Annotated in this window: 100 protein-coding genes and 6 tRNA genes; 29 read left to right on the top strand and 77 right to left on the bottom strand. The window is 59.7% G+C overall.

What is annotated here, in order from left to right; translation table 11 throughout:
• Positions 1 to 169: 169 nt before the first annotated feature.
• From thrS to L6963_RS02890, 4 genes are all read right to left on the bottom strand, one after another.
• A complete protein-coding gene (gene thrS, locus L6963_RS02905; protein WP_237206572.1) occupies positions 170 to 2,170 on the bottom strand; it encodes a threonine--tRNA ligase in 2,001 nt (666 codons plus the stop codon).
• 102 nt (positions 2,171 to 2,272) lie between these two features.
• On the bottom strand, positions 2,273 to 2,878 hold the full coding sequence (locus L6963_RS02900; protein WP_237206571.1) for a DUF1648 domain-containing protein: 606 nt from the start codon (positions 2,876 to 2,878) through the stop codon (positions 2,273 to 2,275).
• Positions 2,879 to 2,881: 3 nt separating this feature from the next.
• Positions 2,882 to 3,784, bottom strand: a complete 903-nt coding sequence (locus L6963_RS02895; RefSeq protein WP_237205292.1) for a DNA-methyltransferase — start codon at positions 3,782 to 3,784, stop codon at positions 2,882 to 2,884.
• Positions 3,785 to 4,061: 277 nt separating this feature from the next.
• Positions 4,062 to 4,886, bottom strand: coding sequence for a fumarylacetoacetate hydrolase family protein (locus tag L6963_RS02890; RefSeq protein WP_237205293.1), 825 nt, complete (start codon positions 4,884 to 4,886; stop codon positions 4,062 to 4,064).
• A gap of 183 nt (positions 4,887 to 5,069) precedes the next feature.
• Here L6963_RS02890 and L6963_RS02885 point away from each other — a divergent pair, with 183 nt between their 5' ends.
• A complete protein-coding gene (locus tag L6963_RS02885; RefSeq protein WP_237206570.1) occupies positions 5,070 to 5,576 on the top strand; it encodes a GNAT family N-acetyltransferase in 507 nt (168 codons plus the stop codon).
• Positions 5,577 to 5,855: 279 nt separating this feature from the next.
• On the opposite strand, the gene L6963_RS02880 is transcribed toward L6963_RS02885, so the two are convergent.
• The 3 genes from L6963_RS02880 to L6963_RS02870 are packed head-to-tail and all read right to left on the bottom strand — an operon-like array spanning position 5,856 to position 8,358.
• Positions 5,856 to 6,839, bottom strand: a complete 984-nt coding sequence (locus tag L6963_RS02880; protein WP_237206569.1) for an SOS response-associated peptidase — start codon at positions 6,837 to 6,839, stop codon at positions 5,856 to 5,858.
• Entirely contained in the window at positions 6,839 to 7,528 is a 690-nt protein-coding gene (locus tag L6963_RS02875; protein WP_237209132.1) for a lipoate--protein ligase family protein, read from the bottom strand. Before L6963_RS02875 ends, L6963_RS02880 begins: the two co-directional genes overlap by 1 nt.
• Positions 7,528 to 8,358, bottom strand: a complete 831-nt coding sequence (locus tag L6963_RS02870; RefSeq protein WP_237206567.1) for a GNAT family N-acetyltransferase — start codon at positions 8,356 to 8,358, stop codon at positions 7,528 to 7,530. The genes L6963_RS02875 and L6963_RS02870 overlap by 1 nt, the downstream gene beginning before the upstream one ends.
• 195 nt (positions 8,359 to 8,553) lie before the next feature.
• On the opposite strand from L6963_RS02870, the gene L6963_RS02865 reads away from it, so the two are divergent.
• From L6963_RS02865 to L6963_RS02855, 3 genes are all read left to right on the top strand, one after another.
• Complete coding sequence (locus L6963_RS02865) at positions 8,554 to 9,033, top strand: hypothetical protein (RefSeq protein ID WP_237193914.1); 480 nt, start codon at positions 8,554 to 8,556, stop codon at positions 9,031 to 9,033.
• A 95-nt stretch (positions 9,034 to 9,128) separates the two neighbouring features.
• On the top strand, positions 9,129 to 9,458 hold the full coding sequence (locus L6963_RS02860; RefSeq protein WP_237193916.1) for a hypothetical protein: 330 nt from the start codon (positions 9,129 to 9,131) through the stop codon (positions 9,456 to 9,458).
• 365 nt (positions 9,459 to 9,823) lie between these two features.
• Positions 9,824 to 10,138, top strand: coding sequence for a hypothetical protein (locus L6963_RS02855; RefSeq protein ID WP_237193917.1), 315 nt, complete (start codon positions 9,824 to 9,826; stop codon positions 10,136 to 10,138).
• A 674-nt stretch (positions 10,139 to 10,812) separates the two neighbouring features.
• On the opposite strand, the gene nrdF is transcribed toward L6963_RS02855, so the two are convergent.
• The 14 genes from nrdF to L6963_RS02785 form a co-directional block, all read right to left on the bottom strand.
• Positions 10,813 to 11,787 (bottom strand): class 1b ribonucleoside-diphosphate reductase subunit beta, encoded by a 975-nt coding sequence (gene nrdF, locus L6963_RS02850; protein ID WP_237186196.1) that lies wholly within the window; start codon positions 11,785 to 11,787, stop codon positions 10,813 to 10,815.
• Between the two features lie 109 nt (positions 11,788 to 11,896).
• Positions 11,897 to 12,271, bottom strand: coding sequence for a MarR family winged helix-turn-helix transcriptional regulator (locus tag L6963_RS02845; protein WP_237209133.1), 375 nt, complete (start codon positions 12,269 to 12,271; stop codon positions 11,897 to 11,899).
• Between the two features lie 271 nt (positions 12,272 to 12,542).
• Complete coding sequence (gene nrdE, locus L6963_RS02840) at positions 12,543 to 14,723, bottom strand: class 1b ribonucleoside-diphosphate reductase subunit alpha (protein WP_423816793.1); 2,181 nt, start codon at positions 14,721 to 14,723, stop codon at positions 12,543 to 12,545.
• Entirely contained in the window at positions 14,687 to 15,133 is a 447-nt protein-coding gene (nrdI, locus tag L6963_RS02835; protein ID WP_185174643.1) for a class Ib ribonucleoside-diphosphate reductase assembly flavoprotein NrdI, read from the bottom strand. Before nrdI ends, nrdE begins: the two co-directional genes overlap by 37 nt.
• Positions 15,134 to 15,245: 112 nt before the next feature.
• Positions 15,246 to 15,479 carry a glutaredoxin-like protein NrdH gene (nrdH, locus tag L6963_RS02830; protein ID WP_135013938.1) on the bottom strand — a complete coding sequence of 78 codons (234 nt, stop codon included), beginning with the start codon at positions 15,477 to 15,479 and terminating at the stop codon, positions 15,246 to 15,248.
• Between the two features lie 495 nt (positions 15,480 to 15,974).
• Positions 15,975 to 17,057, bottom strand: a complete 1,083-nt coding sequence (locus L6963_RS02825; protein WP_237225450.1) for an App1 family protein — start codon at positions 17,055 to 17,057, stop codon at positions 15,975 to 15,977.
• Between the two features lie 118 nt (positions 17,058 to 17,175).
• On the bottom strand, positions 17,176 to 17,616 hold the full coding sequence (locus tag L6963_RS02820; RefSeq protein WP_237186191.1) for a hypothetical protein: 441 nt from the start codon (positions 17,614 to 17,616) through the stop codon (positions 17,176 to 17,178).
• 165 nt (positions 17,617 to 17,781) lie between these two features.
• Complete coding sequence (locus L6963_RS02815) at positions 17,782 to 18,873, bottom strand: 2,3-butanediol dehydrogenase (RefSeq protein ID WP_237206656.1); 1,092 nt, start codon at positions 18,871 to 18,873, stop codon at positions 17,782 to 17,784.
• Between the two features lie 269 nt (positions 18,874 to 19,142).
• Positions 19,143 to 19,367: a hypothetical protein gene (locus L6963_RS02810; protein WP_237193927.1), complete on the bottom strand. Its 225-nt coding sequence runs from the start codon at positions 19,365 to 19,367 to the stop codon at positions 19,143 to 19,145.
• Positions 19,368 to 19,369: 2 nt separating this feature from the next.
• The gene (locus L6963_RS02805) at positions 19,370 to 19,579 is read right to left on the bottom strand and encodes a hypothetical protein (RefSeq protein WP_237193929.1); all 210 of its coding nucleotides are present in this window, start codon (positions 19,577 to 19,579) and stop codon (positions 19,370 to 19,372) included.
• 148 nt (positions 19,580 to 19,727) lie between these two features.
• Positions 19,728 to 21,164 carry a glycoside hydrolase family 1 protein gene (locus tag L6963_RS02800; RefSeq protein WP_237206563.1) on the bottom strand — a complete coding sequence of 479 codons (1,437 nt, stop codon included), beginning with the start codon at positions 21,162 to 21,164 and terminating at the stop codon, positions 19,728 to 19,730.
• 228 nt (positions 21,165 to 21,392) lie between these two features.
• The gene (locus L6963_RS02795) at positions 21,393 to 22,178 is read right to left on the bottom strand and encodes a hypothetical protein (RefSeq protein ID WP_237193933.1); all 786 of its coding nucleotides are present in this window, start codon (positions 22,176 to 22,178) and stop codon (positions 21,393 to 21,395) included.
• A gap of 502 nt (positions 22,179 to 22,680) precedes the next feature.
• Positions 22,681 to 23,136, bottom strand: coding sequence for a 23S rRNA (pseudouridine(1915)-N(3))-methyltransferase RlmH (locus tag L6963_RS02790; RefSeq protein ID WP_237193935.1), 456 nt, complete (start codon positions 23,134 to 23,136; stop codon positions 22,681 to 22,683).
• Positions 23,133 to 24,344, bottom strand: coding sequence for a class I SAM-dependent methyltransferase (locus tag L6963_RS02785; protein ID WP_237206562.1), 1,212 nt, complete (start codon positions 24,342 to 24,344; stop codon positions 23,133 to 23,135). The genes L6963_RS02790 and L6963_RS02785 overlap by 4 nt, the downstream gene beginning before the upstream one ends.
• A 186-nt stretch (positions 24,345 to 24,530) precedes the next feature.
• Between L6963_RS02785 and L6963_RS02780 the strand changes: the two genes are divergently transcribed.
• Positions 24,531 to 25,235 (top strand): DUF4190 domain-containing protein, encoded by a 705-nt coding sequence (locus tag L6963_RS02780; RefSeq protein ID WP_237206561.1) that lies wholly within the window; start codon positions 24,531 to 24,533, stop codon positions 25,233 to 25,235.
• A 65-nt stretch (positions 25,236 to 25,300) separates the two neighbouring features.
• Here L6963_RS02780 and L6963_RS02775 read toward each other — a convergent pair whose 3' ends face one another.
• Positions 25,301 to 26,296, bottom strand: a complete 996-nt coding sequence (locus L6963_RS02775; RefSeq protein WP_237199364.1) for an acyl-CoA thioesterase — start codon at positions 26,294 to 26,296, stop codon at positions 25,301 to 25,303.
• A 243-nt stretch (positions 26,297 to 26,539) separates the two neighbouring features.
• On the opposite strand from L6963_RS02775, the gene L6963_RS02770 reads away from it, so the two are divergent.
• Positions 26,540 to 27,286, top strand: coding sequence for a hypothetical protein (locus L6963_RS02770; protein ID WP_237206560.1), 747 nt, complete (start codon positions 26,540 to 26,542; stop codon positions 27,284 to 27,286).
• 96 nt (positions 27,287 to 27,382) lie between these two features.
• Positions 27,383 to 28,471, top strand: a complete 1,089-nt coding sequence (locus L6963_RS02765) for an NAD(P)-binding domain-containing protein (protein ID WP_237206559.1) — start codon at positions 27,383 to 27,385, stop codon at positions 28,469 to 28,471.
• Between the two features lie 25 nt (positions 28,472 to 28,496).
• Here the strand turns inward: L6963_RS02765 and L6963_RS02760 are convergent, their stop codons facing one another.
• Positions 28,497 to 29,741, bottom strand: coding sequence for an MFS transporter (locus L6963_RS02760; protein WP_237206558.1), 1,245 nt, complete (start codon positions 29,739 to 29,741; stop codon positions 28,497 to 28,499).
• Positions 29,742 to 29,850: 109 nt separating this feature from the next.
• Between L6963_RS02760 and L6963_RS02755 the strand changes: the two genes are divergently transcribed.
• Together L6963_RS02755 and L6963_RS02750 are read left to right on the top strand one after the other, a co-directional pair.
• Positions 29,851 to 30,543 (top strand): LysE family transporter, encoded by a 693-nt coding sequence (locus L6963_RS02755; RefSeq protein WP_237206557.1) that lies wholly within the window; start codon positions 29,851 to 29,853, stop codon positions 30,541 to 30,543.
• A 107-nt stretch (positions 30,544 to 30,650) separates the two neighbouring features.
• Positions 30,651 to 31,205 (top strand): NADPH-dependent FMN reductase, encoded by a 555-nt coding sequence (locus L6963_RS02750; RefSeq protein ID WP_237206556.1) that lies wholly within the window; start codon positions 30,651 to 30,653, stop codon positions 31,203 to 31,205.
• A gap of 15 nt (positions 31,206 to 31,220) precedes the next feature.
• On the opposite strand, the gene L6963_RS02745 is transcribed toward L6963_RS02750, so the two are convergent.
• Entirely contained in the window at positions 31,221 to 31,571 is a 351-nt protein-coding gene (locus tag L6963_RS02745) for a DUF2200 domain-containing protein (protein WP_237206555.1), read from the bottom strand.
• Positions 31,572 to 31,619: 48 nt separating this feature from the next.
• Entirely contained in the window at positions 31,620 to 32,258 is a 639-nt protein-coding gene (locus tag L6963_RS02740) for a DUF1643 domain-containing protein (protein ID WP_272878955.1), read from the bottom strand.
• Between the two features lie 234 nt (positions 32,259 to 32,492).
• Between L6963_RS02740 and L6963_RS02735 the strand changes: the two genes are divergently transcribed.
• Positions 32,493 to 32,963, top strand: coding sequence for a DUF3817 domain-containing protein (locus L6963_RS02735; RefSeq protein WP_237206553.1), 471 nt, complete (start codon positions 32,493 to 32,495; stop codon positions 32,961 to 32,963).
• A 332-nt stretch (positions 32,964 to 33,295) separates the two neighbouring features.
• Here the strand turns inward: L6963_RS02735 and L6963_RS11860 are convergent, their stop codons facing one another.
• The 3 genes from L6963_RS11860 to L6963_RS02725 form a co-directional block, all read right to left on the bottom strand.
• On the bottom strand, positions 33,296 to 33,628 hold the full coding sequence (locus L6963_RS11860; protein ID WP_423816810.1) for a DUF952 domain-containing protein: 333 nt from the start codon (positions 33,626 to 33,628) through the stop codon (positions 33,296 to 33,298).
• Positions 33,629 to 33,696: 68 nt separating this feature from the next.
• Positions 33,697 to 34,044 carry a type II toxin-antitoxin system PemK/MazF family toxin gene (locus L6963_RS02730; protein WP_237206552.1) on the bottom strand — a complete coding sequence of 116 codons (348 nt, stop codon included), beginning with the start codon at positions 34,042 to 34,044 and terminating at the stop codon, positions 33,697 to 33,699.
• Complete coding sequence (locus tag L6963_RS02725; RefSeq protein ID WP_237206551.1) at positions 34,041 to 34,265, bottom strand: ribbon-helix-helix domain-containing protein; 225 nt, start codon at positions 34,263 to 34,265, stop codon at positions 34,041 to 34,043. The genes L6963_RS02730 and L6963_RS02725 overlap by 4 nt, the downstream gene beginning before the upstream one ends.
• A 122-nt stretch (positions 34,266 to 34,387) precedes the next feature.
• Between L6963_RS02725 and L6963_RS02720 the strand changes: the two genes are divergently transcribed.
• Positions 34,388 to 35,191, top strand: coding sequence for a tRNA threonylcarbamoyladenosine dehydratase (locus L6963_RS02720; protein WP_237206550.1), 804 nt, complete (start codon positions 34,388 to 34,390; stop codon positions 35,189 to 35,191).
• 1 nt (position 35,192) lies between these two features.
• Positions 35,193 to 35,981 (top strand): TatD family hydrolase, encoded by a 789-nt coding sequence (locus L6963_RS02715; RefSeq protein ID WP_237206549.1) that lies wholly within the window; start codon positions 35,193 to 35,195, stop codon positions 35,979 to 35,981.
• A 121-nt stretch (positions 35,982 to 36,102) separates the two neighbouring features.
• On the opposite strand, the gene L6963_RS02710 is transcribed toward L6963_RS02715, so the two are convergent.
• The 14 genes from L6963_RS02710 to L6963_RS02645 form a co-directional block, all read right to left on the bottom strand.
• Positions 36,103 to 36,330 carry a helix-turn-helix domain-containing protein gene (locus L6963_RS02710; protein ID WP_272878551.1) on the bottom strand — a complete coding sequence of 76 codons (228 nt, stop codon included), beginning with the start codon at positions 36,328 to 36,330 and terminating at the stop codon, positions 36,103 to 36,105.
• On the bottom strand, positions 36,327 to 36,803 hold the full coding sequence (locus L6963_RS02705; protein WP_237193970.1) for a DUF2975 domain-containing protein: 477 nt from the start codon (positions 36,801 to 36,803) through the stop codon (positions 36,327 to 36,329). Before L6963_RS02705 ends, L6963_RS02710 begins: the two co-directional genes overlap by 4 nt.
• A 157-nt stretch (positions 36,804 to 36,960) precedes the next feature.
• Positions 36,961 to 37,036, bottom strand: a tRNA-Ala gene (locus L6963_RS02700).
• 1 nt (position 37,037) lies between these two features.
• A tRNA-Ala gene (locus L6963_RS02695) sits at positions 37,038 to 37,110 on the bottom strand.
• A gap of 200 nt (positions 37,111 to 37,310) precedes the next feature.
• Positions 37,311 to 37,763, bottom strand: coding sequence for a ribosome silencing factor (rsfS, locus tag L6963_RS02690; protein WP_185174617.1), 453 nt, complete (start codon positions 37,761 to 37,763; stop codon positions 37,311 to 37,313).
• A 59-nt stretch (positions 37,764 to 37,822) separates the two neighbouring features.
• Positions 37,823 to 38,974, bottom strand: coding sequence for a hypothetical protein (locus L6963_RS02685; RefSeq protein WP_237206548.1), 1,152 nt, complete (start codon positions 38,972 to 38,974; stop codon positions 37,823 to 37,825).
• A 92-nt stretch (positions 38,975 to 39,066) separates the two neighbouring features.
• The gene (nadD, locus tag L6963_RS02680; RefSeq protein ID WP_423816811.1) at positions 39,067 to 39,762 is read right to left on the bottom strand and encodes a nicotinate-nucleotide adenylyltransferase; all 696 of its coding nucleotides are present in this window, start codon (positions 39,760 to 39,762) and stop codon (positions 39,067 to 39,069) included.
• Positions 39,763 to 39,863: 101 nt separating this feature from the next.
• The gene (locus tag L6963_RS02675) at positions 39,864 to 40,112 is read right to left on the bottom strand and encodes a hypothetical protein (RefSeq protein ID WP_237205317.1); all 249 of its coding nucleotides are present in this window, start codon (positions 40,110 to 40,112) and stop codon (positions 39,864 to 39,866) included.
• 134 nt (positions 40,113 to 40,246) lie between these two features.
• Positions 40,247 to 41,530, bottom strand: coding sequence for a glutamate-5-semialdehyde dehydrogenase (locus L6963_RS02670; RefSeq protein ID WP_237206547.1), 1,284 nt, complete (start codon positions 41,528 to 41,530; stop codon positions 40,247 to 40,249).
• 95 nt (positions 41,531 to 41,625) lie between these two features.
• Positions 41,626 to 42,735 carry a glutamate 5-kinase gene (gene proB, locus L6963_RS02665; RefSeq protein ID WP_237206654.1) on the bottom strand — a complete coding sequence of 370 codons (1,110 nt, stop codon included), beginning with the start codon at positions 42,733 to 42,735 and terminating at the stop codon, positions 41,626 to 41,628.
• 215 nt (positions 42,736 to 42,950) lie between these two features.
• Entirely contained in the window at positions 42,951 to 44,558 is a 1,608-nt protein-coding gene (obgE, locus tag L6963_RS02660) for a GTPase ObgE (RefSeq protein ID WP_237206546.1), read from the bottom strand.
• 172 nt (positions 44,559 to 44,730) lie between these two features.
• A complete protein-coding gene (gene rpmA / locus L6963_RS02655) occupies positions 44,731 to 44,988 on the bottom strand; it encodes a 50S ribosomal protein L27 (protein WP_135013898.1) in 258 nt (85 codons plus the stop codon).
• A 53-nt stretch (positions 44,989 to 45,041) separates the two neighbouring features.
• Positions 45,042 to 45,353: a 50S ribosomal protein L21 gene (gene rplU / locus L6963_RS02650; protein ID WP_135013897.1), complete on the bottom strand. Its 312-nt coding sequence runs from the start codon at positions 45,351 to 45,353 to the stop codon at positions 45,042 to 45,044.
• Between the two features lie 413 nt (positions 45,354 to 45,766).
• Positions 45,767 to 48,904 (bottom strand): Rne/Rng family ribonuclease, encoded by a 3,138-nt coding sequence (locus tag L6963_RS02645; RefSeq protein WP_237206545.1) that lies wholly within the window; start codon positions 48,902 to 48,904, stop codon positions 45,767 to 45,769.
• Positions 48,905 to 49,433: 529 nt separating this feature from the next.
• On the opposite strand from L6963_RS02645, the gene L6963_RS02640 reads away from it, so the two are divergent.
• On the top strand, positions 49,434 to 50,060 hold the full coding sequence (locus tag L6963_RS02640; RefSeq protein WP_237206544.1) for a vitamin K epoxide reductase family protein: 627 nt from the start codon (positions 49,434 to 49,436) through the stop codon (positions 50,058 to 50,060).
• A 75-nt stretch (positions 50,061 to 50,135) separates the two neighbouring features.
• On the opposite strand, the gene ndk is transcribed toward L6963_RS02640, so the two are convergent.
• The 5 genes from ndk to L6963_RS02615 form a co-directional block, all read right to left on the bottom strand.
• Entirely contained in the window at positions 50,136 to 50,552 is a 417-nt protein-coding gene (ndk, locus tag L6963_RS02635) for a nucleoside-diphosphate kinase (RefSeq protein WP_237206543.1), read from the bottom strand.
• A 58-nt stretch (positions 50,553 to 50,610) separates the two neighbouring features.
• Positions 50,611 to 51,048, bottom strand: coding sequence for a DUF4233 domain-containing protein (locus L6963_RS02630; RefSeq protein WP_237205361.1), 438 nt, complete (start codon positions 51,046 to 51,048; stop codon positions 50,611 to 50,613).
• A gap of 10 nt (positions 51,049 to 51,058) precedes the next feature.
• Positions 51,059 to 52,483: a bifunctional folylpolyglutamate synthase/dihydrofolate synthase gene (locus L6963_RS02625; protein WP_237209160.1), complete on the bottom strand. Its 1,425-nt coding sequence runs from the start codon at positions 52,481 to 52,483 to the stop codon at positions 51,059 to 51,061.
• Entirely contained in the window at positions 52,484 to 55,786 is a 3,303-nt protein-coding gene (ileS, locus tag L6963_RS02620; protein WP_237206542.1) for an isoleucine--tRNA ligase, read from the bottom strand. It abuts the gene before it with no gap.
• Positions 55,787 to 56,474: 688 nt separating this feature from the next.
• Complete coding sequence (locus L6963_RS02615; protein ID WP_237206541.1) at positions 56,475 to 56,798, bottom strand: DUF559 domain-containing protein; 324 nt, start codon at positions 56,796 to 56,798, stop codon at positions 56,475 to 56,477.
• An 875-nt stretch (positions 56,799 to 57,673) separates the two neighbouring features.
• Between L6963_RS02615 and L6963_RS02610 the strand changes: the two genes are divergently transcribed.
• The gene (locus L6963_RS02610) at positions 57,674 to 58,375 is read left to right on the top strand and encodes a GNAT family N-acetyltransferase (protein ID WP_237206540.1); all 702 of its coding nucleotides are present in this window, start codon (positions 57,674 to 57,676) and stop codon (positions 58,373 to 58,375) included.
• 34 nt (positions 58,376 to 58,409) lie between these two features.
• On the opposite strand, the gene L6963_RS02605 is transcribed toward L6963_RS02610, so the two are convergent.
• Both L6963_RS02605 and nirD read right to left on the bottom strand, forming a co-directional pair.
• Complete coding sequence (locus L6963_RS02605) at positions 58,410 to 58,862, bottom strand: precorrin-2 dehydrogenase/sirohydrochlorin ferrochelatase family protein (RefSeq protein ID WP_237206539.1); 453 nt, start codon at positions 58,860 to 58,862, stop codon at positions 58,410 to 58,412.
• On the bottom strand, positions 58,859 to 59,191 hold the full coding sequence (gene nirD / locus L6963_RS02600) for a nitrite reductase small subunit NirD (protein WP_237206538.1): 333 nt from the start codon (positions 59,189 to 59,191) through the stop codon (positions 58,859 to 58,861). Before nirD ends, L6963_RS02605 begins: the two co-directional genes overlap by 4 nt.
• Positions 59,192 to 59,311: 120 nt before the next feature.
• On the opposite strand from nirD, the gene nirB reads away from it, so the two are divergent.
• From nirB to L6963_RS02585, 3 genes are all read left to right on the top strand, one after another.
• Positions 59,312 to 61,975: a nitrite reductase large subunit NirB gene (gene nirB, locus L6963_RS02595; protein WP_237206537.1), complete on the top strand. Its 2,664-nt coding sequence runs from the start codon at positions 59,312 to 59,314 to the stop codon at positions 61,973 to 61,975.
• A 128-nt stretch (positions 61,976 to 62,103) separates the two neighbouring features.
• Positions 62,104 to 63,144 (top strand): uroporphyrinogen-III C-methyltransferase, encoded by a 1,041-nt coding sequence (cobA, locus tag L6963_RS02590; RefSeq protein ID WP_237206536.1) that lies wholly within the window; start codon positions 62,104 to 62,106, stop codon positions 63,142 to 63,144.
• A gap of 569 nt (positions 63,145 to 63,713) precedes the next feature.
• Positions 63,714 to 64,409: a hypothetical protein gene (locus L6963_RS02585; protein ID WP_237209096.1), complete on the top strand. Its 696-nt coding sequence runs from the start codon at positions 63,714 to 63,716 to the stop codon at positions 64,407 to 64,409.
• Between the two features lie 69 nt (positions 64,410 to 64,478).
• On the opposite strand, the gene L6963_RS02580 is transcribed toward L6963_RS02585, so the two are convergent.
• The 5 genes from L6963_RS02580 to L6963_RS02560 are packed head-to-tail and all read right to left on the bottom strand — an operon-like array spanning position 64,479 to position 70,198.
• Positions 64,479 to 66,212, bottom strand: a complete 1,734-nt coding sequence (locus tag L6963_RS02580) for a nitrite/sulfite reductase (protein ID WP_237206534.1) — start codon at positions 66,210 to 66,212, stop codon at positions 64,479 to 64,481.
• Between the two features lie 4 nt (positions 66,213 to 66,216).
• Positions 66,217 to 67,164 (bottom strand): sulfite exporter TauE/SafE family protein, encoded by a 948-nt coding sequence (locus L6963_RS02575; RefSeq protein WP_237206533.1) that lies wholly within the window; start codon positions 67,162 to 67,164, stop codon positions 66,217 to 66,219.
• A 25-nt stretch (positions 67,165 to 67,189) separates the two neighbouring features.
• On the bottom strand, positions 67,190 to 68,485 hold the full coding sequence (locus L6963_RS02570) for a sulfate adenylyltransferase subunit 1 (protein ID WP_237206532.1): 1,296 nt from the start codon (positions 68,483 to 68,485) through the stop codon (positions 67,190 to 67,192).
• A gap of 1 nt (position 68,486) precedes the next feature.
• A complete protein-coding gene (gene cysD, locus L6963_RS02565; protein ID WP_237186148.1) occupies positions 68,487 to 69,416 on the bottom strand; it encodes a sulfate adenylyltransferase subunit CysD in 930 nt (309 codons plus the stop codon).
• Complete coding sequence (locus tag L6963_RS02560; RefSeq protein ID WP_237206531.1) at positions 69,398 to 70,198, bottom strand: phosphoadenylyl-sulfate reductase; 801 nt, start codon at positions 70,196 to 70,198, stop codon at positions 69,398 to 69,400. The genes cysD and L6963_RS02560 overlap by 19 nt, the downstream gene beginning before the upstream one ends.
• A 260-nt stretch (positions 70,199 to 70,458) precedes the next feature.
• On the opposite strand from L6963_RS02560, the gene pdxY reads away from it, so the two are divergent.
• Entirely contained in the window at positions 70,459 to 71,313 is an 855-nt protein-coding gene (pdxY, locus tag L6963_RS02555; RefSeq protein ID WP_237206530.1) for a pyridoxal kinase PdxY, read from the top strand.
• On the opposite strand, the gene L6963_RS02550 is transcribed toward pdxY, so the two are convergent.
• The 4 genes from L6963_RS02550 to L6963_RS02535 form a co-directional block, all read right to left on the bottom strand.
• Entirely contained in the window at positions 71,303 to 72,025 is a 723-nt protein-coding gene (locus L6963_RS02550) for a sirohydrochlorin chelatase (protein ID WP_237209097.1), read from the bottom strand. The genes pdxY and L6963_RS02550 overlap by 11 nt on opposite strands.
• Before the next feature lie 98 nt (positions 72,026 to 72,123).
• Positions 72,124 to 72,780 carry an NADPH-dependent F420 reductase gene (locus tag L6963_RS02545; RefSeq protein WP_237206528.1) on the bottom strand — a complete coding sequence of 219 codons (657 nt, stop codon included), beginning with the start codon at positions 72,778 to 72,780 and terminating at the stop codon, positions 72,124 to 72,126.
• Between the two features lie 174 nt (positions 72,781 to 72,954).
• Positions 72,955 to 73,776, bottom strand: a complete 822-nt coding sequence (locus L6963_RS02540; protein WP_237206527.1) for a hypothetical protein — start codon at positions 73,774 to 73,776, stop codon at positions 72,955 to 72,957.
• Between the two features lie 125 nt (positions 73,777 to 73,901).
• The gene (locus L6963_RS02535) at positions 73,902 to 74,708 is read right to left on the bottom strand and encodes an SDR family oxidoreductase (protein ID WP_237206526.1); all 807 of its coding nucleotides are present in this window, start codon (positions 74,706 to 74,708) and stop codon (positions 73,902 to 73,904) included.
• Between the two features lie 50 nt (positions 74,709 to 74,758).
• Between L6963_RS02535 and valS the strand changes: the two genes are divergently transcribed.
• Positions 74,759 to 77,395: a valine--tRNA ligase gene (gene valS, locus L6963_RS02530; protein WP_237206525.1), complete on the top strand. Its 2,637-nt coding sequence runs from the start codon at positions 74,759 to 74,761 to the stop codon at positions 77,393 to 77,395.
• A 209-nt stretch (positions 77,396 to 77,604) separates the two neighbouring features.
• On the opposite strand, the gene L6963_RS02525 is transcribed toward valS, so the two are convergent.
• The 10 genes from L6963_RS02525 to L6963_RS02480 form a co-directional block, all read right to left on the bottom strand.
• Positions 77,605 to 78,231 (bottom strand): DsbA family protein, encoded by a 627-nt coding sequence (locus tag L6963_RS02525; RefSeq protein WP_272878925.1) that lies wholly within the window; start codon positions 78,229 to 78,231, stop codon positions 77,605 to 77,607.
• 77 nt (positions 78,232 to 78,308) lie between these two features.
• On the bottom strand, positions 78,309 to 79,592 hold the full coding sequence (gene clpX, locus L6963_RS02520; RefSeq protein WP_135011138.1) for an ATP-dependent Clp protease ATP-binding subunit ClpX: 1,284 nt from the start codon (positions 79,590 to 79,592) through the stop codon (positions 78,309 to 78,311).
• Positions 79,593 to 79,822: 230 nt separating this feature from the next.
• Complete coding sequence (locus L6963_RS02515; RefSeq protein WP_185174588.1) at positions 79,823 to 80,500, bottom strand: ATP-dependent Clp protease proteolytic subunit; 678 nt, start codon at positions 80,498 to 80,500, stop codon at positions 79,823 to 79,825.
• Between the two features lie 31 nt (positions 80,501 to 80,531).
• Complete coding sequence (locus L6963_RS02510) at positions 80,532 to 81,152, bottom strand: ATP-dependent Clp protease proteolytic subunit (RefSeq protein ID WP_272878352.1); 621 nt, start codon at positions 81,150 to 81,152, stop codon at positions 80,532 to 80,534.
• A gap of 168 nt (positions 81,153 to 81,320) precedes the next feature.
• Entirely contained in the window at positions 81,321 to 82,076 is a 756-nt protein-coding gene (locus L6963_RS02505; RefSeq protein ID WP_237206524.1) for an ABC transporter ATP-binding protein, read from the bottom strand.
• The gene (locus L6963_RS02500) at positions 82,073 to 83,176 is read right to left on the bottom strand and encodes an iron chelate uptake ABC transporter family permease subunit (protein WP_237206523.1); all 1,104 of its coding nucleotides are present in this window, start codon (positions 83,174 to 83,176) and stop codon (positions 82,073 to 82,075) included. Before L6963_RS02500 ends, L6963_RS02505 begins: the two co-directional genes overlap by 4 nt.
• Complete coding sequence (locus L6963_RS02495) at positions 83,157 to 84,155, bottom strand: ABC transporter permease (RefSeq protein ID WP_237206522.1); 999 nt, start codon at positions 84,153 to 84,155, stop codon at positions 83,157 to 83,159. Before L6963_RS02495 ends, L6963_RS02500 begins: the two co-directional genes overlap by 20 nt.
• A 78-nt stretch (positions 84,156 to 84,233) precedes the next feature.
• Positions 84,234 to 85,244, bottom strand: coding sequence for a siderophore ABC transporter substrate-binding protein (locus tag L6963_RS02490; RefSeq protein WP_237205340.1), 1,011 nt, complete (start codon positions 85,242 to 85,244; stop codon positions 84,234 to 84,236).
• Positions 85,245 to 85,561: 317 nt separating this feature from the next.
• Positions 85,562 to 86,860: a trigger factor gene (gene tig / locus L6963_RS02485; RefSeq protein ID WP_237206521.1), complete on the bottom strand. Its 1,299-nt coding sequence runs from the start codon at positions 86,858 to 86,860 to the stop codon at positions 85,562 to 85,564.
• Between the two features lie 112 nt (positions 86,861 to 86,972).
• Positions 86,973 to 87,047: transfer RNA gene (locus tag L6963_RS02480), tRNA-Pro, on the bottom strand.
• Positions 87,048 to 87,216: 169 nt separating this feature from the next.
• Here L6963_RS02480 and L6963_RS02475 point away from each other — a divergent pair.
• Positions 87,217 to 87,287, top strand: a tRNA-Gly gene (locus L6963_RS02475).
• 5 nt (positions 87,288 to 87,292) lie between these two features.
• Positions 87,293 to 87,363, top strand: a tRNA-Gly gene (locus tag L6963_RS02470).
• Between the two features lie 128 nt (positions 87,364 to 87,491).
• On the opposite strand, the gene L6963_RS02465 is transcribed toward L6963_RS02470, so the two are convergent.
• Positions 87,492 to 88,241, bottom strand: a complete 750-nt coding sequence (locus tag L6963_RS02465; protein ID WP_237206520.1) for an HAD family hydrolase — start codon at positions 88,239 to 88,241, stop codon at positions 87,492 to 87,494.
• 96 nt (positions 88,242 to 88,337) lie between these two features.
• On the opposite strand from L6963_RS02465, the gene L6963_RS02460 reads away from it, so the two are divergent.
• Both L6963_RS02460 and L6963_RS02455 read left to right on the top strand, forming a co-directional pair.
• Positions 88,338 to 89,084, top strand: a complete 747-nt coding sequence (locus L6963_RS02460) for a hypothetical protein (RefSeq protein WP_237206519.1) — start codon at positions 88,338 to 88,340, stop codon at positions 89,082 to 89,084.
• A gap of 101 nt (positions 89,085 to 89,185) precedes the next feature.
• Complete coding sequence (locus L6963_RS02455; protein ID WP_237206518.1) at positions 89,186 to 89,878, top strand: hypothetical protein; 693 nt, start codon at positions 89,186 to 89,188, stop codon at positions 89,876 to 89,878.
• Between the two features lie 80 nt (positions 89,879 to 89,958).
• On the opposite strand, the gene L6963_RS02450 is transcribed toward L6963_RS02455, so the two are convergent.
• Both L6963_RS02450 and L6963_RS02445 read right to left on the bottom strand, forming a co-directional pair.
• A complete protein-coding gene (locus tag L6963_RS02450; protein ID WP_237206517.1) occupies positions 89,959 to 90,837 on the bottom strand; it encodes an Fpg/Nei family DNA glycosylase in 879 nt (292 codons plus the stop codon).
• Positions 90,837 to 91,334, bottom strand: a complete 498-nt coding sequence (locus L6963_RS02445; RefSeq protein ID WP_237206516.1) for a ribose-5-phosphate isomerase — start codon at positions 91,332 to 91,334, stop codon at positions 90,837 to 90,839. Before L6963_RS02445 ends, L6963_RS02450 begins: the two co-directional genes overlap by 1 nt.
• Positions 91,335 to 91,547: 213 nt before the next feature.
• On the opposite strand from L6963_RS02445, the gene pepN reads away from it, so the two are divergent.
• The 3 genes from pepN to L6963_RS02430 all read left to right on the top strand — a co-directional run bounded on the left by pepN (position 91,548) and on the right by L6963_RS02430 (position 95,133).
• Positions 91,548 to 94,085: an aminopeptidase N gene (pepN, locus tag L6963_RS02440; RefSeq protein ID WP_237206515.1), complete on the top strand. Its 2,538-nt coding sequence runs from the start codon at positions 91,548 to 91,550 to the stop codon at positions 94,083 to 94,085.
• A 55-nt stretch (positions 94,086 to 94,140) separates the two neighbouring features.
• Positions 94,141 to 94,599 carry a globin gene (locus L6963_RS02435; RefSeq protein ID WP_237186129.1) on the top strand — a complete coding sequence of 153 codons (459 nt, stop codon included), beginning with the start codon at positions 94,141 to 94,143 and terminating at the stop codon, positions 94,597 to 94,599.
• A 78-nt stretch (positions 94,600 to 94,677) separates the two neighbouring features.
• Positions 94,678 to 95,133 carry a MepB family protein gene (locus L6963_RS02430; RefSeq protein WP_237205347.1) on the top strand — a complete coding sequence of 152 codons (456 nt, stop codon included), beginning with the start codon at positions 94,678 to 94,680 and terminating at the stop codon, positions 95,131 to 95,133.
• Between the two features lie 389 nt (positions 95,134 to 95,522).
• Here L6963_RS02430 and L6963_RS02425 read toward each other — a convergent pair whose 3' ends face one another.
• Positions 95,523 to 96,215, bottom strand: a complete 693-nt coding sequence (locus L6963_RS02425; RefSeq protein WP_237206513.1) for a transcriptional regulator — start codon at positions 96,213 to 96,215, stop codon at positions 95,523 to 95,525.
• 116 nt (positions 96,216 to 96,331) lie between these two features.
• On the opposite strand from L6963_RS02425, the gene L6963_RS02420 reads away from it, so the two are divergent.
• On the top strand, positions 96,332 to 97,228 hold the full coding sequence (locus tag L6963_RS02420) for an acyl-CoA thioesterase (protein WP_237206512.1): 897 nt from the start codon (positions 96,332 to 96,334) through the stop codon (positions 97,226 to 97,228).
• Positions 97,229 to 97,383: 155 nt separating this feature from the next.
• On the opposite strand, the gene ettA is transcribed toward L6963_RS02420, so the two are convergent.
• Positions 97,384 to 99,063 carry an energy-dependent translational throttle protein EttA gene (gene ettA, locus L6963_RS02415; RefSeq protein ID WP_185174575.1) on the bottom strand — a complete coding sequence of 560 codons (1,680 nt, stop codon included), beginning with the start codon at positions 99,061 to 99,063 and terminating at the stop codon, positions 97,384 to 97,386.
• Between the two features lie 93 nt (positions 99,064 to 99,156).
• Positions 99,157 to 99,726: a single-stranded DNA-binding protein gene (locus tag L6963_RS02410; RefSeq protein WP_237186125.1), complete on the bottom strand. Its 570-nt coding sequence runs from the start codon at positions 99,724 to 99,726 to the stop codon at positions 99,157 to 99,159.
• A gap of 278 nt (positions 99,727 to 100,004) precedes the next feature.
• Between L6963_RS02410 and L6963_RS02405 the strand changes: the two genes are divergently transcribed.
• Positions 100,005 to 100,577 (top strand): DNA-3-methyladenine glycosylase I, encoded by a 573-nt coding sequence (locus L6963_RS02405; RefSeq protein ID WP_237206511.1) that lies wholly within the window; start codon positions 100,005 to 100,007, stop codon positions 100,575 to 100,577.
• Here L6963_RS02405 and L6963_RS02400 read toward each other — a convergent pair.
• The 3 genes from L6963_RS02400 to L6963_RS02390 all read right to left on the bottom strand — a co-directional run bounded on the left by L6963_RS02400 (position 100,537) and on the right by L6963_RS02390 (position 102,960).
• Positions 100,537 to 101,466 carry a serine hydrolase gene (locus L6963_RS02400; RefSeq protein WP_237206510.1) on the bottom strand — a complete coding sequence of 310 codons (930 nt, stop codon included), beginning with the start codon at positions 101,464 to 101,466 and terminating at the stop codon, positions 100,537 to 100,539. The two genes, L6963_RS02405 and L6963_RS02400, sit on opposite strands and share 41 nt — an antisense overlap.
• Positions 101,467 to 101,570: 104 nt before the next feature.
• Positions 101,571 to 101,643 (bottom strand) — tRNA-Arg (locus L6963_RS02395).
• 225 nt (positions 101,644 to 101,868) lie between these two features.
• Positions 101,869 to 102,960, bottom strand: coding sequence for a tyrosine-type recombinase/integrase (locus L6963_RS02390; protein WP_237206509.1), 1,092 nt, complete (start codon positions 102,958 to 102,960; stop codon positions 101,869 to 101,871).
• Positions 102,961 to 103,526: 566 nt separating this feature from the next.
• Here L6963_RS02390 and L6963_RS02385 point away from each other — a divergent pair.
• On the top strand, positions 103,527 to 103,814 hold the full coding sequence (locus tag L6963_RS02385) for a helix-turn-helix domain-containing protein (protein ID WP_237206508.1): 288 nt from the start codon (positions 103,527 to 103,529) through the stop codon (positions 103,812 to 103,814).
• Positions 103,815 to 103,853 lie beyond the last annotated feature (39 nt).

Below are 103,853 nucleotides of genomic sequence, written 5' to 3'. Positions count from 1 at the left end.
TAGCAACGGTCTTGTCCGGTATGGCTTGAGGTTATTTGTAGAGATTTAACGCTCATATTTTTGCCGCGGGTGGGGCCGTTGTCTAGTTGGTGGGTGTGGGGTGCGTGTCTACTTTTGAATAAGCCTCCTTATCGTTGCAGGATTTTGCCCATCTAAGCTATTAATGTCATTACGCTGTGGGATCCTCGTTAACTCGCTCTTCAATGTGCTTCACGATCCGCTCCACAGCTTCGTCCACGGGTACGCCGTTTTCCTGGGAGCCGTCACGGAAGCGGAAGCTGACTGCGCCGTTCTCGGCGTCCTCGCCACCGGCAATCAGGATGAAGGGCACCTTCTCCTTAGACGCGGTACGGATCTTCTTGGGGAAGCGGTCGGTTCCGTAATCTACCTCGACGCGCACGCCGCGGGCCTTGAGCTTGGCAGCAACCTCACCCATGTAATCGTTGAAAGCCTCAGCAACAGGCACACCAATCACCTGAACGGGAGCCAACCAGGCAGGGAAAGCACCGGCGTAGTGCTCAATCAGCACGCCCATGAAACGCTCAAATGAACCGAACTTGGCCGAGTGAATCATGACCGGCTCCTGGCGGGTACCGTCAGATGCCTGGTATTCCAGACCAAAGCGGGCAGGCTGGTTGAAGTCATACTGCACGGTGGACATCTGCCAGGTGCGGCCAATCGCGTCCTTAGCCTGAACAGAAATCTTGGGGCCGTAGAAGGCAGCGCCACCCGGGTCAGCCACCAGTTCCAGGCCGGTTTCAGCAGCAACCTTTTCCAGCACAGCGGTTGCTTCTTCCCACTGCTCGTCCGTACCGATGAACTTATCCTTCTTATCACCCTCGGTATCGCGGGTTGAAAGCTCCAGGTAGAAGTCGGTCATGCCGAAGTCCTCCAGCAGGGACAGCATGAACTTGAGCAGGTGGGCAACCTCAGCAGGTGCCTGCTCCTTGGTCACGTAAGAGTGGGAGTCGTCCTGGGTAATCATGCGCACGCGGGTCAGACCAGAAAGCACGCCGGACTTCTCATCACGGTAGACCGAACCGAACTCGAACAGACGCAGGGGCAGCTCACGGTAGGAGCGGCCACGAGAGCGGAAAATCTCGTTGTGCATGGGGCAATTCATGGCCTTGAGGCGGTAGGCCTGGCCCTCGTCCTCCATAGCCGGGAACATGCCGTCCGCATAATAGGGCAGGTGGCCGGAGGTGTAGAAGAGATCTTCCTTAGAGATGTGGGGGGTCTTAACGTACTCGAAGCCCTCTTCAATGTGGCGGGCGCGCACGTAGTCTTCCATGGCGCGCAGAATAACGCCGCCCTTGGGGTGGATCACGGGCAGGCCGGGGCCAACGGTCTTGGGGAAGCTGAAGAGGTCGAGCTCTTCACCCAGACGGCGGTGGTCGCGACGCTCAGCCTCAGCAATGCGCTCCTTGTAGGCAACCAGCTCTTCCTTAGAAGGCCAAGCGGTGCCGTAAATACGCTGCAGCATTGGGTTCTTCTCAGAACCACGCCAGTAGGCGCCACCGGAACGCATCAGCGCGTAGCCGTTAGCAATCAGCTTGGTATTGGGCACGTGGGGGCCGCGGCAGAGATCCTTCCAGACGGTCTCCCCCTTCTTGTCTACGTTGTCGTAGATGGTGATTTCGCCGGCACCGACCTCAACTGAAGCGCCCTCGGCAGCGTCCGCACCGGAGCCAGGGCCCTGGGAGAGGGTCAGCAGTTCCAGCTTGTAGGGCTCGTTTGCCATCTCGGCCTCAGCCTCAGCCTGGGTGACCACGCGGCGGCGGAAGGTCTGCCCGCTCTTGATAATCTTCACCATGTTCTTCTCAATCTTCTTGAGATCCTCGGGGGTGAAGGGCTCTTCAACATCGAAGTCGAAGTAGAAACCGTCGGTGATGTAGGGGCCGATACCGAGCTTGGCGTCCTTGCGGTAGTTCTGCACAGCCTGGGCCATGACGTGGGCGGCCGAGTGACGCAAGACGTTCAGGCCGTCTTCTTCATGGACAGATACGGGCTCGACAGCGTCGCCGTCAGTCAGTTCGGTGGAGAGGTCAACCAGGGTGCCGTTGATACGGGCAACGACGATCTCGGGGTTCTCTGCGAACAGGTCGGCTGCGGTGGTGCCAGCCTCAACCTGCTGAGCGGCACCTGCGACGGAAATAGAAAGAGCGGACAAATGTGTCTCCTAGGTTTGTGCCCACCCCTACAACGGGTGAGCTGTCGTTACATCTGCACGGTACGAGGGTGCAGAACAAACCTTATTTTACCGCTGGTTAGGCTACTTTGCGCCCTTTGCGAGGGCGCGGGTATCGAAGTTTTTACCAGCGAGGTAGGAGCGGGCTGTCAAGTAAAGGCAGTAGCCCACCACCAGCACGGGAGCAATAAGGACGGACGCCTCCCCCAGCACCCCGGTCATGGTCAGGTTAATAACTTTGACGGCTAGCACCAGGGCAAGGGCCAGCCCGGCGAAGAAGGGAACCACAGCCTGAGTCTGGGCATAAAGACGGCGGGCTGAGTAAACCCGGGCATCCAGACCCAGGGCCTGCGCAGCGGCCAGCTGGCGCTCCCCCTGCTTACCTGCATGAGGTGAAAAAGCGTCGTGGGCCTGGGCTGAAGCGTCCTTGCTTGCCATGCGCCCCATAGCTACCCCACTCCACCAGATAAGGGCAAGAAGAGGAAGCAATACACCTGTCAGCCCGAAAACCGACCAGACGCTTTTGTCTACCCAGCCGTCCGCCCGACCCCACAGGCTGTAATGCACCGGTAACTGCTGCGGCAGCGACGGGTAAAGCAGGGCCAGGTATATCACCTCAGCAACTACCAGCCCCAGGGCCACAAGGAACCAGGTGCGGTTGGGCTTAATTGGTGGGTAGGCGCTCGTCATGGTCTACTTTTTCGATTTCTTGATAGCAGCCGTCTTAGGTGTAACCTTGGCTCCCGCCAGAGAAGCCTTCGCGCGGGACTTCTTGAAGGTCACATCGAGCCCGTCCACGGCCTTTAGACGCTTGCGCATGACCTTGATAGCCTCGGGGTTTTGGTCAATCATCAGGAAGTTGCGGTCAAGCTGGGCGCAGGCGTGGCCGGTGGTGCCAGAACCGCCGAAGAAGTCCAGCACCCAGTCACCGGGTGCACTCGACGCCTGCACAATGCGGCGCAGAATACCCAGGGGCTTCTGCGTGGCATAGCCGGTCTTCTCCTTGCCGCTGGGTGAAACAATGGTGTGCCACCAGACGTCCGTCGGCAGCTTACCAATCTCAGCTTTCTCGGGGGTGACAAGGCCGGGCGCCATGTAGGGCTCGCGGTCAACCGCCTCAGAATTGAAGTAGTAGTTCTCGGGGTCTTTCACATAGACCAGGATGTTATCGTGCTTAGCCGGCCACTTCTTCTTGGACTTAGCCCCATAGTCATAAGCCCAAATAATCTCATTCAAAAAGGACTCGCGGCCAAAGAGGGCATCGAGCACGACCTTGGCGTAGTGGACCTCACGGTAGTCCAGGTGCAGGTAGAGGGTACCGGTGGGCTTGAGCAGACGCCATGCCTGCATGAGACGGGGCTCTAGGAACTCCCAGTAATTCTCAAAAGAGTCAGAATACCCGTAGATATCGCCCTTAATAGTCTCGTAGGTGTGCCCCTTGTAACCAACCCGGCTACCGCCCTCGGTACGCACGGTCTTAATGCTCTGACGCTTCTGCACCTTACCCGTATTGAAAGGCGGGTCAATATAAATGAGCTGGAAGCTCTCTGCGGGCAGGTTTTTGAGCACGGCAAGATTATCGCCGTGAATCACCATGCTGGTGCTATCTGCTGACCACAAAGAACGTTTTGACACAAGGTACAGAATACCCCAAGGTCACCCCCACCTGCCCGCGCGGCGGGTGAGGGTTAAGCCACGCAAAACCGTTGGGGCGGAGCGCAGGCATGCGTGGAGCCGACTGGCTGGGGCTGGCATGAATCGCCCGTGAGCGCTAGCGAACCGGCGAGAAGGTTAGTCGGCAAACGCATGCCTGCGCAGAGCCAAAAATACGGTCGGCACGCGGAGGGTAATCACCACTCCCGTTTCGCAACCCTCACACCTGCTCGCACCGGTTGGTCAGTGTGCCGATACCCTCGATTGAGGTCACCACGGTCTGCCCGGCGCTCAGCCACTTGCGCGGGTGCAGTGAGAGCCCGACCCCGGCGGGGGTTCCCAGGGCGATGAGGTCACCGGGTTCAAGCGTCATAAAGGTAGAGATGTAGCTGACCACCTGGGCCGGGATGAAGACCATGTTGGCGGTGGTGCCCTGCTGGCGTACTTCACCGTCGACGGTGCAGGTCATGGCTAGGCCGCCCGCGATGTCGAGTTCATCGGGGCTGACGATGACCGGGCCGAAGGGCGTCATGCGGTCCCAGTTTTTGCCCTGGAACCATTCGGACGTGCGCCCCTGCCAGTCGCGCACCGACACGTCGTTGAGTACGGTGTAGCCCAGCAGGTAGTCGCCCACTTGATCTTCGGCGATGTGGCGGCCGCGGCGTCCTACTACCGCGCAGAGCTCGACTTCCCAGTCAATTTTGGTGCTCTCAGCAGGCAGTTCAATCGCCTCACCTGGCCCGATGAGGGCATTGCCGAACTTGGTGAAGATGGTGGGATAGGTGGGCAGCTCAGCCCCCACTTCTTCGGCGTGATCCGTGAAGTTCAGCCCGACGCACAATACCCGCTGCACCTTGTTCAGCGGGGCAATGAACTCTTCAGGGCTTACATCAACCGGCCTAGCCCCCAGTTCAGCAGGGCTCACCGACCCTAAATCACTCGACCCCACAAACTTATGCAGGGGCCGGCCCAGCTCGTACCAGCGTCCGCCGCTTTCAACCACCGCGCGGGCCTTACCAGCCCGCCTGACCTGCGCAAACTTCACCCCGGCCGTCCTTTCTGTTACTGCACCTAGTTTCACCCCGCGGGGGCGGTCAACTAGACTTTCTATGACGCAATATTCCGTTGACAAGGTGAATAAACGGTAAAACCGTAGGCAATCATCAGCCAACAGAGTATTCTATACATCACAGTGTAAATCAATACCCGACCCACAAGGAGGCCAACCATGAGCGGCTTGATTACTCTGATTTCACACACTTCAAAGGCGCGTAAGCCCGTAACTGTCAGCACCCGCCCCGCGCAGCTCGACGACGCCGAAGCGCTGGCACGGCTCTACTTCGCCTCCTACAGCGGCGAACGATTTGCATCCCAGGCCGACGCTGCCGCCGAGATGGAGCGCATTCTCAAGGGTGAGCACGGCGAGTTCTACGCCGAGGCCTCCCCCGTGGTAGTTGATGAGCACGACCGCATTATTGCCGCGTCCCTCTGTCTCAAGCACCGCGTGGTCACCGACCCCAAGGACATCCCCACCATCTACGAACTCTTCACCGCAGCCTCCCGCCGCCGCGAGGGCCTCGCTGAACAGCTGATTCGCCGCAGCATCGACCAGATGTTTGAGGACGGCTACGAGCAGGTTTCAGTGCGCATCAGCGAGAACAACGCTGCCGCCCTCGCCCTCTATCTAACCCTGGACTTCAAACGCTGGTTCCCCGAAGACGACGACATTCTCTAGACAAGCGGTACACTAGAAAACAGTTGAGCCCTACCCCTCACCAGCAGCGGGGGTGGGGCTCAGCTGTTTGATTGTAAAAGCTTAAGGTGATGCAGGCTCACGCTCGCTGCCGACCCTCTCGCCGGTTCGCTAGCTGGCTCGCAAGCTCGCCAGATTCGCACCGAGATTTATTTTCCTCGCGCGCTCGGAATCTCGGTGCTCATCACCAGCGATTCACGCCAGCCCCGAGCCAACAGCTTCGCCATGAGCCTGCATCACCTATCTCCCGCATCAAGCTTTCTATAGACCACTCAGCAAATCTTCGACCGGCTCCAGCAGGTAGGGGGCGTTGTTGCGGACATTGCCGACGTCCTTACTGACCTCACGTAGGGCCCAGCCTGTGGTCTCGGCGAAAGCCTGCTCTCGAATGAGCTGTAAGGACGCCTGCGCTTGGGCACGGTAAGACCTTTTCTGCTCGGCCGTGGGCTTGGGGGCACCAGCTGGACGGCCTGACCGTAACCAGGCCGTCAGGCTATCATGCGCGTTAATGTCGGTATCAGCTGCCACGTGAAGGGGTATCGGCAGACGGTTGTGCAGCTGTCCTAGTTGCCGCTCAATCTCGTTTGTGTAGCCAGGGTCGCCACCCAAGTCGGCCATAATTCCGGGGTCGAATTTACCATTCCCGGGTGAATCCATGGTCACGATAGAACAGGAGAGCAGCCACTCCCCCTCTTTACCTGCAAATACCCCGCCTGGTTCTGCGAATTCTGCGGGGATTTTCCACCATTCGTACAGACCTGCGAAGTAGATAGGTCGCCCGTCGGTGCGGTGCACAAAGTAGGGGGTCTTCACCTGCTTGCCCGCTGCGGTGGTTTCAGTTTTCCACTCGTAGTAACCGCTCACGGGTACGGCGCAGTGCCCCGAAACAGCTGCCTCCCGGAAGGTCGGCTTTTCAAAAATAGTCTCGCTCCGGGCGTTGAAGGCACGCGATGAGAAGGCGGGGTCCTTAGCCCAGCCCGGTAGCAGCCCCCAGCGGGCCGAATGCAGTTCGCGGGTGAAGGCCAGGGTGCTTCCCTGCCCACCGGTCGGGTAGGCGGACGCACCTGCCCGCGCGGGCGCGTCCGCACCTGTGACCTGTTCGGCGGGGCTCACGATCCGGTCCACCAGAATGGGAACTGTGCTGGTGGGGGCAACGTTGTAGTTGGTGATGGGGTCGGTGATCTCAACCCCTGCCATGTATTGGGGGTGGTCCTGGGCCAGTTCAAGGGCGTAGCGTCCGCACACTAGAACCCCTCGCTTTCATAGGCTTCGATGACGGCATCTTCAATATCATCGACGGTGATGAGGGGCTCGATGTCGGCGGCAGCACCCACTGTCGCGGGATCAAGGGGCAGGTCAAGGGCCCGGTAGACATCTGCTGTCACCTTGCGCAGGCTATCCGCACCCGTCACCACTATGCCAGAAGAAAACCACCAAGCACCGGCAACTACCCGCTGGGCTGTACCAATGAGTTTGACGCGCTGCCCACCGGGAAGTTGCCCCCACACCGAATACTCGCCCGGGCAGTACTCTCCGGGTAGCTCCCCTACCCCGGCTGGGATACCCAGGCCTTTGAGGGCCTCTGCGAACATAGCCCCGAAAATACCGTAGCGTTCATGATTGCCGCTGACCGCGTCCGAAGCTTTTTGAAAGTGATCCACCACTAGGCAGCCCGAGTGGTAGGCGGCGGCGTGCCCACCTACTGTGCGAACCAGGGGCTCAAAACTGTGATTCATAGCAGCTGCTCGGGCCTGGGCAAAGCGGGGGTTGAGCTCGTCCCTGCGCCCAAAAGCCACCGTTGGCTTGGGGCGATAAAGTCGTAAGGTACTGGGGGCCTCGCCCCTGCCGACGGCGCGGACGGTCGCCATAGCTGAATCAACCATCTGAGCCATAGTGCCGCTGTCTTCTGGGTCAAGGCGGTCAAGGTGCAGCATTAATCCACCGAAATTTCGTTCAAGCTGGTAGAAACGAACTCCCACCAGGCCGGGCGCAGGCCTGCATTCAGCGCAACCTGCTGACTGATGATGTGCGAGGGGCTGGTGCCATAGAAAGGAACAAACCCTTCAGTGAGAATTGCCTGCGATAGCTCCCTCACCAGGTAGGAGGCCAGCCCCCTACCCCTGTGACCGGCCAGCACGTCAATGCCGATCTGGCGGCACCAATCGGAGTCTTCACTAGCACCGGCCAGAGCCACCAGATCCCCCTCGGCGTAGGCACCGAGTACCTGCACATCGGGGCGCAGCTCTTTGAAACCGAGCGCGTTCTCAAAATCGGGGTTGCCGCGATACTTCTCTAGCTCTGAAGGTTCTAGCCACCGCACCGTGTAGCCCTCGGCGGGTAAGCCGGGGCGGGCGTCCGCACCATGGGTAAAGAAATCCCTACCGGGGGTGAAAAAGAGGGATGTGCCGCTCATCTGTAGGGCGTAGGGGGTGAGGTAGTCGTTGAGTTTGCGCAGCTCGGAATAGTCCCCCACCCAGTTCCCGTTATCGCCAGCCAGCAGGTTGTCGGCGGCCTCGCGCACGCGCGGGTGCTGGGCACAAATGACGGTAAGCCCGCGGTAATTGATCAGGCGTAGCTCCCAGTGGTCGCGGTAGCGGCGGCGGGCCGGGTGCATCTCGTCGAGGGGAATTCGCCGCGCCGAAAGGTGGGTTGAGCCGTGCTGCTGCGCTATATCAATGGCCTGCTCGGGCAGGCACAGGTCAATGGACAGCTGCGCAGCCAGAATCTTCTCGGCCTGCTGGTAGCTGGTGATAGGCGCGGGCATGGCTCTCTTTCTGCTCGATGGGGTCTGTATCTAGGGTACTCGCTTTAGCGAGGGCGTGGACGCCGGTGGCCCCTTTGCCTTTCGGGGCAGGCTGGTGGGGTGCGCGGGTTACGCCCCGCATTTATTCTGTTTTACCCGCAACTAGTTGCGGCTTTTTCAGAATAAATGCGGGGTGCCGGTGTTTATGCTGGAGGTATGAAGATTCTTGTTCTGGGTTTGAGCGGTGCCGGTAAGTCTACCTGGGCGCGACGATTAGCTGCCGGATACGAGGTGCCACTGCTGCATCTTGATACCGTTCACTGGTTGCCGGGGTGGATCGAGCGGGACCTAGCGGACGAACGCGCTCTTGTGGGCGAGTTTCTGGATGAGAATGAAGCCTGGGTGATTGAGGGCGGCTATTCCGATGTGCATTTTGAACGGCGACTGGCTGAGGCTGACCGTATCTATGTGCTGTTAGCGCCCCGCCTGGTGCGCCTGTGGAGGGTAGGACGCCGCTGGCTCACCTACCGCGGTACCAACCGACCTGATATGACCGAGAGCTGCCCCGAGAAGCTCGACCTTGAATTTGTAAAGTGGATTCTGTGGGACGGCCCCAGCCGCGCCCGTATGAAGGCCCTGGCGGACGTCCGCCGCACCTACCCCGAGAAAACTGTGTGGAGAAGGTGGTGGAGCTAAACTCAGGGTAGGTGCCAGAAAAAACACTGGGCAAGGACGACGGGGGGCTAGCTAGCCAGCCTACACCTGGTTTTCAAGGATGAAAGAGGTAGAACATGGACTCATACGGGTTAAACGGGACAGTGCCTGATGAAGAGCTGGTTAGGATTGCACAAAAGTGGAAGCCGGTAGTCCTACCGCTTGACCCCGATGGCTACTATGAAATTAAGTATCAGCTTTACTTAGCAGAGGAAAATGGGGATATCGGAGCGTATACAGACCTGATGGAGTTTGCCCTTTACATTTTCAGGGATCTTGGGAAAGGCTATCCAGATGGACTGCTTGACGACGCCCGTCTCTTTCTTGCCCCTAACCCAGATGACAACGACCCGGTTCAAGAGAGTCTTGCCGCAACTTTAGCTTCCATTACAGTGGTGAAACCGTGATGAAAGATACGGTTTTGTCCCTGAAGTGTTTTGTAGTCACCTTGTGTCATGATGTGGTTTTGATATGGAATGACGAATCTTGAAAACTATCGCAACAGACCAGCTAATTTTTGAATTTGGTCGATGGGGATATCAAGGTCTATCTTGACCTCAAGGTCAGTATCTTGGATATCTAATAGGGCGTATCAGTCGGCCCCCAGCTCAACTAGACCATGTTGTCACTTGAGAGATTATGAGGGAGGGAAAGACAAAATCATTGACCCTTAATCCGGCACCATCGATAATGGTAAATACACTAACCAGAAAGGGGCCAGAAACCTCTTCTTCCGCGCTGACAACGCCTACTTCACAGGCGAACCGACAGAATGGGTGAAATCAAAATGAGCCAAGCACAAGCAGAGAACCTTGCCAAACAAGCTCACCCTGATGGGTTCAATCCTGATAAAGACGGCTGCGAACTGGTAGGGACTAAATCCGATACTGAATATGCCTTCCTCCTTTTCAACAAAGCTGGCCGTGCAGCTAGACATATGGGAGGTGGGGCTCTTTATCTTGTAAATCTCAAAACTGAAGAGGTCGATGTGCTCAGCGTCGGCCAGTACCCTCAAGTTGCTGAAGATTATGTGGATTCACCCTACAACCAGCAGCGCCTGGCCCAGGAAGCCACACAGGCCACCTAGCCACCTATAACTTCACAGACCACTCACCCCGGCGGGGAGAACACACCACAGTGTTCTCCCCGCCACCCGTTTAACCACAGATAGGCAACAGCAACATGAGCAGCGACAACGCCGAACCGCAGAAACCGAGCCAGAACCCACCAACGACCCCGGCGGCCAGCGAGACGCAGCCGCCAGAGCCAACCACACACCCTAGCCCACCAGCCTCCAGCAGTGGGCCGACTCCATCTTCGAATCCTAAACACAAGGAGAAACAACAACGGCAAACCCCCTCAAGACCGGCGGCACCTTCGAGCCCCACAAGTTCCCAAACAGATCCAGCCCGCCCAGGTTACTGTCTCGTTCGGTGAACAGGAACAGCCAGATGAATCCTCGGCTCCTGACGGCTACGAGCTGGTAGACACCGCCGGGACTGAGTACAGTAACCCGGCCTATGCCTAGGCAAGTAGGCATAAAAAATAGCCCCTCTCCACTCCCCTTGTTCGGGGGTGTGGTGAGGGGCTATTTTTTGTGTTTCTGGGAGCGATTCTTAATGGCGGTCAGCAGAAGTTTCTGACCGCCTTTTTGACCGCCATTAAGAACAAACCAGGATAAACCCCAGCGCCGAAACCGAGCCAAAACCCCCGGAATCACGGGCTAGAATAAACCAGGAAAACCCAGGCTGACTAGGGTATTTAGAAGTCCCAATCCTCATCTTCCGTGTTCACGGCCTTGCCGATCACGTAGGAGGAGCCGGAGCCTGAGAAGAAGTCGTGGTTCTCGTCGGCGTTGGGTGAGAGGGCCGAGAGAATCGCGGGCGACACGTTGGTAACCGAGGCGGGGAACATTGCCTCGTAGCCCAGGTTCATGAGTGCCTTGTTGGCGTTGTAGTGCAGGAACTTCTTGACGTCCTCGCTCAGGCCCACGCCGTCGTAGAGGGAGTGGGTGTAGGCCACTTCGTTCTCATACAGTTCGTAGAGCAGGTCAAAGGTGTAGTCCTTGAGCTCTGCCTGGCGCTCAGCGGTCTCCTTTTCGAGGCCGCGCTGGTACTTGTAGCCAATGTAGTAGCCGTGTACAGCCTCATCGCGAATAATCAGGCGGATAAGGTCTGCGGTGTTGGTGAGCTTGGCGCGGGATGACCAGTACATGGGCAGGTAGAAACCTGAGTAGAAGAGGAAGCTCTCGAGCAGGGTTGAGGCGACCTTCTTCTTGAGGGGGTCATCGCCCTGGTAGTAGTCCATGACGATGCGGGCCTTCTTCTGCAGGTGCTCGTTTTCGGTGGACCAGCGGAAGACCTCGTCAATTTCCTTGGTGGAGCAGAGGGTTGAGAAGATCGATGAGTAAGACTTAGCGTGTACCGACTCCATGAAGGCGATGTTGGTGTACACGGCCTCTTCGTGGGCGGTGACGGCGTCGGGCAGCAGGGAGACAGCGCCGACGGTGCCCTGGATGGTGTCGAGCAGGGTCAGGCCGGTGAAGACGCGCATGGTCAGCTGCTTTTCTTCTTCGGTCAGGGTCTTCCAGGACTGCACATCGTTTGAGAGCGGCACCTTTTCGGGTAGCCAGAAGTTAGCGGTCAGACGGTCCCAGACCTCAAGGTCTTTTTCGTCTTCGATGCGGTTCCAGTTGATGGCTTCAACGTGGTTGACCAGTTCGACCTTCTCACTCATGGTGATGGGTTCTCCTCATGTCGGGGTGTTGGAGTGCCTGAAATAGGCTTGGTTCTATTCTTTCACCGTTGGGCGGTTTTCGCACCAGCGGCTCGGTTTGCTTAATATCTCAGGGGCGGACGCCGTCGCCCGCTTCTTCTTGCAGGGCGGCTAGGCGTTCGGCTTTGGTTTCCCTGTCGACAAGGCGGCGCAGCAGCGGCAGGGCCGCAGCAAGCTGCGCGGCCTCGTCCGCGGTGAGTATTTCGTCGGCTCGTTCTACTATCCAGCGGTCGCGTCGGCTGATGATGGAGTCGATGGTCACACTCCCCTGCTCTGTCAGATAGAGCTCCTTACGGCGCTTATCGTGCAGATTCCTGCCCGAGGCAATGTAGCCGCGGCGAAGCAGTGAGGCAACGATCTTGTTCATGGACTGCGGAGTCATCCGCTGAAAGCGGGCCAGCTCGGCACAGGTCTGCCGTGGCCCGGCCTGGAGCTGGGCAAGCACGGTTTCCTCTGCAAATGAGAGGGGCGAGTGCGAGTCGGTCTCGTTCCTCAGTCGTCGATGCATCCTAAAGACCGAATACCTTAAGGTACCCGCCTGCTCATACGAAAAATTTTCCAAGGGCGCCAGCCTAAAATAATCAGTTTAACTTATCAGTTATATAGATTATATACCTTGAAAAAGAAAGCCCGCCACCCACGCAAGATGACGGGCCCGCCCAGCCGGGGCGGGCGTCCGCGCCTTTTTAGCGCAACGCCCTACCCCGCCTGAAGCTTTAGAGCATGCAGCTCACGCAGCCCTCAACCTCGGTGCCCTCAAGAGCCATCTGACGAATACGTGAGTAGTAGATGGTCTTGATGCCCTTACGCCAGGCGTAAATCTGGGCCTTGTTGACGTCGCGGGTGGTGGCGGTGTCCTTGAAGAAGAGGGTCAGCGACAGGCCCTGGTCGACGTGCTGGGTAGCAACGGCGTAGGTGTCGATAATCTTCTCGTAGCCGATCTCGTAGGAGTCCTGGTAGTAGTCCAGGTTCTCGTTGTCCATGTAGGGAGCCGGGTAGTAGACACGACCCAGCTTGCCTTCCTTACGGATCTCAATCTTCGAGGCAATGGGGTGAATCGACGAAGTAGAGCCGTTGATGTAGGAGATAGAACCGGTCGGCGGAACAGCCTGCAGGTTCTGGTTATACATACCGTGCTTAGCAACCTCAGCTGCCAGCTGCTTCCAGTCTTCGGCGGTGGGTACGAAGTGGTCACCGAACATCTCGCGGGCGCGCTCGGTCTCAAAGTCCCAGGTGCCGTTGATGTACTTCTCGAAGTACTCCCCCGAAGCGTACTTGGACTTCTCAAAGCCCACGAAGGTCTCCTTGCGTTCGCGGGCAATCTCCATGGAGGCGCGAATCGCGTGGTAGGTGACGGTGTAGAAGTAGATGTTGGTGAAGTCCAGGGCTTCTTCAGAACCGTAGTAGACGTGCTCGCGGGCCAGGTAGCCGTGCAGGTTCATCTGGCCCAGGCCAACGGCGTGGCTCATGGAGTTACCGCGCTCGATGGAGGGAACAGAAGCGATGTCGGACTGGTCAGACACAGCGGTCAGGGCGCGAATAGCGGTGCCGACGGTCTGACCCAGGTCGCCGCCGTCCATCGCCAGGGCGATGTTCAGGGAGCCCAGGTTGCAGGAGATGTCCTTACCGATGGTCTCGTAACCCAGGTCAGCGTTGTAGACGGAAGGCTCAGACACCTGCAGAATCTCAGAGCAGAGGTTAGACATGATGATCTTACCGTCAATGGGGTTAGCCTTATTGACGGTGTCTTCAAACATGACGTAGGGGTAGCCCGACTCGAACTGAATCTCAGCCAGGGTCTGGAAGAACTCGCGGGCGTTAATCTTGGTCTTCTTGATGCGGGCATCGTCGACCATCTCGTAGTACTTCTCGGTGACGTTGATGTCTGAGAAGGGCACACCGTAGATACGCTCAACGTCGTAAGGCGAGAAGAGGTACATGTCCTCGTTCTTCTTGGCCAGTTCGAAGGTGATATCGGGAATCACAACGCCCAGTGAGAGGGTCTTAATGCGGATCTTCTCGTCGGCGTTCTCGCGCTTGGTGTCGAGGAAGGAGTAGATGTCGGGGTGGTGGGCGTGCAGGTAAACTGCGCCTGCACCCTGGCGGGCACCGAGCTGGTTGGCGTAGGAGAAGGAGTCTTCCAGCAGCTTCATGACGGGAATGACGCCTGAGGACTGGTTCTCAATCTTCTTGATGGGGGCGCCGGCTTCGCGCAGGTTGGTCAGGGCGAAGGCTACGCCGCCGCCGCGCTTGGACAGCTGCAGGGCTGAGTTGATAGAGCGGCCGATGGACTCCATGTTGTCTTCGATACGCAGCAGGAAGCAGGAGACCAGCTCGCCACGCTGCTTCTTACCTGCGTTGAGGAAGGTGGGGGTGGCGGGCTGGAAGCGTCCGGAGATGACCTCTTCGACAATCTTGGTTGCCAGAGCCTCGTCGCCTTCTGCCAGCAACAGGGCGACCATGACCACGCGGTCCTCGAAGCGTTCCAGGTAGCGCTGGCCGTCGAAGGTCTTCAGCGCGTAGGAGGTGTAGAACTTGAAGGCACCCAGGAAGGTGGGGAAGCGGAACTTCTTGGAGTAGGCCAGCTTGGAGAGGGACTTGACGAAGTCAAAGGAGTACTTCTCAAAAACCTCGGGCTCGTAGTACTGGTGCTTGACCAGGTAGTCAATCTTTTCTTCCAGGTCGTGGAAGAAGACAGTGTTGTTGTTGACGTGCTGCAGGAAGTACTGGCGGGCTGCCTGACGGTCTGCTTCGAACTGAATCTGGCCGTTCTCATCGTAGAGGTTCAGAAGGGCATTCAGTTCGTGGTACCCCATGCCACGGTATTTCTCGGGGGTGCTCGGATCCTCGTGACCAGGTTCTACGCTGAGGCCGGGTACAGGGAGTTTTGAATCCAAAATTTTTCCAATCCTTCTTGAACTGTTTCTACATCTTCTTCGGTGCCCATGAGCTCAAATTTGTAGAGCACGGGCACGTGGCATTTGGCGGCGACTTTGTCTGCTGCTACGCAGAAGAGGTCACCGAAGTTGGTGTTTCCCGCGCCGATGACTCCTTGCAGGAGTTCCCGGTTGTGGGGGTTGTTGAGGAACTTCACGGCCTGGGGCGGTATGGAGCCCGCTCCCCCGGGTCGCCCGTAGCTGGGGACGCACAGTACGTAGGGCCCGGTGACCTGTGGTGGGTCTTCACTGGTCTTCAGCGGTAGCCGTATGTTTTTTATTCCGGTCTTCTGGACGAACTTGTGGGTGTTCTCTGAGACCGATGAAAAGTAGACGATGGTGGGCTGTCCGGTGGTATCTGTGGTGTCCATGGGGGCTGGTGCCTGGATCTGGTCGTGGTGGGTGTGCGCGTGGCGCGGGTAAGAAAAGGCCCGGGTGCGGACGCCTGTAGCGGCGGGTGCTCCCCGGGCAGGTGGTCAGCGGTTAGGCTGCGGCGCTGGCCAGGGCGTTGATCTTGTCGGGCTGGAAGCCTGACCAGTGGTCCTCACCGGCGATTACAACGGGGGCCTGCAGGTAGCCCATGCCCTTGATGAGTTCGAGGGCTGCGGGGTCCTCAGTGATGTCAACGGTGTTGTACTGGACGCCGAGCTTGTCGAGAGCGCGGTAGGTCATGTTGCACTGGACGCAGGCAGGCTTGGTGTACACCGTAACGGTCATTGGGGTATCTCCTTGGTATCCCGCGTGTTGCGGGAGGTTTCTGGCATAGGGGCTCTCGAAAGAGCTGGTGTGGGGTCTGGCGGCCTTTTCTCTCTAGTCGCCCGAACCGAGATTTAATACTACATCTAGTGTTTGGAGAGCGCATCTAGCCCTACATAGTGTGGTCTGTTACGAAATTTTTTAAATCGGTGCGCTATCCACAGCCCTTCCGCGCGTTTGCGGGCTTTAAGGGAAAGTTATCCACATGAAGGGTTTTTATGTGAGGTTTGGAGTGATGGTGTGACCTTAAGTTCAGGGGCCACTTAGCCCCCTGGGGCTTAAGACCGGACGTCCCGCGTGATATCAGGGCGGGGGCTTTCAACCCTAAATTGAGCCTTGAGTCTTGGGGGCTGCGCGGGCCTGTTTTTTAAGGTTTTTTGCCGGGGGCGTGTCGCGCAGAGGGGCACCCTGTCAGGCTTGACAAGGGTGCCCCTTAAGGTGTTTAAGCGCGGTTGTTTAGACGAGCCCGCGGTCTTTGAGCTGCTCGTAGAGGGCGGTGCCGTCGTTGCCTTCTAGCCAGAGGTCGCCCTTGGTGATATCGCGAGCGCGGTTGTCGCCCCAGACGCGGCCGGATGAGAGGACGGACTCGCCGAAGGTGAGGTTGCGGATGAGGATGGCTTCGACGTTGTGGGGGTAGCGGACGGCGAAGCCGTTGTAGATTTCGGGGTCGCGTTGGCCGTCGTCGCCGATGAGGATCCAGCGGATGTGGGGGAATTCGGTGGCGAGGCGTTTGAGGGTGTTGACTTTGTGTTGGGAGCCGGAGCGGAACCAGCGGTCGGGGGTGGGGCCCCAGTCGGTGAGGAGGAAGGTGCCTTTGGGGTAGCCGTTGCGGTGGAGGAAGCGGCGGAGGGTGGGGGTGACGTTCCAGGCGCCGGTGGAGAGGTACATGAAGGGGGGGGTGGGGTGGGCGCGGTGGAGGCGGTCCATCATGACGGCCATGCCGGGGGTGGCGGAGCGGGCGTGTTCGTTGAGGACGAAGCTGTTCCAGGCGGCGACGAAGGGGCGGGGTAGGGCGGTGTTCATGACGGTGTCGTCGACGTCGCAGATGATTCCGATGGTTTGGTCTTCGGGGACGATGTAGACGCTGGTGATGGCGGGTTGGCTGCCGGGGGTGGTGATGGTGACTTGGTGGGTGCCGGGTTCTAGGGTGATGTTGAGTTTGACGTCTACGACTCCTCCGCGGTCGGCGTGGACGCGGTGGTGTTGGCCGTTGATGTGGATGTCGATGGGGGCGTGGGAGATGGCGACTGAGGTGAAGGAGCGCCAGCCGCGGACGGGTTCGATGGTGGGGTCGCCTTTTTCGACGGAGTCGAAGAATTCTTCGAAGAGGTCGGTTTTGTAGAGGGCGCGACCGAGGATACGTACCCAGTTTTTGGTGCCGTATCCGACGCTGGGTACGATGACGGGTTCTAGGCCGTTTTTTTGTGCTTTGCGTTCGCGGTAGGAGTGGATGCTGTCGCCTATGCGGTAGCCGATGTTGACGGCTTCGTCGGCTGCTTCTGCGACGATGGTGCGGATTTCGTGTGCCCCTGTGGTCATAGCCCTAGTTTTTCATATTTGGGTGGTTGGTGCATGTTATGGGTGGGTGTGGGTGTGTTGTTAAAGGAAGAGGTGGGCACCGTCTTTGGTGCCCACCTGTGTGTGGTGTGTGGTGTTGTTAGTCGATGTTGAGGACGCAGGTGGCGCTGCCAGTGCCGTCTGCTTCGTTGGCGTGGTTGACGTGGTCGCCTTCTTCGAGGGAGTAGCCGGTGCCCTTGATGGCGCAGAATACCTCGGCTTCGGGGTCTTCGGCGGTGACGGAGACGCGGATTTGTGAGTCTGAGAGGTCTGCGAGGTTGTCGTAGGTGAGCTTGTAGAAGGCTTCACCTTCGAATTCATCCTGGTTGCCGTCGAAGTTCATCTGGTCTTGGTAGACGGTGATGGTTGCGGGAACCTCTGCGCCGTTGTGTTCGGCAGTTACCTCGATGGTGATATCGTCGCGGCCGCCCCAGCCGTCAGTTGCTTCGATGCCCATGCCGGGTACGATGGTTTGCGCGCAGCCTGCGAGCAGGGCGGTCGCCGCAAGCGCGGATACTACGGTAACTTTTTTCTTTGCCATACATAAAAATATAGCGTCTTCACAGACTCTTAGGGTAATGCTACGCGCCGGTGGGCGACAGTTTGTGGCTAAAAGTCTTAATGAGAGGTTGGGGGACGTAGTGGGGGCGGGCACTCTCTGGTGTGAGGGTGCCCGCCCGGGGTGTGGCGTCCTGGTGGTTGTGGACTAGTGAGCGTTGTCTAGGCGCTCGGGGTCGGTGGTGACCAGGATTTTGACGGCGGTTTCGTTGCGGTTGATGAGGGTGTCGAAGCCTTCGTCAATGAGGTTTTCGAGGGCGATTTTGCCGGTGATGAAGGGCTTGAGGTTGATTTTGCCTGATTCGACGAGCTTGATGGTGTCGGGGTGGTTGTTGACGTAGGCGATAGTGCCGCGGAGGTCAACTTCCTTGAGGACGAGTTTTTGCATGTCGAGCTGGGCGGGCTTACCCCAGATGGAGACCACGACGATGACGCCTTGGGGTTTGATGGCGTCGAAGAGGGTATCGAGGACGACGTTGACCGAGGTACATTCGAAGGCGACGTCGGCGCCGCGGCCGTCGGAGAGTTTTTTGACTTCTTCAACGACGTCTACCTCGGCGGGTGAGAGAGCGTAGTCGGCTACTCCTGCGTCGAGGGCCTTTTGGCGGCGAAGGCTGGAGAGTTCGCTCATGATGACGGTTGCGCCCTGGGCTTTGAGGACGGCTGCGGTGAGCAGGCCGATGGGTCCTGCGCCGCCGATGAGGGCGACGTCGCCGTCCTTGACTCCCCCGGCTCGTTCAACGGCGTGGTAGCCCACGGTAAGGGGTTCGATGAGGGCTGCTTCGTCGAGGGGGATGTCCTTGGAGATTTTGTGGACCCAGCGGCGCTTGACGGCAATCTTTTCGGCAAGGCCGCCACCACGACCGGCGAGGCCGATGAAGTTCATATCTTTGGAGAGGTGGTAGTCCTTGTTGCCGGGGCCGGTTTCTACGTCGTCGCGTACGATGTAGGGTTCAACGACGACGTGGTCGCCTACCTCTAGGTCGGTGACACCTTCGCCCAGGGCTTCTACGACACCGGAGAATTCGTGGCCCATGGTGACGGGGGCGGTTTCGCCGGAGATGGGGTGAGGGGTACTGTGGGTGGGGCAGAAGATGGGGCCGTCGAGGTATTCGTGAAGATCGGTGCCGCAGATGCCACACCAGGCTACCTTGATGAGGACTTCGCCAGCACCTGCGGTGGGTTCGTCGATATCTTCGATGCGGATGTCTTTGTTGTCGTAAAAGCGGGCTGCCTTCATGGGAGTCATCACCTGTTTCGATAAGAGGTCTCCCCCGCTACCGGGCTGAGCTGGTAGCGAGGTTTGGTCGTCTATGACCTCTTTCATCCTATCCCCGCAGCACCTGCTTGTGGCGCCGGTTACGCCATATTTCGGCAGGTTGCAGGCATAGCCGCCCCCTTAGGCCCTTCCCGTCATCAGGCCGCCCTCGACGGTAAGTAGAGGCCGCGGGCGGCGCAGCTGCCCCAGTTGATGTGGAGGGTGGTCATGGTGGGTGGGTCTTTCGTTGGTTAGGAGTGGGCGGTGCAGGTGCCGTGGGTGTGGGCTGTGAATTCGTGGTGGTAGGTGGTGAGGGTGTTGGTGATGCTGGTGGACTCAAAGGTGTTGATAGCTGCGTTTGTCTCTGACAGGAGGCCCCGCACAGCTGCACTCGCTGCAGCCAGGTCTGCCTTACGATTGCTATCAACCAGAAGCTGGGCCGGGGAGGTCCAGACCTGCCAGTTCTCTGCCAGCACGACTAGGAGCCGCTACTGGTGGTGTGGGAGGTGGAACCGGCAAGGGCCTGCTGCACATAGGTGGTTGAGCTTGAAGAACTTGAACCGGTATCGGTGCTGCTCTCTGTCGCGCTGCTAGTTGAGCTGCCGGTATCGCTCGTGTCTGTGGTGGCATTCTGGCTTGCAGTTGCGGTTGCGCTGGGTGAGGCCTGCTCGGTCACGGGGCTAGTCACTGAAGTTGTTTCAGTACTCTTCAGGTCTCCATAGGTTTCTACAGCTACTACGGCAGCCCCCAGAGTAGAGGCGGCTACCAGGCCGGCACCTGCCAGGTTTCAGAAGAAAGCTTTGCCTCACCTGCTGGGCAGATGAGGCAAGGCTGTCTTAAGAAATAAGGTGCTCAGATGAGAGCGGGTTATGCAGGGAGCGGCCGTTAGATTCAATGATCTGCCGGTACCAGTCAAAGGACTTCTTGCGGTAGCGTGACATGGTGCCTGAGCCGTCGTCATTCCGGTCCACATAAATCACCCCGTAGCGCTTAGACATCTGGGCGGTGGACATCGACACCAGGTCAATGCAGCCCCACATGGTGTAACCCAGTAGGTCAACCCCGTCCTCCAGGGCCTGCTGCACCTGGAGTAGGTGTTCTCGCATGTAGTCGATGCGATAGTCGTCCTCAACCGTGAACCCGTCCGGCCCGCCTTCCACCAGCTGGTCCTTGGCGCCCAGGCCATTTTCTACGATGAAGAGGGGCTTGCCCCAGCGGTCCCAGAAGTCGTTAAGCACCAGACGCAGACCCACCGGGTCAATCTGCCAACCCCACTCAGAAGCTTCTAGGGTAGGGTTGGGCACTCCCCCGATGATGTTGCCCTCACCGGTATCTGCGGCCCCCGCAGTTTCGCACACCGACATGTAGTAGGAGAAGGAGACAAAATCGACGGTATTCAGCAAATCCTGGCGGTCCTGCTCGGTAATCTCAAGCTGCACCCCTAATTCCCGAAGCTTGCGGAGAAAGTAGCCGGGGTAGGTGCCGCGGCAGTGCACGTCGCCAAAAATATAGTCATCACGCGAGGCCACCTGGGCAGCCAGCACATCTGCCGGGTCGGGGGTCAGGGGGTAGCGGGGAACAGCCAGAATCATGCATCCCACCCGGTTTTGCCCGTCAATCTCATGGGCCAGGCGGGTGGCACGGGCCGAGGCGACCAGTTCATGATGCACCGCCTGATAGAGTCGCTGCGACCCAATCTCGTCAGGCCTTCCTTCAAGCCCCGAGAAGAAGGGAAAATGCAGCACGGAGTTAATCTCGTTGAAGGTAATCCAGTAGCGAACCCTGCCCGCAAAATGGGTCATCACAGAGCGGGCGTACCGCTCAAAGAAACCAATCAGCTGCCGGTTAGCCCACCCGCCGTATTCACGAGCCAGATGCAAAGGGGTCTCATAGTGGCTCAAAGTCACCAGCGGCTCAATCCCGTGGCGAAGCAGCTCGTCGATAACCCGGTCATAGAAGGCCAGACCCTCAGGGTTGGGTTCAGTCTCGTCCCCGCGCGGGAAAATCCGTGACCAGGCAAAGGAAAGGCGGAAGACCTTAAAGCCAAGTTCAGCAAAGAGGGCGATATCGTCTGCGTAGCGGTGGTAGAAGTCGATTCCCTCAAGCTTGAGGTTATCGGGGGTCGGCTGGGCTGTGGGGGCGGACGCCAGCCCCCGCGGCAGCACGTCCTGCACACTCAGCCCCTTGCCACCTTCAGCATAGGCACCCTCAATCTGGTTGGCGGCCGTTGCGCCACCCCACAAAAATCCTTCAGGAAAACTCACCGGCGGCATCCTTTCACGTAGCTACTAGGTCTCACCCCATCCTAGCCCCGCCTCCTGCCCGGCATAAGAGGCAGTCCATATGAAGAAAGCTGGGAGGTTTCGGGGCACTACTCCCGAAACTTCCCAGCTCCCCCTTATATGAGGACAGATCAGCCTTGCAACGGCAAACCAGCTCCCGTCTTTTTCAATTACAGAGCTAACGGTTACACCGCACACGACTATCTGTACATTTATTGATTACCAGATACCGTCAACGCTCTGGCTGCCCCACGGTGAGTAGTTACCGAAGGTGCTTGAATCGATAGTCGAATTAACAGCCAGGTTACCGGAGCCAGCAGGGCCGGCGTAGGTGTACTGGGTCTGTACGAGTGAGTTATGCTCTTCAACCTTCTGGTTGTAGTAGCTCAGGCAAGCCTGCTGCTGAGCCTTATCTGCGATGATGGCAGACAGCAGAGGTGCAGGATCCTTGAGTTCCATGGGGGTAATCATCATCTTGGAGTTGATACGACCCTGGAAAGCGACCAGACCATCGCCAACACCGAAGACCATGTCAGCTTCTGAGCGACCACCGGCATTGGCAGGAATGGTACCGATAAATACCCACTGGTAGGAATGGGTCTTGGTTGCAGCGTTGTAGCCAAGGTCAATCACTTGACCCCATGAGGTGGTAGCGCGAGTCATGCTGCGCTGGCGCTCCTGAGCAGTGGTCTGAACCAGGTCAATATTAATCACCAGGGGATTCAGCGCAGTGTAGGTAACGTCAACATCACCGATGTTCTTGAAATTGACGTAAACGTCAGTAGCAGTACCGTTGTAGGCAGCGAGAGGCTGGTAAATGTTGAGCTCCATAGCCAGGTTCTTGGTCTGGAACTCAGCGAAGGCTGCGTCAATGGCAGCAAGGCTCTCGGTGGAGCACACATCGGGTGAAGCAGCGTAAGCAGGGATTGCAGTGGTTGCAACAACCGCAGGTGCTGCCCAAGCAGCGCCCTTTGCGAGGGTGCGACGTGAAATATTGTGAGTCATTGTTTTCCTTTATGAGTGTGATCAAAACACACAAGACGTGCTACCACAACTCAAGTAGTGCACAACTATTTGAACAGTGGGTACAAGTAATACTAAAACAAAACACCACACTTGTGCCAACTTAAAAGAGCGTTTGTGCCAATTCTTGGTATAAATCACAGATAAACCTGTATATACAGGATCATGGAAACATCAAGATAATTGAACATCAATTCAATAAACCTACTGGTCAGAGTTCACATTTCCACTCGCTTCAGACGGGTGGAACCACGGTGGATATCTGTTTTTATAGACACCCGCCCGTACTGCAATCACAATCCTTAGCATCTATACTTCCCTTGTAAATCAATACATACGGTCTAACTTAAGCCTATCTAGACATCTATCAGCTCTACACCAATGTGCCACCAAGGCGCTGTAGAGTATAAAGAAGCCCCGCTTGCTTACTGCAAGCGAGGCTTCTTTCTTGTGCACCTAGCGTTGAGAGGAGGTCGGGAGGCTTTTACACGTGGTGGTAGGGGCGGCCAGCAGCGATTTCACCGGCCCGATATATCTGCTCCGTGATGATTAAGCGCACCAGCTGGTGGGGGAAGACCAGATCAGAGAGGCTCCAGACGGTATTGGCGCGGGCCCGCACCGAATCGTCCACCCCGTAGGCCCCACCAATCACCAGCACTACCTTCTTAAAGCCCAGCTGGGCTTCCAGCAGGCGAGCCAGGGCAGGAGAGCTCAGCATCTTACCGCGCTCATCGAGCAGCACCAGGTAGTCATCACGATCGACCTTTTCAAGAATGCGGCGGGACTCCTCAGCCCGGGCAGCTTCTTCTGCCAGGGACGAGTGGGGCAAGTACTGCCAGGTAATATCCCAGGGTTTACGCAGACGGGTTTCGTAGCGGTCAATGCCGTCCTTGACCCACTTTTCGTGCTTCTTGCCGATGGCAATAATTTTGATGGTCATTGGTTCTCCTGAAGATTGGGCATTCGGGCTGTAAGAACGGTAAAGGTGGGGGTGCGCTCAAGCTGCCGCACCTGTTCAAAGCGCTCTTCAACCTGCGGCCGGTAGCGAGCGTGTGAGTTATGCACCAGGTAGAGCTGCCCACCGGGAGTCAACAGGCGCAGGGCAGCATCAAGCAGCGGGCCCACCAGGCTAAGGTCAACCGCGGTTCCGGTGTGAAAGGGCGGGTTGAGCATGACGATGTCGGCTACCCCCTGGGGCAGGCGGGAACCGGCGTCGTCCCAGCTCACCTGAACCCGGGCGTCCTGCCCCAGGTTAAGGGCAGCTGACCGGGCAGCGTCCACATCGAGGTCGGTAGCCCAGACCCGGGCAACCTCCACCCCGGCAGGCAGGTGCTCTAGAACCTCGAGGGTCACCGACCCGTTGCCGCACCCCAGATCTACCAGGGTCAGCGGGCGGGCAGGGGCATGCTTCGCCAGGGCAGTGAGGACGTTGGTGGCCAGCAATTGGCCGCCCCGGTCGGGCTTGCCACCTGAGAACACGCCACCGACAGCCTGTAGGGGCCCGGCGGGGCGAGGGGACTCAGATGCTGGGACCGGTGCTGTAGCGAACAGGCAGCGGTGCTTGCCCTTACCCCGCAGACCTCGCACCTGCCCGAAGCTGCGGCCCAGAGTCTGATTGAAGCTGGTACTCATGTGCTTGGTATTGCCACCCAGAATCAGGGTAGTCTCGCTCCCCTGCTCAGCCTGATACCGCGCTAAATCATGGGCGAGGTCGGCGAGCGCGGCGTGACTCTTGGGTAGGTGGCCCAGAGCGATGGCACCGTTGAAGCGGTGGGTGGCGAGAGCCTCATAGAGACTGAAAGTTGAGGAATCTACTTCCCCGTTTTGATCGAGCCCTGCAAGGATAAGGCGGGCGGCGGCGTCCGGAGCGTTTTCTGTGAGAGTGCGGTGCAGGGTCAGGGCGTCTGCGTAGGAGCGTTGCCGGCTGATCACCCGGTGGTTGCCGGGAGCGGTGTGCGCTAGGGCCCAGAAGGTTAGGGCGCCGGTGGGGTCATCGAGGACGAGCACGTCCCCGGTAGTAGCGCCGTCGGGGTCGGATGCGGAGGCGGCATCTGCGAGGATAAGCCGGTCAAGGGCGGTTGCCGAGCCTGCGCTCAGTGAGTCGAGGGGCACGAGCTGGGTGAGGTGGTGGGTACTAGATGTGGGCACCCCTCTAGTATCTCACGGGCGGTAAGGGCCCTAGGTGGGGCGGTGCGTCCACCGAGTGAGATGCCGGGCCGACGAGTGGCGCTAGGGGGACGTACTCCCAGCTTCTCTATCAGTCCGCTGATAAAATACTGGGAGTAGGGCGCCCAGGCCCTGCCCACACCACACACCTGAAACGAGTAGATTGACATGAGCGAACAGACGCCTTCCTCCTACCCCGCACCCAATTACAACACCAACCCCTACCAGCAGCAGGCACCTCAGACCGAGAAGACCAATACCCTGGCGATTCTCAGCCTCGTTTTTGGTTTCCTGGTGAACATCGTCGGTATCGTGCTTGGCTTTGTTGCCCTCAATCAGATTAAGCGCACCGGCGAGAAGGGCCGCGGCCTGGCCATTGCCGGTATCGTCGTGGGCTTCATCAGCCTGATCAGCGGCATCATTTTCGCTATTCTCATGCTTGCTGGGCTCAACGAGGTTGCCAAGTCCGCAGCTGCCTACGAGTCATCGGCTGCCGCTGCAAGCTCGTCCTCTGCTAGCACCCTGGCTACCGAAGAGGTGAGTGAAGAGGCATCGGCAGCTGCCGACGAGGCGTCCGCCCTGGCCTCCGATGCGGCAACCACCGCTGCCCTTGACCCCGCTTCCCCCTACTGTGTTGCTCTCGATGAGTTCCTGGTTGCCTCTGATGGTATCCAGCAGGATGCCACCACCTTAGACGGTTACCTGGCCTCGCTGACCAAGCTTCGTGACAACGCTCCTACCGAAGAGATGCGGGCTTCGCTGACCACCGCTATCGATGCTGTCAATGCCTCTGATGCTGCTACCTTTGAGTCTGCCCTGAACGAGGTTGTGTTCGACCTGGGCCTGGACGCCGTCAACTGCGGCATCGAATAAACCCCGCCTAACCCCCACAACAACAAGGGGCCCCGCACCGTCACGGTGCGGGGCCCCTTTTTGTTTTAGTCGGTCATCTTAACGGTTGCCTGCTGGGGTGCCACCAGGGGCATGGGCTCATATTCAGCGCGCAGGGCTCGCAGACGAGCCACGTGGGCGTGAAGGGCCTTATCTTCATCGGTAGTGGGCGTGAAGGGGCGGGCCGGTAGGGGCTGCCCATCGAGGTCGGTTGCCATGTAGGTCATAGAGGCATGGATAGCTAGGGGTAGCTGGTCGTGACGTTCCCTCGGGTTGCCGGCGCGCAGGTGCACCATCACGCCCATGGACCGCGCATCGGTACGTACCAGGCGGGCGGTCACTTCCACCAGGTCCCCGATATGCACCGGCTGGTAGAAGCGAATTCCACCGGCGTAAACAGCGACGGTGCGCTCGCCGCTCCAGGCCATGGTGACGCTGGTGGCTGCTTCGTCAATCCATTCCATGGCGGTGCCGCCGTGCACATTCCCACCCCAGTTCACGTCGGTGGGCTTAGCCAGGAAGCGGTGGGTGACTTCGGGTGCGGTGGACGCGCTCGTGTAGGTCTGAGAAGTCATTTCGGCTTCAATGGCCTTACGGAGTTCCACGCGAGAGAGCGCCGCCTGCTGCACCCGCTTCTCCTCGTCGGTCACGGGCACGTAAGGAGTAACAGGGGTAGGTTTGCGGTCTTCACCCATGGCAACGAAGATGACCAGGCAGTCGCAGGCGCGGGTGAAGTTGCCGTCCCGGGGGTCAGCGGAGAGCACTTCGTTGACGATATGCATGGTGGAGCGGCCGGTGTAGACAATGCGGGAGCGCACCTCGACCATGTGCCCCGAGGGGATGGGGCGGGTGAAGTGAATATGCCCCACATAGGCGGTGACGCAGTAGGTGCCCGACCAGCCGGCGGCACAGGCGTAGGCGGCCTTGTCGATCCATTCAAGCACGCGTCCGCCGTGTACGCCGGCTGAGCCTGCGATGATAACGTCGGTGGGTGCTGCGAGAAAACGTAGGGTGATGGAGGGCTGCGGGGCAAACTGGGCCATGGTGAGGTTCTTTCTGGTGCTGTGCGGTAAACGGTGCGGACGCCCCTACCAGCTCCCCTGCCCTGGGGCAGGTGGGGCGGTGGTGGCGTCCTTGCCACCGGGCGATGCCGCTACGTGATTGTTATATCGTACGGCATGCGCTGCTATTCACGGAGCTGCGTCTCACCCAATGTCATATTACTTGATATTGAAAGTAATTGAGTTTTAGACTGGGTTTCAGCACGTATCTTCAAAGGAGAAGAGATGAAATCCATCAAACCAGCAATAGCAACCCTGGCCCTGCTGACACTGGTGGCCTGCAGTTCACCGCAGGCAGCAGAACCCACCGGTACCGCACAGAGCCAGAGCAGCACTACGGCCGCTTCAGCTCGCTCATCAGAGAGTAACGCAGACACCGCGACCAGTTCGGCTGACACCGAACTTGTTACAGCCACCAGCGATAACCTGGGCGATACATCACCTGAAACACCTAGCGATCTTGCCCAGCAGCTTGCTGAAGGAGGGCTCGTGATTGTGCACCGGTACACCGGGGCGATACGTCCGTCCAATCCCTCACCAGCACCTGAAGGTTTCATCGATGACGGTCAGCGCATTTCCGAGTCCAGCATCGAGCGCATGAGCGAGCTTGCGGCAAAATATGAGGAGTTAGGGATCCCGGTTTCTAGCGCCCTCTCCAGCGAATACTATTTTGTCTACCAGCACGCTGATCAGGCCATGGACGTGCCGGTTGAAATCAACCGCGACCTAACCGGCTCCCTCAACTTCACCGATGACCAAGAACTTGAAGCCTCACTCCAGGGCCTGCGCAACCGCACCGTTACTCCCCCACCTGCGGGAACCAACACCGTCCTTTTTACCCACCAGGGTAAATTCGATAAAGCCTACGGTTTCTACCCAGACGCAGGCTGGACCCTCATCTTCGCTCCCGATGGAAGCGGCACCCCTCATTTGATAGCCAGCATGCCCCTGGATGAGTTTTTAGAACTGTAACGCCTTACTTACTTCACGTAGCCCACCACCCTGCGGGTTGAGACAGACTATGCTGACCAGCCCGCACACTATCGCCATTCAAGCGGAAGAGCACCTATGAATCATATGATCCGCCAGGCCACCGTCATCGTCATCGGCGGCGGACAGGCCGGCCTATCGGCCAGCTACCACCTAGCCCAGCGCGGCTACGCCAATGCTCTGACCCACCCCACAGCCCCACTCACCTACATCACCTTCGATGCGGCTGAAGGGCCCGGCGGCGCCTGGCGCCACCGCTGGGACTCCCTGACCATGGCCACCGTCAACAACATCTTTGACCTCCCCGACTTTCCCCGGCCCCATGTAGAGCTGACCGAGCCCAGCAAACGGGCTATCCCCTCCTATTTCTCCGACTTTGAGGCAGCCCAAGAACTGGCTATCGCCCGGCCGGTCGCCGTCCTTGCCGTTACCGCAACCGGCAACCCCAGCCTCCCCTTCGAACTCGCCACCACCAACGGCACCTGGCAGGCAGCAGCAATCATCAATGCCACCGGCACCTGGAATAACCCCATCTTGCCCGCCTACCCGGGGCAGGCGTCCTTTCAGGGGCGGCAACTTCACACCCGCGACTACCTGCGGCTCGAGGACTTCACCGGCCAGCGGGTCGCGATTGTGGGCGGCGGTATCTCAGCGGTGCAGCAACTAGAGGAAATCTCGCGGGTTGCCACCACCTTCTGGTACACCCGGCGCGAACCGGTCTTCCGCAAAACCGAGTTCAACACCGAATACGGGCGCGACGTGGTAGCCCGCGTCACCGCCGACGCTGAGGCTGGGATCCCCACCGGGTCGGTCGTCAGCTACACCGGCCTGGGGTGGACGCCCTACGCCAGGGCCGCCAAAGCCCGCGGCGCCCTGAACCGCCGCCCCATGTTCGGCAGCATCGACGCAACCGGCGTGATTGAGGCTGACGGCAGCCACACCGACCTTGACGCTATCCTGTGGGCTACCGGGTTTAAACCGGCGCTCGCCCACCTTGACCCGCTGGGTCTGCGCAACGAGCTGGGCGCTATTCAGATGGACGGTACCCAGGTAGCCACCCAGCCCCGTCTGCACCTTATCGGCTACGGCCCCAGCCAATCGACGGTGGGGGCTAACCGGGCTGGTCGAATCGCGGTGCGCAAGCTCCACAAGCTGCTGACCCGCTAGCGGGCTCATCGCCCGTCCCTCGCTGCTACCGACCCCGCCCAGAGACCGACCGGTTGAGAACGAATGAGGGCAGCAAGGCCAGGGCCGAAATGCAGGCCAGGGCCGGGAAGGATGTCGCTGCCATAATAAATCCCGAAGCCAGGGCAGCGATTGCCGCGCCCAGGTTGGTGAGAGAGTCTAGGCCACCTGCTGCCCGGGTGCGGCTTTCAGCCGGCAAGGACGCCGCAAAGAGAGCGGAGGCCGCAACAAAGGTTGCCGACCAGCCCACCCCGAGCAGGATTAGGCTAACCACCATGGCAGTTTCCCGGTGCGGGGCAAGGGCGCCAAGGGCTACCGCTGCTAAGAGCAGGGCGGTGCCGATGAGTATCATGGTACGCTCCCCCAGCCGGTCTGCGCCCAGCCCCATCAGGGGTGAGATCCCGTACATGCCCAGCACATGCAGGCTGATAGTCAGGCCGATGATTTCGATACCGGCACCCTGGTGGTTCATGTGCACCGGGGTCATGGTCATCACCGACACCATCACTATGTGCGCACACAGCAGGCTGGTGGCAGCAGCCCGAGCCTGCCGGTTGCCCGCAATTTCGCGGGTAAAGGCCCCGATTTTTGCGCCCAGGGTGGGTTTCTTCGGCGCGGACGCCCGCTCCCCCTGCCCTGCCCCGGGTAGGCCGGGGGCGGCGTCCTTGTCAGTACCGGGGAGGAGGGTGAAGACCAGCAGGGTCGCGGTGGCCATAGCAATCGCCGCCAGGGCAAAGGCTGCACTGTAAAGGTTGGTGCCCAGGGATGGCGCGAGCGCGGCGGCAGGGGTGCCAATGTTAGGGCCGAGGACAGAGCCGATGGTACCCACCCAGACGATGAAGCTGAGGGCTGAGCCGCGGTTGGCGTCGGTGGCGTGGTCGGTCGCTGCGAAGCGGGCTTGGAGGGCGGCGGCGGAGCCTGCTCCCATGAGGAGTAGGCCCAGGGCTACCAGGGTGATGCTGGTGGTGGAGGCGGCGAAGGCTAGCAGGGTGGCGCCGATGCTTGCAGTGGCCCAGCCGGTAGTGAGGGCGGTGCGGCGGCTGGTGCGGGCTGCGAGGTTGGCTAACGGTATGCCAAAGAGTGCGGCCCCGAAGGTGGAGGCGGTGCGGGCAATTCCAGCCAGTGCCTCGTTCTGGGTGACCTCGCTGGCCAGGAGCACGCCGATGGAGGGAGCTGCACCCACCCCGATGGTGCCAAAGACCTGGGTGAGGGCCAGGGCCCAGAGGACGCGGCGCTGCTGGTGGGTGTTCATGAGTTTTAGTTTACTGAGGTGCGGCAGGGTTCAGAGTCCTTGCCCCCCGGAATTCACTGTGTGAAGCAGCCTCCTCTGCGCTGTGGGTTTTTCGCTACTATGAGGAGCTATGACCCTTACCCTTTGGCTTTCCCTCGTCGCTGCCTGCCTGGTGATTTCTTTAACCCCGGGGGCAGGTGCGGTGAACACCATGACGACCTCCCTGCTGCACGGCTGGAAGAAGGCCTTTTTCACGGTCATGGGGCAGCAACTGGCCCTGGTGGTTCAGATCGCTATTGTGGCCGCTGGCCTGGGTGTGGTGGTCGCTAATTCGCCGGTACTTTTCGATGTGATTCGCTACGGTGGGGCTGTCTACCTGGTTTACCTCGGGTTACGCATGATTCTTGCCCGCCCTCAAACCTCGCAGCAAGCCCGAGACGAGGCAGAAAGTGGGGCGGGTGCGTCCGCTCCGCAGGAGCAAGGACGCCGCACCCGCCCGGGTGCGCGGCTGCAACCGGGTTCCCCCTTGGCACTGTTTAATAGGGGGTTCTGGGTCAATATGTCTAACCCCAAGGCCATTGTTTTTATTTTGGCTTTCATGCCCCAGTTCGTGCGGCCGGACGCCCCGCAGCTGCCCCAGTATCTGGTGCTGGCGGGCACTATGGTGGCCATCGATATTGTGGTCATGTGGGGTGGTTTTGCTGTGGTTGCCAAGTCCCTGACCAGGCTATCACACTCGGAGCGCGGGCAGACGATACTGAACCGGGTCTTTGGCTCCCTCTTTATTCTGGTCGCTGCTCTCATGGTCTTTGCAGGGCACTAGGGTTCCCGCACTTCCCCTACCGCATCTGCTAAGGGCAGGCTGAAGCCCTCTGGGGCCTGCGCGCCGTAGACTAGGGTAAATCGTCCTATCTAGTTTGAGGAGTTTTCATGGCTCACATCGGCATTATTCTTGGTTCTACCCGTCCTACCCGCATTAGCCCGGTGGTGGGCGCCTGGGCGCAGGAGCGGCTGGCTGCCCTAGGTAACCACACCTACGAAATCATTGACCTAGTGGAGCAGAACCTACCTCACTTCGATGAGCCAGCCTCCCCTAAGTCGGGGGCTCCTTACCAGCACCAGCACACCCGCGATTGGTCTGAGCTGGTTTCTGGCTTTGACGGTTTTGTGGTGGCCCTGCCTGAATACAACGGTGGTCTGCCGGCTGTGTTGAAGAATGCCATGGACTACCTGTTTGCTGAATGGAAGGGTAAGCCGGTTGCGGTGGTGTCCTATGGTTTTGGGGCGGGTCTCAAGTCAGCTGCGCAGTTTGAGCTGATCTGCCCGAACTACGGCCTGGTGCTGATACCCGCGGCGGTGAATATCAAGTTGAGCCGCGCAATGTTTGATGCTGAGGGTAAAATTTCGGACGCCGCCACCGCTTTTGCAGATTACGAGCAGGCCCTGCCCATCGTAGATAAGGCTCTGGGCGAAGCACTGGCGTAAGCCAGTTCAGCTGGATTAGGGTAGGGTTCGCAGGATTTTTTCGAGCGGACGCCCCTTGGCGATCTCGTCAACGAGTTTGTCCAGGTAGCGGATTTGTTGCATGAGGGGGTCTTCGATGTCTTGCACCTTGTACCCGCAAATAGAGCCGGTAATCAGGCTGGCGGCGGGATTGAGCTGGGCTGCGGCGAAGAAGTCGCGAAAGGACGTCCGCCCCTCAAGGTGGCGGGCCAGGTCGGGCCGGCTGTAGCCGGTGAGCCAGCAGGTGACGGTTTCAACCAGGGTGGTGTCCTGCCCCTTGCGTTCCACCTTGGCCAGGTAGTGGGGCCAGACCTCGGCGACGGGCATGTCAAAGATTTTGTGGGTCATTATTCATACCTCTTTCTAGCAATGAAAGTATATTCACTAGGTTTTCTCTCAACGATCAACAATAGACAGTTCAGCTCTGGACCAATGTGAAAGACCACCAAAACCTGGGTGCATTGGATAACCAGCCTTCGATGCATAGGCCTGCACTTTTGCCTCTGGTTTCTTAGTATCCTCTATCAGTTCTTGGATGCTGGCGAGTATTTCTTTTTTCCAGGGGAATCTGCGGTCTTTAGGATTACCCCACATCAAGTGAATTCGGTCAGCTTCAGCCAGACATACACTAAAGATATGTCGAGTTACCTCTAAAGTTCTTTTAATTTTTTCTTTTCCCTCTTCATCACTCCACAGGGGTAAATCATGCGGCTGACCGATCAACGGAATTAAGTTAATGAGTGTCATTGACTGAAACTGAACTGGTTTACCTTCTGAGTCGACAGGAAAGAAGCGCGTAATCATTGCGGTAGTTGGGTCGCCACCCTGCGTAAGGGAACCCAAACATGTTGCAGTGGATGGATTGATTCCAATAAACACTATTTTTTCTGTCTGAGAATCATTGTTAGGCGTTCTGAGGAAGTACCGGCTGCCTACTTCTTGGGGGTGCTCTGGGAATACAGTTTCCCCGCCACGCCACGCTAGGACCAAGTCCTGAGCAATATTGTCTACTGATGTACTAGGCAAAGATTCCACCTCTAATGGTTATTCGTACTTCTAGGCACTGTGTTAAGTCTCCTACCAGCTACCGATGCAGACAACTGTATGTTGAATGCCTGCCGGTACGGGCAGGACGCGGACGGCTCCGGGTGGCTTGAACTGCGCTAGAGCTGGGGCACGGTTGGGTTCTGCCCCACCGGGGCTGACCCTGTAAAGTAGGGTGCTGAATAATCAGTGTACTTTCCCCTATTTTCTTGTGCTGAGGACACCATGCGACCAGATTCTAAGCCCACCCCTCGGGCGCTCTTCCGTACGTTTGCCACCGCTGAAATGATCACCTGGGCCCTGCTCATTACGGCCCTGATTCTGCGGGGTACCGGCGTGACCAATATTGTGCCCATTGCCGGTGGTATTCACGGGTTTGTTTTTCTGAGCTACTGCGTTGTGACTGTCTTTACCTGGGTGAACCAGCAGTGGAAGGCTCCCGTGGGTATCGCGGGTCTGCTGCTGTCGGTGATTCCCTTTGCGACGGTTCCCTTTGAGCTTTTCCTCGATAAGCGGGGCCTACTGCGCGGGGGCTGGCGTCTGGCACCTGGCGGGGCGGCGCCGTCCGGCCTTCTCGAGAAAGCCCAGGCCTGGGTCCTGGCCAAGCCCGCCCTGGCCAGCGTCCTGCTACTTGCTTTCGTGGTTCTGCTCTTTGTGGTGCTCCTGCTGGCGGGCCCGCCCGTGCCCAAGAACTAACAAGTACTAAGGCTGTCGACAATCGCTACCAGCGCAGCTAGAATCAGAACTAGGTTCAGAAGTGTCGTTACCACTTCTAAACCTCCTCTATTTGATTTTTGAACGTACCGGGCAGATTTGCCCGGTACGTTTTTATCTTAACAGCATCATGCCACCGCAAATAGACCTAAGTGGTTGATGCTGAATCACCCTTTTTCTCCTTGGTTCGCCTTAGGCTACGTTGCCTATCTGGCGACCGTGCGTCATATCGCTGAGCGTGCACACGGCAGGTGCACGCTCAGCGATATAACGCACTTTCGCGTGCCACCAATCTTTGGATGTGCTTGTACTACCTACTTGCGATGGAGAACTTTGAACAGGTACAGGGGTAGGTGTCCTCCATAAACATGCGGAAACAACTCGGAACTAGGATTAGAAGGGTCTGCTGGTTCCCATCGAACAGTGAACCCAGCAGACTCTAATTTACGGGGGTCGATTTCAAGGACGAGAATATCTGGCCTGTCACCATAGATGAAGTCTGAAACTCGCTTTACCTGATCCATATCCGCGCAAGCGTGCAAGAATCCCTGCTCGTTGATACTCACTCCACGTGTCGAATGAACCCACACCTTAAGTTTCTGCGCTTGTTCCCAGTCTTCGGGCAAAGCTATGTGATAAATCGTCACTAAAGTTCCTCCGAGAAACGTGCACTACCTGTTTTCAAATACCAATACCTCTACCCTGATTTGGCTGCTTACAGATTCAAATGAACTTTCAAAGCCTCATCTAGTTCCCAAACTTTATTTCTCGATAAGGTACCAATATAGTCGCCAATACGATCCACAGATACTGTTCTTATAAGTTCTGTTTGGGCTTTTGAGTCGGTAGATAGGCCGATTTCGTCCTGGGTCAAGAGCACCTGAAACGAAGCAATAAATCTAGTATTAGAGGTCAATGGAACAACCGTCAGCGTCCCTATACCGTGATGGGCTACATAAGTATTCGATTCATCCCTACTTACGATGATGGCTGGCCTTTTCTTGTTGGGTTCATTCCCTCGGGCAGGCTCAAAATCTACCCAGTAGACGTCGCCCCGTCTCATACAAGACCGTCTCCTGAAGTCTGACCCCATACATCTTCTTCACCAGACTCTGCCCATTCCCGATGTGCTCTGGCGTATTCATCAGTGAGGTCTACGGATGTCATCTGATCAATGGCTGCTTTAATGGCAGATGACCGAGAAGCAAATTTCCTTTGTGCGATAAAACGGTCGAGAGCCTCAACCGTTTCGTCCGCTAAGCTGATACTAATTTTGGTGGTCATACCTCAATCCTACCGACTGGGTTATCTGCAGCTCAAGACCTCAACCCATCAGGCACAGGCCCTGACCCCACCCATATGGCATAATGACCAGGTTAGACACACTGACTTTTCGAGGAGACCCCGTGGGTGTTGAGAGCGAACGTTTTGCCCGGTTGAGGCTACTTTTTAAGAACGAGGGCCTGCAGAAACTTCAGGACGCCACCGTCATGGTACTGGGTCTTGGCGGCGTTGGTTCAGCCTGCGCTGAGGCTCTGGCCCGCGGCGGTGTGGGTAACCTGATTGTGCTGGACCGCGACGTCGTAGAAGAAAGCAACATCAACCGGCAGGCCCTGGCCTTTACCTCCACCCTGGGCAAGGTCAAGGCCGAGGTCATGGAGGGCATGATTAAGGAGATCCAGCCCGACTGCACCGTCACCGCCGAGCGGGTCTTCCTTACCCCCGATAACCTGGCTGAGACCCTGGATAAGTTCCCCCGCCCTAACTACGTCATTGACTGCATCGACACCATCACCCAGAAGCTGGCTGTCTACCAGTGGGCTGCTGAGCGGGGCCTGAATCTAGTGGCGTCCATGGGCGCGGCGAATCGTCTTGACCCGACCATGCTGCAGTTCGCTAATATCCGCCGCACCTACAACTGTTCTATGTCGAAGGTGGTTCGCGCTGAGTGCCGCAAGCGCCAGATTTACGGTCTTGAGGTACTCTTTTCCACCGAGCTGCCCTTCAAGGTGGAGAAGGCCCCCGGAGCAAAGGCTAAGGGTGAGACATTGGGGTCGATGAGCTACATGCCCCCGATTATGGGGCAGATGTTGGCGGGTAAGGTGATTCGTCAGCTGGCCGGTATGGAAGAGATTCCGGCGCCTCCCTATCTTGGTTCCCAGATGGGAGAGAAGGACGCTGCGGCTCAGCACCTGCCTCGGCCCCGCTAGTATGCTGCTTGATACCCACTTTCACTATGACTTCCTGGCCCCGGCGCTTCGTCCAGCATTTGACGAGGCGTTGCGGGCCCAGGGCGTCCAGGTGGTTGCCCAGACCCTCAAGCCCTCAGCCTACCGGCAGCTTCGGGAAACTACTCCCCCAGCTGGCCCCCCGCTGTCACTTGGTTTTCACCCCTGGCAGGTAGCCTCACCTGCCCAGGTTGAAGCTGAGCTTGAGATTTTTGAGGCTGAGGTGAGAAGCACCCGGTTGATTGGTGAGATTGGTTTAGATTTTCTGCCCCGCCGCCTGGAGACTTCCCCCGCAGACCTGCAGCTAGGGGCCCTGCGCCGTCTTATGAGTGCGGTTCTCCAGGCTACTGCCGGGCAACCTGCCGAGAAGCCCTATGTGCTCTCTTTGCACGCCGTCCGCGCAACAACGGCGATGCTTGACCTTTTTGAGGAACTTGATGTGCCCGGTTCCCCTCTTGTCCCGGTGGTTCACCGGTTTGGGGGAACGAGCGACGAGTTGACTCGGCTGGTGCGGTTAGGTGGGTGCATTTCGGTTCATCCGCAGATGGTTGAGAGCAAGCGCGGACGGGCGTACGTCCGCCAGGTGCCCGCAGACCGCCTGCTGTTGGAGACGGACCTACCCGAGCAGCCTACCGACGCGCTCGATACCCAGCTTTTTGCGCAGGAAGTGGGCGGACGCCTGCGCCGGCTTGTCGAGCGCATTTCGGCTGAGCGCGGTGAGGACTTTGCCCCGGTTCTGCGAGAGAACCAGAGACGGCTCTACTCCCTATAGCCCTATCCGTGGTGTACCCAGCCCCAAGGTTTCACAGGGCTTGAGGATCTAAAGAACTCCTGGGCCCTTCGAGATGTGACTCTTTAGGTCGAGCCTCCTGCCTAGTTACTTCTCCGGTGCTCTACCGCTCGAAGCTAGCTGGCCCTTCGTCGTCCACGAATTCGAGAACGTCGCTCACACTACAGTCGAGTACCTTGCAAATGCTTTCGAGAGTGGTGAAGCGTATCGCTTTCGCACGCCCATTTTTCAGTACAGCGATATTAGCTGGGGTAATGCCAACAGCCTCCGCGAATTCGTTGACGCTCATACCCCGTTCGGCAAGCAACACATTGAGCTTGACCTTGATCAAATGACGGCCTCCAATTCTTCATGCTCGGTGCGGGCCTTATCATAGGTGCGGACCGCTAAACAGGTGACGCAAATAAACCCGATTGCGGCCAGAATTGACATCACTAGGCCAAGCAGAATGAGCACGCCGCCGGCATTCATCGTGACACACAAGTGTATCGCCACCCCAGCAGGGATAACAAAGCCCAGGACGCAGAGCGCCCCCACCGCCTGAATAAGAGCCCGGGTGACGCCATTCCAGAAGCCGGGTGTGGCGCTCTTTCCCAGTAGCTTGCACAGCAGGACGGCAGCTAGCTGAAAGCAGAGCAGGGAGGCTATTCCTAGGGTTGAGTAGGGGGTTACAAGGTGGAGCACCTCGGGGTGGACCTCGGCTGATTCATTGGCTGCGATGGGCACAAGGAGCTGGCCGAGGAAGAGGACGACGATGAATAGGGTGAGTGTGGCGATGAGGATTCGCCGTGCAAATGTATCCATGTATCGATTATCAATAGCCACCTATCGAAAGTCAATAGTTTCTATGACTTAAAACATCCTCCCTATCACCACCCACCCTCAACCCGAGCGCCCACCCTAGTTCTACCCTTAAGCAAAAAAGACCGCCCCTGTGAAACTTTCACAGGAACGGTCTTGATGGTGGAGGTAAGGGGATTCGAACCCCTGACCTTCTGCATGCCATGCAGACGCGCTACCAACTGCGCCATACCCCCGTGGAGCTAAGGGGATTCGAACCCCTGACCTTCTGCATGCCATGCAGACGCGCTACCAACTGCGCCATAGCCCCTTATTCATTTATCCGCCGCTCTCGCGGCGACTGTTCTATCTTATGGCACCCACAAGGGCTCATGCAAATCGAGACCCCACCAGCACCTATGAACTGCATCACACAATATTCATGGGCAGTTCAACCCCTGTCCACAAAAGGACGCCCCACCCTACTCCCCCGATATCGGGAAGGCGGGTGGGGCGTCCTCACAGAAGAATCTAATCTTCGCGCTGGTTCATCAGGTCCGCTTCGGGAGTGATGATCTCGAAGTCAGCTTCGGCGCCTTCGGTGTCGACGTCACCGGCTTCGCTGTCTAGGCCCAGGTCGATGCGGGGGGCATCGCCCCAGAGGCGGTCGAGGGCGTAGAAGGCGCGGTCTTCTTCGTGCTGTACGTGCACTACGATGTCGCCGAAGTCCAGGAGTACCCAGCGGCCCTCAGCACGGCCTTCGCGGCGCAGGGGCTTGAGGCCCAGTTCTTCACGGAGCTTATCTTCAACCTCGTCAACAATCGCGTTGACCAGGCGTTCGTTGTGGGCTGAGACGACAAGGAAGCCGTCAATCAAACCCATAATGTCAGAAGCGTCGACGGCCAGCAGGTTGGTTCCCTGCATGTCGTCGGCCGCGCGTGCGGCTACCTTCAACGCTTCAATAGACTCTGCAGCTGCAGTCATTTCGCCCTTTCCGAGCAAATCATTCCCCAAACCTTTTGGGGTCTCATTCAACTAAATCTTTAACTGAAGAAAAGGAACCACACGGTGGCCAGTACAAGCACGAGAAGCAGGAGGCCCACGACGGCTACGATTGCGCCGGCGGATCGCCCCTCTGATGTTTCTGGGCTGTAGGTTGCTGCTGCTTCTTGTTCCACTTCGGCAAGGTCGCCGGAGGGGGCTTCGTCCGTCTGTTTGACGGTGCCTGCGAAGTTAAAGCGCTGAGCATCTTCTTCCTGGTCGGGGCCGGGAGCCGCCGCCGGGGTCTCAGGTGCAGACTCGGTGGTCTCTTCGTCCTCTTCTGCCTGCGGCTCGTAGGTGTACCCTTCGGGTGCCTCGGCAGTTTCTTCAGAACTATCAGAGTCTACCGCACCGGTGCTGTCACTGGCTAGGGTGCTGGCGGCTGGGTCAGTCACATCGGCACTGTCGATTTCGGTGAGGTCAAGACCCTGGGCGTCAACCGCGCGGACGGGCGCGGGCAGGTCCGGGGTATGCTGGCCGGCGGTGAAGAGTTCGGTGACGGGCCCGCCCTGGGTGTCTTCGGCTAGCTCCGCTTGGGCTTCTTCTTCGGGGTGGGTCGCCCTATATTCATCGTCCTTAGCCTGGGCGCGGGCGATGATAGCGGCAATTGCCTCAGGGTTTGTGGTGACGACGGGTTCCTCAGCCTCAGGCTCCTCTACCTGTAGCTCGCCAACGCTCACGAAGTCACTTTCACCGGTGATTTCGCCGGCGGCAGCGGCGAAGTCTACCTGCTCGGTAGCTTCAGCCGGCTCAGAGTAGTCAGCACCGAGAACCTGCTGGTCAATGTGGGCCAGGGGGTCTTCAACCACGGTGGCGCGGGTGTTATCGAAATCTACGTCGAGTTTCTCGCCCTCACCGGTGCTGATGCTGCCCATCTGCGACAGGTCAACCAGGGAGCGGGCGGCGTCCTGCTCTACCTCTACACCCTCGATGGCCCCCATAAACATGGGCACCTCGGGCAGCTCTTCGTCCCCCCGCTGCAGGGCGCGCAGGTATTCAGCGACCTCTTCGTAGTAGCGGCTCAGACGGCGCGGGCCCATGGGGCGGGTCGGGGGCGGGATTTCTAGCCCGTCCTCAGTGGTGTAACTTTCGGTGAGGTAGGCGGGTGTCTCGTCGTTCTGGCCGTCCGTGGCCTGATCGGGTCGTGTGCTCACAGTGTTTCCTTGAGTGGGATGCCTGGTTCTTGTGGTTAATGCTACCAAGCCAGACAGGTGGTGAAGGTTCTTAGCTGAGGTGGTCTTTGGTTTTATTTCAGCCGGGGCAGGCCAGCTACGTAGCCGCCGCCCGGGGCGCCTGTTTCGTCGCCGGTGTAGAGGCTGTATTTATTGATGTACTGCACTACCCCGTCGGGCACCAGGTACCAGACAGGCAGGTCGTTGCGGGCCCGGTCGCGGATGTCGGTCGATGAGATCGCCATGGCCGGAATCTCAATGACGCGGACGCGCCCCTGCGCTTCTTCGGGCACGGTTAGTTCGTGGCCGGGGCGGGTGACCGCCACGAAGGTGGCGAGATCCCACATCTTGTGGGCGTCTTTCCAGGTGGTAATTTGGCTCATGGCGTCGGCACCGGTAATGAAGAAGAGCTCGTCGTTGGGGCGCTCGGCTCGCAGGTCGGTGAGGGTGTCGATGGTGAAGGTGGGGCCCTGGCGGTCAATGTCGACCCGGCTCACGGTGAAGCGGGGGTTGGAAGCGGTGGCAATCACCGTCATCAGGTAGCGGTGTTCGGGGGCGGTGACCTGTTTGTTGGCCTTCTGCCAGGGGTTGCCGGTGGGCACGAAAATTACTTCGTCGAGGCTGAGCACGGCAGCGACTTCGCTGGCCGCAACCAGGTGCCCGTGGTGGATGGGGTCGAAGGTGCCACCCATGACCCCCACGCGGGTGGTGGCGGGGTCGGGTTCGGGGATACCGAGCTCACGTCGGATTTCATGGGCGGGACGAATCACGGGTCTCCTGCTCGCTTCTGTATGTACGGCTTCGGCGCGGGCCCGCTCCCCCGGTTACCGGGGTGGTGCGGGCACCGCGCCGAAGTGTGGTGGAGAAAAGTTTAGCGCTTGTGCTTGCTCTGGTAGTCGCGCAGGGCCTCGGTCTCTTCGTGGGAGAGGTGGTCTGCTGCGTGGTCGGGGCGTACAACGCCGCGGCCTGAGAATGAGATGGTAATCAGGAAGAGCAGGCCGAAGAAGATGAAGCCGATGATGGCGAACCAGTAGGTGGGCATACCGAGCAGTTCGAGCTGGTGGCTACCTTCTTCTGAGGCAAGTACGGTGGCGCCTGATGCAAGTACAGATGAAAACATGTGTGTGTACCTTTCGAGGCTGGGCGGTGTGTGGCCGCGCCAGTGCGGTCAAAGTATGGGTTTATTACCATGCTACCGGGTTTCACGCTCTATGAGCGGGACTTTACCCGGTAGCAGGTGCGATTTTTCTGCTTTTAGTCGCGGCTGTGCCAGTCGCCGCGCACGATCCACTTGGTGGTGGTGAGCTGTTCTAGGCCCATGGGGCCGCGAGCGTGCAGTTTCTGGGTCGAGATACCAACCTCCGCACCCAGGCCGAACTGGCCGCCGTCCGTAAACCGGGTCGAGGCGTTCACGTACACTGCCGCGGAGTCAACGTCGCGAATAAACTTCTCGGCGTTGGCGATGTCGTTGGTCAGAATCGCCTCGGAGTGGCCGGTGGAGTATTCGCGGATGTGGGCAATAGCGGCGCGCACATCGGGCACGGTCTTAACAGCTAGGTCCAGGGAGCCGTATTCGGTGGCCCAGTCCTCCTCGGTTGCCTCTACCGCGTCTACGCCCTCGGGCAGGATAGCGCGGGTGGCGGCGTCCGCATGCAGGGTTACCCCCGCTTTAGCCAGGGCCGCAAGGACGCCCGGGGCGGCTTTCGCGCCCTCGGCCAGGAGCAGGGTTTCTACGGTATTGCAGGTACCGGGCCGCTGGGTCTTAGCGTTGACCAGAATCTCAGCGGACTTTGCCGGATCAGCGGTGACGTCGAGGAAGATGTGGCAGTTGCCCTCACCGGTCTCAATCACCGGCACCTTAGCGTTCTGCACCACCGACTGAATCAGGCTGCGACCACCCCGCGGAATCAGCACATCAATGTGACCGCGAGCCAGCATCAGGGCAGCAGCGCCCTCACGGCCAAACTCGTCCACCGACTGCACCGAGTCAATGGGCAGGCCCGTAGCGTGCAGGGCATCACGGATAATACGAACAATCACCTGGTTGCTCTTGGCAGCAGCTGAACCGCCGCGCAGCATCACCGCGTTACCGGCCTTAATAGCTAAACCAGCGATATCAACCGTTACGTTGGGGCGGGCCTCATAGATAGCACCCACCACGCCCAGGGGAACCCGCACCTGCTGCATCCGCAGGCCGTTCGGCAGGGTTGAACCGCGCACCAGCTCCCCCACCGGGTCGGGTAGGGCAACCAGCTCACGCAGGGCGTCCGCAAGTTCAACCACCCGGTGCTCGGTCAAACGCAGGCGGTCCAGCATAGCCTCGCTCATACCGGCTTCCCGCTCCCGTTCAAGATCCTGGGCGTTCTGCTCGATAATCACCGCCGAATGCTTTTCGAGTGAATCGGCAACAGCCAGCAAAGCCCGGTTCTTCCAGCGGGTATCGGCCTTGGCCAGACGGCGGGAGGCGATACGGGCGTCCACCGCCATATCGGTGACCTGCCGCATCACATCGTCACTCACGTGTACCTGCTCGCCCATGAGCATCTCCTTATGTATAGGGGGTTGAACAACCTTGAAACTATCCTACCGGCGCACCCGCGCAAGGGCCCAGTATTACTGGGGGCCGGTGATTACTACAGGGAGGGGGCCACCAGCGCAATATTATCGGCGTGCGCTACCGTACCGTCGTAGGTCTCCCCCATGGTGCGCTGAATCTGCTCGGTGTGCAGACCCACCATCTGGGCGGTCTCACCGGCAGTATAAGAACTCAGGGCATGAGCCAGCACTTCGCCACCCTCGTCAACAATCGCCACGGGGCTACCGCCCTCAAAGGAGCCCTGAACCCCCAGCACACCGGCTGCTAGCAAAGAACGACGGCGGCGCAGGGCAGCAGCAGCGCCCGCATCCACGGTAATTGAGCCCTCTATATCGGCCAGGTGCTCCAGCCAGAGGGTCTGCACCGGGCGGCGCTCGCCGGTGGCGTAGAACCAGGTGCCGACGTCCTCACCGGCAAAGGCGGCGCGGGCGTGAGCCGCGCTCGTCACCAGGGCGGGAATTCCGGACGCCGCCGCCACCTGGGCAGCCTTCACCTTCGTCACCATGCCACCGGAGCCCACACCGGCAGACCCCACCGACCCAATCGACAGGCCAGCCAGGTCAGCTTCGTTACGCACGCTGCTCACGCGCTCGCCGCCCTGGTCGGGGTGGCGGGTATAGAGGGCATCCACGTCAGAGAGTAGAAGCAGGGCGTCGGCTTTGACGGTGTGGGCCACGAGGGCTGCGATACGGTCGTTATCGCCGAAGCGGATTTCGCGGGTGGCTACCGCATCGTTCTCGTTGATAATGGGCATGACCCCCAAATCGAGCAGGCGCTCTAGCTGGCGGTGGGCGTTCTGGTAGCGGTCCCGGGCCATGAGGTCTTCGGCTGTCAGCAGCACCTGGGAGACGGTCACACCGTAGCGGGTAAAGATATCGGTGTAGCGGCTCATCAGCAGGGACTGGCCGACGGACGCCGCCGCCTGCTGGGTTGCCAAATCTTTAGGACGGCGCGACAGACCCAGCGGAGCCAGGCCAGCAGCGATAGCACCCGAGGACACAAAGACCAGCTCGATAGAGGGGTGCTCTTTTTTCTTCTTAGCCAGCACGTCGGAGATAGTGGCGATAGCCAGCTCGTCCAGGGAGTTCTCAATGGAGGTCAGGGACGAAGAGCCAACCTTCACCACAATCCGCTTAGCCCGTGGCATGTCGGAGCGTTCGATGATGGGGCTGCGGCGGTGCTTGCCGCGTGACTCGGCGCTGGCCTGGAAGGCGTCCTTCAAATCCAATTGATTAGCTCCCTTAAAGTGTTAACTTTAGCTTCTATGAATATACAGCAGAGTCGCCCCGGGCACACTACCCGGGGCGACTCCTTACACATAGTGAAATAAGAGCGGGGCGAAGAAAACCGCCCTAGCCTCTCTTACTCTTCCTCTGCCGCGCGCTTGGCAGCCCGCTTTTCAGCCTTAGCTGCCTTGGCCTTAGCGGCGCGGGCCTCGTCGACAGACTCGGTCCAAATACCTGCCACACGCTCAGCCTCAAGTTCGGCACGGGCCTCAGCCTTGGCGTCCATGCGCTCGTGGAACTCAGCCTTGCGCTGGGCACGGGTGGGGCGAATCAGCTCCTCCAGGCGGGCATCGGTACCACGCGGGGACGAGAGCAGCTCAGCACCGCCGACCATGGTGGGCTCCCAGTCAAAGACCACGGCGTCCACTTCTTCACCGATCACCACGGCATCTCCCGCAACAGCACCTGCCTTGAAGAGTTCATCTTCAACACCAAGGCGGTTGAGGCGGTCAGCCAGGTAGCCCACGGCTTCGTCGTTGTTAAAGTCGGTCTGCTTAATCCAGCGCTCGGGCTTCTCACCGATCACGCGGAAGAGGGGTTCCAGGTTGCGCTCTTCCTTGCGGATGATGAATTCCTGGCGCTTCTTGGAGCGGAAGCCCTTGGGCTTGACTACGGCGACATCCTCTGCCGGGGCGCTCTTGCTCTTCTTGCGGGCCTTGCGGTCAGCCTCAACCAGCTCTGCCATGGCAAAGGTCAGCTGCTTGAGACCCTCGTGGGATGCGGTAGAGATTTCAAAGACTCGGTAGCCACGCTCTTCGAACATGGGGCGCACAAATTCAGCCAGCTCACGGGCTTCGGGCACGTCGATCTTGTTGAGCACGATCAGCTGGGGGCGTTCGTTCAGGGGGACGGTGACGCCGGCAGTGGGATCAACCTCGTAGTTTTCCAGCTCGCCGCGGATGACGTCGAAGTCGCTGATGGGGTCGCGGTTGGGCTCTAGGGTAGCGCAGTCAATGACGTGCACCAGGGCGCTTGAGCGCTCAACGTGGCGCAGGAAGCGGTGGCCCAGGCCCTTACCCTCGGAAGCACCTTCAATCAGGCCGGGAACATCCGCTACGGTGTAGCGGGTATCGCCCGCCTGCACCACACCCAGGTTGGGAATCAGGGTGGTGAAAGGGTAGTCAGCGATCTTGGGGCGGGCCGCAGAAATCGCGGCAATCAGGGAGGACTTACCGGCTGAGGGGTAGCCCACCAGGGCAATATCTGCAATGGACTTGAGTTCTAGGACGATATCGCGGGTTGAACCGGGAATACCGAGCAGGGCAAAACCGGGGGCCTTGCGCTTGGTGGAGGCCAGGGCAGCGTTGCCCTTACCGCCAATACCGCCTTCAGCTGCAACGAACTCGTCGCCAATGCGCACCAGGTCGGCCAGCACGTTGCCGTCGCGGTCCTTGACCACGGTGCCCTGGGGTACAGGCAGAATCAGGTCTTGGCCGTTGAAGCCGTGCGACATATCGCCGCGGCCGATGTCGCCGTTGGGGGCGCTCTGGTGGGGGCTGTGGTGGTATTCGAGCAGGGTGGTGGTCTGGGCGTCTACGCGCAGGATGACGTCGCCACCCTTGCCGCCGTTACCGCCGTTGGGGCCGCCGAGGGGCTTAAACTTCTCACGGCGAACCGAGACACAGCCGTGCCCACCGTGCCCACCGGTTACGTGTAGGACCACGCGATCTACAAATTCTGCCACGAGTGCAAGCTCCTTCAAAAAAGTTTGGTTTGGTTATCTAGTCTACAGGGTCGCCCCGGTGCCGGTCTGTGGCCGGACGCTCCTTGGGCGGCTTTGCGCAGGTGAGGTACGCAAAAGGGCGACTACGAGTTGCCCCGTAATCGCCCTTCTACTGAGGTGAGGTGTTTAGACCTTACTCAGCGGCTGCAAGGATGTTGACTACCTTGCGGCCCTTGCGGGTACCGAATTCGACCTTGCCTGCTGCCAGAGCGAACAGGGTGTCGTCGCCACCGCGGCCAACGTTGTTGCCGGGGTGGAAGTGGGTGCCGCGCTGACGAACGAGGATTTCGCCTGCGTTGACGGTCTCGCCGCCGTAGCGCTTAACACCGAGGTACTGGGGGTTTGAGTCACGGCCGTTACGGGTGGAGCTTGCGCCCTTCTTATGTGCCATTGATGCCTACCTTAGGTCAAAGAATGTTGGGGTAAAACCAGTCTAAGCTGAACTTACGCGTTGATCGCGGTGATCTTAACGGTGGTCAGTTCGGCGCGGAAGCCCTGACGCTTCTTGTAACCGGTCTTGTTCTTGTACTTCTGAATAACGATCTTGGGACCGCGGAGGTCTTCAATCTTTTCTGCGGTGACCTTGGCTGAAGCCAGGGACTTTGCATCAACGGTGACCTTGTCGCCGTCAACCAGCATCAGCACGGGCAGCTCAATGGTGCTACCGGGCTCGCCAGCGACGCGGTCAAGGGTAACCAGGTCTCCAACTGAGACCTTTTCCTGGCGGCCGCCAGCGCGGACAATTGCGTATGCCACTTGGGAACTCACTTCTTCTTGACGTCATTTTAATGGTTCAAAACGGGTCTTCCTGAAAGGAACTCGGGCTCAACAGCAAGGTGGTGACCCGGTTTGCACAGTAGATACCGGGCGGTTTCAGGTTCTATCGTTTTGAGATGGTTTGGCCTTATTCCGTGTGGAATATGCCTAGCTGAGTCCACGCTAACGCTTGCTTGTGGAAACAGCACCGACTCACCAGTTTACGTGGTGAGTCGGTGCTGGGCAAGATATGTGGTGAAGCCCTCAGGGCGTAGTAAGGGGTACGGGTGACGGTAAATCAGGCTCGCGCTCGCTGCCGACCCTCTCGCTGGTTCGCTTCGCTCACAAGCGATTCACGCCAGCCGCCGAGCCAGCAGCTTCGCTGCGAGCCTGATTTACCTTTCATTACCTTCTTACTTACCTGCCCGCTTGATATCTGCAGCTGAGACGCCGACGCCGAGCATGACGGGGGCGTCATCGCTGGATGCGGCGGGCTTAGTAGCCTGGTCGATGCTGGCTACTACGGAGCTACCGGTTGCGGCCTTGACCTCTTCGGTGCGTACCTCGGTGGAGCCGGCACCTGAGCTGACGGCGCGGCGGGAGCGGCGCTTCTTGCGGGGCGCTTCGCTTGCGGCAGCTGAGGGTGCGGACGCCTCGGCAGGGGTTTCGCTGGGCGCTTCGACCTTCTTGCCGGGGGTGGCGACACCGGTGACGGCTGGGTCTGCTACGACCTCGATGGGGGCGACGTACTTGACGTCGGAGCTTGAGGCGCGGCGGGGCTTGCGGGTGCGGCCCTTACCTGACTCGTCCTGGTTGCGGGTGCCGCGGCGGTCGGTGCGGTCTGCACGGCCGGCTCGGTCGTTACGGCCAGAGCGCTCACCTGATGAGGTAGTTGATTCTTCGCCGTCGCGGGGTTCGTAGTCGCGTCCGGCCTTCTGGGAGGCTCGGGCGCGGGCTTCGCCTGCGCGGATGGCGTCGAGTCGGGATGAGTTCTGGGTGAAGCGGGAGTCAACTTCGGGGTCTACGTCCATAGACGCGTCGGAGTTGGCTGAGAAGTCATCTGCTGAAATCTCTTCGCGCTTCTTACCGCCCCGGCGCTTGGACTGGTGACGGCCCTTTGAGCGTTCCTCTGAAGACCCTTCGGTCTCGTTCTCAGCATCGGAGTCAAAGACGGCAGCCAGGGATTCGAGGGTGAAGGAGCCCTGTTCCCCCATGCTCTCTTCGGTGTCGGCGTCCGCCCCGGTAGGCAGCTCAATGACCTCGTCGCCGATGGTGAGCACCTGCTCGCCGCGGGCGTCCTGGTTCTGCTGGGTCTCCAGTTCCAGGCCTGCCTCGGCGCGGCGGTTGCGCTTGCGACGCTTGCGCTTGCGGGCTGACTTAGACTCGGTCTCGCCCTGCTCGTCCTCGTGGTGGGCGCTGGCGGCAACGATGTTGGCCAGGGCAGCCTTGCGGGCCTCGGTCTTCTGCTCGGTCTCTTCGTCAACCTCGGTGAAGTCGCGGCGGTTCTGGGTCTTCTGGTTGCGGTAGCGCTTGCGGTCATCGCGTTCGGCGCGGTGGATGAAGTCGCTAGCGCCACCGGAGCGGCCCTTGAGGGGCTGGTCATGCACGAGAATACCGCGACCGGCGCAGGCTTCACAGGGCTCTGAGAAGACTTCAAGCAGGCCGGTGCCCATGCGCTTGCGGGTCATCTGTACCAGGCCCAGGGAGGTTACTTCGGCAACCTGGTGCTTGGTGCGGTCACGGCCCAGGCACTCTACCAGGCGGCGGAGTACCAGGTCGCGGTTAGATTCGAGCACCATGTCGATGAAGTCGATGACCACGATGCCGCCGATGTCACGCAGGCGCAGCTGGCGCACGATTTCTTCGGCTGCTTCGAGGTTGTTCTTGGTGACGGTTTCTTCGAGGTTGCCGCCGGAGCCGGTGAACTTGCCGGTGTTCACGTCCACCACGGTCATGGCTTCGGTGCGGTCGATGACCAGGGAGCCGCCGGAGGGCAGGTAGACCTTGCGGTCCAGGGCCTTGGCCAGCTGCTCTTCGATGCGGTAGTGGTCAAAGAGGTCGTCGTCCTCTTCCCACTTCTTCAGGCGATCCAGCAGATCGGGGGCAACGTAGGTGACGTAGGCTTCGATGGAGTCCCAGGCGTCGGTGCCCTGCACCATCATGGAGGTGAAGTCTTCGTTGAAGACATCACGCACGGTCTTGATGGTCAGGTCGGGTTCCTGGTAGAGCAGTTCGGGGGCCAGCACCTTGCGGGATTCACTCTTGGCCTTGATTTCTTCCCACTGCACGCGCAGGCGGTTGATGTCGTTGCTCAGCTCTTCTTCGCTGGCACCTTCTGCGGCGGTGCGGACGATGACGCCGGCGTCCTCGGGCAGACGGTCCTTGAGGATTTTCTTCAGGCGCTGACGCTCAACGTCGGGCAGCTTGCGGGAGATACCGGTCATGGAGCCACCGGGTACGTAGACCAGGTAGCGGCCGGGCAGGGAGACCTGGCTGGTCAGGCGGGCGCCCTTGTGGCCGACGGGGTCTTTGGTGACCTGCACCAGTACCGAGTCGCCTGCTTTGAGGGCGTTTTCGATCTTGCGGGGGGCACCGTCTAGGCCGGTGACGTCCCAGTTCACTTCGCCGGCGTAGAGTACGGCGTTGCGGCCGCGGCCAATGTCGACGAAGGCAGCTTCCATGGAGGGCAGTACGTTCTGGACCTTGCCCAGGTAGACGTTGCCAATCAGGGAGTCCTGCTGGGTCTTGGACACAAAGTGCTCGGCCAAAATGCCGTCTTCGAGTACGCCAATCTGGATGCGGTCGTCCTTCTGGCGGACCAGCATCTGGCGGTCGACGGACTCGCGGCGAGCCAGGAACTCAGCTTCGGTAATGATCTGGCGGCGGCGGCCGGTGGCGCGGGTTTCGCGGCGGCGGATGCGCTTGGCTTCCAGACGGGTTGAGCCACGGACGCCGGTAACCCGGTTGGTGCTGTGGGAGTCAGACAGGCGGGGGGCGCGCACCTTAACAATGGTGTCCTCGGGGTCGCCCTCGCTGCCACCTTCGAATTCAAGGTCGGCGTCACCGCGACGGCGGCGACGGCGGCGGTGGGAGGTGATTTCGGGGTCAAGGTCAGCCAGGCGGCGCTCACGACGCTCAGCTTCTTCGGCCTCACGGCGGGCTTCCTTTTCGGCCCGCAGCTGCTCCATGATTTCGTCCATGTTGGGCGAGTAGAAGAGCAGGTTGTTTGAGCTCACAGCCGCGTTGACCTGGGCTAGCTCTTCTTCCTTGAGCTCACGCAGGCTCTTCTGAGGAGCGGCAGGCTCTTCAGCGGTTTCGGCAGGGGCTTCTTCTGCTTCTGCAGACTCTGCCTCAGTTTCTGCTGCCTCTTCTGTAGCTTCTTCGGCAGACTCGGTTTCTTCAGCCTGTACAACGGCCTTCGCTTCGGGGCCCTTGGCCTGAGTCTCTTCCACCTCGGTGCTTACTTCGGCAACCTGTTCAGCGGCTGCGGTAGCTTCTGCAGCCTGGGTTTCTTCGAGGTTTTCTACAACCTCGGACTGTTCGCTGCTCATCAGCGTTCACTCTCCTTGTGTTCGTATGCCCCTGCCGCACCAGTGGTCTTGCCTGTAGTCGGCGGTCCCTACCCTGAAGGTGGTCCGCCGAAATCCTTGGCTACCCGGCTCAACCGTGAGCTCCTTGGCGTACTCGGCAGGTCAAGGCTTCTGTGCTCCATGCCGAGGGGAGCCGGGCCAGCGGCAACAACCCGAGGCAGCGCTAGGGCTGCACTTGCTGGGGCTTGACGGTAAGGACGCCTGCGGGTAGGCAGTGCGTCACCGGCCGTTTCGGGGTGCCTGCTGGGTAGCGCTACCGCGTGCGGGCGGCACACTACCACACCCATTCTCTCACACCCGCGCTATTTTCACCCCATCTAGAACCGAACTCACCCCGCACCGGGCCGCCCTGTCCCAGCCAGCTCGCCCCGGGCGTCCTTACCTGGGAACTTAGTAAAGAAAACCTGCCCCCGCCCCGCAAAACCGGGCGGGCTTGGAGCCTGCCCCGTAGTATGGGGAAAGAAAGTTTTATACAGCCTAAGGATTCACTGTGTCTACCCCCGTGAACACCCCCGATACTGAGAGCGGTATCAGCCAGGCCCAGCTCGATCGCAAGCTCGGCTGGTTCACCCTCATTCCCGGCCTGCTGGCCTTCGGAGCCGCCGCCATGCTGGTCTACGAGCGCCTACAGATTTACATGGACGCCGCCCACCGGTCGGTCTGCGATATCAACGCCCTGCTCAACTGCGGCACCGTTATGCGCACCTGGCAGGCAGAAGCCTTTGGCTTCCCCAACCCCTTTATCGGTATCGCCGGTTACGCTATCGTGCTGGCTATCTCCACCGCCCTTATTGCCGGGGCGTCCTTCGCCCGCTGGTACTGGGTAGCCATGCAGGTGGGCCACACCCTGGCCATGGCCTTTGTGCTCTGGCTCTGGTACAATACCACCTTCGATATCAACGCCCTCTGCCTCTTCTGCATGATTGTGTGGATTATGCAGACCGCAATTTTCGTGAAGGTCACCACCCGCAATATTCACGCCGGGGTTATTCCAGCTTCTGAGAGCATCCGCCAGGCGGCCCCCAACTGGACCTGGTTCTCTATCATCCTGGTCTACATCTTGCTCTTCGGCATTATCTTCATCCGCTTCTTCGACGTGATTATGGGGATGTTCTAAACCCCTCCCCACAGCAAAAGGCCGGGGCCCTCAGTACGAGGGCCCCGGCCTTTTTCTGCTTAGCGGCAGGTCTTTTTAGGCACCGAACCAGAGCGCGATTTCGCGGTCTGCTGACTCTGCTGAGTCTGAACCGTGCACCAGGTTCTTCTGTACGCTCTCGCCCCAGTCACGACCGAAGTCGCCACGGATGGTTCCGGGGGTAGCGGTGGTGGGGTTAGAAGATCCCATGAGAGTACGGGCGCCCTCAAGCACGCCGTTGCCCTCAAGCACGAGAGCAACCACGGGGCCTGAGCCCATGTAAGACACCAGGGGCTCGTAGAAGGGCTTGCCCTCGTGTTCCGCATAGTGCTGCTCAAGCAGCTCACGAGAGGGAACCAGCATCTTCAGCTCAGCAATGCGGTAGCCCTTACGCTCAAAACGGGCCAGCACCTGGCCGGTGAGGTTACGCTCCACACCGTCGGGCTTGACCAGAATCAGGGTACGCTCGGTCATGACAATCTCCTTTGATAGGTCAGGGTGAGTTTTCACCCTTACCCTACCAGACGCCCCGCTAGGCGGGGTTAGCCTTCTCCCATTCCTCCTGCTCTTTGGCGCGGACGGCGTTCTCGGCGTCCAGGCGGGCACCGCGCGTCACCCCGTACCAGTAGGCCACAGCAAAAGCCGCTCCCACAAAGAACATGGAGGGCAGGGCAAAACCAACCAGAATCAGGGCAGCCTGCAGACCGTAGCCCAGGTGGTAGCCCCAGGGCTTCTTCAGGAAGGCCGGGGTGACTAGCAGGGCCGCTACCAGAGCTAGACCCAGTACCCAAATGACTACCTTGACCCAGGTGGGGTCGTTGAAGTGGTGGCCAAAGATGGCCAGGGTTGCAAAGAAGGCAACCAGGGCTTCGAGTGAGAGCACCATCGAGGTAAACATGACCTTGATAGAGCGCTGCTTTTTCGGCTGGCCCGGGCGCCATTCGCGCTGGGCGCGCGTCATTCTCGCCATCATCTCTCCTTTACAGTCCGAGCAGGGTACTAGCTTCGCCCACCACGGTGATGGAGCCGGTGACCAGTACCGCGGAGTTCAGGTTGGGCACATCGGCTGCTGCCGTCACCGCCGCAGACAGGGCATCGGGGATGTTCTCGTAGGTCTCGATGGTGTCTTCATCAAAACCAGCGTCGAGGGCCAGCTCGGCAAGCTCTTCCGGGGCAATGGCACGCGGAGAGTCTGACTTGGTCAGGTGCAGTACCGTGCGCCACTCTGCCCGATCAACGTACTCGTCAAAGAGCAGGTTCAGCATGGTCGCGGCGTCCTTTTCACCCAGGATACCCACCACCAGGTGCAGTTCTTCGAAGCTGAAGGACTCCTTGAAGGCGGCTGCCGAAGCAGCGACACCGTGGGGGTTGTGGGCGGCATCAAGCACCACGGGCGGCTCGGTGCGGGCTACCTCTAGGCGGCCCGGCGAGCGCACCTCGCCAAAGGCCAGCTTGATGAGGTCGAGGCTCAGTTCCTTCTCTCCCCCGCCCAAGAAGGCCTCAACCGCGGCCAGGGCCACGGCGGCGTTCTGGGCCTGGTGGGCACCGAAGAGGGGCAGGGCTATGTCTTCGTAGCGGCCAGCTAGCCCCTGGATGGTGAGCAGCTGCCCGCCCACACCGGCGGTGCGGTCGACAGCGCCGAACTCTACGCCTTCAAAGCGGTAGTCGGCGTTGTGGGCGCGAGCGGCTTCGAGCAGGACCTGGGCGGCGGACGGGTCCTGGGCAGCGGAGATGAGGAAGCCGCCGTCCTTAATAATCCCTGCCTTCTCACCGGCAATTTCGGCGAGGGTCTCCCCCAGCATGTCGGTGTGGTCCAGGCCAATGGGGGTAACCACCGATACGGTAGCGTCGGCGACGTTGGTGGCGTCCCAGGAGCCCCCAATACCCACCTCAAGTACCATCACGTCCACCGGCTCGTCGGCGAAAATCGCAAAAGCCAGGATGGTGAGGGCTTCAAAGTAGGTGATGCGGGGGGCACCGGCTGCCTCAAGTTCAGCGTCCACGATTTGCAGGTAGGGCTGAATCTCGCCCCAGATACGCACAAAGGTGGAATCTGCCACGGGCGCCCCGTCAATCGAGATCCGCTCGGTGACCTTGGAAATATGGGGGCTGGTGTAGCGGCCCACACGGATGTCGTGCGCCATGAGCAGGCGCTCAATCATGCGGGCGGTTGAGGTTTTGCCGTTGGTGCCGGTGATGTGGATGACCGGGGCTGCCTTGTTAGGTTCGCCCAGAATTTCCACGGCACGGGTCATCGCGTCGAGGCGGGGGGCCATCTTGTGCTCGGGGGCACGAGCCAGCAGATCGGCGTAGACCGAGGCTACGCCGAGGGCATCGTCAGCGCGAGCGCCCTCGGCAGCAATCTCGGCAAACACGGGGTCAAGCTCCATGTTGTCCTTGGTCATTTATGCCTTCTTCACGGTCGCTGAGAATTCAGCGCCCTCGAGGTAGGTCACGGCCACAGCCAGGGTCTCACCGGCCACCAGTTCCTCGTGCTTCTTGATAGCTTCGAGGTCAGCGGCGGGGGCGGTGATGGTCAGCTCGATGCGGTCTGAGACGTTCAGGCCGGCGTCCTTACGCTCGGACTGGATGGCGCGGACGGCGTCGCGGGCAGTACCCTCGGCGCGCAGCTCGTCGGTGAGGGTGGTGTCGAGTACCAGGAAGCCGCCGCCGGGCAGAACCGAGACGGCGCGCTCTGCAGCGCCGTCGGTTTCTGCGACCACGGTTTCAAGCTCGTACTCGCCCGGCTCCAGAGCCATGTTGTCGGCACCCACCACAACGGTGCCGTCCTCGGTGACCTTCCAGTCCCCGCTCTTAGAAGCCTTAATGGCAACCTGCACCTGCTTGCCCAGACGGGGGCCTGCGGCGCGGGCATTGACCTTGAGCTGCTGGGAGATACCGAAGTCGGCAGGAGCCACCTCGGCAGCGTCCAGAAGCTCAACCGCCTTGATGTTGAGCTCATCAGCGATGATTGACTCAAAGGTACCAGCCAGGTCCTTGCCACCGGCAACCGCCACGGTCAGGGCTGCCAGGGGCTGGCGCACGCGCAGCTTGTGGGCCTTACGCAGGGCAGAACCGGCAGAAGCGACAGCGCGGGTGGTCTCCATCAGGGCCAGCAGCTCAGCCTCGTCCTTGAAATCCGCAGGTGAGGGCAGGTCGGTCAGGTGAACCGAACGCTCCCCGGTCAGACCGCGATAGATTTCCTCGGTGGTCAGGGGCAGCAGGGGGGCCGCCATCTTCACGAAGGTCACCAAAGCGGTGTAGAGCACGTCGAAAGCCGCGGTGTCTTCGTTGAAGAAGCGCTCGCGGGAACGGCGCACGTACCAGTTGGTCAGGGCATCGGTATAGGTACGCAGGGCCTCGCAGGCGGCTGAGACGTCGTAGGCGTCCATAGCCTCGGTGACCTCGGCAACCAGCTGGCGGGTCTTGCCCAGGATGAAGCGGTCCATAACGTGCTCGGCCTCGGTAACCAGCTTGGCCTCGTAGCCTGCGCCGCCATTGGCGGCATTGGTGTAGAGGGCGAAGAAGTGGTAGACGTTCCACAGGGGCAGCATGACCTGGCGGACGCCCTCGCGGATGCCCTGCTCAGTCACAATCAGGTTGCCGCCGCGCAGAATCGGGGACGACATCAGGAACCAGCGCATGGCGTCCGAACCGTCGCGATCCAGAACCTCAGAGACGTCCGGGTAGTTGCGCAGGGACTTAGACATCTTCTGGCCGTCCGAGCCCAGCACGATGCCGTGGGCAATGACGTTCTCAAAGGCGGTGCGGTCGAAGAGGGCGGTGGCCAGAATGTGCATGGTGTAGAACCAGCCGCGGGTCTGACCGATGTACTCAACGATGAAGTCTGCCGGGTAGTGGGCCTCGAACCACTCCTTGTTTTCGAAGGGGTAGTGGAACTGGGCAAAGGGCATGGAGCCGGAGTCGAACCAGACGTCCAGTACGTCCTCCACGCGGCGCATGGTGGACTTGCCGGTGGGGTCGTCCGGGTTGGGGCGGGTCAGCTCGTCGATGTAGGGGCGATGCAGGTCGACTTCGCCGTCCTTGTTCAGGGGCAGGCGGCCGAAGTCGGCTTCGAGCTCAGCCAGGGAGCCGTAGACGTCGGTGCGGGGGTAGTTGGGGTCGTCAGAGACCCAGACCGGGATCGGGGATCCCCAGAAGCGGTTACGCGAGATGGACCAGTCGCGGGCGTTCTCAACCCACTTGCCGAACTGGCCGTGCTTGACGTTCTCGGGGATCCAGTTGATGTCCTCGTTCAGCTCGCTCATGCGGCCCTTGAAGTCGGTCACGCGCACGTACCAGGAGGTGATGGCGCGGTAGACCAGGGGGGTGCGGCAGCGCCAGCAGTGGGGGTAGGAGTGAACGTAAGACTTCTCGCGAATCAGCACACCGTCTGCCTTGAGGGTGTTGATGATGGTGCGGTTAGCCTCGAAAATCTGGACGCCGGCGATCTCAGCCAGGGGGGCACCGGCGGCCAGGGAAGAGTCGGCGAAGAGGTCCAGGAACTTGGCACCCTCGTCGATGGAAAGGATCACGGGAATACCGTAGCCCTCACAGACCTTCTGGTCGTCCTCACCGTAGGCGGGAGCCTGGTGAACCAGGCCGGTACCGTCGGTGGTGGTCACGTAGTCAGCGACCAGGATCTGCCAGGCCTTGTCGGTGCCGAACTTCTCGGTGTCGGTGAAGTAGTCCCACAGGGGTGCATAGCGCACGCCCTCCAGCTGGGCACCGGTGTAGGTGGCCAGGACGGCCTCGCGGGCAGCGTCCGCGGGCTTCTCAGCCTCCGCATAACCCAGGTCTTTGGCGTACTCGCCCAGCAGGTCGGCAGCCAGCAGGAAGCGGCGTCCTTCTAGCTCACCGGCGCCGGGCACAACAACGTAGCTGATTTCGGGGCCAGCGGCCAGAGCCTGGTTGGTGGGTAGGGTCCAGGGGGTGGTGGTCCAGGCCAGGGCTTCAACACCGGCCAGTTCGGCGGCAACCTCGGGGCGCTTAGCCAGGCTAGCGTCGTCGGTGATGCGGAAAGCCACGGTGACGGACGGGTCCTGACGCTCCTTGTAGACGTCATCGTCCATGCGCAGCTCGTGGTTCGAGAGCGGGGTTTCGTCCTTCCAGCAGTAGGGCAGCACACGGAAGCCCTCGTAGGTCAGGCCCTTATCGTGAAGCTGCTTGAAAGCCCAGATCACGGACTCCATGTACTCCACGTTCAGGGTCTTGTAGTCGTTCTCAAAGTCCACCCAGCGGGCCTGGCGGGTGACGTACTCTTCCCATTCCTTGGTGTACTTGAGCACCGAGGCGCGGGCAGCGTCATTGAAGTTATCGATGCCCATCTCGATGATCTGCTGCTTATCGGTCATACCCAGCTGCTTCATCGCTTCCAGCTCAGCGGGCAGGCCGTGGGTATCCCAGCCAAAGCGACGCTCGACCTTGTGGCCGCGCTGGGTCTGGTAGCGGGCGACCAGGTCCTTGACGTAGCCGGTCAGCAGGTGGCCGTAGTGGGGCAGGCCGTTAGCAAAGGGAGGGCCGTCGTTGAAGACGAACTCGTTGGCACCGTTCTCGCCGGCGTCGCGGTTATCAATGGATGCCTGGAAGGTTCCGTCATTCTTCCAGTAGTCCAGCACTGCTTCTTCGAGTGCGGGGAAAGAGGGGGAAGCGGCCACAAAACTGGCTCCGCTTGCACTTGCCTTGGGGTAAACAGGCTTATTGGTCATGGTTGCGCCCTTAGGTTCTTGTCTGCCTAGTACTTGGGGTGCAAGGACGCCTGCCCTCCCCCGTCCGCTCGACGGGCAAGCACCTGCGCGGTACCACCTTGCTTACATCAACCGGCTCGACCCCACCCCGAGCCGCGCCGAAAAAGCGCGGGCGGGTATGGGTCTGCGCCGGGGCAACCTACCGTCTCGTGAGATGAGGCAGGTTGCGCCCAGCGCAGGGTCGAACCGGTTATCAGTCGCTTCATGACAGCTGTTTCGGGCTTACCCGTCCGGGTCTACTGGGGTTATATCTATTCCGCGCACTCCCCTCGTCGCAACGAATTTACGGGGGTGTGCAGGTATAACCTGTTCTTCCGGATTGCTCGCCGGTGATGGCCGGGTCATTGCAACTGTTACCCATTTTAGGGGCAGGGGCGGTAGCTGTCTAACGGGTTTTTAGCTTTTCTGGCAGGCGCCCGCCGGGGCGGGGCGTGAATTACAGGCGTGTGAGCACAAGATGTAGTACAGGTGCGGACGCCCCGCCCCAAGATAGCGGATTACCGCCAGCTGGCAGGGTGAGCAGGGGAACCTAAATTACAATTCTTACCCCCGCCCCCGTGCTCAACTTCAGGTCGCACCTACCTGCGGGCGGCGTCCGCTCACCTCTCCCTCTCCTATTCCGCGAGCGTCCACCAAACTCTCGAAGTGCTTATTCCCCTGGTGGACGCTCCGAGAGTCTGGTGGCCCCATAGAGGCGACGGGCACGGTTGAAAGCTCGCTCCATCTTGATTTTGAGCTCGTGCGGACGCCGGGTGAGCTCGTCCCACGCTACTCGAACCACATCCCACCCCTGCCCCCGTAAGAGAGCCTCACGTTCGTTCTGCCGCCCAAAAACGTCCTCACGCTCACCAAACTGGGTGTATTTAATCTGCCCATCGAACTCAACGATGATCTTGAGATCTGGCCAGGCAAAATCTACCCTGAACTGCTGCCCATATACCCCAATCACGTGCTGCTCAACAGGCCGAGGCAAACCACACCTCATCAAGAAAAGCCGCAGCAAACTCTCCCCCGGCGACTCATTGAGAGGGCTTACGATATCTGCAATTATGCGAGCCTGCACAGAGCCACGACCAGACAGCCCCCGTAAGGCCTGGGCCAGTTTTTGGTGCTCAATCTTCCGCAAAGAACTATCCGCAAGCACAAGCGCCTCTTCGAATTTCATCACCCTCATACAGTGAAGAACCGTATCGAGCGGTGCGGTTACATCTACACCTAAACTTTTCTCGATTTCGTACCGGTTGTTTCTATGCCGCACAACCCGTGGTGAAGGGGTGCCGTGTGCCTGCCCCACTGTATGGATAGCAGTCGGTACATGGAGTAGCCACATACCGTGTACCGCTGCCGCTGAATGGTGGGATAACACCGAGGTTTTGAGTCTGCTTCTGCCATACCCAATGACACGGGCCAGATACTGCTGACTAGGGTAAAGCTGAGAGTGGAAACCGCTTTCCATATAGCTTCCGTAGCCAAGCCGCTGGTACTCGCCGCGAGCAACCGCGCGAGCGAGGGCGTCCTTGTTCATGCCTCGTGCAAATAGATCCTGTGTGGTCTGTACGGCCATTGCTATTTCTTCTGGAGATTTCATGGTCAGATTGTGCGCTGATCCGGGCAAATTTCGCTAGAAAGGCGCTTCCTGTGGATAGCGCTTTGCGCACCAGTGCACGGTGAGCGCGTTTAAAACGGTGCAGCCGTGACGCAGTATGACGCAGCTGAGCTAAGTGTCCACAAGAATCTTGCACCGCCCATTTGAGACATAAGCACTACGAGAGTCTAATGGGCGCTCAAGATGAACACGCCCCTGATACGCCGCTAGACTTGGGTTCAAGCACTACCCAGGAGAACACTATGCCCCTCATTAATGTCTCGTATGCCTCTGTTCAGTCTGATGAGAAGAAGGCCGAGCTGATTGCCGAACTCACCCGAACCTATGCCCGGGTGATGGGCGCCAAGGAAAGCTCGGTGTGGGTGATTCTTAACGAGGTACCGCGCACCGATTGGGGTGTGGGCGGGCAGCCTCTAGCAGCGCTAGACGCAGCAGCCGCCAGCCAGCAGGACGCCCGTGTAGAGATTCGCCAGGCACGGCAGGAAGACCTGCCCTCCCTAGCCGCCATTGAGGCCGAGTGCTTCCCGGCAGCTGAAGCAGCGAGTGAGAGCGACCTGCGGGCCAGGTTTGAGGTTTTTGGGGAGCATTTCTGGGTACTTGAAGCTGACGGCGAAGCTGTTGCCTTTATCGATGGGCTGGTAACCGACTCCCCCGTTATCTTCGATGACCTCTACGAGAGCCCCCAGGCCCATACTCGGCACGGGGCCTACCAGACGGTTTTTGGCATCAACACCCGCCCGGCCTACCGGGGCCGGGGGTACGCGTCCGCCCTGATAGAAAAACTCATCGACCAGGCACGAGAGCAGGAGCGAACAGGGGTGATTCTTACCTGCAAGAAGGAGCTGATTAGCTTCTATGAGAAACTCGGCTTTGAGCTTGACGGGGTCTCAGAATCAACCCACGGCGGCGCTATCTGGCACGATATGACTCTGCACCTGAGCTAGGCAGCCTGAGGTTGAGATAGAGGGAGAATTTAAGCTAATCCCAGCCTAAAGCCTTAGCGATTCGGCCCAGTAGCGCTAGGGCCCGGCGAGGGTTGCCCCCGCCAGAAACAGCCACCAGCTCATGTCCCTGCCAGCGGTGGGCTAGCGACCAGACCGGAGACTCCTGCGGCGCCCCGCCCAGCAGGCACCAAATCGCCCGCTCTTCACAAAGAGCCAAGACCTGCTCGTTGAGCTCGGGTGAGTCGGTCAAAGCATAGACCAGCCAGGCACCTGTCACATCATCGGGAGCAAACGGACGCCGGTGGGCAACCAGGTGCCCGGCGGCCAGTTCTTCTTCAATTACGGTGCCCAAAGTAGGTGCCACCACTTCAACGTGGGCACCTGCGCGCAGGAGGGGGCCAAGTTTACGGGCAGCAACCTGCCCGGCCCCCACAAGGAGTACCCGGCGTCCGCGCATATCGAGCGCTAGGGGCAAGCGCTGATTCACGCAGGCAGCTCCACCCAGATATCCCCGTCGCGCACCTCAACAGGGTAAACAGGTAGGCGATATTCAGCCCCAGAGAGACAGTTGCCACTCACCAGGGAGTACACCTCTTTATAGAGCGGGGAGGTTACGGTCGGCTCGCCGTTCTTTTCACCGACGATGCCGCGAGCTACCACCAGGGAGCCAGAGGCAGGGTCCTTATGGTCGGTGACGAAAATGGAATCGTCAGCGGTACGGAAGACCGCGTACTGCTGCCCATTAATCAGGGCAGCCTCACCCCAGTTGGGTTCCAGGTCGTCCATGGTGCAGATGCGGTACCACTGTGATGTCACGGTTTTCTCCCTATTTCTACGTTACTGCTTGTGTTTGCGTGGGTTTATCTTGCCTTTAAGCTAATATTAGCATTAGAAATACGCATTAAACCGGCTTAAACCCACATTAGGGAGGCACTGATGTCCACCAATCCCCTCACCGCCAACCAGCGTTCAGTACTGGTGATTGGAGGTGGGCCCGCCGCCTGGAGGTTCGCCAAGGCCTTCCTGGAAAAGGACGCCGGCGCCTCCCACCTTACCGTGCTCAACGCCGAGAAACACCTGCCCTACGACCGCGTGGCTCTCGAAAAGATCTTCCAAGAGACCCACCGCGATCTCACCCTGGGTGACCCAGAGCTATGGGAGAACCCCCACGTCACCCTGATTAGCGGTGTGAGCGCCACCTCCATTGACCGGAAGAACCGCACCGTCAGCGCAACCGACGGCAAGACCTACTCCTACGATGAACTTGTTCTGGCTACCGGTTCTTCGGCTGTCAAAATTCCCATTCCCGGTTCCGACAGCGCCCACGTCTTCCGAACCATTGACGATGTTCAAAACATGGTTGCTGAGGTCACACGCCTTACCGACAAGCTAGGACGCCGCCCCCGCGCCATCGTGGTCGGTGGCGGTCTGCTGGGCCTAGAGGCGGCTGAAGGTCTGCGAGATGTAGGAGCTGACCCCACCATTCTCGACGTTGCCCCCTGGCTACTCTCCATCGAAGTAGACCAGGGCGGCGGGTTCGCGGTCAATGCGGCTATCCGCGAAGCGGGAATCGCGGTTGAAACCGGTGCATTTATCTCAACCATCAACAAGGATTCCGCCGGTGAAGTTGTCTCAGTATCGGTTGCTAACGGTATGGGCGATGAAGCAGATGTGCACCAGTTAGATGCCGACCTAGTCATGATGGCTGCCGGCATCCGTCCCAACGACCAGTTGGCACGAGACGCCGGTTTGCAGGTGGGCGAGCGCGGTGGCGTGGTCGTCTCCCCCACCTGCCAGTCGGAGGACCCCGCTATTTGGGCTATCGGCGAGGTTGCCTGCGTACTAGGCCGCACCTGGGGTCTGGTGGCCCCTGCAAACCAAATGGCAGAAGCCGTAGCAGCCAACCTGACCGGCGGCCATGAAGAGGTAGAGAGCTTTGATATAGCCACCAAGCTAAAGTTCTCGGGTCTAGAAGTAGCGGGTTTTGGCGACCGCCGCGGCTCAGCTGAGAACTGCCTAGAAATCATGTTCGCTGACCCGGCTCGCGGTCTGTACCAGAAGATTGTGACCACAGCCGATGCTAAGACCCTGCTCGGTGGTGTCTTTGTGGGTGATACCGCGCCCTATGACTCCCTCAAGCCGCTGTTAGGCAGGGAGCTGCCCGCGGAGCCGTCCGCCTTTCTCACCGCTGCAGGAAGCGGGGATGGCGTGCCCGATACAGAACTGCCCGACGACGCAGTGCTGTGCTCCTGCAACAATATCTGCTTCGGTGCAGTGCGGGAAGCAGTAAAGGGCGGTGCGCACGATGTAGGAGCGGTCAAGGCTGAGACAACCGCCGGGACCCAGTGCGGCTCGTGCGTACCCATGATCCAAAAGACCCTAGAACAGACCATGAAGAAACTGGGGCTGACGGTCTCGAAAGCCCTGTGCGAGCACTTTGACCTCTCGCGTGCCGAGCTCTTCCAGGCTGTCTACGCCGTGGGTGACCTCGATGATTTCTACTCCGTGCTCAAGCGCTTTGGGCGGGGCACCGACGGGTGTGCCATCTGCAAGCCGACCGTGGCGTCCATCCTTGCATCGACCCGCAAGTCCTACGCCCTGGACGGCGGCCGCGGCGCCCTGCAGGACACCAACGACCGCAACCTGGCCAACATGCAGAAGGACGGCACCTACGGTGTGATTCCCCGTATCCCCGGTGGCGAAATTACCCCGCAGAAGCTGGCCGTTATTGCCCAGGTGGCAGCTGACTATGGGCTCTACACCAAGATTAACGGCGCCCAGCGTATCGGCATGTACGGGGCCCGTCTAGAGCAGCTGCCTGAGATTTGGCAGCGGCTGGTCGATGCGGGCTTTGAGTCGGGCCAGGCCTACGGTAAGTCCCTGCGTAACGTGAAGTCCTGCATTGGTTCTGCCTGGTGCAGGTTCGGTATGCGCGATTCGGTGGCTATGGCAATTGATACGGAAAACCGCTACAAGGGTTTGCGTTCTCCCCACAAGTTCAAGGTGGCAGTGTCTGGCTGTAACCGTGAGTGCGCAGAAGCCCAGGGCAAGGACGTGGGTCTTATTGCCACCACGAACGGCTGGAACCTCTACTTTGCCGGCAACGGCGGCGCTAACCCCGCCCACGGCCGCCTGTTTGCGCAGGATCTCGACCAGCAAACCGCCTACCGTTATATTGACCGTTACCTCATGTACTACATCCGCACCGCGGATAAGCTCCAGCGCACCGCCCGCTGGGCTGAGGACCTCGATGAAAAGTTTGGCGACGCTATCGAGCACCTACGCGAGGTGATTATCGACGACAAGCTGGGCATCTGTGAACAGCTCGATGCCGATATGCAGTACCACATTGACCATTATGAGGACGAGTGGGCTGCAACCCTGCGCGACGAGAAACGCCTGCGCCGCTTTAGGGCCTTTGTGAACGAGCCTGAGGCCAATTCGGCGGGTGACCGCATGTATGTGCTGGAGCGTGACCAGATTCGCCCGGCCACCGAAGCGGAAATCGCTGCAGCCGAGGCCGATGGTGATCTTGAGAGTGAGGACGCCGGCGAGAAGGTTTTGATTGCCGGGGCCAGTTTGCCGGTGCACGCCGGCTAGCTGCCGCCGTGTGACCTCGTGTGACAAGGTTGTGATGCTCCGGTTCATGCGAGGTCACGCAAGTGGGTGAAGCTGCCCGCCCCGTGTGAGGATGAAGGGTAAAGAGTTTTCTAGGGAGAGGATACGGCGTGTTCGCTGATCTTGATGTCACCAGTGCTGCGGTGCTGCTCTGCGGAGCATCGGAGCGGGTGGGGCAGGTTGCGCCCAAGTATAAGGCGGCGGCTGAGGTCGTGAGTGTCTCCTCTGCTGGCCTACTCCCCTCTGTTCTAGAAGATATCTCCCCGTCTGTGGTGGTCATCTGTGCCGAGCAGCCCGATGAGATTGGGAGCTGGCGGCAGGCGATCAAGGCCGCCCTGGGCAGCAGGGGTCTGCACACGGTTCTTCTTGTGGATAGCGAACCGGCGCCCCAGCAGGTCGGCAGGGTCTTTTTGATTGGGGCTGGCCCCGGCGATCCCGGCCTCATGACCCGCCATGCCCTTGAGGCACTGAGTCGGGCGGACGTCGTCCTGCTTGACCATCTTGCTCCCCACCAAGACCTGCCCCGCTGGGCGCCTAAGGCGAGCATTATTGATGTGGGCAAGATTCCCGGCCAGCACCGGGTGCCGCAGCGGGAGATTGACCGGCTCATGGTAGAGCATGCCCTAGCCGGTCGGACCGTGGCCCGCCTGAAGGGTGGTGACCCCTATGTCTTCGGGCGCGGTGCTGAGGAGCTCTATGTCTGTGAGCAGTCCGGTATACCGGTCACGGTGTATTCGGGGGTGACTTCATCGATCGCGCTGCCCGCCCTGGCCGGTGTGCCGATTACCCTGCGCGGTGTGTCCCACATGTTCACCGTGGTGTCTGGGCACGCGCCTCTAGGCAGCTCGGAGCTGGATCAGCTGGCGGGCCTGCTCAAAGACGGCGGCACGGTCTCCCTTCTCATGGGCGTCAAGTCCCTCCCCCATACCGTTGCCGGTCTGTGCGAGCGCGGGGTGCCAGCGTCCTTGCCCCTAATTGCAGTGCAGGACGGCTTCCGCCCCAACCAGCGCGAAGTGTACGCAACCTTGGGTGACTGCCTCGAAACGCTGGCCGACGTGAAGCCGCCTGCTGTGATTACCCTGGGCGAGGTGTGTGCGGTGGCCGGCCCCCGCCGCGAAGAGGTCATGGCAAGGGCTTTTGAGACCCACTAGGCAGCAGCTGCCACAGCGACTTTTCAAGCCGGGGCCGACGTCCTAGTCCCGATTCCGAGTCCGTTTCCGCGCTCTCGTTGTGCCTTCCTCTTCATTTCGACGCGTCCGCCGGTTTTCCACGCCTCAACCGTGGAAAACCGGCGGACGCGTCGAAGGTTTAGTAGGGTGCTAGAAATCCGGACGGACGCGCCCCCAGCGCGGTCCGGACAAGTTGTGCAGACCCCACAGCAGCTAACTTCTATGACGCGTTTATGTCCTTGTGGCGCCTGAAGAATCCAGCCAACCCCAGCTGAAAGGCACAGTTATCCACAGATTCCCCCTTGGGCCTGCGATAAAGGTGCTCAAGGGTGCAATCTAGATGCATGAAAAGCCTGCACGATATTCACCCCCTAGTTCAGACAGCCCAAGATCTGGAGCTGCGCGGTTTTACCCGTCATGCAGTGCGTCAAAAAGTGTCCCGCGGCGAGATCGTCAGAATACGTCGCGGGGTCTACGTGCCCTCTCAGAGCTGGTCTTCACTCCTACCGAGTGAACGCTATGTGGCCCGGCTGGTTGCCCATTCAAAAGGTATGGGTGCTCGAACAGTTTTTTCGCATCAGAGCGCTGCGGCTCTCTATGGTTTTGCTCAACTGGCTGTTCCTGACCGTATTCACGTTGCAGCGCCGAACTCTAGGGCTCATTCTTCACCGGGTGTCACCGTGCACGGGCTTACGAGTAAGCCCCAAGAGATAGCGGGTATTCCCGTAACGTCTGCCCTACAGACAGTGGTGGATTGTTGCCGGGTTCTCGACCTGCGCCATGCTCTCGTACTGGCCGATAGTTCCTTAAGAGCTGGGGTTCTCTACCCCGATCTCTTGACGTGTTTACGTCAGGCTACGGGCCGCGGCAGTAGTCGCCTACAGAGGTTGGCTGATTTGGTCAATCCGCTTTCCGAATCTGCTGGTGAAAGTCTGGTGGTCTACTTCTTAGACGAGTTTGGCTTTCCGCCCTGCCAGCAGCAGGTGTGGGTTGAGGGCGGCGGACGACGCTACCGGCCTGATTTTATGTGGCCTGAGTGCATGATTATTTTAGAGTTTGACGGAAATATCAAATACGCGGGTTCAAACCGTGAACAGGTTTTTGGTCAGCAGAATGAGCGTGAAGCCTGGCTCCGCGGTAGAGGCTACAACGTGGTACGCACCAACTGGCACGAGGTTATCTACCGACCGCAGTTGTTGGCAGAGAAACTGAAGCGGGCTTTTGCGTCCGCCGGGGTGTACCTATAACTTCGACGCGTCCGCCGGTTTTCCACGCCTCAACAGTGGAAAACCGGCGGACGCGTCGAAAAGCCAGCCCTATACTAGCTGCTGCTCGTCTGCCTCCAGGGCCCAGCGCGCAAAGGTCTGGGAGGCGTCCGCTCGCTCCGCAAGGTAGGTGCGAATCAGGCGTTCAAGGTAGTCTTCCAGCAGGTCAGCCTCTACCTTGAGACCGCGCACGGTGCGGCCGAGGGTGCCGGCGGCGTCATTCTGGTAGTCGGCCAGTCCACCGCCGAGGTGAACCTGGAAGCCGGGTACCTGGCGGCCGTCATCGGTGGTGATAATCTGCCCCTTCAGTCCGATATCTGCGGTCTGAATACGGGCGCAGGAGTTGGGGCAGCCGTTGATGTGCAGGGTCAGGCGGGCAGGGAGCTGATCAGCCACATCGGCCATGCGCTCTTCAAGGTTATCGATGACGCGGGCTGCAGTGGACTTGGTCGCCACGATGGCCAGCTTGCAATACTCGATGCCGGTGCAGGCGATGGTGGAGCGGCGGAAGACGGACGGACGCGCGTAGAAGCCCAGCTTCTCAGCTTCGGTGATGAAGGGCTCAACATCATCTTCTTCGATGTCGAGCACGACCAGCTTCTGGTAGGGAGTAGTGCGCAGACGCGAAGAGCCGTACTTTTCGACCAGGTTGGCCAGGTCAATGAGCTGGCTGCCGCTGATGCGCCCCACGGTGGGGGTCAGGCCGATGTAGAACTTACCGTCCTTCTGCGCGTGTACTCCTACGTGGTCGCCGGTGATGGCGGGGGTCTCGGGGGCGGGGCCGTCGGGCAGGGCATAGCCCAGGTATTCTTCTTCCAGTACCTGCCGGAATTTTTCTACGCCCCAGTCAGCGACCAGGAACTTGAGGCGGGCCTTGTTGCGCAGGCGGCGGTAGCCGTAGTCGCGGAAGATGGAGATGACGCCCTTCCAGACCTCCACGGCCTGGTCCTGGGTGACGAAGACCCCCAGGCGCTCTGCAAGCTTGGGGTTGGTGGAGAGACCGCCGCCGACCCACAGGTCATAGCCGACGCCCAGTTCCGGGTGGGTAACGCCGACGAATGCTACGTCGTTGATTTCGTGGACGACGTCCTGGCTGGGGTGGCCGGTGAAGCAGGTCTTGAACTTACGCGGCAGGTTGGAGAAGGCCGGATCGCCGATGTACTTTTCTTTAATCTCTCGAATCACCGGGGTGGGGTCGATGAGTTCGTCAGCGGCAATTCCTGCCAGGGGTGAGCCCAGAATGACGCGGCCTACGTCGCCACAGGCCTCGGTGGTGTCGAGCCCCACCTCTGCCAGGCGGCGCCAGATTTCGGGTACGTCTTCTACCTGGACCCAGTGCAGCTGCACGTTCTGGCGGTCGGTCACATCGGCGGTGTCGCGGGCAAAGTCTCGGGAGATTTCACCGATTACGCGGGTCTGCTCGGTGGTGAGCTGGCCGGAGTCGATACGCACGCGCAGCATGAAGTACTTGTCTTCGAGTTCTTCGGGGCTCAGGGTTGCGGTACGGCCGCCGTCGATGCCCTGCTTGCGCTGGGTGTAAAGACCCCACCAGCGGAAGCGGCCGTGTAGGTCGTCCGAGTCGATGGAATCAAACCCTTCCTTGGAGTAGGTGTCGATAATACGTTCGCGTACGTGCAGTCCGTCATCTGCCAGCTTGAATTCTTCGTTGGCGTTGAGCGGGCTTTTACCGTCGATTTTCCACTGGCCGTTGGGCTTCTTAGAGACGGGTTTACGGCGGGCCGGTGCGGCTGCCTGGTCGGGGCGGGCGGTGAGGGTCTTAGCCATAGGTTTAGTCTTTCGTGCGTGTGGTGCTGGTGGCGAGGGGCTGGTGCGAAGGTTCGATAGTTTCTCTGTAGCCGGTGGGGTGGCTGAGGGTGAGGTTTCGGCTCCGCAGCACTCCTCGGGTGCTCAGGGCCAGCCCGGTCAGGGCTGCTCCCAGGGTGAGCGGCAGGCTGTAGGGGGCCAGGGCCGGTACGAGGCCGGTGAGGTAGGGCAGGTGGGTGACGACTAGGCAGGTGCCCACGAACCCGCCGAGGGCGGTGGGGTTGATGCGGGTGACCAGCCAGGCGGCAACGGGGGCGGCGAGGACGCCACCGGCCAGCAGGGCGAGGACGGCCAGCAGGTGCTCGGTGAGGTCCTGCCACATTCCCAGAATAAAGCCCAGGCTGGCGGCCAGGGTGACCAGGAATTCGGCGGTGTTAACCGTGCCCACGATGCGGCGGGGCTCGGTTTTGCCGATGGTCATGAGGGTGGAGCTGGTGACCGGGCCCCAGCCTCCCCCACCCGCGGCGTCCACGAATCCGCCGAAGAGCCCGAGGAAGCCGAGGGTGCGGGGGTTGGCGGGAGCGCCGGTACCGCGGGCGGCGCGGCGGCCGGTGGAGAAGCGGAGTACCAGGTTGATGCCAATGAGGGTCAAGATAGTTGCCATGACCGGCTTGGCGGTAGCTAAGGAGAGGTTGGAGAGCAGGGTCGCTCCCGCAAAGGCCCCTACCGCACCCGGAAGGCCCAGTCGCAGCACGACCTTCCAGTCGATGTTGTTGAACCGCCAGTGGCTGATGCCCGAGGCGAGGGTGGTGCCGAGTTCTGCCACATGAACAACTGCCGAGGCACTGGCCGGGTTCATCGCGGCGAGGGTGAGGAGCAGGGTGGTTGAGGTGACTCCGAAGCCCATGCCGAGGCTGCCGTCAACGAGTTGTGCGAGCAGACCGCCCAGGGCGATGAGTAGTAGTTTGTTCATGGTGGTGTTCGTTCTGTGAGGGCTGCTAGCGGACGAGACCCGCGGCTAGGGTGTTGCCGTCTGCCTGGTTGATCAGTAGCAGGGAGCCCACCAGTCCGCGCCCGGTGTAGGGTTCGACGGGTAGGTCTTCTGCCAGTTGCAGGGTGACGGTGGCGATGTCGTTGAGTTCAACTGCTTCGCCGGGGTGTTCTTGGTTGGTGTCGATATCGAGAATGGAGTCGATGGAGGTGAGGCGGGCCCGCACCAGGGAGGTTCCGTAGCGGAGTTTTACCTTGGCACCGGGGCGTAGCGGGGTGTCGGCTAGCCCTACCAGGGTAGCGGTGAGTTCCCGGCTCCCCTCGGGGCGGTCGGTTCCCGCGATGAGGTCACCGCGGGATAGGTCGATGTCGTCTGCCAGGCGCACCACGATGGAATCTCCGGTGGCGGCAGTTGCGACTTCCCCGTCTGCGGAGTCGATATGGGTGACGGTGCTGGTGCGCCCCTGCCCCAGGTGCACGGTATCACCAACAGTCAGGTGCCCGGCGGTAATACGGCCAGCGTAGCCCCGGTAGTCGGTGCCCTGGGGACGGATTACGTACTGGATCGGTAAGCGCAGCCCCAGCTCAGAGGTAGCGTCGGTGACGTCCACGGTTTCTAGGTAGCCAAGCACGGTCGGGCCGGTGTACCAGGGGGTGTTTTCGGAGGGTTCCACCACGTTATCCCCCTTCAGTGCACTGATGGGGATGACGGTGACCTCGGAGACCCCCTTCTCCTGCGCTAGAGCCGTAAATTCCTCGCGAATTTGCTCAAAGACGTCCTGGGAGTAATCCACCAGGTCAATCTTGTTCACAGCCAGGACTACCTGGCGCACGCCCAGCAGGGCTGCAACCGTCAGGTGGCGGCGGGTCTGGGTGACCACGCCGTGGCGGGCGTCCACTAAGAGCACCACAACCTGGGAGGTTGAAACACCGGTCACGGTATTGCGGGTGTACTGCACATGGCCCGGGGTATCAGCCAGGATGAAGGTGCGCTCGGCGGTTGAGAAATAGCGGTAGGCCACGTCGATGGTGATGCCCTGTTCGCGTTCTGCGCGCAGACCATCAACTAGGAGCGATAGGTCAAGGCCGTCGTGGCCGCGCTCGCGGCTGGTGCGCTCGACCGCTGAGAGCTGGTCGGCTAGCACGCTCTTGGTGTCGTGGAGCAGGCGGCCCACGAAGGTTGATTTGCCGTCGTCGACGCTTCCGGCGGTGCACAGGCGCAGGGTCTGGCGGGTTGCGAGCTGGGCGGACGCCGGTGCCCCGCTTGCTGTCTCGATATCGGTGGGGTGGGTGAGCAGGGTCATTTTAGAAATAACCTTCCTTCTTGCGGTCTTCCATGGCGGATTCGCTCAGGCGGTCGTCCGCGCGGGTTGCGCCGCGTTCGGTCAGGGTGGAGGTGGAGATTTCGGTGATGATGTCCTGTACCGTGCTGGCTTCAGACAGGACGGCGCCGGTGCAGCTCATATCGCCGACGGTACGGTAGCGTACCCGGCGGGTTTCAAGGGGTTCGCCCTTGGTGGGCCCACCCCACTCCCCTGCGGTCAGCCACATGCCGTCGCGGTTGAAGACTTCGCGCTCGTGGGAGAAGTAGATGGGGGGAAGCTCGATAGCTCGGGCTCCGATGTATTCCCAGATATCGGCTTCGGTCCAGTTGGAGATGGGGAAGACACGGATGTTCTCGCCGGGCAGGTGGCCGCCGTTGTAGAGGTTCCACAGCTCGGGGCGCTGGCGGCGGGGGTCCCAGCCGCCGAAGGCGTCGCGTACCGAGAAGATACGCTCTTTGGCGCGGGCTCGTTCCTCATCGCGGCGAGCGCCACCGAGCACCGCGTCGTAGCCCTGTTCTTCGATGGTTTCGACCAGGGGGACGGTCTGCAGGGGGTTGCGGGTGCCGTCGGGGCGCTCCTGGAGTTCTCCCCGGTCGATCCAGTCCTGGACTTTGGCCACGCGCAGGCGGGCGCCGGTGCGCTCCACCAGGCGGTCACGGAAGTCAATAACTTCAGGGAAGTTGTGGCCGGTATCTACGTGCAGCAGTTCAAAGGGCACGGGTGCCGGTGCGAAGGCACGGCGGGCTAGTTCGTAGACGACAACGGAGTCTTTACCGCCTGAGAAGAGCAGGGCGACCTTGTCGAATTGCCCGGCTACTTCGCGCAGGATGTGGATTGACTCGTTTTCTAGGTCTTTGAGGTGGGGTGAAAGGGTTTCTGTTGTTGTGGTGCTCATGTGTGTAGTCCGCATTCTGTCTTGGTGAACCCTGCCCAGCGTCCGCTGCGGGGGTCCTGGCCGGCTTCAACCTTGGCGGTGCAGGGGGCGCAGCCGATTGAGGGGTAGCCTGCCTTGGTCAGGGGGTGAACGATGAGGTTCTTTTCGTCGATGTACCGGTCGGTATCTTCAAGGCTCCAGGTAACCAGGGGCGAGATCTTGAGTCTGCCGTTGGGGTCTATGTCCAGCGCCGGGGTGGTGGCGCGCAGCGGTGAATCTGCCCGGCGGAGGCCGGTAATCCAGCCGGTATAGGGAGCCATGGACGCTGCCAGGGGCTCGACCTTGCGCATGCGGCAGCAGGCTGCGGGATCGGTGCCGTAGAGGTTGATGCCGTAGCGAGCGTCCTGCTGGCCCACGGTGAGCAGAGGCTTGGCTCTGACCAGGTTCTGGGGGTAGCGTTCCTCTACCTGCTGGGCCACGTCCAGGGTCTCGGGGAAGTGGTAGCCGGTATCGAGAAAGAGGAAGTCTGAGTCAGGCAGGTAGCGGCTAGCCAGTTCGGCGAGCACCGTGTTTTCCATGGAGAGGGTTACCACCAGCTTGCCGGTCACATGTTCGTGGGCCCAGGTCAGGATTTCTTCGGCGCTTGCATCGTAGAGGGATTCCGCATAGCGATCCACGAGTTGCCGGTTGGCTTCTTTCTCAGCGTCTGAGAGCTGGTTTGGCTCGACCGTGCCCTCCGGGCTGATAGCCGGATCTTCTAGCGCTGCGGCCGGTGAGCCGAGACCAAAGTTTTTAAAGCTCACGGGTGAGGGTGCCACGGCGCTCCTTTCACAACAGTTCTTCGGGTGAATTGTTTGAAAGTCTAGGCTTATGGGGGCAGGGTGGTCGAGTTATTTCATGGGTCAGGTCACGGGGATACATCTTTACGTCACAGGTCTTCACCGGGGGTAATTTTTACGCAATCTAGTTTGAACGGTTCGCAGGTCGCGCACTAGGGTGCGCTATTAGGTCACGCCCCTCTGTCATCTAATGAAACGCGCGTTCCGCGGGGCACCTGGAGCGTGCCACAATGGTGTTTATGCGTATTTTGTCTATTCAGTCCGCTGTTGCCTACGGCCATGTAGGTAATTCAGCCGCCGTCTTCCCCCTGCAGCGCCTTGGCCACGAGGTCATGCCCGTCAACACCGTTCTCTTTTCAAACCACACCGGCTACGGTGCCTGGCGCGGCCCGCTGATCTCAGGCGACGACGTCCGCGAAATTGTCACCGGCATTGAAGAGCGCGGCGGCCTGACCGACACCGCCCTGGTCATTTCTGGCTACCAGGGTGGCTCATCCATCGGCGACGCCATCCTCGATGCCGTTGCCAAGGCCCGCGCAGCCAACCCGAACGTCCTCTACTCCTGCGATCCGGTGCTGGGCAACGCCACCAGTGGCTGCTTTGTCTCCCCCGAGGTGCAGGAGCTGATTCGCGACCGCGTCATTCAGCACGCCGACATCATCACCCCCAACCAGTTTGAGCTGGGTTTTGTAACCGGCACCGACCCCAAGACCCTGGATGAGGTTCTTGAGTCCGTGGCTGCAGCCCAGAAGATTGGCCCCCAGACCGTGCTGGTGACCAGCGTGAACACCCCCGAAACCCCGGAAGATTCAATCCAGATGCTGGCGGTTTCGGGCGATGAAGCCTGGCTGATTACCACTCCTCGCTTGCCGATGAAGGCCAACGGCTCGGGTGATGTTACCCAGGCTCTCTTCGCCTCCCACTTCGCATCGGGTAAGAGCCTGAAGGAAGCCCTTGAGCTGACCACTGCCAGCGTCTATGAGCTGCTGAAGAATACCCTGGCCTCGGGTCAGCGGGAGCTGCAGCTGGTTGAGTCCCAGCAGGCCTACGTTGAGCCTGCTGAGACCTTTGAGGCGGTAGCGGTTAAGCGCTAAGAGCGGTGAGGGATTCGGTAGCTCTTTCAAAAGCAACCGAAGCAACTATCGCGGCGGAGGCGGCGTCACCGGGCAGCACCAGCGGTTCGGAGACGACCGCCTTTTCTGTACCCTGATAAGCCTTGGTGAGTTTGCTGTGGAAGTAACCGCGGGCTAGCAGGTAGGTTGAGATGTATTCGGCTTGGTTGCTCCCCCAGGCCTGTTCGATGGTGGGTTCAATGTCGGCAACAAAGCCGTAGGGCACCTGCCGGCTGAGCAGGGTGCTGAAAACTTCTGCCTGATAGAGCACGGCTTCACGGCCGTCCGCCCTGGAGGAACCGGCTGCTGCCAGCGCGATATCGTCGTAGCCGTCCCAGCCTGCCTCTTCGAGGCGCTGGCGTTGCAGCTTAGCCAGGGCTGCTGAGGGGCCGAGGGCGCGGGCTACTGCGGTGGTCAGGTGGCTAGCATCTGCGGCTGCCTGCCTCATATCGTGTTCGGTGTGGTAACCCGGTGAGAGTAGCAGGGGCAGAAGGACGGCGGTAGCCCCGGACGGCAGCTCCTGCAGCACCTGCGGCAGGGAGGGTTCTTGCACATCAACGTAGGCTTCGTGCACGCTGTAGGTTCCCGGAGCCTGGGCCTCAACCAGGGCGGTGAGCTGCTCACGAATGAGGTTAACGGCTTCACGGCCCTGGGGATTATCGGTTCCGTGAGAGGTGGCGACCAGGTGAATCATGGGGCTCCAGTCTGCTGCCTGCACAGCACAGTGGGTAGGGCTGACCCCACCCACTGTACAGCACAATCAATCGACTGGCAGGTGCGCTTCTCCCGCTTTTATCGTGCTGATTCCTCAGCAAGGGGTTGGCTGACCAGTTTCTCCGCTTCCTCCTTGCTGAGAATCCGTCCGCTCAGTCCGCCGCGGTCGTGCCAGGCACCACCGACCTCAATTCTGGAAGCAATGTCCAAGCCGCCAGCCTTGACGGGCTCCCAGCCACCCAGACGCAATAGGTGGGTAATGCGCTCTTGCGCTACAGGGTCGTCCGTTGCAAACAGTTGAGCAACCTTTTCGCCGCTACCGGTAGTTTCTTTGCCCAGATTAGCAGCGCTCATAGTTCCCAGCGCTTTGACGAAATGAACCCCCTGAGGAAGCAGGGCAGCGTTTTGCTGGCCAGCTGAGGACCCTTCTGGGTTGGCGGAAACCGCCCGGCCGTCGTCAGCAACCCGGAAGTTGTTGGATGGGTCAACAACAACCTTGTCCACCAACTGTGAAGAATGTTCCTTCAGGAGCTGCTGGGTAACGGGGAACATCGTAGCGAAGACAACTGTGTCTGCCTCGTCAATGACCTGCTCGACGGTACCAGCCCGAATACCTAGCCCCAGTTCTTGGGCTGATTTCTGAGCCGATTCGAGATCTGATGCCGCAACCAGTACCTCTTCTCCCCCCGCGGGCCAGGCGGAGGGCGACCTGTGAACCGATACGGCCTGTTCCAATGATTGCTGTGGTCATCTCAAACCCCTTATTTAGTTCATATATTGACTATTTTCACTTTACTCCCGCGCTCTTAATTTTCAACAAAAGGGGTTGGGGCGCGTCTTATTTCGACACAAGACGAGCCCCAGCCCTAACGAAGGGAACAATTTAGCCAACAGCCTCACAATCACAACCTAGCGGTCAAAAATGAAACCACAGCGGGGCTCAGTGCTGGCGCAACTGGTGTAAACGGTCGAGCCCTCTTCCCCTAGCGGCCCCGTAATGCTGACCTGCCGCACTTCTCCGCTGTCGTCCTTCCCCAGAACAAGGTAGGCCTGCCCGTCCGCATCGAGGTGCAGACCAGCAGCGGGCTCACCGGCATCATCGAAGAAGGGGTGAATCTCGAACCGCGGTTTCTCTACCGGCGCGGAGGGTAGAGTACCCTCCTGGCTATACCCGGTATCGGTGGGTGCTAGCACCACCACGGACCTATCCGTTGCCAGATAGATGTTGCCGTAGCGGTCAACGTTGGAGTCCCGCGCAAGATTCCAGGTCATATTGCCCATGACGGTGCGCGCAGAGATGAAGGCGTAGGTATTACCCAGCCCCTCATAGAAGCCGATGGGTTCACCGTCCCGATAAACGGCGTAGGCCAGTTGCATCTGGGAAGGGGCTGACCCCGGGTTCATATCCCAACCATAGGTGCGAATCTCTACCGGCCCGAGGGTGGGGTGGGTGACAGCAATGGTTTCGTAGCTGGTGCAGCGACCTAAGCAGGCGTCCTCAACAACCTGATGTGCAGCTACCGCCGAAGAGCTTGAGGGCGTAGGGGTGCTTGCTGATGCGGTCGCAGAGGCAGAAACGGAGGAAGAGGTCTGAGCCGGTGCCTGCGATGGGGTTTCACCGCCACCGGCGCAGGCGGTCAGAAGTGGTAACAGGGCCAGCATTCCGAGGGCAGGACGCCAGCTGCCGAGGCGGTCAGTGAGGGCGGGGCGGGTGTGGGGGCTGTACTTCACGGTTATCGTCTCCTTTGACTGATAGCTGGTTACCGTCGTGGGCTCCCTCTTCCCATGCTAAGTAAGCTGGCTAGTTGCTGTCAAGAAGATGACGCTGGTTCGCCCCAGCCCCCTGCCCGCTCCGGCTATGAGGCTGCGGCCCGCCGAATTACCTTGTACTGGGCTGCCTGGGCAACCGGTCGCATGGTGATGTGGTCCAGGTTGATGTGGTGGGGAACGTTCACGGCGAAGGTGACGGTCTGAGCAACGTCCTCAGCCAGCAGGGGCTTGTCCACGCCAGCGTAGACCTTAGCGGCAGCCTCATCCGAGCCCAGGCGGTTGCGGGAGAACTCTTCGGTGTGCACCATGCCGGGGCGTACCTCGACCACGCGCACATTGTGCTCAGCTTCTTCCAGGCGCAGGGTCTCGGTCAGGGCTCGTTCACCGAATTTGGCGGCGTTGTAACCTGCTCCCCCTTCGTAGCCAGCTTCAGCCGCGGTTGAGGTCAGATTCAAAACGGTACCCTGGCCGTTCTCTCGCAGGGCGGGCAGGAAGGCCTTGACCATATTGAGGGTGCCAATCACGTTGAGCTCGAACATGGCCGACCAGCCAGCGGGGTCGGCGTTCGCCACAGAATCAGCCCCAATAGCACCGCCGGAGATATTGACCAGGGCGTCGAGACGACCGCCGGTTTCACCCAGAATCTCCTGGGCGCGGGCAGCTACCGCGTCAGCGTCCGTAATATCGAGGACGACCGGGCGCACCTGGGTGCGCGAGGCAAGTTCTTCGAGGCGGTCGGCGCGGCGGGCCACGGCGTAGACCGTCCAGCCGGTAGCGGCCATCAGTTCGGCGGTGGCACGTCCGATACCCGAGGAGGCACCGGTCACCACGGCGACCTTACCGGCCTGGGCGTCGGGGGCAAAGGGATTAGCGGGAAGTGATGTAGTAGTCATAGCACTAGCCTAACCTGCAACATATTTTTATTCGTGAGAGAATAGGCCACATGGCTGAAATCAACCAGGGCACAGACACGCCCGCAGAAAACACCGTAGAAATTACCGTCCCCGCGAAGCCCGGCCTTGAAGGCCTCGAAAAGAAGTTCACCGAGAACTGGGCCGCCAACAAGACCTACGCTTTCGACCCGAATACCACCCGCGAGCAGGTCTACTCCATCGATACCCCGCCGCCCACCGCGTCCGGCTCCCTGCACGTCGGTCACATGTTCTCCTACACCCAGACCGACGTCATCGCCCGCTACCAGCGCATGAAGGGCAAGAACGTCTTCTACCCCCTGGGTTGGGACGACAACGGCCTGCCCACCGAACGCCGCGTGCAGAACTACTACGGCGTACTCTGCGACCCGGCTATCCCCTACGACCCCGATTTCAAGGCTCCCGAAAAGCCCGCCAAGAATCAGCGCGACTGGCCCCGTATCTCCCGTCAGAACTTCATCGAGCTGTGCGAGATCCTGGCGGTAGAAGATGAAAAGGTCTTCGAAGAGCTCTTCACCACCCTGGGTCTGTCCGTCGACTGGTCACACACCTACCGCACCATCGACGCCCACTCCCGCAAGGTCTCCCAGCTGGCCTTCCTCAACGACCTTAAGAGCGGCGATGCCTACATGGCAGAGGCCCCCACCATGTGGGACGTCACCTTCCGCACCGCAGTAGCCCAGGCAGAACTTGAAGACAAGGAACGCCCCGGCGCCTACCACCGCATCTCCTTCCACCGCGAGAACGGCGAGAAGGTCTGGATCGAGACCACCCGTCCCGAACTCCTGCCCTCCTGTGTCGCCCTGGTAGCCCACCCCGACGACGAACGCTACAAGCCCCTCTTCGGCACCAAGGTCACCTCTCCCCTCTTCGGTGTAGAGGTCGAGATCAAGGCCCACCCCCTGGCCCAACCCGACAAGGGTGCAGGTATCGCCATGATTTGTACCTTCGGCGACACCACCGACGTCACCTGGTGGCGCGAGCTCCAGCTGCCCACCCGTGCCCTGATTGGTCGTGATGGACGCTTCGCCACCGACACCCCCGAGTGGATTACCTCCGCCGAGGGCCGCGAGCGCTACGAGCGCATGGCAGGTGCCACCGTGTTCACCGCCCAGAAGACCGTCGTTGAGATGCTGGTTGAAGCCGGTGAAATGGATGGCGACCCCAAGCCCATCACCCACCCGGTTAAGTTCTACGAAAAGGGCGATAAGCCCCTTGAAATCGTGGCCTCCCGCCAGTGGTACATCCGCAACGGTGGCCGCGATGCCGAGCGCCGTGAGGCCCTGGTAGAGCGCGGACGTGAAATCACCTGGCACCCCGCCTTCATGCGCTCCCGCTACGAAAACTGGGTTGAAGGCCTCAACGGTGACTGGCTCATTTCCCGCCAGCGCTTCTTCGGCGTTCCCTTCCCCATCTGGTACAAGCTCGACGCCGACGGCGAACCCAACTACGACGAGCCCATCATCCCCAGTGAAGAGATGCTCCCGGTCGACCCCGCTTCGGACGCCGCCCCCGGCTACACCGAAGACCAGCGCGGCGTGCCCGGCGGCTTTATCGCCGACCCTGACGTCCTCGACACCTGGGCAACCTCATCCCTGACCCCGCAGATTGCCACCGGCTGGGCTGTGGACGAGAACCTACACAAGGTCACCTTCCCCATGGATCTGCGCCCCCAGGGCCACGACATCATCCGCACCTGGCTCTTCTCCACCGTGGTACGCTCCAACTCCCTGGAGAACTCCGTGCCCTGGACCGATACCGCCCTTTCCGGCTGGATTCTGGACCCGGACCGTAAGAAGATGTCCAAGTCTAAGGGTAACGTCGTGGTCCCCAACGAGGTTCTGGAAAAGTACGGTTCGGACGCCGTTCGCTACTGGGCTGCCAGCGCCAAGCTGGGTGCCGATACCGCCTACGACGAGGCCCAGATGAAGATTGGTCGCCGCCTGGCCATCAAGCTGCTGAACGCCTCCAAGTTCGTGCTCGGCCTGGGCGCCACCGCCAACTCGGTCATCACCGACCAGGCTGCCGCGGACGTCCTGACCAACGAGCTGGATCGCTCCCTGCTGGCCCGCCTGGCTGCCCTCGTTGACGAAGCCACCGCAGCTTTTGAGAACTACGAGTACGCCCGTGCCCTGCAGATCTCAGAGACCTTCTTCTGGCACTTCACCGACGACTTCGTAGAACTCATCAAGGACCGCGCCTACGGCAACGTCGGCGAAGCAGAACAGGCCTCAGTCCTGGCTGCTCTGGCTACCACCCTCGATGCTATGCTGCGCCTTTTCGCCCCCTTCCTGCCCTTCGTCACCGACGAAATCTGGTCCTGGTGGCGAGCAGGCTCAGTGCACCGCGCTCCCTGGCCCACCACCGAGGGCTTCGCAGCCGCCGTAACGGACGCCGACCCCGCCGTCCTGCCCACCGTCGCAGCTGCCCTGGGCGGTCTGCGTAAGGCCAAGTCAGAAGCCCAGGTCAAGCAGCGTACCGAGGTTGAAACCGCAACCATCACCGGTTCAGCGGACGACCTCACCCGCATCCGCGGCGGTCTTGGCGACCTCAAGGCAGCTGGCAACGCCCGCGACCTGACCCTCACCGAAGCAGAGGGCGAGCTTGCGGTCACCGACGTTGTGCTGATCACCGAAGAAGAAAGCTAATGTTATGGGGCCTGTATACCCCCTAGGCGGCTAACCTTCTTGAGCTCGCGCTGGGGCGCTCGCTCAATTCATGCCAGCCCCAGCCAGCCGCCTACGGGGTATACAGCCCCCGGCACAGCTACATCTAAAGATAAGGCCCGGTTCCAGAGCTTCTGGAACCGGGCCTTATCGTGTATTCGACAGTAGGGGTGTTTAGTACCCGCTAGTTACTATTTTTCGATGTTGAAAATTGGGCCGACGTTGCGGGGGCGCTTAATCTCAAAGAAACCGGGGTAAGAGGCCAGAGCCACAGCGCCGTCGAAGACCTTAGCAGCTTCTTCACCGGTGGGGGCAGGTGACATCACGGGGCCAAAGAAGGTCACACCGTTAATGCTCATTAGGGGCACACCGATGTCATCGCCACCGGCAGAGTCTAGACCTGCACGGGTTGAGGCCCGCATCTGCTCGTCGTATTCCTCGGTAAAGGCAACCTGGGCTAGCTCGGCGGGAAGACCCACCTCAGCCAGGGCAGCTTCGATGGCCTTCTCGAAGTAGGTGCCCTCTTTGTTCTTCTGGTGGTGAATCTGCTCGCCCAGGGCGGTGTAGAGCTCATCGAGTTTCTCCTGGCCATATTGCTCTGCTACGGCGGTAGCCACGCGGGCAGGGCCCCAGGTGTTATCGATATGCTTGCGGTAGCCAGGGTCAAGGTCGCGGCCTTCATTTAGGACGGCGAGTGAGAAGGGGTGCCAGGATACGGCAACGTCGCGCTGGGTCTCTACTTCCTTAATCCAGCGGGAGGTCATCCAGCACCAGGGGCAGGTAGGGTCAAACCAAAAATCAACGGTATTTTCAGCCACGGGTTGTCCTTTCAATCAAGGGTGGGATACAAGAGCCCGCTGCCAGCGCGCAGAGGCACCGACAGCGGGAAAGACTTTTAGGCAGATTTTTTCTCGGGGGCTTCGAGCACCAGAATGGGGTCCTTCTCCCCCGCCACAACAGCCTCATCAATAATGACCGAGGTGACGTCGGAGCGGCTGGGTACATCGAACATGACCGGCTGCAGAATCGACTCCATGATGGAGCGCAAACCGCGGGCCCCGGTATCTCGCTCAACAGCCTGGCGGGCAATAGCTGCCACGGCGGCGTCCTCAAAAATCAGCTCGACCCCGTCGAGGGCAAACATGCGCTTGTACTGCTTGACCAGGGCGTTCTTAGGCTCGGTCAGAATCCGCTTGAGGTCAGATTCGGTGAGCTTACCCAGGGTTGCTAGCACGGGCAGGCGGCCAATAAATTCAGGGATCAGACCAAACTTGAGTAGGTCCTCGGGCATGAGCTTGGTGAGAATATCGCTCTCTTTAGCAGCCTGGTCAATAGATGCGCCAAAGCCGATACCCTTGCGGCCCACTCGCCCGCCCACAATCTCTTCGATACCGGCAAAAGCACCGGCGACGATGAAGAGGATATTGGCGGTATTAATCTTGAGGAAGTCCTGCTGGGGGTGCTTCCGCCCGCCCTGCGGGGGAACAGCTGCCTCGGTGCCCTCAAGAATCTTGAGCAGGGCCTGCTGCACACCCTCACCCGATACGTCCCGGGTGATGGAGGGGTTATCGGCCTTGCGGGAAATCTTATCGATTTCGTCGATATAGATAATGCCGCGCTGGGCCTTTTCAATATCACCGTCAGCAGCCTGAATGAGCTTGAGCAGGATGTTTTCGACGTCCTCGCCCACGTAGCCGGCCTCGGTCAGGCTGGTGGCGTCGGCAACGGCAAAAGGTACGTTGAGTTTCTTAGCCAGGGTCTGGGCCAGGTAGGTCTTACCCGAGCCGGTGGGGCCAACCAAGAGAATATTAGACTTGGCAATCTCTACGTCTTCGCCCTCGGTAGCCAAAAGCTCCTTGGCCTCAAAGGCAGGGCTCTGCTGGGCCCGAATACGCTTGTAGTGGTTGTAAACGGCAACAGATAGAGCACGCTTGGCAGCCTCCTGGCCGATCACGTACTCCTGCATGTGGTCAAAGATTTCACGCGGGGTGGGAAGCTCTTCAACGGCACCCAAATCTTTCACATCGGCGAGCTCTTCTTCGAGAATCTCGTTGCACAGTTCAATGCATTCATCGCAGATGTAAATGTTGGGGCCGGCGATCAGTTTACGAACCTGTCGCTGGTTCTTCCCACAAAATGAGCATTTGGGAAGAGTGGTGCTATCGCCTAGGCGAGCCATAGACCCTACCTTTCCTTGGGTTCCTCTACCTAATCTACCGTGAAAACCTGCCTAGCCCAACATGTGACGGTTCAAGCAAGGTTACGTCTTTATGACTTAACAGTTGAACCGGGCGGGCTATTCCTTCTCTACCGCTTGGCAGACAGAAGGACGCCGCCCCTGCCCTTCCCTGCCCTTGGGCAGGTGGGGCGGGAGGCGGCGTCCGCACCGAGTCTGAAGGTGAGCAGTGCTTAGTCGTGCTTCTCGGCGGTATTGAAGGAGGGCTTGACGGCCTTGCGGGATTCAAGCACCTGGTCAACGATGCCGTACTCGAGGGCACCCTTAGCGGTAAGGATGTTATCGCGCTCGATGGACTTATCGACCTCTTCAAAGGTCTTGCCGGAGTGCAGGGCCAGGGTCTGGGCAGTCCACTCGCGCATACGCATAACCTCGTTGGCGTGGATCTCAATATCAGAAGCCTGGCCACCCTGCTGACCCGAGAGGGCGGGCTGGTGAATCAGCACGCGGGCGTTGGGCAGGGCAAGGCGCTTACCGGGGGTACCTGCTGCCAGGAGGACGGCGGCAGCTGAGGCAGCCTGGCCCAGGCAGACGGTCTGAATTTCGGGGCGGATGTACTGCATGGTGTCGTAGATAGCAGTCATCGCGGTGAAGGAGCCACCGGGTGAGTTGATGTAGAGGGTGATGTCGCGGTCGGGGTCCTGGGACTCAAGCACCAGCAGCTGGGCCATGATGTCGTCAGCTGAGGCGTCGTCGACCTGCACGCCCAGGAAGATGATGCGGTCTTCAAAGAGCTTTGCGTAGGGATCCTGGCGCTTGTAGCCGTAGGGGGTACGCTCTTCGAAGTTGGGGAGCACGTAGCGGTCGGTGGGCATACCGGCAGGTGCGGTTGATGAAGGAAGGTGAATCATTCGTTTCTCCTGTAAAAAGTTCTGTGCCGGTTTACTTGTCGGTGGCGCTGGTGGCCGGGCCGATCTTGTCGAGAATCTTGTCGAAGAAGCCGTAGGCCAGGCCTTCTTCGGCGGTGAACCAGTTGTCGCGGTCGTTATCGCGCAGGATGGTTTCGACGGTCTGGCCGGTGCGCTCTGCGGTGATTTCACTCAGGCGCTTCTTCATGTCGAGAATCAGCTGGGCCTGGGTGCGGATATCGGAGGCGGTGCCGCCGATGCCACCGGAGGGCTGGTGCATGAGGATGCGAGCGTTGGGGGTGGCGTAGCGCTTACCGGGGGCGCCTGCGGTGAGCAGGAACTGGCCCATGGAAGCTGCCATACCGGTGACGACGGTTACAACGTCGTTGGGGATCAGCTGCATGGTGTCGTAGATTGCCATGCCCGCGGTGACGGAGCCGCCGGGTGAGTTGATGTAGAGGTAGATATCTGCCTCGGGGTCTTCAGCTGAGAGCAGCAGGAGCTGGGAGCAGATACGGTTGGCGTTGGAGTCGCGCACCTCGGAGCCCAGCCAGATGATGCGTTCCTTGAGCAGGCGGTTGTAGACGTAGTCGTCCTGGCCGCCCATGGGGGTTTCCATGGCGGGGGCCTGGTGTGCTTCAGGGGTGAAGGACATGTGTTCCGCTCCTTGTGTCGGTTGCAGCACCCGCGCGGACGCCGGTGCCAAAGATTTGCTTGACACTTAGGTTATCGCTTTTGGGGCTCCAAAAATTGCCTTTTGCCCCTCAGTTCGCTGTTGGCATGTGCCCGCTACGCTGTGAGCAAGAGCGAGCGGGCACGGGGTCTAGTGGTAGCAGGCGATGGGGCCGTTGGGGCCCTGGATTACCTGGATGGGCGTGTTGAAGATATCGGTGAGCAGGTCATCTTGCATGATCTCTGCAACGGTTCCGAAGCGGGCTAGTTTGCCGTCCTTGATAGCGCAGATGTAGTCGGCGTAGCGGGCGGCGAAATTGATGTCGTGCAGCACCACGATGATGGTGCGGCCCAGGGTGCGGGCGGCGTTGTGCAGGTGCTGCATCATCTGCACGGAGTGGGAGATATCGAGGTTGTTGAGGGGCTCATCAAGAAGTACGTAGTCGGTTTCCTGGCAGAGCACCATAGCTACGTAGGCCCGCTGCCTCTGGCCGCCTGAGAGTTCATCGAGGTAGCGGTTTTCGAGGGTGGTGAGGTTAAGGAAGTCGATGTAGCGGGAGATGATCTCTTCGTCTTCAGCGGTGAGTCGGCCCCCGGTGTAGGGGAAGCGCCCGAAGCCCACCAGCTGGCGCACGGTGAGTTTGGTGACGAAGTGGTTTTCCTGTCGCAGGATCGAGACGACTTTGGCCAGGTCTTTGGATTTGGTGGTAGCCACGTTCAGGCCACCGATTTCGATGGTGCCCGAGTCAATATCGAGTAGACGGCCCACCATGGTGAGCAGGGTGGACTTGCCGGCGCCGTTAGGGCCGACCAGGGCGGTGATTCCGCCTGCGGGCAGCTGAACATCGACCGGGCCGATGTTGGTTTCACCGGAGTAGCTTTTAGCAACCTGGTGGAGGGTGATCATAGTTTGCCCTTTCGAAGAATCACGATCAGGAAGGTGAGGCCACCGATAAGCTCGATGATAATACCCACCACGCCCTGGGCTGAGAAGATGTGGTTCATGATGAAATAGGAGACCGCCAGAATGGCAAAGGAGAGCACGGTTGCCATGGGGAAGAGGTAGCGGTGGTCGTAGGTGTCGGCGAACTGGTAGGTGAGGGTCGCTACCAAGAAGCCGAGGAAGGTCAGCGGGCCGACCAGGGCGGTGGAGACCGCCATCATGATGGCGACGATCACCAGCACGATAATGGATTCGCGGCGGTGGTTAATTCCCAGGTTGGTAGCCGCGGGTGCGCCCAGGGAGAGGGCGTTGAGGGTGCGGGATTTTGCGTAGAGCACCGCAACGCTCAGGACGACCAGGGGCAGGGCTACCGGGTAGTAGGCGGGATCAGCATTGTTGACCGAGGCGAAGAGGCGGGCGGTCAGGATATCAAACTCGCTGGGGGTCAGCATTCGCTGCATGAAGGTTGAGACTGACCCCAGTCCCCCACCCAGTACCACACCGACCAGGAGCATGACGTGCATGTTGGCCCGTTTACCGGTCAACAGCCAGGAGTAGAGCAAGAGGCTCAGGGCCACCATCATGACCAGCTGGAAAATAAAGGTGTCGAGGGTGCGGGCAGCAATCAGCCCGGCTGCCCCGGCGAAATAGATGGTTGCCGTGTGAATCGCGGCGTAGAGGGCCTGAAAGCCCAGAATACCGGGGGTGATGATGCGGTTGTTGGTCACCGTCTGAAAAGCCACCGTTGCTACAGCCTGGCAGACAGCGGCTACAGCCATCGCGATCAGGGCGTTGGAGCGGCGCTCAGCAATGAGCCACCACTTGGGGGTGCCGGTCTCAAAGGGGTTGGCGTAGGCCAAGAGCCCAAAGGCTGCCAGCGCAGCTGCAGCGGTGAGCGCTGCCAGGAGCACCCAGTAGGTGCGGGCAGCAGCCGGGGTCTTGAAAGCCCCTGCGCTACGGGAGGTGCCTGCCCTGCGGGAGGCGGGGCGGGCGTCCGCACCGGCGCTCATCTCGGGCAGGGCGGACGCGCCCACCCGGCTTTCTTTACTTGCCTGCTGATACACGGGGCCGCCCCTTCACAATCAGACCAATAAAAACAAGAGCACCCACGATACCCAGAATCACCGACACCGGGATTTCGAAGGGGGCGATAATAGTGCGCCCAATCAGGTCGCAGATAGTCACGACCCCGATACCGGTCAGGGCAACCCAGGGTAGGTTGGAGCGCAGGTCATCGCCGCGGAACATGCTGACGATGTTGGGAACAATCAGCCCCAGGAAGGGCAGGGACCCGACCACCACGGTCACTACACCGGTGGCGATAGCAATCAGGGCGGTGCCTACCAGCATAATCTGGGCGTAGTTGAGCCCTACGTTCGTGGCGAATTCCTGGCCCAGACCGGCGACGGTCAGGCGGTCGGCGTACCAGAAAATGACGGCGACCACCAGGAGCACCAGCCAGAGCACCTCGTACTGCCCCTTAATGACAGACGTAAAACTGCCGGCGAACCACACACCCAGGTTCTGCAGCAGGTTGGTCTGAAGGGCAAAGAAGGTGGTGAAGGCCGAAACAACGGCACCCAGCATCATGCCCACGATGGGAACAATCAAGGATGATCTGAGTGAAACCCTGCGCAGGAAGAGGAAGAAGACCATCGACCCGATAAAAGCAAAAACGATTGCCGCCGTCATCTGCTGCAAGAGGTTCGCTGCCGGGAAGAAATAGAGCATAAAGAGCAGGCCCAGACTTGCCCATTCGGTGGTACCGGTGGTGGTGGGTTCCACGAACTTGTTCTGGGTCAGCATCTGCATCACCAGACCGCACATAGCCATGGCTGCCCCGGCCAGCACCAGGGCAATGGTTCGAGGTATGCGGGTGATGGAGAACATGGCAGCGCCATCAGCCTTGTTGAAGATGTCGTACTCCCCAGTAAACAAGGAGAGCACGAGCAGGGCAACAATTCCCAGGCTGGCTAGCAGGAATTTGCCGCTGACCAGGGAGTTCCTGGTGCGGCTAACTCGGGTGGTTTCGGTGGTCGTCATAAAAGCCCTCAAGGAGTCACCCCGCCGCGAGGGCAGGATGACTCCTTTTTCATCGGTTATAGGGTCTCAGCCGGTGCCTTACTTGGCGGCTTCGAACTTATCGGCAAGATCGTTGAGGATCTCGGTGTAGGTGATGATGGATTCGTTGGTGTAGGTATCAGCCGGAGCGTAAGCAATCTGGTCCTTGGTGATTGCGGTGACGTTAGCCAGGGCTGAGCTACCGGCGATGACGTCTGCGGCAGCGGGTGAACCTTCATCGGTGCTGGTGCCAGCATCACGGTCAAGAACCAGCAGCCAGTCGGGGTTGGCTTCTGCAATGGCTTCAACCGAGATATCGTCACCCTGGTGGTTGTCAGAGGAGCCTTCAACTTCGAGGGCGGGCTTGAGGCCCAGCATGTCGAAGACGGGGCCGTAGGTGCGGCCGATGGAGGGGGCAATGTAGCCAATTTCGCCGCCGGAGACGTTGACGGCCATAACGGTGGATTCGCCGTCGTAGGCGGCCTTAGCGCGGGCTAGAGCAGCATCGAAGTCTGCGATGAGCTGGTCGGCTTCAGCCTGCTTGCCGAAAACCTCGCCCAGTACGGTGACCTGGCGCTTGAGCTCTTCGTCAAGGGGATGGCCGTCACGGGGTTCAAGTTCGAGAATGGCGGCCTGGGGGTTCAGTTCCTTGATGGCGTCGTAGTGCTGGGAGAAGCGCTGACCGTTGACGATCAGGTCGGGCTCTTCAGCAGCGAGCAGCTCCAGGTTGGGCTCGCGGTGGGTTCCGATATCGGTGATGGAGGAGTCGTTCTTGTAGGTCTCGACGGTTGCAGGAATCAGGGTGATGGGGGCTGCAACCAGGTCGACACCCCAAGACTCGAGAACCTCAAAGGTGCGGTTATCGGTTGCGGCGACCTTCTGAGGGGGAACGGTCACAGTGACCTCACCGTAGTTATCGGTGACGGTAACGGTGCCAGCTGACTGGCTGGCAGAAGCTGAGGTGGACGCGCTGGATTCAGAGGATGCGTCGGTGGTGCCCGCGCCACAGGCGGTGAGCGCCAGTGCTACAACGGAGGTGGCTGCGAGCAGGGAGATACGGTTGGCCTTCACGGGTTTTCCTATATCTGTTCGTGGTGTGTACTTGGTAGGCCTCAACATCTTGTAAGGCTTGACTTACCTAAGATTAGTTAGCCCCACCTTACTTATCAACCTCAAAACCCCTATTACGAAATATTTTTTTAACTTATTTGCTGTATTTGACTTCCAATCACCCAGGTCATCCTCTTTTAGGCAGTGGACGCCGGCGCCCGCGTCCGCCTTTTCCCACGGGTTTTCCCCGCAGGCAGCACAAAGCCCCCACAAGAACCCATTCAGGGCCTTGCGGGGGCTTGCGCTAGAAAAGTTTTAGAGCCTCAAGAGGCAAAAACTTATTCGGCGTCTGCGGTCTCACCCAGGAAAGAGGAGAGGTCAACGGCCTTGCCGTCGGCGTCCTTAACCTCAGCCTGAGCCAGAACAGCTGCCAGAGCCTTTGAACGGCGAACCTCGCCAACAATCATGCCGGACTGGCCTGAGCCGTCGAGCATCTGAGCGAACTGGTTGGGGTCCATGCCGTACTGCTGGCTCATGGTGATGATGTAATCGATGAGCTCAGCCTGCTCGACAGAAACTTCTTCCTTCTCAGCAATAGCGTCGAGGATGATTTCGTTCTTGAAAGCACGCTCGGTGTTCTCGCGAACCTCTGCGCGGTGCTCTTCGGTGTCGTGGTCATCGTCCTGGCCGGGAGCGTTAAAGTGCTGAGCCAGCTGGTCTTCAATAACCTTCTCGGGAACGGGGATTTCAACCAGTTCAACCAGAGCATCAAGAACCTTGTCGCGTGCTTCTGCACCCTGCTCGGCAACCTTGGAATCAGCAGCCTGCTTCTTCAGGTCTTCCTTCAGTTCAGCAATGGTGTCGAATTCTGAAGCCAGCTGAGCGAAGTCGTCGTCAGCCTCGGGCAGCTCGCGCTCCTTCACAGCGGTGACCTCAACCTTAACGGTTGCTTCTTCGCCTGCGTGCTCGCCACCGGCAAGCTTGGTGACGAAGGTGGCGTCCTCGCCAGCGGAGAGACCGAGAACAGCCTCGTCCAGACCGTCCAGCATGGTGCCGGAGCCAACCTGGTAGGACAGGTCGTTAGCGGCGTCAACCTCTTCGCCGTCAATCTCAGCGGCGATGTTGATGGTCAGGAAGTCCTCGTCAGCTGCGGGGCGGTCAACAGCCTTCAGGGTGCCGAAGCGGCCGCGCAGGGCATCGAGAGCCTTCTGCTCGTCTTCTTCGGTAACCTCTACGCTTGCAACCTCAACCTTGATACCTGAGTAGTCAGGCAGTTCAATCTCGGGGCGGACGGTGACCTCGATGGTCAGCTTCACGTCAGCTTCGCGGTTGCCCTCTTCGGGCTTAGAAACGATGTCGAGCTCGGGCTGAGCCAGGGGGGTCAGCTCGTTCTCAACCAGGGCCTGCTGGTAGAAGTTGTTCAGAGCATCGTTCAGAGCGTTCTCAACAACAAAGTCAAAGCCTGCACGCTGATCGATGAGAGCCTTAGGGGTCTTACCCTTACGGAAACCGGGAACCGAAATCTGGTTAGCCAGTGACTTGTAGGTACGGTCAAGGTAGGTCTTGAACTCAGCGAAGGGAACCTCGACCTCAATCTTTGCGAGGGTCGGGTTGATCTTCTCGACGGCAGTCTTCACGTCCGTTGATCTCCTGATAACTTGATTGGAACCGCCACCCGGAAAAGAGTGGGGCTAGATATAACGTTCTATAGAAAAACCCGCCGTTTCCGGCGGGTCGTTCTATTTCACGTCGGGGTGACAGGATTCGAACCTGCGATCTCCTGCTCCCAAAGCAGGCGCGTTAGCCAAGCTACGCCACACCCCGATTTGCACGGAAGGCACCACCCAGTTTAGCGGTTCAACCGCCCAAAACCTAACTCGCACCCCGATTACGCCCAGGGCGTGTTGAGAAACGCCGGTTCCAGACTGAATTTGACAAGCCCGCATGAAAGCAGGTTTACTGGAACACGTCCACAACGGTGGGCAACCCATTTGGGGATGTAGCTTAATGGTAAAGCCTCAGTCTTCCAAACTGATTACGCGGGTTCGATTCCCGTCATCCCCTCTCACGCGGCTGTAGCTCAATGGTAGAGCGCACGCTTCCCAAGCCTGATACGCGGGTTCGATTCCCGTCAGCCGCTCGCTATCGCTCGGGACTGGCGGAAGTCATTCCAGCACCTCTTGAGTGCTCGTGCACTCGCACCCGGTGCTTCCATCCCGTCAGCCGCTCGCTTCACGGTCACTCTCCGGAGTGGCCGTTTTTGCTTGCCTAGAAAAACCGGCGAGAAACAGGAGCAGGCGCATCCAACAGCTCCACTAGGTCGCGCACCTTCACGCTCCCCCTCGCCACCTTCTGACCGCGGCGATGCCGGTTCACCCAGGCAGCCTGCAGACCCGCCCGAGCCGGGGCGGCAACGTCCGCAATATAGTTATCGCCCACATGCACGGCAAAAGCCGGGTCCACCTCTAACTGGGCACAAACAAACCGGAAAATATAGGGGTCGGGCTTGCTCATACCCACCCTCTCCGAAGAGAACAGGGGCATATCGTGCAAGCCGATAGCATCGAGTTTCTTCTGCTCAGTCAGCTGGGACCCGTTAGAAATCACCGCCACCTGCAGATGCCCAAACCGGTGACCGAGCTCCTCAAAAAACCGATCAACCTCAGCAAAAGGAGCCCAAGCCTTACGGGTTTCCTCCTGTAGGGTCGCCAAAAACTTCTGAGCCCGGTCAGTGCTCTGCTGCTCCCCCGTCATCAGATGCAAGAGACTCGACGTGCGAAACAAGCGATTTTCGTCAAAAACCTGCTCACCGGCCAAATAGCGCTGAAAGTCCTCGCGCTGAATATCGGCCCAGGCCTGGAAGTAGCTCTGAGTGTCGTCGATTTCTCCCTCAAAACCGAACTCCCGAACAGCCCGATTAAAACCCACCGCGGTTGCTGTATCACTATCGAGCAGGGTGCCATCTAGGTCGAAGAGCACCAGGTTGGCCTGCCCCAGCAAGTATCCGGTATCGCGCATAGTAGCCCTTCGATGTCATGATGGCGTTTAACTCTTCACCAGCATATACGTTGGCCCCTATCATTAGAGGGACACCCCACCGTCAAAGGAGACAGTATGCGCCCCCGCCCCCTTCAAGCGGCCCTTCCCCTCGCTGCAGCGCTTGCCCTGGTTGCCTGTAGCTCTTCCTCAACCGAACAGACCCAGGCCGACGCCATGGCGTCCGCCCCCGTCACAAGCCACAGTGCCACCGCCAGCGCTACCCCCTCCCCCACAGCATCCAGCCCTGCGGCTTCTGCCAGCGCTGAGGTTTCAGAGACAGCAGCCGCAGCACCTTCAAGCTCACCCGAAACAGTCACCCAGACCACCGCTGCACCGGTATCTTCAGCCGCTGAGGCACCTGCTTCCCAGCCTGCAGCCCCTGCGCCCACCGAAACCCCGGTACAGGCCATCAACCCGCCGGTTAACAGCGGGGCGACCACCCTCATCACCGACCTCGCCCCCTACCAGACCAGCATCGACGGGGTAACCCCCGCCGGCGACGGCAAGGTCTACTTCCAAACAGCGGACGGCGCGGGTTGCGTCATGAGCACAGAGCAGGTGAGCTGCTACCGAGCAGGCTCCCAGGGGCGCATCGGCTACGGCGTGATGTGGCTTAACCCCGGCACGGTACCCCACCAGGACTTCCTCCAGGGCAGCACCCCCGGCTTCGCCCCCTTCTCCTTCGGCACCCAACTACCTGCCAACCACACGATTACGGTCGGTGAGTTTAGCTGTACCGCAACGCCAGACGGCGCCGCCCGCTGCGATAACGGTGTGCACTGGTTTGCGCTGAGCAACTCCATCAAGGACTTCAGCGGGTAAATAACTCACAGATCGGCTACTTCCCTAACCTTTGAATCGGCTGCTCTTCCCCTAGGATTGGAATAGACACCCGCACCTTTCAACCACGAGATTGACTCCCCATGGCTTTAGCACCCCTATCTGCTCGATTCATTCCGGTGAGCGCCCTGCTTGCTACCGGCGTCCTAGCTCTTGCAGGCTGCGGGAGCAGCCAGACCACCGCTACCCCCGCTGAAACTGACGCTAGCACCGCAAGCAGTGCGACCACTGCCCCGTCCGAAAGTAGCACCCCCAGCCCCACCGCTGAGCCAACAACAGAAACTGCCAGCGCAGAACCTTCTGCGGTTGAGACCGCTGCGCAGTCCCCTAGCGCCACGGCCCTGACTCCCCCGGTCAACGACGGTTTTACCATCGACCCGGTTTCTCTAGTGACCACCGATCTCGTCACGGGAACCCCGGTGGCTGACGTAGCAGCTTATAGTTTTGCAGCTGCCGACCAGCCCTCTGTCGTCTTCCAGACCCCAGACCCCCAGGTAGCCTGCCTGATGCAGACCTACGGTGTATTTTGCATGACCGATGACTCAAAGAACTGGGTCTTGCAATCGGTATCAATGGGGCCCGGTGATACCCAGCCCCGCACGGTGCAGGCCCGCGGGCGGGCTGCCACACACGACTGGTTCAAGACCAACACGGTACTGCCCGAGGGGCAGTCCATCAGCTGGATGGGCATGACCTGCACAACCACAGGCCCAGTGAGCGTACAGTGCAACGACGGTACCACCGGCTTTAACCTCTCTGACCTGACAGACCGCTAAAACATAGGAACAAAGTAGGGCCCCAGCGATACACCCGGGGCCCTACTTTTCTCATCTGAGCCTACAGCTAGGCTAGTTATCTAGTGCTGGCAGCCCGGGCACCAGTAGAGCTTACGACCGGCAACTTCTTCCATCGCAATAGTTGCCCCGCAGCGGGGGCATGCCTGGCCCTGGCGGTGGTACACGTAGTTAGCGTAATCCGGCCAGGCCTCGGTTTCCGGGATGCCGGGCCTGTCGGCGGGCTCAGTGGTGATGATGTGGCCTACGCGCACGCCGATTTCCAGCAGGTGCTTGTTATCGTTCCAGAGGGCTTCAAGCTGCTGTCGGCTGCATTCTTTAGCCGGAGTAAAGGGGTCGATGCCGGTGCGGTAGAGGGATTCTGCGCGGAAGATGTTTCCTACCCCCGAGATGGCCTTCTGGTCCATAAGAACTACGCCGATAGGCCGACTGGTCTTGGCCGCCGCAGCGTAGAAGACAGCCGGGTCGGCGTCCTGGTTGAGGGGGTCGGGGCCCAGTTTTGTGCGTACTTCCCCCACTTCCTCGGCTGTGAGGGTTCGGCAGATGGTGGGGCCCACTAGGTTAGCCCAGCCGTGCTCTGATACCAGGCGGACGCGGGTGGTCGGCCGGGGTGCAGGAGGTTCAGCTGAGAGTTCGGTCCGGTGGTCCTCTTGCTCACCAATTTTACGGGGAGCACCAATCGAGGAGGCCCCTGTAAAGTGCTCATCTCCACCGAAGGTGAAGGCACCGTAGATTCCCAGGTGGACGTTGAGGTAGAGATCGTTGGAGAAACGGGCGAAGAGGTGCTTACCGTGGGCGAAGGCCGAGTCGAAGGTATGGCCGTCGAGCAGGGCGGCGCCGTCCGCAAATCTTCCCTGGGGGCTGGTGACCGCCAGCTGGGCACCGGCAAAAACGTCGGTGAGCTGGCGGGCCAGGCGGTGGATTGAGTGCCCTTCTGGCATTAGTTCTCGTAGCTGTCGATCTGCTTACCGGCAATGGCGCCGGTCTGCTCGTATTCTGCCATCTGACCGATGCGGCGGGCGTGGCGCTCTTCGTTGGTCCACTCGGTGGTGAGGAAGACCTTGATGATCTCGAGGGCTTCTTCCTTGGTGTGCTGGCGCCCACCCACTGCAACGACCTGGGCGTTGTTGTGTTCGCGGGCCAGGGCTGCGGTGTCGTGGTTCCAGGCCAGAGCAGCACGGATGCCTTCAACCTTGTTAGCGGCCATCTGCTCACCGTTGCCGGAGCCACCCAGCACAATGCCCAGGGAGTCCAGACCCGCTGCACGGTCTGCGCGGACGGCGAGCGCCGCGTTAATGCAGAAGCTGGGGTAGTCGTCGAGGGCATCGTATTCAGCGGGGCCGTGGTCGACCATCTCGTAGCCGGCCTCGGTGAGTGCTTCGATGAGGTAGTGGCTAAGTTCTAGGCCTGCGTGGTCGGTTGCGATGTGTACACGCACGGTGTCTCCTTTGGTCGTGGTGGGTGGGGGCCGGTTGACCGCACTGAAATTTAGTTATGTGAATCACTGGCAAGCACATAGAATTGGGAAGGTATGTGCTGTGTATTGCCCTATATACGATTGTAGGTCACGTGCAGCTCCCCTGTGGCTTGTTTTCTGTGGTTTACAGATGGGCAGGCCTCTAACTTCAGATTTGATTGACAAGGATTCCTCATGCCTGGAATGAATTTGACCCGTGCCGAAGCTGAGAAGAGAGCGTCTGTGGTTCAGCGTGTGCATTCGTACACGGTTGAGCTTGATCTAACGCGCGGTGAGCGGGTCTTTGGTTCTCGTACGGTGGTGCGTTTTGATGCGGTTGCCGGGAGTGAAACCTTTATCGATGCGATTACCGATACGGTGCACAGTATTGAGCTCAATGGTGAGTCGGTGCCGGTGACCGCTGCTGACGGTGTGCGTATTGCCCTGCCGGCGTTGGCTGAGAGCAATGAGCTGGTGATTGATGCCGATATGCTCTACACCAATACCGGTGAGGGTTTGCACCGCTTTGTGGACCCGGTGGACGGCGAGGTTTACCTCTATTCGCAGTTTGAGGTTCCTGATTCCCGCCGTGTTTACCCGGTTTTTGAGCAGCCTGATTTGAAGGCTGAGTTTGAGTTTATTGTAACTGCCCCTGCCCACTGGGTCGTGGTGTCTAATCAGCCTGAGACTTCTGTTGAAGAGGTGGCGGACGGCAAGAAGTGGGCTTTTGCGCCTACCCCGCGTATCTCGTCCTACATCACCGCAATTATTGCTGGCCCCTATGCTAGCGTGCATTCCTCACTCACCAATAGCGAGGGCCGCGAGGTCAAGCTGGGTTGCTACGCCCGTCAGTCCTTGATGGAGTACCTGGATGCCGATGAGGTCTTCCACATCACCCGCCAGGGCTTTGAGTTCTTTGAAGAGCAGTTCTCAACTCCCTACCCCTTCGAGAAGTACGACCAGCTCTTTGTGCCCGAGTTCAATGCCGGTGCTATGGAGAACGCCGGTGCGGTGACCTTCTTGGAGAACTACATCTTCCGTTCTAAGGTGACCGAGGCAATTGTTGAGCGCCGAGCCATCACCATTTTGCACGAGCTGGCTCACATGTGGTTCGGCGACCTGGTGACCATGAAGTGGTGGAACGACCTGTGGCTGAACGAGTCTTTTGCTGAGTTCATGTCGACCCTGGCCGCTGCCGAGAACACCCGGTTTGCCCCCGAGGCCTGGGCTACCTTCTCTGCCTCAGAAAAGACCTGGGCCTATAACCAGGACCAGCTCTCATCCACCCACCCCATCGTTGCCCCGATTCGCGACCTTCAGGATGTTCAGGTCAACTTTGACGGCATCACCTACGCTAAGGGCGCTTCTGTGCTGCGTCAGCTGGTGGCCTGGGTAGGGCAGGACAACTTTATGGCCGCCCTCAAGGTCTACTTCGAGAAGCATGCCTACGGCAACACCGTGCTCGATGACCTGCTCGATGAGCTGGAGGCGACCAGCGGACGCGACGTGCGCGCCTGGTCTAAGCTCTGGCTGGAGACCGCCGGGGTCAACACCCTGACCACCGAGGTCGAAGAGGCAGAGGACGGCACCATTACCCGTCTGGCCCTGCGCCAGACCTACGCTGAGGGCTTTGAGACCCTGCGCCCCCACCGTCTGGTCATTGGTTTCTACAATCTCGACGGGGAGGTGCTCACCCGCACCGACCGCCTAGAAATCGATGTGGATGGTGAGGTTACCGAGGTGCCCCTGGCCGTTGGTGCCAAGCGCCCCGATTTGATTCTGGTGAACGACGAAGATTTGGCCTACGCCAAGATTCGCCTCGATGAGCGCTCCCGCGCCACCGCCGTTGCCCACCTGGGTGCCATTGACTCATCTGTTGCCCGCGGTGTGGTCTGGGGTTCCCTCTGGGATACCGTGCGTGATGCCGAAATGCCCGCCCGCCAGTTTGTTGAACTGGTTCTGGGTAATATCGGGGCAGAGACTAACTCCACCGCCGTCCGCACCCAGCTTCTCAACCTTGAGAACACCCTGCGCGCCTACCTGAACTCCGCCCACGCTGAGGCTGTTCGAGCTGAGGCCGCTGACCGTATCTGGCAGCTGGCTCAGGCAGCTGAAGCCGGTTCTGATAACCAGTTCCAGCTGGTAGGTACCTTCGCCCGCCTGGCCCACACCTCAGACCAGCTCGATGCTGTAGCAGCTCTGCTCGATGGTGCTACCGTTCTGGAAGGTTTGGAGATTGATACCGACCTGCGCTGGAACCTGCTGGGATCTCTGGCAGCGGGCGGACGCGTTACCGCAGCAGAGATTGACGCTGCCCTGGCCGAGGACAACACCTCCAACGGCCAGCAGGCAGCTGCTACCGCCAAGGCTGCTATCCCCACCGCTGAGGCCAAGGCAGAAACCTGGCGGGCTGTGGTGGAGACCGGCGAGCTCTCCAACATCGTGCAGCGCTCTGCTATTCTCGGTTTCTACCGCGGTGCCCCCGAGTTCTCAGAGCCCTACATCGACCGCTACTTCGAGGCCGTCGAGGGGGTCTGGCGCGAGCGCTCCCACGAGATCTCAAGCCAGATTATCGGCGGGCTCTTCCCCCGCTTCTACACTCAGGAGGTCCTGGAGAAGGCCGAGGCCTACCTGGCTGGCCTGCCCGAGGACGCCGCGGCCCTCAAGCGTCAGGTAGCAGAAGGACGCGACTCCCTGGCTCGCGCGCTGAAGGTTCAGGCCGCAGACCGCTAGGTTCTGAGCCATGAGGTAACTGCTGACGATAAGGGGCGGGAGTAGACTGGTGGGTATGAATTTACCCAACCCAGCTTTCCGCCCCTTATCTGCGCCCGGCGAGGCCAGCGTCCAGCCCTCAGCCCCTCATGAAGAGGTCGATGAGCGTAGCTTCTACTACCAGGTGGGCGGACGGCCGGTCTTTGAAAAGCTCTGCCGGGAGTTCTATTCCCGTGTAGCAGCCGACCCGGAATTCCGTGCCATGTACCCCGAGGAAGACCTGGGGCCAGCAGAGCGCCGCCTTTTCATGTTCCTTGAGCAGTACTGGGGCGGGCCCAAAACCTACCAGGCAGAACGCGGCCACCCGCGCCTGCGTATGCGCCATAACCCCTTCTATATCGGCCCCAAGGAGCGGGATACCTGGCTCAAGTACATGCGCGAGGCCATGGACACCCTGGATCTAGCTCCCCTGCACGATGCAGAAATGTGGGCCTACTTTGACCGGGCAGCCCACGCCATGCAGAATCACTCATAAGTAAAATTCTGGCTGCGCTGGACAAAAACTATGTGCTCAATAAAAACCCATCCAGATTCTGCCACTCCGGTACAAAGCTTGAGAGAAAAAATCCGCTCCTTCCAATTTCTTGACGCGCTGATAAAAAGCGGTGAAATTGACGAAATACAACAGGTGACCACAAGCCCCTACAATTCTGAGTACGAGGCTCTTACCTTCAGCACATCAGAAAACAGCTACCAGTCACGGATGGGTAGGAAAACGCCCAAGAAAAACGGATACTTTCTCGCGCTCTGGCAAAAAGATGCTACAGGCTCGAACATCCCTTTCACCGCTAAAGAATTTTGTGATTATCTACTGGTATTCATTTCAGATGGACACTTGCATGGTTACTTTTCTTTTCCACGCAAGGTACTTGCCGAACGAGGAATTCTAGCTAGTGAAGGAAAACGGGGAAAGATGGCGTTTCGGGTTTATCCTAGCTGGTGCGTCGATTTAAACCCCTCAGCCCATCGAGAACAAAGCTGGCAGCTACATTATTGGTCAGCCATGTAATTCTCCGCATCTGAGCCCCGACCAACTAAATACTTAAGCGGTCTATTTGTGCAGGAGTGGTGCGGCTGTAAGCAGGTTCTTCACCCAGCTCTTCAACACCTTAGAAGCAGTGGTTTTGGTGAATAATTAGCCCAATATTTTGGTGAGGACGAAACCGCCCGGCGAGCTCAGACGAACCCGCTGCCCGCTGGTGTAAATAGGTACAGCGCCCTCAAATTTTGAGGGCAAAAATTCTAGTACCTCGATGGCAAAGGCTAAGCCACGGGGAATCTTCACATCATCATGAGACAGTGAACGCCCTGGAGCTATCGCCCCTGCACGACGCCGAAATGTGGGCCTACTTTGACCGGGCAGCCCACGCCATGCAGAACCGGGCCCAGTAGTTCGTTTTAGGCTGAGGCAGCCGAGTAAACCAGTACGTGCCCTGCCCGGGCCGAGATGCGGGCCCAGCGTCCGCTGGAGAAAACAGGCATGGGTTCGGTAGCCCGCGGAGGCAGGAACCCGAGCACCTCAAGGGCAAAAGCAGCTCCGGTGGGTAGGCTCACCGTCGTATCGGGGGATTGCAGGGGTGAAGACCAGATACGGGAGCGGACGGTTGCCATCACCGCGTGCCCCGGGTTAGCGGGCAAAGCCCCGTCTACCGCGGCAATACCTTCCTGGGCCGCTGCCCGGGCATGGTCAGAGAGGTAAAACCCTTTCTTCTCCCAGCCGCTGCGCGGAGCGGTACGCCCGGCCCAGGGGGCGGTCACGGTAACCGGCGGCAGGGCCAGGGCCAGCCCGGCCTCTTCAATACGGGCGAGCCGGTCAAGAAGAGCTGATGCTTCGACCGTGAGATCGACCTCGGCAGGCTGGGCCAGTTTGATAGCGCGCAGACCAATCACCGTGGGCGTCGAATCGAGCAGGGTTTCAGGTGCAAGCACGCACACCGACACTCCCAGCACCTCGCCGTTAGCCTGTAGGCGGACGGCAGCCTGGGGGTCTACAGAACGGGCCCGGGTCAGATAGGTCGCCAGGTCACGCGCAGTTGTAGCATCGGGTAGGTAAACGTAGTCGGTGTAGTCAGAGAGTTTTGGCTCGGTCATATCACTAGCTTTCAAACGAGTTTATGCGGTCTAGTCACCCACCACCCTATCGCAGAAACTCAGTTGCGCTTCCAGTGGGATGAGAAAAATGGGGCTAGCTGTGAGAGAGTGTAACTATGAGTCACGAAACCCTAGAAAGTCTCTCCCCTACCCAAAAATTACTGGCCATGCTCAACCTCACCCCCGGTGGAGCGTCCGCCCACGAGCATGTCTTTAGCGCCCTGACCCTCACCAAGGAATCCCCGCGTATTTTCGGCGGGCAGGTGCTCGCCCAGGCTGTGATGGCTGCTGCTCATACGGTCGACGGTAAAACGCTGCACTCCCTGCACGGCTACTTTCTGCGCCCCGGTGACGTAGAAGGCGATCTCTCCTACGGGGCCGAGGCCCTCAACGACGCCAGGTCATTTTCCACCCGCAGGGTACAGGCCTACCAGGGCGGGCAGCCGATTTTTTCCTGTATTGCTTCCTTCCAGGTGCCTGCCCCGGGGCCAAATCACGGCGCCAGTATGCCGCAGGACGTTCCCGCGCCCGAGAGTCTGCCCACCGCAGCTGACCTTCTGGGGCATCTACAGGTCCCCATTGCCCAGAAGGTTGCCTTCTCCCGCCCCTTCGACGTGAGACATGTGACCTCCCCGCTGTACACCACTCCCGGTGAAGAGAAGCAGCCGGTGAATATGGTCTGGTTTAAAACCTTCGAGGCTTTGCCCGATGACCCTGCCCTGCATCAGGCTGCCCTGGCCTACGCATCGGACTATACCCAGCTTGAACCGGTTCTGCGGCAGCACGGCAAGACCTGGCTTGAGCCCGGCATGAAGGTGGCTTCGCTAGATCACGCCATATGGTTCCACCGCCCCGCTCGTACCGATGAGTGGTTGCTGCTGGTTCAGGAGTCTCCCAGCGCCCAGGACTCCCGCGGCCTCTCTGTGGGTAAGGTCTTCACCCGCGACGGCCTGCACGTTGCCACCGTAACCCAAGAAGCCATGATTAGGTTGCCCGAGTACCGCGACCAGTAAACAGGTAAAGAAAATCCCTCCCGCCGGTGAAGGTGGGAGGGATTTTATCTAGCTCATCGAGTTAACTTGCGGTGATGGAGCATGATTTTCCGAGCGCGCGAGGAACCAAAAATCATGCGGAATCGTTCACCGCGCTCAAACTGACTGAGTTTGATTTATCGTGTCAGCTTGCGGTGCACGACGCGGTGCGGCTTTGCAGCTTCGGGTCCAAGTCGCTCGATCTTATTCTTCTCGTAGGACTCGAAGTTACCCTCGAACCAGTACCAGTTATCGGGCTGTTCGTCAGTGCCTTCCCAGGCCAGGATGTGGGTGGCTACTCTGTCGAGGAACCAGCGGTCGTGGGAGACCACGACGGCACAGCCGGGGAATTCCAGCAGGGCATTTTCGAGGGAGGTGAGGGTTTCGACGTCCAGGTCGTTGGTAGGTTCGTCGAGCAGCAGCAGGTTGCCGCCCTGCTTGAGGGTCAGGGCCAGGTTGAGGCGGTTGCGCTCACCACCGGAGAGCACACCTGCCTTCTTCTGCTGGTCGGGGCCCTTGAAGCCAAAGGCTGAAACGTAGGCGCGTGAGGGCATTTCTACCTGGCCTACCTGGATGTAGTCCAGGCCGTCTGAGACAACCTCCCACAGCGACTTTTCAGGGTCGATGTTGGCGCGGTTCTGGTCAACGTATGAAATCTTGACGGTTTCACCGATCTTCAGGTTGCCGCCATCGAGGGGCTCAAGGCCAACGATGGTCTTGAAGAGGGTTGACTTACCTACACCGTTGGGGCCGATGACGCCGACGATGCCGTTGCGGGGCAGGGAGAAGGAGAGACCGTTGATGAGGGAGCGGCCGTCGAAGCCCTTCTGCAGGTTTTCTGCTTCGATGACGACGTTACCCAGACGGGGTCCCGGGGGAATCTGGATTTCTTCGAAATCTAGCTTGCGGGTCTTCTCAGCCTCTGCAGCCATCTCTTCGTAGCGGGCCAGACGAGCCTTTGACTTAGCCTGACGGCCCTTGGTGTTGGAGCGAACCCACTCGAGTTCTTCTTCCAGGCGCTTAGCGAGCTTGGCGTCCTTCTTACCCTGAACTTCGAGGCGAGCGCGCTTCTTGTCCAGGTAGGTGGAGTAGTTGCCCTCGTAGGGGTAGAGGTTACCGCGGTCTACTTCTGCGATCCATTCTGCAACGTGATCGAGGAAGTAACGGTCGTGGGTAATGGCGATTACTGCGCCCTCGTAGGACTGCAGGTGCTGTTCCAGCCAGAGGACGGATTCTGCGTCCAGGTGGTTGGTGGGCTCGTCGAGTAGGAGCAGGTCGGGCTTCTGGAGCAGGAGCTTGCAGAGCGCTACGCGGCGGCGTTCACCACCGGAGAGGTGGGTAACGGGTGAATCGCCGGGAGGGCAGCGCAGGGCGTCCATGGCCTGTTCCAGCTGGGAGTCGATGTCCCAGGCGTTGGCCGCGTCGATGGCTTCCTGCAGCTTGCCCATTTCTTCCATGAGCGCGTCGAAGTCAGCATCGGGGTTGGCCATCTCTTCTGAGATTTCGTTGTAGCGAACAATCTTTTCGTAGATTTCGCCGACGCCTTCCTGGACGTTACCCAGGACGGTCTTTTCTTCGTTCAGCGGGGGCTCCTGCATGAGGATGCCCACGGTGTAGCCTTCTGAAAGCCGTGCTTCGCCGTTGGAGGGGGTATCGAGACCCGCCATGATTTTCAGGATGGTTGACTTACCGGCACCGTTGGGGCCGACCATACCGATTTTTGCACCGGGGAAGAACGACATTGATACGTCGTTAAGGATGACTTTGTCGCCTACAGTTTTGCGGGCTTTGGTCATGGTGTAGATAAATTCTGCCATGCGTTTAAGCCTACCGGTTGATGTCAAGCTGTTGGGGGTTTAGGGCAGGGCATCGGCCAAGAATCTTGGTGTGAGTTTGCCCTGCCCCGCCCTCTAGCTGGTCAGAGCCTCAACAGCCTCATCGTCTGCTGCCGTATCGGTGAGCCCCTGGTCAGAAACCTGATGGCCTTTTTCGGGAGAATGGCTGCCTTGGGGGTCTTCTTCAACAGCCGGTAGAGAGCTATAGCCGTGGTTGAGTTTCTGTTCCCCGGCTACCTGCTCGTTGAACTTACGATCGGTCTCATCGACATCCGGTTTTCGGTCTGTAACACGGGCAAAATTGGCTAGCCCGTAGTTGAGGTCGTGCCCGATGCTGGTGGCGTCTACTTCGATGCTGGTGCCGGGTGAGCCGTCCGCCCGTTCAAACTGTTTGACGCGCAGGCGGCCGGTAACCAGCACCGGGTGCCCTACCTGCAGGCTCCGGGCGCTGTTATACGCCAGAGCTCTAAAGGAGTTGACGGTGTACCAGTTAGTTGTGCCTTCTTTCCAGGTGCCGCTGGTGGCATCAAACCAGCGGGGTGTGGAGGCAATACGGAAGTTCGTTACCGGGATATTGCCATTGGGCAGAAATTTTTGGGTGGGGGCCGTTGCGATAAAGCCTCGGATAGTGACGGTGTCGGTCATGACTCCTCCTTGAGTTGTGGGTGAACCGGGTGTCTCAAGGGTTACACCAGCAAAGGTCTAAGAGCCAGAAAAATGATGCCTGTGGATAACGAATATGCTGCTACCGCACGGTAAAGGGCAGAAAATTGGTGAAGCTGTGACGCGGGCAAGAGCTTTCATGACAGATTTTGTTCACACCCCTGGTGCACGGCTGCCCTACCCCTCTAGGCTCATACCACCTGCCCCGCTAGGGCACCGGGGCGGGCGTCCGCATCTACCAGCGAGAAGGAGACAGCACAGTGACCAATACACGTGTTCCCGATGAGCCTGCCTGGGTACGGGATGACCGTACCCGCACCTACTTTGAACGGGAATGGCAGAACGTGCCGCGCACCAACGAGGCCCTGTTCGAGCACCTCTGCCTGCTGGTGTTTCAAAGCGGCCTGTGGTGGTCTACGGTTCTAGCAAAACGGGAGGAGCTGAACCGGGCCTTACACGATTTTCAACCTGAGCGTTTAGCTGCCATGGCTGAAGACGATATCAGCGTCTACCTTGAGGGCGATATCGGAATTAGGAACGAATCTAAACTTCGGGCCTGCATCAATAATGCGAGAGTATTGAAAGAGTCTCGGGTAAATCTAGCAGATCTCTTTGCTGAGGCATTTCCAGAGGAATTACTGTGCCCGGGTGCCGAATCGCTCCCCCGCACCACCACTGAAACTGATACCCTGGCCTGTGAGTTACGGGCACTCGGGTTTCAACGCTTAGGGCCGGTGGTGGTATGCGCGGTGGCTCAGGCCGCTGGCTATATCAGGTTAGAAACCCACACGCTTAGCCGGCGTGGTCAAAGTAGGCTTGCACTGCCTGGCTAGCCACCTCGTACCCTGCCTGCTGGTCTTCGAACCCCTTGCTCAACAGGGCAATGGAATAGGTGGTACTTTCGGTTCTAACAACACCGACGGAGTTGATGTGCCATTCGCCAGTATCTTCCTGGATCCAGCCATTTTTAACCGATACGTCGGTGACAGCTTCCCCCAGCACGGTCTGCCCGTATTGGGAGCCCACGCCCCAGGTTTGTGACCAGTCGAGCGGAACCATTTTTTCGAGAAGGAACTGGGCGTCGGTAGCATTGACCCATTCAACGGTATCGATGATGGCACGCATAATGCGTACCTGGTCCTCGGCCCAGGTTTGGTTATCGCCCCAGGTTCCGGCAGATCGGGTCTCTGTGACACCCAGCAGCTCATAGGTCTTATTGAGGGACTGGGCGCTGGCCGTAGATTCCCCGTCGTCAGACCCAAATCTGCGGTAAATCTCAATCGTTGCGTTGTTATCGGAGTAGGTAATGGACGCTTCGACGAGGGCTTTTTCGTCGTCGGTCAGTTCGCGCTCTTCAAAGGCTGCAAGCCTGAGCAGGGTGAGAGAAATGGGGACTTTGACGATAGATGCTTCATACGTCCATTGGTCACCCTTGTGCAAAAAGAGACTGTCGGTAGCGTGGTTATAGACCGCCAGGCTAAGGGTAATGCCGTAGTCTGCTTCAAGCTGGTCTAGTGCCTGGTTGATGTCTACGTCGTGGGCCTCGTTGGTGTGTTCATCACCGGTGGCGGTGGGCTGAATTTGTTCTTCAGCAGGGCCACAGGCAACAAGTAGAGTGCTCAGGGCTAGGGTACCGGTTCCTGCCAGCACTGTTCGGCGGGGCAGGACAGGGGCGGACGCGGGTGCGCCGCTGAGCGTTTCAGGCAGGTTGGCTGTAGACATGCCCTCTAGTGTATTCCGAAAGTATTTGATTTTCCTGTGCGAAAACCACATTTGATAATAAAAAATACCCCCCACTTGTTTTACCAAGTGAGGGATATGTTGCGCGCCCCAGGAGGGAGTCGAACCCCCGACCAAGAGATTAGAAGGCTCCTGCTCTATCCACTGAGCTACTGAGGCTAGCCGCTGTTTATATTATCGATTCCTCGGCTAAAAGTCATATCAGCCCCGGGAGGGAGTCGAACCCCCGACCAAGAGATTTGAAAACATTTGCGCTCGCAAGTCCACGCTACTCCACATTACGCCACGTCAGATTTTGGTTGTTCTCGCTATGTGAGAGTTTCACCAGGTCAGAAAGCGATAGTTTTTTGCACACACTAGATGACCATTAGATGACTTGAAGCTCTAGGCCAGCACGTCGAGTACGTTGGTGACGTTCGGGGCTACCTTCTGCTGCACGATGTAGTTTTTGATGGTGACCTCCTCTGATGAGTGACCGAGCACGGCAGCTGCGACACTCGCGCCTAGGCCATCTGCCACGATGGTAGCCACGGTGGTACGGGCTGTGTGAGGGGTGACCCATTCATATTCAGTACCCTTGAGCTGTTTTCTGAGCATCGCGCGGAAGTTGTGGCCGCCGCGCACAGTGCCGGCGGTTGAGGGGAAGACCCACTCGCACCACTGGCGGCGCTCTAGGAGCATGTGAAGGGTGAAGGTGGGTAGGTAGATGGTTTGGGCTGACCCGGCCGACTTCGGCGCGGGGTCCCACACGGTCTTGCTTCCCACCTGCTTGACGGCCCCGTTGATGGTGGCTGTGCCTGCTATGAGGTCGAGGTCTTGCCAGCGTAGGCCGAGGGCTTCTGAGATTCTGCAGCCGGTTCCGAGCATGAATTCGAATACCTCTAGCACGTCGCCGTGGAGAATGCCGCGCAGGTCTTTGACTTGCTCGGCGGTGAGGGCCTTGGTTACCTTTTCGCGCTTGACGGTGACGGTGGGGACGCCGTCGACTGGGTTTCGCAGTAGGGCGTCGTGGAGGACTGCCAGGGCGAAGATGTTTTTGAGGATCATGCGGAGGTGTTTGGCGTTGGTGGCGCCGTGGTCTTTGTGGACGGTGGAGATGAAGGCGGCCAGGTTGCCGGTGGTGGCTTCAATCAGCAGGACATCCCCGATGGCCGGTTGCAGGTAGGAATCGATGAGGTAGCGGTATCGGGTGATGGTGCCGGCGGTTTTATCGCCCTTCGCTATGAAGTCTTCCCACCATCGTTCGGTGGCTTCGGTGATGGTGCTTTCGTCGGTGAGGTCGTTGGAGCCGGTGGTGAAGTCTTTGAGCTTGGCGAGGACGGCGCGGGAGGCGTCGGAGCGTGTGGAGGCAGTGGCTTGGAGAAGGCGTATCTTTCCGTCGATGTGGCGGTATCGGACGCGGGCTCGGTATTTCTTTTGGGCTAGGCGGGTGACGGTTACTTCTCCGTGCTCCCCTAGTTTGAGTCTGCTGGTCATGGGGTCCTCCTGCTCTTGGTCTAGAACATTTGTTCGATTGGGTTTAACTGTAGCTCAGGGTCTGGGCTGGGTGCATTTGTATTTTTAGGTTGGTGCCTGGCCAGGTGAGCCAGTGGGCTGCGCCCCAATCGGCTAGAGGTTGCGCTAGCGCGAGAGGCTTTGTATTCCCATCCCCCAAAGAGCTCCCGAGGTTTGGCGCTGGGTTTCCTCTCCCAGATACGAGAATTAGACCCCCGGTTTCTTCCTTGCAGGAAGTCCAGGCAGTCTGATCGTATGCACCAAGCCAAGGGAGCTACCCTCGTGCATGATTCCTTTGTGGGCCATTCCCGGTACTGGCTCTATCTCAAGTGCTGCAGCTCTAACGCAGCTAACCGGGCGGTTGCTTGTGTTCACCTGAGGTTGCAAGCCTCAAGGCCAGGAATCAAGAACCGTAAAGTAAGAACGTCTTCCTGAACATGTAGCAAATGCTACATATCAAGAACCACAATACACACACATCTGTAGATATTGCAACACAAAAGCACCAAAGCTATGGTGAAAAATCAACAATCCGATACAATAAACCCATGACCATCCCCACCTGGACACTCCAAGACCGCCTGCGAAAAGCACGCGAACACGCCGGGCTCAAACAAGCTGCGCTCGCTGAGATGATTCCAGTGGCTCGAAATACCCTCAGCCGATGGGAATCTGGTGCCTTCAAACCCTCTGGTGACGACCTCGACCGTCTAGCAGAAATCACGGCCGTTGACCGCGCCTGGTTAGAAACTGGAATCGAACCAGCTACCACAGGCGACCTGCCCGCCTCCCTCACGGTTCGATGGACGCCCGGCGGTATCGAGGTAGACCAGTAGTTTTCTAACCCCTCAATGGGCAACAGAGAGCCCCGACCC

It is taken from the genome of Rothia nasimurium, assembly GCF_928392795.1.
Lineage (GTDB): Bacteria > Actinomycetota > Actinomycetes > Actinomycetales > Micrococcaceae > Rothia > Rothia nasimurium_F.
The sequence above is the reverse complement of the archived record's forward strand: the minus strand, read 5'-3'. Positions and strand labels throughout refer to the sequence as shown.

Coding starts and splice junctions, on each gene's coding strand:
- valS (WP_237206525.1), top strand. CDS start 74,759: ATGGCTGAAATCAACCAGGGCACAGACACGCCCGCAGAAAACACCGTA.
- L6963_RS02580 (WP_237206534.1), bottom strand. CDS start 66,212: ATGGCTAAGACCCTCACCGCCCGCCCCGACCAGGCAGCCGCACCGGCC.
- L6963_RS02465 (WP_237206520.1), bottom strand. CDS start 88,241: ATGCGCGATACCGGATACTTGCTGGGGCAGGCCAACCTGGTGCTCTTC.
- L6963_RS02895 (WP_237205292.1), bottom strand. CDS start 3,784: ATGGTGATTCACGGCGATAATCTTGCCGTGCTCAAAAACCTGCCCGCA.
- L6963_RS02510 (WP_272878352.1), bottom strand. CDS start 81,152: ATGTCCTTCACCCCTGAAGCACACCAGGCCCCCGCCATGGAAACCCCC.
- L6963_RS02790 (WP_237193935.1), bottom strand. CDS start 23,136: ATGACCATCAAAATTATTGCCATCGGCAAGAAGCACGAAAAGTGGGTC.
- L6963_RS02505 (WP_237206524.1), bottom strand. CDS start 82,076: ATGATCACCCTCCACCAGGTTGCTAAAAGCTACTCCGGTGAAACCAAC.
- L6963_RS02715 (WP_237206549.1), top strand. CDS start 35,193: ATGCTGCTTGATACCCACTTTCACTATGACTTCCTGGCCCCGGCGCTT.
- L6963_RS02550 (WP_237209097.1), bottom strand. CDS start 72,025: ATGATTCACCTGGTCGCCACCTCTCACGGAACCGATAATCCCCAGGGC.
- clpX (WP_135011138.1), bottom strand. CDS start 79,592: ATGGCTCGCCTAGGCGATAGCACCACTCTTCCCAAATGCTCATTTTGT.
- L6963_RS02865 (WP_237193914.1), top strand. CDS start 8,554: ATGAAGATTCTTGTTCTGGGTTTGAGCGGTGCCGGTAAGTCTACCTGG.
- nrdF (WP_237186196.1), bottom strand. CDS start 11,787: ATGAGTGAGAAGGTCGAACTGGTCAACCACGTTGAAGCCATCAACTGG.
- L6963_RS02420 (WP_237206512.1), top strand. CDS start 96,332: ATGAGTCACGAAACCCTAGAAAGTCTCTCCCCTACCCAAAAATTACTG.
- L6963_RS02825 (WP_237225450.1), bottom strand. CDS start 17,057: ATGACCACAGGGGCACACGAAATCCGCACCATCGTCGCAGAAGCAGCC.
- rsfS (WP_185174617.1), bottom strand. CDS start 37,763: ATGACTGCAGCTGCAGAGTCTATTGAAGCGTTGAAGGTAGCCGCACGC.
- L6963_RS02705 (WP_237193970.1), bottom strand. CDS start 36,803: ATGGATACATTTGCACGGCGAATCCTCATCGCCACACTCACCCTATTC.
- L6963_RS02675 (WP_237205317.1), bottom strand. CDS start 40,112: ATGTTTTCATCTGTACTTGCATCAGGCGCCACCGTACTTGCCTCAGAA.
- L6963_RS02570 (WP_237206532.1), bottom strand. CDS start 68,485: ATGACCCTGCTCACCCACCCCACCGATATCGAGACAGCAAGCGGGGCA.
- L6963_RS02900 (WP_237206571.1), bottom strand. CDS start 2,878: ATGACGAGCGCCTACCCACCAATTAAGCCCAACCGCACCTGGTTCCTT.
- L6963_RS02765 (WP_237206559.1), top strand. CDS start 27,383: ATGAATCATATGATCCGCCAGGCCACCGTCATCGTCATCGGCGGCGGA.
- L6963_RS02495 (WP_237206522.1), bottom strand. CDS start 84,155: ATGACGACCACCGAAACCACCCGAGTTAGCCGCACCAGGAACTCCCTG.
- L6963_RS02630 (WP_237205361.1), bottom strand. CDS start 51,048: ATGGCGAGAATGACGCGCGCCCAGCGCGAATGGCGCCCGGGCCAGCCG.
- L6963_RS02435 (WP_237186129.1), top strand. CDS start 94,141: ATGAATTTACCCAACCCAGCTTTCCGCCCCTTATCTGCGCCCGGCGAG.
- pdxY (WP_237206530.1), top strand. CDS start 70,459: ATGCGTATTTTGTCTATTCAGTCCGCTGTTGCCTACGGCCATGTAGGT.
- L6963_RS02730 (WP_237206552.1), bottom strand. CDS start 34,044: ATGAGACGGGGCGACGTCTACTGGGTAGATTTTGAGCCTGCCCGAGGG.
- L6963_RS02585 (WP_237209096.1), top strand. CDS start 63,714: ATGGGTGCTCGAACAGTTTTTTCGCATCAGAGCGCTGCGGCTCTCTAT.
- rpmA (WP_135013898.1), bottom strand. CDS start 44,988: ATGGCACATAAGAAGGGCGCAAGCTCCACCCGTAACGGCCGTGACTCA.
- L6963_RS02770 (WP_237206560.1), top strand. CDS start 26,540: ATGAAATCCATCAAACCAGCAATAGCAACCCTGGCCCTGCTGACACTG.
- L6963_RS02855 (WP_237193917.1), top strand. CDS start 9,824: ATGGGTGAAATCAAAATGAGCCAAGCACAAGCAGAGAACCTTGCCAAA.
- L6963_RS02575 (WP_237206533.1), bottom strand. CDS start 67,164: ATGAACAAACTACTACTCATCGCCCTGGGCGGTCTGCTCGCACAACTC.
- L6963_RS02400 (WP_237206510.1), bottom strand. CDS start 101,466: ATGTCTACAGCCAACCTGCCTGAAACGCTCAGCGGCGCACCCGCGTCC.
- L6963_RS02815 (WP_237206656.1), bottom strand. CDS start 18,873: ATGAAGGCAGCCCGCTTTTACGACAACAAAGACATCCGCATCGAAGAT.
- proB (WP_237206654.1), bottom strand. CDS start 42,735: ATGCCACGGGCTAAGCGGATTGTGGTGAAGGTTGGCTCTTCGTCCCTG.
- L6963_RS02390 (WP_237206509.1), bottom strand. CDS start 102,960: ATGACCAGCAGACTCAAACTAGGGGAGCACGGAGAAGTAACCGTCACC.
- L6963_RS02885 (WP_237206570.1), top strand. CDS start 5,070: ATGAGCGGCTTGATTACTCTGATTTCACACACTTCAAAGGCGCGTAAG.
- L6963_RS02385 (WP_237206508.1), top strand. CDS start 103,527: ATGACCATCCCCACCTGGACACTCCAAGACCGCCTGCGAAAAGCACGC.
- L6963_RS02735 (WP_237206553.1), top strand. CDS start 32,493: ATGCGACCAGATTCTAAGCCCACCCCTCGGGCGCTCTTCCGTACGTTT.
- L6963_RS02460 (WP_237206519.1), top strand. CDS start 88,338: ATGCGCCCCCGCCCCCTTCAAGCGGCCCTTCCCCTCGCTGCAGCGCTT.
- cysD (WP_237186148.1), bottom strand. CDS start 69,416: ATGCGGACTACACACATGAGCACCACAACAACAGAAACCCTTTCACCC.
- nrdH (WP_135013938.1), bottom strand. CDS start 15,479: ATGACCGTTACGGTGTACACCAAGCCTGCCTGCGTCCAGTGCAACATG.
- L6963_RS02455 (WP_237206518.1), top strand. CDS start 89,186: ATGGCTTTAGCACCCCTATCTGCTCGATTCATTCCGGTGAGCGCCCTG.
- L6963_RS02725 (WP_237206551.1), bottom strand. CDS start 34,265: ATGACCACCAAAATTAGTATCAGCTTAGCGGACGAAACGGTTGAGGCT.
- ileS (WP_237206542.1), bottom strand. CDS start 55,786: ATGACCAATAAGCCTGTTTACCCCAAGGCAAGTGCAAGCGGAGCCAGT.
- ettA (WP_185174575.1), bottom strand. CDS start 99,063: ATGGCAGAATTTATCTACACCATGACCAAAGCCCGCAAAACTGTAGGC.
- nrdI (WP_185174643.1), bottom strand. CDS start 15,133: ATGGACACCACAGATACCACCGGACAGCCCACCATCGTCTACTTTTCA.
- L6963_RS02610 (WP_237206540.1), top strand. CDS start 57,674: ATGCCCCTCATTAATGTCTCGTATGCCTCTGTTCAGTCTGATGAGAAG.
- L6963_RS02780 (WP_237206561.1), top strand. CDS start 24,531: ATGAGCGAACAGACGCCTTCCTCCTACCCCGCACCCAATTACAACACC.
- L6963_RS02425 (WP_237206513.1), bottom strand. CDS start 96,215: ATGACCGAGCCAAAACTCTCTGACTACACCGACTACGTTTACCTACCC.
- L6963_RS02870 (WP_237206567.1), bottom strand. CDS start 8,358: ATGCCCGCGCCTATCACCAGCTACCAGCAGGCCGAGAAGATTCTGGCT.
- L6963_RS02755 (WP_237206557.1), top strand. CDS start 29,851: ATGACCCTTACCCTTTGGCTTTCCCTCGTCGCTGCCTGCCTGGTGATT.
- ndk (WP_237206543.1), bottom strand. CDS start 50,552: ATGACCGAGCGTACCCTGATTCTGGTCAAGCCCGACGGTGTGGAGCGT.
- L6963_RS02535 (WP_237206526.1), bottom strand. CDS start 74,708: ATGACTACTACATCACTTCCCGCTAATCCCTTTGCCCCCGACGCCCAG.
- L6963_RS02625 (WP_237209160.1), bottom strand. CDS start 52,483: ATGACCAAGGACAACATGGAGCTTGACCCCGTGTTTGCCGAGATTGCT.
- L6963_RS02450 (WP_237206517.1), bottom strand. CDS start 90,837: ATGCCAGAAGGGCACTCAATCCACCGCCTGGCCCGCCAGCTCACCGAC.
- L6963_RS02410 (WP_237186125.1), bottom strand. CDS start 99,726: ATGACCGACACCGTCACTATCCGAGGCTTTATCGCAACGGCCCCCACC.
- L6963_RS02820 (WP_237186191.1), bottom strand. CDS start 17,616: ATGGCAAAGAAAAAAGTTACCGTAGTATCCGCGCTTGCGGCGACCGCC.
- L6963_RS02875 (WP_237209132.1), bottom strand. CDS start 7,528: ATGCTGCACCTTGACCGCCTTGACCCAGAAGACAGCGGCACTATGGCT.
- pepN (WP_237206515.1), top strand. CDS start 91,548: ATGCCTGGAATGAATTTGACCCGTGCCGAAGCTGAGAAGAGAGCGTCT.
- L6963_RS02775 (WP_237199364.1), bottom strand. CDS start 26,296: ATGGCCCAGTTTGCCCCGCAGCCCTCCATCACCCTACGTTTTCTCGCA.
- L6963_RS02760 (WP_237206558.1), bottom strand. CDS start 29,741: ATGAACACCCACCAGCAGCGCCGCGTCCTCTGGGCCCTGGCCCTCACC.
- L6963_RS02860 (WP_237193916.1), top strand. CDS start 9,129: ATGGACTCATACGGGTTAAACGGGACAGTGCCTGATGAAGAGCTGGTT.
- L6963_RS02745 (WP_237206555.1), bottom strand. CDS start 31,571: ATGACCCACAAAATCTTTGACATGCCCGTCGCCGAGGTCTGGCCCCAC.
- L6963_RS02670 (WP_237206547.1), bottom strand. CDS start 41,530: ATGGGCGAGCAGGTACACGTGAGTGACGATGTGATGCGGCAGGTCACC.
- L6963_RS02795 (WP_237193933.1), bottom strand. CDS start 22,178: ATGACTCACAATATTTCACGTCGCACCCTCGCAAAGGGCGCTGCTTGG.
- L6963_RS02750 (WP_237206556.1), top strand. CDS start 30,651: ATGGCTCACATCGGCATTATTCTTGGTTCTACCCGTCCTACCCGCATT.
- nirB (WP_237206537.1), top strand. CDS start 59,312: ATGTCCACCAATCCCCTCACCGCCAACCAGCGTTCAGTACTGGTGATT.
- L6963_RS02645 (WP_237206545.1), bottom strand. CDS start 48,904: ATGAGCAGCGAACAGTCCGAGGTTGTAGAAAACCTCGAAGAAACCCAG.
- L6963_RS02515 (WP_185174588.1), bottom strand. CDS start 80,500: ATGATTCACCTTCCTTCATCAACCGCACCTGCCGGTATGCCCACCGAC.
- L6963_RS02800 (WP_237206563.1), bottom strand. CDS start 21,164: ATGCCGCCGGTGAGTTTTCCTGAAGGATTTTTGTGGGGTGGCGCAACG.